General features: G+C 68.8%; 94 protein-coding genes and 1 pseudogene (1 of these 95 running past the window's edge). 58 read left to right on the top strand and 37 right to left on the bottom strand.

Annotated features, from left to right (window positions below):
* From ACLARN_RS31425 to ACLARN_RS31410, 4 genes are all read left to right on the top strand, one after another.
* A protein-coding gene (locus ACLARN_RS31425) for a segregation and condensation protein A (protein ID WP_409495093.1) crosses the window boundary here: on the top strand, positions 1 to 132 show its end. Its footprint begins 804 nt before the window's first position; 132 of the gene's 936 nt are visible here — the last part of the coding sequence; its start codon lies beyond the left edge, outside the window; the stop codon is at positions 130 to 132.
* Positions 129 to 794, top strand: a complete 666-nt coding sequence (gene scpB / locus ACLARN_RS31420; protein WP_409495092.1) for an SMC-Scp complex subunit ScpB — start codon at positions 129 to 131, stop codon at positions 792 to 794. Before ACLARN_RS31425 ends, scpB begins: the two co-directional genes overlap by 4 nt.
* Positions 784 to 1,536: a pseudouridine synthase gene (locus ACLARN_RS31415; protein WP_409495091.1), complete on the top strand. Its 753-nt coding sequence runs from the start codon at positions 784 to 786 to the stop codon at positions 1,534 to 1,536. Before scpB ends, ACLARN_RS31415 begins: the two co-directional genes overlap by 11 nt.
* 147 nt (positions 1,537 to 1,683) lie before the next feature.
* Complete coding sequence (locus ACLARN_RS31410; protein WP_409495115.1) at positions 1,684 to 3,552, top strand: Xaa-Pro dipeptidyl-peptidase; 1,869 nt, start codon at positions 1,684 to 1,686, stop codon at positions 3,550 to 3,552.
* A gap of 59 nt (positions 3,553 to 3,611) precedes the next feature.
* On the opposite strand, the gene ACLARN_RS31405 is transcribed toward ACLARN_RS31410, so the two are convergent.
* Positions 3,612 to 4,445, bottom strand: coding sequence for a class I SAM-dependent methyltransferase (locus ACLARN_RS31405; protein ID WP_409495090.1), 834 nt, complete (start codon positions 4,443 to 4,445; stop codon positions 3,612 to 3,614).
* A gap of 68 nt (positions 4,446 to 4,513) precedes the next feature.
* Here ACLARN_RS31405 and ACLARN_RS31400 point away from each other — a divergent pair, with 68 nt between their 5' ends.
* On the top strand, positions 4,514 to 5,143 hold the full coding sequence (locus ACLARN_RS31400; RefSeq protein WP_409495089.1) for a TetR/AcrR family transcriptional regulator: 630 nt from the start codon (positions 4,514 to 4,516) through the stop codon (positions 5,141 to 5,143).
* Between the two features lie 44 nt (positions 5,144 to 5,187).
* Here the strand turns inward: ACLARN_RS31400 and ACLARN_RS31395 are convergent, their stop codons facing one another.
* The 3 genes from ACLARN_RS31395 to ACLARN_RS31385 are packed head-to-tail and all read right to left on the bottom strand — an operon-like array spanning position 5,188 to position 7,281.
* Entirely contained in the window at positions 5,188 to 6,384 is a 1,197-nt protein-coding gene (locus ACLARN_RS31395) for a cation:proton antiporter (protein WP_409495088.1), read from the bottom strand.
* Positions 6,385 to 6,390: 6 nt separating this feature from the next.
* Positions 6,391 to 6,873 carry a cation:proton antiporter regulatory subunit gene (locus ACLARN_RS31390; RefSeq protein ID WP_409495087.1) on the bottom strand — a complete coding sequence of 161 codons (483 nt, stop codon included), beginning with the start codon at positions 6,871 to 6,873 and terminating at the stop codon, positions 6,391 to 6,393.
* A 15-nt stretch (positions 6,874 to 6,888) separates the two neighbouring features.
* Positions 6,889 to 7,281, bottom strand: coding sequence for a DUF4267 domain-containing protein (locus ACLARN_RS31385; protein ID WP_409495086.1), 393 nt, complete (start codon positions 7,279 to 7,281; stop codon positions 6,889 to 6,891).
* Positions 7,282 to 7,492: 211 nt separating this feature from the next.
* Here ACLARN_RS31385 and cmk point away from each other — a divergent pair, with 211 nt between their 5' ends.
* The 6 genes from cmk (at position 7,493) to ACLARN_RS31355 (ending at position 17,223) form a co-directional block, all read left to right on the top strand.
* Positions 7,493 to 8,197: a (d)CMP kinase gene (gene cmk, locus ACLARN_RS31380; protein WP_409495114.1), complete on the top strand. Its 705-nt coding sequence runs from the start codon at positions 7,493 to 7,495 to the stop codon at positions 8,195 to 8,197.
* Positions 8,194 to 8,868 carry a lysophospholipid acyltransferase family protein gene (locus tag ACLARN_RS31375; protein ID WP_409495085.1) on the top strand — a complete coding sequence of 225 codons (675 nt, stop codon included), beginning with the start codon at positions 8,194 to 8,196 and terminating at the stop codon, positions 8,866 to 8,868. The genes cmk and ACLARN_RS31375 overlap by 4 nt, the downstream gene beginning before the upstream one ends.
* Positions 8,869 to 8,871: 3 nt before the next feature.
* Positions 8,872 to 10,341, top strand: coding sequence for a ribosome biogenesis GTPase Der (gene der / locus ACLARN_RS31370; protein WP_409495084.1), 1,470 nt, complete (start codon positions 8,872 to 8,874; stop codon positions 10,339 to 10,341).
* 246 nt (positions 10,342 to 10,587) lie between these two features.
* Positions 10,588 to 14,490 carry a Pls/PosA family non-ribosomal peptide synthetase gene (locus ACLARN_RS31365; protein ID WP_409495083.1) on the top strand — a complete coding sequence of 1,301 codons (3,903 nt, stop codon included), beginning with the start codon at positions 10,588 to 10,590 and terminating at the stop codon, positions 14,488 to 14,490.
* 199 nt (positions 14,491 to 14,689) lie between these two features.
* On the top strand, positions 14,690 to 16,102 hold the full coding sequence (locus ACLARN_RS31360) for a M1 family metallopeptidase (protein ID WP_409495082.1): 1,413 nt from the start codon (positions 14,690 to 14,692) through the stop codon (positions 16,100 to 16,102).
* 170 nt (positions 16,103 to 16,272) lie between these two features.
* A complete protein-coding gene (locus ACLARN_RS31355; RefSeq protein WP_409495081.1) occupies positions 16,273 to 17,223 on the top strand; it encodes a hypothetical protein in 951 nt (316 codons plus the stop codon).
* Here ACLARN_RS31355 and ACLARN_RS31350 read toward each other — a convergent pair.
* Positions 17,191 to 17,949: a class I SAM-dependent DNA methyltransferase gene (locus ACLARN_RS31350; RefSeq protein ID WP_409495080.1), complete on the bottom strand. Its 759-nt coding sequence runs from the start codon at positions 17,947 to 17,949 to the stop codon at positions 17,191 to 17,193. The genes ACLARN_RS31355 and ACLARN_RS31350 overlap by 33 nt on opposite strands.
* 172 nt (positions 17,950 to 18,121) lie before the next feature.
* Between ACLARN_RS31350 and ACLARN_RS31345 the strand changes: the two genes are divergently transcribed.
* From ACLARN_RS31345 to ACLARN_RS31335, 3 genes are all read left to right on the top strand, one after another.
* Complete coding sequence (locus tag ACLARN_RS31345; RefSeq protein ID WP_409495079.1) at positions 18,122 to 20,413, top strand: glycosyl hydrolase family 95 catalytic domain-containing protein; 2,292 nt, start codon at positions 18,122 to 18,124, stop codon at positions 20,411 to 20,413.
* Positions 20,414 to 20,416: 3 nt separating this feature from the next.
* Positions 20,417 to 22,708: a glycosyl hydrolase family 95 catalytic domain-containing protein gene (locus ACLARN_RS31340; RefSeq protein ID WP_409495078.1), complete on the top strand. Its 2,292-nt coding sequence runs from the start codon at positions 20,417 to 20,419 to the stop codon at positions 22,706 to 22,708.
* A 62-nt stretch (positions 22,709 to 22,770) separates the two neighbouring features.
* A complete protein-coding gene (locus ACLARN_RS31335; RefSeq protein WP_409495077.1) occupies positions 22,771 to 23,739 on the top strand; it encodes a peptidylprolyl isomerase in 969 nt (322 codons plus the stop codon).
* An 84-nt stretch (positions 23,740 to 23,823) separates the two neighbouring features.
* On the opposite strand, the gene ACLARN_RS31330 is transcribed toward ACLARN_RS31335, so the two are convergent.
* Positions 23,824 to 24,768 (bottom strand): sensor histidine kinase, encoded by a 945-nt coding sequence (locus ACLARN_RS31330; protein WP_409495076.1) that lies wholly within the window; start codon positions 24,766 to 24,768, stop codon positions 23,824 to 23,826.
* A gap of 101 nt (positions 24,769 to 24,869) precedes the next feature.
* Entirely contained in the window at positions 24,870 to 25,529 is a 660-nt protein-coding gene (locus ACLARN_RS31325; protein WP_409495075.1) for a response regulator transcription factor, read from the bottom strand.
* 100 nt (positions 25,530 to 25,629) lie between these two features.
* On the opposite strand from ACLARN_RS31325, the gene mptB reads away from it, so the two are divergent.
* A complete protein-coding gene (gene mptB, locus ACLARN_RS31320) occupies positions 25,630 to 27,003 on the top strand; it encodes a polyprenol phosphomannose-dependent alpha 1,6 mannosyltransferase MptB (protein ID WP_409495074.1) in 1,374 nt (457 codons plus the stop codon).
* 237 nt (positions 27,004 to 27,240) lie between these two features.
* On the opposite strand, the gene ACLARN_RS31315 is transcribed toward mptB, so the two are convergent.
* Positions 27,241 to 28,065, bottom strand: a complete 825-nt coding sequence (locus ACLARN_RS31315) for an NAD-dependent epimerase/dehydratase family protein (RefSeq protein WP_409495073.1) — start codon at positions 28,063 to 28,065, stop codon at positions 27,241 to 27,243.
* 34 nt (positions 28,066 to 28,099) lie between these two features.
* On the bottom strand, positions 28,100 to 28,915 hold the full coding sequence (locus tag ACLARN_RS31310; RefSeq protein WP_409495072.1) for an IclR family transcriptional regulator: 816 nt from the start codon (positions 28,913 to 28,915) through the stop codon (positions 28,100 to 28,102).
* Between the two features lie 159 nt (positions 28,916 to 29,074).
* Here ACLARN_RS31310 and ACLARN_RS31305 point away from each other — a divergent pair, with 159 nt between their 5' ends.
* The 8 genes from ACLARN_RS31305 to ACLARN_RS31270 all read left to right on the top strand — a co-directional run bounded on the left by ACLARN_RS31305 (position 29,075) and on the right by ACLARN_RS31270 (position 40,086).
* On the top strand, positions 29,075 to 30,586 hold the full coding sequence (locus ACLARN_RS31305; protein ID WP_409495071.1) for a sodium:solute symporter family protein: 1,512 nt from the start codon (positions 29,075 to 29,077) through the stop codon (positions 30,584 to 30,586).
* Between the two features lie 46 nt (positions 30,587 to 30,632).
* Positions 30,633 to 31,577 (top strand): 5-dehydro-4-deoxyglucarate dehydratase, encoded by a 945-nt coding sequence (locus tag ACLARN_RS31300; protein WP_409495070.1) that lies wholly within the window; start codon positions 30,633 to 30,635, stop codon positions 31,575 to 31,577.
* A 2-nt stretch (positions 31,578 to 31,579) separates the two neighbouring features.
* Positions 31,580 to 32,836 (top strand): glucarate dehydratase family protein, encoded by a 1,257-nt coding sequence (locus ACLARN_RS31295; RefSeq protein ID WP_409495069.1) that lies wholly within the window; start codon positions 31,580 to 31,582, stop codon positions 32,834 to 32,836.
* Between the two features lie 4 nt (positions 32,837 to 32,840).
* Positions 32,841 to 33,986 carry a hypothetical protein gene (locus ACLARN_RS31290; protein ID WP_409495068.1) on the top strand — a complete coding sequence of 382 codons (1,146 nt, stop codon included), beginning with the start codon at positions 32,841 to 32,843 and terminating at the stop codon, positions 33,984 to 33,986.
* A 15-nt stretch (positions 33,987 to 34,001) separates the two neighbouring features.
* Positions 34,002 to 35,456, top strand: coding sequence for an aldehyde dehydrogenase (NADP(+)) (locus ACLARN_RS31285; RefSeq protein WP_409495067.1), 1,455 nt, complete (start codon positions 34,002 to 34,004; stop codon positions 35,454 to 35,456).
* Positions 35,457 to 35,662: 206 nt separating this feature from the next.
* A complete protein-coding gene (locus tag ACLARN_RS31280) occupies positions 35,663 to 38,008 on the top strand; it encodes a polysaccharide lyase 8 family protein (protein ID WP_409495066.1) in 2,346 nt (781 codons plus the stop codon).
* Between the two features lie 61 nt (positions 38,009 to 38,069).
* Positions 38,070 to 39,218, top strand: a complete 1,149-nt coding sequence (locus ACLARN_RS31275) for an epoxide hydrolase family protein (RefSeq protein ID WP_409495065.1) — start codon at positions 38,070 to 38,072, stop codon at positions 39,216 to 39,218.
* Positions 39,219 to 39,288: 70 nt separating this feature from the next.
* On the top strand, positions 39,289 to 40,086 hold the full coding sequence (locus ACLARN_RS31270) for an alpha/beta fold hydrolase (protein WP_409495064.1): 798 nt from the start codon (positions 39,289 to 39,291) through the stop codon (positions 40,084 to 40,086).
* On the opposite strand, the gene ACLARN_RS31265 is transcribed toward ACLARN_RS31270, so the two are convergent.
* Positions 40,079 to 42,781, bottom strand: a complete 2,703-nt coding sequence (locus ACLARN_RS31265; protein ID WP_409495063.1) for a BTAD domain-containing putative transcriptional regulator — start codon at positions 42,779 to 42,781, stop codon at positions 40,079 to 40,081. The genes ACLARN_RS31270 and ACLARN_RS31265 overlap by 8 nt on opposite strands.
* Before the next feature lie 124 nt (positions 42,782 to 42,905).
* Here ACLARN_RS31265 and ACLARN_RS31260 point away from each other — a divergent pair, with 124 nt between their 5' ends.
* On the top strand, positions 42,906 to 43,394 hold the full coding sequence (locus tag ACLARN_RS31260) for a hypothetical protein (protein ID WP_409495062.1): 489 nt from the start codon (positions 42,906 to 42,908) through the stop codon (positions 43,392 to 43,394).
* A 91-nt stretch (positions 43,395 to 43,485) separates the two neighbouring features.
* On the opposite strand, the gene ACLARN_RS31255 is transcribed toward ACLARN_RS31260, so the two are convergent.
* Positions 43,486 to 44,298 carry an SAM-dependent methyltransferase gene (locus ACLARN_RS31255; RefSeq protein ID WP_409495061.1) on the bottom strand — a complete coding sequence of 271 codons (813 nt, stop codon included), beginning with the start codon at positions 44,296 to 44,298 and terminating at the stop codon, positions 43,486 to 43,488.
* Positions 44,299 to 44,471: 173 nt separating this feature from the next.
* Here ACLARN_RS31255 and ACLARN_RS31250 point away from each other — a divergent pair, with 173 nt between their 5' ends.
* The 5 genes from ACLARN_RS31250 (at position 44,472) to ACLARN_RS31230 (ending at position 52,602) form a co-directional block, all read left to right on the top strand.
* Complete coding sequence (locus tag ACLARN_RS31250) at positions 44,472 to 45,815, top strand: cytochrome P450 (protein WP_409495060.1); 1,344 nt, start codon at positions 44,472 to 44,474, stop codon at positions 45,813 to 45,815.
* A gap of 76 nt (positions 45,816 to 45,891) precedes the next feature.
* Positions 45,892 to 46,941, top strand: coding sequence for an alpha/beta hydrolase (locus ACLARN_RS31245; protein ID WP_409495059.1), 1,050 nt, complete (start codon positions 45,892 to 45,894; stop codon positions 46,939 to 46,941).
* Positions 46,942 to 47,046: 105 nt separating this feature from the next.
* Positions 47,047 to 49,161: a putative bifunctional diguanylate cyclase/phosphodiesterase gene (locus ACLARN_RS31240; RefSeq protein ID WP_409495058.1), complete on the top strand. Its 2,115-nt coding sequence runs from the start codon at positions 47,047 to 47,049 to the stop codon at positions 49,159 to 49,161.
* 97 nt (positions 49,162 to 49,258) lie between these two features.
* A complete protein-coding gene (locus tag ACLARN_RS31235) occupies positions 49,259 to 50,848 on the top strand; it encodes a substrate-binding and VWA domain-containing protein (RefSeq protein WP_409495057.1) in 1,590 nt (529 codons plus the stop codon).
* Between the two features lie 8 nt (positions 50,849 to 50,856).
* The gene (locus tag ACLARN_RS31230; RefSeq protein WP_409495056.1) at positions 50,857 to 52,602 is read left to right on the top strand and encodes a hypothetical protein; all 1,746 of its coding nucleotides are present in this window, start codon (positions 50,857 to 50,859) and stop codon (positions 52,600 to 52,602) included.
* Here ACLARN_RS31230 and ACLARN_RS31225 read toward each other — a convergent pair.
* Positions 52,596 to 53,300, bottom strand: coding sequence for a class I SAM-dependent methyltransferase (locus tag ACLARN_RS31225; protein WP_409495055.1), 705 nt, complete (start codon positions 53,298 to 53,300; stop codon positions 52,596 to 52,598). The two genes, ACLARN_RS31230 and ACLARN_RS31225, sit on opposite strands and share 7 nt — an antisense overlap.
* Before the next feature lie 39 nt (positions 53,301 to 53,339).
* On the opposite strand from ACLARN_RS31225, the gene ACLARN_RS31220 reads away from it, so the two are divergent.
* Both ACLARN_RS31220 and ACLARN_RS31215 read left to right on the top strand, forming a co-directional pair.
* On the top strand, positions 53,340 to 57,281 hold the full coding sequence (locus ACLARN_RS31220; RefSeq protein WP_409495054.1) for an alpha-(1->3)-arabinofuranosyltransferase: 3,942 nt from the start codon (positions 53,340 to 53,342) through the stop codon (positions 57,279 to 57,281).
* 116 nt (positions 57,282 to 57,397) lie between these two features.
* Positions 57,398 to 58,336: a hypothetical protein gene (locus ACLARN_RS31215; RefSeq protein ID WP_409495053.1), complete on the top strand. Its 939-nt coding sequence runs from the start codon at positions 57,398 to 57,400 to the stop codon at positions 58,334 to 58,336.
* A 1-nt stretch (position 58,337) separates the two neighbouring features.
* On the opposite strand, the gene ACLARN_RS31210 is transcribed toward ACLARN_RS31215, so the two are convergent.
* Positions 58,338 to 59,537, bottom strand: coding sequence for a lipopolysaccharide biosynthesis protein (locus tag ACLARN_RS31210; RefSeq protein WP_409495052.1), 1,200 nt, complete (start codon positions 59,535 to 59,537; stop codon positions 58,338 to 58,340).
* A 67-nt stretch (positions 59,538 to 59,604) separates the two neighbouring features.
* On the opposite strand from ACLARN_RS31210, the gene ACLARN_RS31205 reads away from it, so the two are divergent.
* Complete coding sequence (locus ACLARN_RS31205; RefSeq protein WP_409495051.1) at positions 59,605 to 61,296, top strand: hypothetical protein; 1,692 nt, start codon at positions 59,605 to 59,607, stop codon at positions 61,294 to 61,296.
* 3 nt (positions 61,297 to 61,299) lie between these two features.
* The gene (locus tag ACLARN_RS31200; RefSeq protein ID WP_409495050.1) at positions 61,300 to 61,479 is read left to right on the top strand and encodes a hypothetical protein; all 180 of its coding nucleotides are present in this window, start codon (positions 61,300 to 61,302) and stop codon (positions 61,477 to 61,479) included.
* A gap of 925 nt (positions 61,480 to 62,404) precedes the next feature.
* Here the strand turns inward: ACLARN_RS31200 and ACLARN_RS31195 are convergent.
* Positions 62,405 to 63,637 carry a glycosyltransferase family 4 protein gene (locus ACLARN_RS31195; RefSeq protein ID WP_409495113.1) on the bottom strand — a complete coding sequence of 411 codons (1,233 nt, stop codon included), beginning with the start codon at positions 63,635 to 63,637 and terminating at the stop codon, positions 62,405 to 62,407.
* 163 nt (positions 63,638 to 63,800) lie between these two features.
* On the opposite strand from ACLARN_RS31195, the gene ACLARN_RS31190 reads away from it, so the two are divergent.
* On the top strand, positions 63,801 to 64,496 hold the full coding sequence (locus ACLARN_RS31190; RefSeq protein WP_409495112.1) for a class I SAM-dependent methyltransferase: 696 nt from the start codon (positions 63,801 to 63,803) through the stop codon (positions 64,494 to 64,496).
* Between the two features lie 9 nt (positions 64,497 to 64,505).
* Here the strand turns inward: ACLARN_RS31190 and ACLARN_RS31185 are convergent, their stop codons facing one another.
* Complete coding sequence (locus ACLARN_RS31185; protein ID WP_409495049.1) at positions 64,506 to 65,540, bottom strand: DUF3068 domain-containing protein; 1,035 nt, start codon at positions 65,538 to 65,540, stop codon at positions 64,506 to 64,508.
* Between the two features lie 236 nt (positions 65,541 to 65,776).
* Here ACLARN_RS31185 and ACLARN_RS31180 point away from each other — a divergent pair, with 236 nt between their 5' ends.
* Positions 65,777 to 66,148 carry a hypothetical protein gene (locus ACLARN_RS31180; RefSeq protein ID WP_409495048.1) on the top strand — a complete coding sequence of 124 codons (372 nt, stop codon included), beginning with the start codon at positions 65,777 to 65,779 and terminating at the stop codon, positions 66,146 to 66,148.
* A gap of 212 nt (positions 66,149 to 66,360) precedes the next feature.
* Here ACLARN_RS31180 and ACLARN_RS31175 read toward each other — a convergent pair whose 3' ends face one another.
* From ACLARN_RS31175 to ACLARN_RS31155, 5 genes are all read right to left on the bottom strand, one after another.
* The gene (locus ACLARN_RS31175; RefSeq protein WP_409495047.1) at positions 66,361 to 67,539 is read right to left on the bottom strand and encodes a PucR family transcriptional regulator; all 1,179 of its coding nucleotides are present in this window, start codon (positions 67,537 to 67,539) and stop codon (positions 66,361 to 66,363) included.
* Positions 67,540 to 67,685: 146 nt separating this feature from the next.
* Positions 67,686 to 68,456: a hypothetical protein gene (locus ACLARN_RS31170; protein ID WP_409495046.1), complete on the bottom strand. Its 771-nt coding sequence runs from the start codon at positions 68,454 to 68,456 to the stop codon at positions 67,686 to 67,688.
* 93 nt (positions 68,457 to 68,549) lie between these two features.
* Positions 68,550 to 69,239, bottom strand: coding sequence for a sigma-70 family RNA polymerase sigma factor (locus ACLARN_RS31165; protein WP_409495045.1), 690 nt, complete (start codon positions 69,237 to 69,239; stop codon positions 68,550 to 68,552).
* Between the two features lie 143 nt (positions 69,240 to 69,382).
* A complete protein-coding gene (locus ACLARN_RS31160) occupies positions 69,383 to 69,880 on the bottom strand; it encodes a hypothetical protein (RefSeq protein WP_409495044.1) in 498 nt (165 codons plus the stop codon).
* Between the two features lie 119 nt (positions 69,881 to 69,999).
* Positions 70,000 to 70,869 carry an alpha/beta fold hydrolase gene (locus ACLARN_RS31155; protein WP_409495043.1) on the bottom strand — a complete coding sequence of 290 codons (870 nt, stop codon included), beginning with the start codon at positions 70,867 to 70,869 and terminating at the stop codon, positions 70,000 to 70,002.
* Positions 70,870 to 70,988: 119 nt separating this feature from the next.
* On the opposite strand from ACLARN_RS31155, the gene ACLARN_RS31150 reads away from it, so the two are divergent.
* Positions 70,989 to 74,081 (top strand): BTAD domain-containing putative transcriptional regulator, encoded by a 3,093-nt coding sequence (locus tag ACLARN_RS31150; protein WP_409495111.1) that lies wholly within the window; start codon positions 70,989 to 70,991, stop codon positions 74,079 to 74,081.
* 1 nt (position 74,082) lies between these two features.
* Here the strand turns inward: ACLARN_RS31150 and ACLARN_RS31145 are convergent, their stop codons facing one another.
* Genes ACLARN_RS31145 through ACLARN_RS31135 form a run of 3 tightly spaced genes read right to left on the bottom strand, consistent with a single transcriptional unit; the run spans position 74,083 to position 78,533 of the window.
* Complete coding sequence (locus ACLARN_RS31145) at positions 74,083 to 74,379, bottom strand: hypothetical protein (RefSeq protein ID WP_409495042.1); 297 nt, start codon at positions 74,377 to 74,379, stop codon at positions 74,083 to 74,085.
* Positions 74,372 to 77,770, bottom strand: coding sequence for a TM0106 family RecB-like putative nuclease (locus ACLARN_RS31140; protein ID WP_409495110.1), 3,399 nt, complete (start codon positions 77,768 to 77,770; stop codon positions 74,372 to 74,374). The genes ACLARN_RS31145 and ACLARN_RS31140 overlap by 8 nt, the downstream gene beginning before the upstream one ends.
* A 52-nt stretch (positions 77,771 to 77,822) precedes the next feature.
* Positions 77,823 to 78,533: a GntR family transcriptional regulator gene (locus ACLARN_RS31135; protein ID WP_409495041.1), complete on the bottom strand. Its 711-nt coding sequence runs from the start codon at positions 78,531 to 78,533 to the stop codon at positions 77,823 to 77,825.
* Positions 78,534 to 78,654: 121 nt separating this feature from the next.
* Here ACLARN_RS31135 and ACLARN_RS31130 point away from each other — a divergent pair, with 121 nt between their 5' ends.
* The 4 genes from ACLARN_RS31130 to ACLARN_RS31115 all read left to right on the top strand — a co-directional run bounded on the left by ACLARN_RS31130 (position 78,655) and on the right by ACLARN_RS31115 (position 81,976).
* The gene (locus tag ACLARN_RS31130) at positions 78,655 to 79,584 is read left to right on the top strand and encodes a glycoside hydrolase family 16 protein (protein WP_409495040.1); all 930 of its coding nucleotides are present in this window, start codon (positions 78,655 to 78,657) and stop codon (positions 79,582 to 79,584) included.
* Positions 79,585 to 79,618: 34 nt separating this feature from the next.
* A complete protein-coding gene (locus ACLARN_RS31125) occupies positions 79,619 to 80,494 on the top strand; it encodes a sigma-70 family RNA polymerase sigma factor (protein WP_409495039.1) in 876 nt (291 codons plus the stop codon).
* A gap of 124 nt (positions 80,495 to 80,618) precedes the next feature.
* On the top strand, positions 80,619 to 81,641 hold the full coding sequence (locus ACLARN_RS31120; RefSeq protein ID WP_409495038.1) for a deoxyguanosinetriphosphate triphosphohydrolase family protein: 1,023 nt from the start codon (positions 80,619 to 80,621) through the stop codon (positions 81,639 to 81,641).
* Positions 81,599 to 81,976, top strand: coding sequence for a hypothetical protein (locus ACLARN_RS31115; protein ID WP_409495037.1), 378 nt, complete (start codon positions 81,599 to 81,601; stop codon positions 81,974 to 81,976). The genes ACLARN_RS31120 and ACLARN_RS31115 overlap by 43 nt, the downstream gene beginning before the upstream one ends.
* 58 nt (positions 81,977 to 82,034) lie before the next feature.
* Here the strand turns inward: ACLARN_RS31115 and ACLARN_RS31110 are convergent, their stop codons facing one another.
* Positions 82,035 to 83,288, bottom strand: coding sequence for a DUF222 domain-containing protein (locus ACLARN_RS31110; RefSeq protein ID WP_409495036.1), 1,254 nt, complete (start codon positions 83,286 to 83,288; stop codon positions 82,035 to 82,037).
* 422 nt (positions 83,289 to 83,710) lie between these two features.
* Between ACLARN_RS31110 and ACLARN_RS31105 the strand changes: the two genes are divergently transcribed.
* On the top strand, positions 83,711 to 84,487 hold the full coding sequence (locus ACLARN_RS31105; protein WP_409495035.1) for a cyclase family protein: 777 nt from the start codon (positions 83,711 to 83,713) through the stop codon (positions 84,485 to 84,487).
* Positions 84,484 to 86,097, top strand: coding sequence for a thiamine pyrophosphate-binding protein (locus ACLARN_RS31100; protein WP_409495034.1), 1,614 nt, complete (start codon positions 84,484 to 84,486; stop codon positions 86,095 to 86,097). The genes ACLARN_RS31105 and ACLARN_RS31100 overlap by 4 nt, the downstream gene beginning before the upstream one ends.
* Before the next feature lie 3 nt (positions 86,098 to 86,100).
* Here ACLARN_RS31100 and ACLARN_RS31095 read toward each other — a convergent pair whose 3' ends face one another.
* The 3 genes from ACLARN_RS31095 to ACLARN_RS31085 are packed head-to-tail and all read right to left on the bottom strand — an operon-like array spanning position 86,101 to position 90,047.
* A complete protein-coding gene (locus ACLARN_RS31095) occupies positions 86,101 to 87,363 on the bottom strand; it encodes a class I SAM-dependent methyltransferase (RefSeq protein ID WP_409495033.1) in 1,263 nt (420 codons plus the stop codon).
* Positions 87,364 to 87,389: 26 nt separating this feature from the next.
* Positions 87,390 to 88,775, bottom strand: coding sequence for an FAD-binding oxidoreductase (locus tag ACLARN_RS31090; protein WP_409495032.1), 1,386 nt, complete (start codon positions 88,773 to 88,775; stop codon positions 87,390 to 87,392).
* 57 nt (positions 88,776 to 88,832) lie between these two features.
* A complete protein-coding gene (locus ACLARN_RS31085; protein WP_409495031.1) occupies positions 88,833 to 90,047 on the bottom strand; it encodes an SGNH/GDSL hydrolase family protein in 1,215 nt (404 codons plus the stop codon).
* A 114-nt stretch (positions 90,048 to 90,161) separates the two neighbouring features.
* Here ACLARN_RS31085 and ACLARN_RS31080 point away from each other — a divergent pair, with 114 nt between their 5' ends.
* The 4 genes from ACLARN_RS31080 to ACLARN_RS31065 all read left to right on the top strand — a co-directional run bounded on the left by ACLARN_RS31080 (position 90,162) and on the right by ACLARN_RS31065 (position 95,388).
* Positions 90,162 to 90,533 carry an MmcQ/YjbR family DNA-binding protein gene (locus tag ACLARN_RS31080; protein WP_409495030.1) on the top strand — a complete coding sequence of 124 codons (372 nt, stop codon included), beginning with the start codon at positions 90,162 to 90,164 and terminating at the stop codon, positions 90,531 to 90,533.
* Positions 90,534 to 90,653: 120 nt separating this feature from the next.
* Entirely contained in the window at positions 90,654 to 91,820 is a 1,167-nt protein-coding gene (locus ACLARN_RS31075; RefSeq protein ID WP_409495029.1) for a sensor histidine kinase, read from the top strand.
* Positions 91,817 to 92,482 carry a response regulator gene (locus ACLARN_RS31070; protein ID WP_409495028.1) on the top strand — a complete coding sequence of 222 codons (666 nt, stop codon included), beginning with the start codon at positions 91,817 to 91,819 and terminating at the stop codon, positions 92,480 to 92,482. Before ACLARN_RS31075 ends, ACLARN_RS31070 begins: the two co-directional genes overlap by 4 nt.
* Before the next feature lie 23 nt (positions 92,483 to 92,505).
* Positions 92,506 to 95,388, top strand: coding sequence for an AfsR/SARP family transcriptional regulator (locus ACLARN_RS31065; RefSeq protein WP_409495027.1), 2,883 nt, complete (start codon positions 92,506 to 92,508; stop codon positions 95,386 to 95,388).
* Here ACLARN_RS31065 and ACLARN_RS31060 read toward each other — a convergent pair.
* Entirely contained in the window at positions 95,360 to 95,800 is a 441-nt protein-coding gene (locus ACLARN_RS31060) for a hypothetical protein (protein ID WP_409495026.1), read from the bottom strand. The genes ACLARN_RS31065 and ACLARN_RS31060 overlap by 29 nt on opposite strands.
* A gap of 219 nt (positions 95,801 to 96,019) precedes the next feature.
* Here ACLARN_RS31060 and ACLARN_RS31055 point away from each other — a divergent pair, with 219 nt between their 5' ends.
* The 3 genes from ACLARN_RS31055 to ACLARN_RS31045 all read left to right on the top strand — a co-directional run bounded on the left by ACLARN_RS31055 (position 96,020) and on the right by ACLARN_RS31045 (position 98,031).
* A complete protein-coding gene (locus ACLARN_RS31055) occupies positions 96,020 to 96,859 on the top strand; it encodes a class I SAM-dependent methyltransferase (protein WP_409495025.1) in 840 nt (279 codons plus the stop codon).
* A 6-nt stretch (positions 96,860 to 96,865) separates the two neighbouring features.
* Positions 96,866 to 97,477, top strand: a complete 612-nt coding sequence (locus tag ACLARN_RS31050) for a TetR/AcrR family transcriptional regulator (RefSeq protein ID WP_409495024.1) — start codon at positions 96,866 to 96,868, stop codon at positions 97,475 to 97,477.
* A gap of 98 nt (positions 97,478 to 97,575) precedes the next feature.
* Positions 97,576 to 98,031 (top strand): ATP-binding protein, encoded by a 456-nt coding sequence (locus tag ACLARN_RS31045; RefSeq protein ID WP_409495023.1) that lies wholly within the window; start codon positions 97,576 to 97,578, stop codon positions 98,029 to 98,031.
* Between the two features lie 47 nt (positions 98,032 to 98,078).
* On the opposite strand, the gene ACLARN_RS31040 is transcribed toward ACLARN_RS31045, so the two are convergent.
* A complete protein-coding gene (locus tag ACLARN_RS31040; protein ID WP_409495022.1) occupies positions 98,079 to 99,440 on the bottom strand; it encodes an MFS transporter in 1,362 nt (453 codons plus the stop codon).
* Between the two features lie 89 nt (positions 99,441 to 99,529).
* Complete coding sequence (locus ACLARN_RS31035; RefSeq protein ID WP_409495021.1) at positions 99,530 to 100,132, bottom strand: TetR/AcrR family transcriptional regulator; 603 nt, start codon at positions 100,130 to 100,132, stop codon at positions 99,530 to 99,532.
* Positions 100,133 to 100,220: 88 nt separating this feature from the next.
* On the opposite strand from ACLARN_RS31035, the gene ACLARN_RS31030 reads away from it, so the two are divergent.
* The gene (locus ACLARN_RS31030; protein ID WP_409495020.1) at positions 100,221 to 101,270 is read left to right on the top strand and encodes an NAD(P)-dependent alcohol dehydrogenase; all 1,050 of its coding nucleotides are present in this window, start codon (positions 100,221 to 100,223) and stop codon (positions 101,268 to 101,270) included.
* Between the two features lie 295 nt (positions 101,271 to 101,565).
* On the opposite strand, the gene ACLARN_RS31025 is transcribed toward ACLARN_RS31030, so the two are convergent.
* Together ACLARN_RS31025 and ACLARN_RS31020 are read right to left on the bottom strand one after the other, a co-directional pair.
* The gene (locus tag ACLARN_RS31025; RefSeq protein ID WP_409495109.1) at positions 101,566 to 102,453 is read right to left on the bottom strand and encodes a CPBP family intramembrane glutamic endopeptidase; all 888 of its coding nucleotides are present in this window, start codon (positions 102,451 to 102,453) and stop codon (positions 101,566 to 101,568) included.
* Between the two features lie 80 nt (positions 102,454 to 102,533).
* The gene (locus ACLARN_RS31020) at positions 102,534 to 103,103 is read right to left on the bottom strand and encodes a TetR/AcrR family transcriptional regulator (protein ID WP_409495019.1); all 570 of its coding nucleotides are present in this window, start codon (positions 103,101 to 103,103) and stop codon (positions 102,534 to 102,536) included.
* 75 nt (positions 103,104 to 103,178) lie between these two features.
* On the opposite strand from ACLARN_RS31020, the gene ACLARN_RS31015 reads away from it, so the two are divergent.
* On the top strand, positions 103,179 to 104,918 hold the full coding sequence (locus tag ACLARN_RS31015) for an ABC transporter ATP-binding protein (RefSeq protein WP_409495018.1): 1,740 nt from the start codon (positions 103,179 to 103,181) through the stop codon (positions 104,916 to 104,918).
* A 6-nt stretch (positions 104,919 to 104,924) separates the two neighbouring features.
* On the opposite strand, the gene ACLARN_RS31010 is transcribed toward ACLARN_RS31015, so the two are convergent.
* The gene (locus ACLARN_RS31010; RefSeq protein WP_409495017.1) at positions 104,925 to 105,683 is read right to left on the bottom strand and encodes a zf-HC2 domain-containing protein; all 759 of its coding nucleotides are present in this window, start codon (positions 105,681 to 105,683) and stop codon (positions 104,925 to 104,927) included.
* 120 nt (positions 105,684 to 105,803) lie between these two features.
* Between ACLARN_RS31010 and ACLARN_RS31005 the strand changes: the two genes are divergently transcribed.
* Positions 105,804 to 106,529 (top strand): GNAT family N-acetyltransferase, encoded by a 726-nt coding sequence (locus ACLARN_RS31005; protein ID WP_409495016.1) that lies wholly within the window; start codon positions 105,804 to 105,806, stop codon positions 106,527 to 106,529.
* On the opposite strand, the gene ACLARN_RS31000 is transcribed toward ACLARN_RS31005, so the two are convergent.
* Positions 106,501 to 107,277: an ABC transporter permease gene (locus tag ACLARN_RS31000; RefSeq protein ID WP_409495015.1), complete on the bottom strand. Its 777-nt coding sequence runs from the start codon at positions 107,275 to 107,277 to the stop codon at positions 106,501 to 106,503. The genes ACLARN_RS31005 and ACLARN_RS31000 overlap by 29 nt on opposite strands.
* Positions 107,274 to 108,056 carry an ABC transporter ATP-binding protein gene (locus ACLARN_RS30995; RefSeq protein WP_409495014.1) on the bottom strand — a complete coding sequence of 261 codons (783 nt, stop codon included), beginning with the start codon at positions 108,054 to 108,056 and terminating at the stop codon, positions 107,274 to 107,276. Before ACLARN_RS30995 ends, ACLARN_RS31000 begins: the two co-directional genes overlap by 4 nt.
* 60 nt (positions 108,057 to 108,116) lie before the next feature.
* On the opposite strand from ACLARN_RS30995, the gene ACLARN_RS30990 reads away from it, so the two are divergent.
* From ACLARN_RS30990 to ACLARN_RS30970, 5 genes are read left to right on the top strand one after another with little or no spacing between them, the layout of a single operon-like run.
* Positions 108,117 to 108,902, top strand: coding sequence for a TetR/AcrR family transcriptional regulator (locus tag ACLARN_RS30990; protein WP_409495013.1), 786 nt, complete (start codon positions 108,117 to 108,119; stop codon positions 108,900 to 108,902).
* Between the two features lie 59 nt (positions 108,903 to 108,961).
* The gene (gene tdh, locus ACLARN_RS30985) at positions 108,962 to 109,993 is read left to right on the top strand and encodes an L-threonine 3-dehydrogenase (protein WP_409495012.1); all 1,032 of its coding nucleotides are present in this window, start codon (positions 108,962 to 108,964) and stop codon (positions 109,991 to 109,993) included.
* Positions 109,993 to 111,174: a glycine C-acetyltransferase gene (locus ACLARN_RS30980; RefSeq protein WP_409495108.1), complete on the top strand. Its 1,182-nt coding sequence runs from the start codon at positions 109,993 to 109,995 to the stop codon at positions 111,172 to 111,174. Before tdh ends, ACLARN_RS30980 begins: the two co-directional genes overlap by 1 nt.
* Complete coding sequence (locus tag ACLARN_RS30975; protein WP_409495011.1) at positions 111,171 to 112,085, top strand: LysR family transcriptional regulator; 915 nt, start codon at positions 111,171 to 111,173, stop codon at positions 112,083 to 112,085. Before ACLARN_RS30980 ends, ACLARN_RS30975 begins: the two co-directional genes overlap by 4 nt.
* Positions 112,086 to 112,124: 39 nt before the next feature.
* Positions 112,125 to 113,126 (top strand): TerC/Alx family metal homeostasis membrane protein, encoded by a 1,002-nt coding sequence (locus ACLARN_RS30970; RefSeq protein ID WP_409495010.1) that lies wholly within the window; start codon positions 112,125 to 112,127, stop codon positions 113,124 to 113,126.
* On the opposite strand, the gene ACLARN_RS30965 is transcribed toward ACLARN_RS30970, so the two are convergent.
* Positions 113,123 to 113,686 (bottom strand): TetR/AcrR family transcriptional regulator, encoded by a 564-nt coding sequence (locus ACLARN_RS30965; RefSeq protein ID WP_409495009.1) that lies wholly within the window; start codon positions 113,684 to 113,686, stop codon positions 113,123 to 113,125. The genes ACLARN_RS30970 and ACLARN_RS30965 overlap by 4 nt on opposite strands.
* An 81-nt stretch (positions 113,687 to 113,767) precedes the next feature.
* On the opposite strand from ACLARN_RS30965, the gene ACLARN_RS30960 reads away from it, so the two are divergent.
* Complete coding sequence (locus ACLARN_RS30960) at positions 113,768 to 114,886, top strand: FAD-dependent oxidoreductase (RefSeq protein WP_409495008.1); 1,119 nt, start codon at positions 113,768 to 113,770, stop codon at positions 114,884 to 114,886.
* 93 nt (positions 114,887 to 114,979) lie between these two features.
* Here the strand turns inward: ACLARN_RS30960 and ACLARN_RS30955 are convergent.
* A pseudogene (locus ACLARN_RS30955) lies at positions 114,980 to 115,228 on the bottom strand (HNH endonuclease signature motif containing protein); the annotation flags it as partial.
* Positions 115,229 to 115,343: the final 115 nt, after the last annotated feature.

The following is a 115,343-nucleotide window of genomic DNA, read 5'->3' as shown; positions in this document are numbered from 1 at the left end:
GCGACGGTCCAGTTCGAGCAGCTGGAGGCGCTCGCCGAACTGCACGTGCGCTGGACCGGCGGGTCCGTGGCGGAGGCGTCGGTGGCGGCCGAACACGACCTGGCCGTCGTCGAGGACGAGGAGTACGGGTGAGCCCCGAAGAGACCGAGAAGACCGAAGCGCCCGGAACGACCGACGGCGTGGAGGCCCCTGAGCCAGCGCCGGAGCCGGAGCCGGATCTGGTCGCGGCAGGCGACGGGGACTACCCCGACGTCACCTCCGACGAGAGGCTCGAAGCCGCCCTCGAGGCGCTGCTGCTGGTCGTGGACTCGCCGATCAACGAGGAGTCGCTCGCCGACACCATCGGGCAGCCCGAGTCGCGAGTGACCGTCGCGCTGCGCACGATGGCGCAGAAGTTCACCGACCGGGCCAGCGGAATCGACCTGCGCCGAGTGGGCGAAGGGTGGCGGTTCTACACTAGGGACGTCTATGCCCCGTTCGTGGAGAAGCTTCTGCTCGACGGCCAGCGTTCCAAGCTGACGCGAGCCGCACTGGAGAGCCTCGCCGTGATCGCCTACCGGCAGCCGGTGACCAGGGCCAGGGTCGCCGCCGTCCGAGGTGTGAACGTGGACGGGGTGATCAGGACGCTGCTGGCACGCGGCCTGATCGAGGAGATGGGGACCGACCCCGAAACCACTGGCACGCTGTACGTGACGACCGAGCTGTTCCTGGAGCGACTGGGGCTGTCGTCCCTGGCCGACCTTCCCCCGATCGCTCCTTTGCTACCCGAAGTGGACACCATCGATGACATCTGACCCGCATCCCGACGGCATTCGGCTGCAAAAGGTCCTTTCGCAGGCAGGCATCGCCTCGCGGCGCGCGGCCGAGGACCTGATCGTGCGCGGTCGCGTGAGCGTGGACGGCAAGGTGGTCACCGAACTCGGCCGCCGGGTCGATCCGGACAACTCCGTGATCCACGTCGACGGCACCCGCGTCCAGGTCCGCGAGGACCTCGTCTACCTCGTACTGAACAAGCCCAAGGGCGTGCACAGCACGATGAGCGACGACCGCGGCCGCCCGTGCGTCGGCGACTACCTGCGTGGCCGGTACGAGGAGACGCCCGGCATCGTGCACGTCGGCAGGCTCGACGAGAACACCGAAGGCCTCCTGCTGCTCACCAACGACGGCGACCTCGGCCACCGGCTGATGCACCCGTCGTTCCAGGTACTGAAGACCTACTTCGCCGAGGTCGAGGGCATCGTCCCGCGCGGGCTCGGCAAGGAACTGCGGGCGGGCTTCGAGCTGCCGGACGGCATCGTCAAGGTCGACCAGTTCCGGGTCAAGGACATGCTGGCCGGGCGGACCCAGATCGAACTGGTCATCCACGAGGGCCGCAAGCACGTCGTGCGGCGGCTGATGGCGGCCACCGGGCACCCGGTGCGCAAACTGGTCCGGACCGCGCTCGGCGACGTCCAGCTCGGTGCTCAGCGGTCGGGCTCTATCCGGCGGCTGAACCGCGGCGAGGTCGGTTCGCTCTATCGCGCGGTCGATCTGTAAGCCCGGACCCCGCCCCGCCACCACCCTCAACGGACAGGCTGCGCCTGACTGTAAGACTTTCCGCTCTACTGCGCGGGTGATCATCGCGTTTAGCTCTTCCTGACGGGCTTTCAGCCGACGGGGAAGGGCTCAACCGTGAAAGCAGTTGTGCTGGCAGGGCTTCTGGCGGTCGCCGCGGCCGTGGTCGTGGCGCCGCAGGCCGCGGCGAAACCGCGGGGCAGCGAACCGATCTACGACTTCGCCCAGGCCGTCCGCGAGACGGCTTGGGTGGACATCGGGCTCGACGGGGACGGCGACGGCCGCTCGGACCGGGTGGCCGCCGACATCATCCGGCCGAAGGAACCGGCGGCGCAGGGCAAGAAGGTCCCGGTCATCATGGACGCGAGCCCGTACTACTCGTGCTGCGGGCGGGGCAACGAGAGCGAACTCAAGACCTACGACTCGGCGGGCAGGCCGGTCGGGTTCCCGCTCTACTACGACAACTTCTTCGTCCCTCGCGGATACGCCGTGGTACTGGTGGATCTGGCCGGTACCAACAAATCCCGCGGCTGCACCGACGTCGGCGGGCTCTCGGACGTCAACTCGGCGCGCAAGGTCGTCGACTGGCTGAACGGCCGCGCCAACGGCTACACGACGGCGACCGGACCCGCCAGGACGAACGCGACGTGGTCGACCGGCGCGGTCGGCATGATCGGGAAGTCCTACGACGGCACGATCGCCAACGGTGTCGCCGCGACCGGCGTCGACGGGCTCAAGACCATCGTGCCGATCGGCGCGATCAGCTCCTGGTACGACTACTACCGCTCCGACGGCGCGAGCCTGCGCCAGGGCAGCCCGGCCGGGCTGGCGCAGACCGTCTCCCGGCGCAACGGCGGCCAGAATTGCAGTGGCGCGAACCGGAAGCTCACCGAAGGCGCGACGGCGAACGGCGACTACAACGCGTTCTGGCTCGACCGCGACCACGTGCAGAGCGCGTCGAAGGTGAAGGCCAGCGTGCTCGCTTCGCACGGCCTGGGCGACCTCAACGTCAAGACGATCAACTTCGGGCAGTGGTGGGAAGCGCTGAAGGTCGAGCGCAAGGTGTGGCTGACGCAGGCCGGGCACGTCGACCCGTTCGACTACCGGCGCTCGGCGTGGGTCGACACGCTGCACAAGTGGTTCGACCACTACCTGCTCGGCGTCGACAACGACATCGAGAAGACGCCGGGCGCCAGCGTGGAACGCGCCCCCGACGTCTGGGTGGACCAGGCGGCTTGGCCGGCGGGGAGCGCGGTGACCCTGCGCCCCGCGTCCGGTGCCACCCCGGGCGTCGGCACGCTCGGCACGACCGCCGGGACGGGCACGGCTTCGTTCACGGACTCCTCCGGCCAGACATCGAACGGCTGGGCGGCACGGCCGACCGAGACCTCCAGCGGACGCGTGTTGTTCAGCACCGGCGCGCTCGCGAAGGACCTGCACGTCTCCGGGACGTCGAAGGTGACAGTGACCGCGACGCCGTCGACGTCCAGCGCGCGGCTCTCGGCGATCCTGGTGGACTACGGCCCGGCGACCATCCGGAACTACACCGGGCCGAAGGAAGGTATCAAGAACGAGCTGACCCAGTCGTGCTGGGGATCGAGCGCTTCCGGCAATGACGCCTGCTACCTGAACACGAGCACCGACGAGGTTTCGGTCGGGCTGAACATCATCAGCCGCGGGTGGGCCGACCTGGCCAACTACCGTTCGCTGAGCCAGGAATCGCCGCTGACGCCCGGGCAGCCGTACACCATGACGTTCCGGCTGGCGAGTACCGATCACGTTGTCCCGCAAGGACATCAGCTCGCGCTGATCATCGGCGGGACGGACGGTTCGTTCATCGGCGGGCCTTCGCAGTACCCGAAGATCACGGTGGACCTGGGTAAGACGTCGCTCGCGCTGCCGGTCTCGGGCGCGGGTCCGTCGGCTGTTCCGGCCGCGCTTCCGGCGGCTCCGGCGCAGATCGCTCCGGCCACCCTTTCGGGGCTTGAGCGCGGGTAGCGAATGTTATGAACGGGACTTTCATTGCAAATTTTGCAATGAAAGTCCCGTTCATAACATCAACGCCCGGCGGTCACCAGCCAAACCCCGCCGGGGATCCGCACTCCCCGCGGAGTCTCGAATTCGCCGAGCGCGTCCCGTACCCGGTCACGGAGGCCTGCGACGGAGGTCGCGTCCACGCTCCGCAGGTTGTGCTGGATCGGGGCCATCGAGAAGACGAACTCCGTCGCGTCGTCGGCGTCCGCGCCGAAGCTCATGTCCGCGTCCACCGGGCTGATCTCGCTGTCACGGAAGCCCGCCGCCGTGAGCACTTCGGTGATCCGCTCGGGGGCCAGCAGCGAACCCATGCCGCGGGCGGCAGGGGAGGGCTCGCGGAGGTAGGGCGCGAGAGCCGCTGTCGCGCGGGCGTAGGCGCTGTCGACGTCGCCTGACCGCGGTCCCACGAAGGCGAGCCGGCCGCCGGGCGCCAGCGCGTCGTGAAGGTGACCGAACGCCGCCACCAGATCGGCGAAGAACATCACGCCACCCCTGCTCATGATGACGTCGAAGCCAGGCCCTTCGAACGGGTGTACCTGCGCGTCTCCCTGGACGAACTCGACATTGGTGATGTTCTCGGCCGCCGCGTCCAAACGAGCCCGCTCCACCAGCGGCGCCGAAATGTCGATACCCAGTGCGTGCCCGTTTCCGGCCTTTCTCGCGGCCAGCCGGGTGGTGAGCCCGGCGCCGCAGCCCACGTCCAGGACCGCATGACCGTCTTCGATGTTCGCGGCGGCGAAAAGCGGCGCGTCGAAGGCTTCCATCATTCCGTTGTAACGCTCGGGGTGATCCGCCCAGAGCCTTCCCTCCCAGCCGTTCCACGCTTCGGCCTGCTGCCGGTTGGCGATCGCCACCATGGGACACCTCATCGTCGTCGATACTAGAGTCGGACTCTAGTGATTGACTCTAGAGATAGACTCCAATCATGAGCGGTGTCAAGGGTGCCCGGGCCGAGCGGGCGGCGGAAACGCGGCGGCGGATCATCGCGGCCGCCAAAGAACTCTTCCTCGCCGACGGCTACGGGGCGACCACGCTTCAGCAGGTCGCCGACCGGGCGGGAGTGGCCGTCCAGACCATCTACTTCACGTTCCGCAACAAGCCGACGTTGCTGAAGGAACTGGTCGACGTCGCGATCGCCGGCGACGACAGTCCGGTGGCGACGATGGAGCGGCCATGGTTCGCACAGGTGATGGGCGCGCCGGACGCACGCACGGCCCTCACCGCCCTCGTCACAGGTAGCCGCGCCGTGCTCGAACGGGTCGCCGCCGTCACCGACATGGTTCGCACCGCGACCGCCGCCCACCCCGAATTGCGCGAGCTCTGGCCTGATCGCGAAGACCCGCGCCACGCCGTGCACGCCGCGGCGGCGAAGGCTCTGCTGGAGAAGTCTGGTGTCAGGACCGATCTCGCGGTCGAGAAGGCAGCGGACATCCTCTATGCCGTGCTGAGTCCAGAGTTGTTCCTGATCCTGACTCGTGATCGCGCCTGGGCTCCCGGCGACTGGGAGCCTTGGGTGGAGGAACTCTTGGCCGCGCAGTTGCTCGAGCGCGACTGATTCCCCTGCAATGAACGGACCGTTCCTGGCGCGTGTGAGCGGAGTCAGCCAGCCTGCGAGGCGGGACTCTTCGAACCGAACGACTTCCGCTGCAGAGCGCGGGCCACCGGCTCGACGATCCGCGCGGCCGTCGGGCCGAGGACCGCCATCAGTAGCACGTAGGCCGTCGCGAGGGCCGCCAGTTCGCCGGTCACCGCTCCCGCAGCCACCGCCAGCCCGGCGATGACGATCGAGAACTCACCGCGCGCCACCAGCGCGGCTCCGGCGCGAGCCCGGCCCATCTTCCCGATGCCCTGCTTCCGCGCGGCCCACCAGCCGGTGCCCACCTTCGTGAGTGTGGTCGCCACCGCCAGCACGACCGCCCAGCCGAGCACCGGCGGGATCGACGCGGGGTTCGTATTGAGGCCGAACACGACGAAGAACACGGCCGCGAAGAGATCCCGCAGCGGTTCCAGCATGTGCGTCGCGTTCTCCGCCGTGGAACCGGAGATCGCGATACCGAGCAGGAACGCGCCGACCGCGGCCGACACCTGCATCGCCGAAGCCAGGCCCGCGACCAGCAGTGCCGCGCCGAGGACCTTGAGCAGGAACACCTCGCGGTCCGGGCTGTCCACCGCCGCGGAGACGTACCGGCCGAACTTCAGCGCGATCACCAGCACGACGGTGATCACCATCAGCGAGATCCCGACCGCCTTCATCCCGCCGAGGAAGCTCACGCCGCCGAGTACCGCGGTGAGGATCGGCAGGTACAGCGCCATCACCAGGTCTTCGAACACCAGGATCGACAGCACCACCGGCGTTTCGCGGTTACCGAGCCGTCCGAGGTCGCCGAGTACCTTCGCGATGATCCCGGACGACGAGATGTAGGTGACGCCCGCCAGCACGATCGCGCCGATCGGTCCCCAGCCGAGGATCAGCGCGACGATCGCGCCGGGTGCGGCGTTGAGCACGATGTCGACGAGCCCCGCCATCCACGAGCGTTTCAGCCCGGTGAACAGTTCGGCCGCGGAGTACTCCAGGCCCAGCAGCAGGAGCAGGAGGACGACGCCGATCTCGCTGGCGAGGTGGGTGAAGTCACCGATGTCGCCGAGCGGGATCAGCCCGCCCTGCCCGAAACACAGGCCACCGATCAGGTACAGCGGGATCGGCGACATCCCGATCTTCCCGGCGAGGCGCCCCAGTACGCCCAGCCCGAAGAAGACCGCCCCGAGTTCGATCAAGGACAGTGCGGTGTGATCCATCCGCGATCAGCCGTACTTCAAGATCTTGACGGCGGCTTCGAGTCCTTCGGAGGTCCCGACCGCGACGAGCACGTCGCCCGCGGTGAGGTTGAAGTCCGGGTTGGGGGAGGGGTGAACCTGACCGGCCCGCATCACCGCGACCACCGAGACGCTCGTCCGCGACCGCATGGCGGTGTCACCCAGCGTCCGGCCGTCGAACGGCGAAGAGGACTTGATCGGGAGCTGCTTGGTGTTGATGCCAGGCAGATCCCGGTGCTCCTCGGTGAGCTGGGCGACGAGCTGGGGCGCGCCGAGCAGGTTCGCCAGCGCGCCCGCTTCGTCGGTGCTCAGCGGAAGTGAGGCCAGGCATGCGTCGGGATCGTCCGTTTTGGACACGATCAGTTCGACATGCCCATCGCGGTGGGTCACGACGCCTACGCGACGGCCGTTGCGAGTGGCGAAGTCCTTGCGGACGCCTATTCCGGGGAGCGGGGTCACTTCGACGTTCACGTTGTCAACAGTAACTCACTGTCCGTTTTGCTTCGGCCGGATCAGGAACAACGCCGAGATCACGACCATCAAGGCGGACGTCGCGGCGTGGATGCCGAGCGCGGCGCCGACGGACCCGTTGTTGGTCAACACGATGAGCATGTCGCCGAACGGGATGAACGCCAGCGCGAGGAGCGCCCAGCCCAGCGCGCGGACGTTCCGGAACAGGAGCAGCGCGAGCAGCACGAGCGCCGTGCCGATGTCGCGGACGCCCTTGACAGCGAGGATCGGGTCGCCCGCGGAAGGCATCGCGGGCAGTCCGAAGCCGCCCGTCTGGGTCTGCGGGAAGAACACGTATCCGGTGCCGAAGTAGAGGACGAAAAGCACGAGGGCGGCGGACAAGGCGTAAGCGATCTTGATTCTGGTCATGGTCTCCGACTCCAAAATCTAGCAGTGCTAGGAACTCTGCATAAGCTAGCGGAGTATCGCTAGATTGTCTAGCGGCGCTAGACCATGAATATCGCCACTTCACCCTGGGTGGCTGAGGCTGGCCGTTCGTCACCAGGCAGAATGGTCGTCGATCAGGTGAGCGACGACGATGAGCTAGAGGAGTGTTCCGGTGGCGGGAGCCCTGCGTGGTGTGGTCGCGATGGACGGCCCGTCCGGTACCGGGAAGTCCACGGTTTCGCGGAAGCTCGCGACGAAGCTCGGCGCCGGTTACCTCGACACGGGTGCGATGTACCGCATGGTCACCCTCGCCGTCCTGCGCGCCGGGACCGACCTGGCCGACGCGGCCGCGGTCGCCGACGTCGCCCGGAAGGCCGAACTCGGCATCGGGACCAGTCCTGACGAAGCGGCCGTGACCCTGGCGGGCGAGGACGTCGCCGCCGAGATCCGCGGCGCGGACGTCACCACCGCGGTGTCGCCGGTTTCCGCCGTCCCCGCCGTCCGCGAGCTGCTGGTCGCCCGGCAGCGCGAGATCATCGACGAGGTACTCGGCCGCGTCGGCGGCATCGTGGTCGAAGGCCGCGACATCGGCACCGTCGTCTCGCCGGACGCCCCGCTCAAGATCTTCCTCACCGCCTCGGCGGAGGTCCGCGCCGCACGCCGCAGCGCGCAGGACTCGGCCGCCGGTCGTGAGTCCACTCATGCCGTCGCGAAGGTGGCGGTGGAACGGCGTGACCGCTTGGACTCCACGCGGGCGGCGTCACCGCTGCGCGCGGCCGAAGACGCCGTCGAGGTCGACACCTCGCAGCTCAACATCGACCAGGTGATCGTCGCGCTCGCGGAACTGGCGCTGCACCGCGGCCTGCTCGAAGGCTGCCCCGCCGAGGCGGCGCGGTGAGCGCGAAAGGACTTCCCGAGGGCGCGAGCGACCCGTTTCACACCTTCGGCAGGGGGATCTCGAGGTTCATCGTCCGGCCCGCGTTCCGGGTCCGGGTCCACGGTGCCGAGCGGGTACCGACGTCCGGGCCGGTGGTGTTCATGGCCAACCACAGCTCGATGGCGGAGCCGGCGCTGCTGTTCGGAATGTTCTCGCGGCGCACCGCGTTCCTGGTCAAGGCGGAACTCTTCAAGGGTTTCGTCGGCTGGTTCTTCCCGAAACTGGGCCAGATCCCGGTGAAACGGGGTGCGGTGGACCGCAAACCGCTGATGATGGCGGTCAAGGTGCTCGAGGACGGCGGTGCGGTCGGAATCTTCCCCGAAGGCACCCGCGGCCTCGGTGACGCCGAAAACTTCGAGCGCGGCGCGGCCTTCCTGGTCCGCGCCGGGAAGGCGACCGTGGTTCCGGTCGCCACTCGGGGAACGTACAAAACCGCCGGTGCCAAGAGGCGCTGGCGGCCCCGCGTCGACATCATGGTCGGCGAACCTTTCACTCCCGCGATCGGGAAGGGAAGGACAGGGCTGGAGGAGGGAACCGAGCGGCTTCGCAGCGCGCTCGCGGACCTCGTGAAGGCACTGGACGAATGGCGCTTGGAGCACGGGCTCCAAGACACGCGACAGAATGTGAAGTAACGAATGTCTGAGCTTGACGGAGTCGGCGAGATCGACGGCTCCTGGTCCGACGAGTCCGAATTCACCGCGCTCGACGCGCAGATCGCCGCCGGCGAGGCCGAGGAGGAGGCGCAACTCGCGCAGCCGGTCCTCGCCGTCGTCGGCAGGCCGAACGTCGGCAAATCGACCCTGGTCAACCGCATCCTCGGCCGCCGCGAGGCGGTCGTGCAGGACGTCCCCGGCGTGACCAGGGACCGCGTCGCCTACGACGCCTTCTGGGCGGGCCGCCGGTTCACCCTTGTCGACACGGGCGGCTGGGAGCCGGACGCGACCGGGCTGCAGGCCTCCGTCGCCGCGCAGGCCGAGATCGCGATGGCCACCGCCGACGCGGTGCTGCTGGTCATCGACGCCAGCGTCGGCGCGACGGCCACCGACGAGGCCGCCTCGAAGGTGCTGCGCCGCTCGAAGAAGCCGGTGCTGCTCGTCGCCAACAAGGTCGACGACGACCGCCTGCTCGCCGACACCGCGTCGCTGTGGTCACTCGGCCTCGGCGAACCGCATCCGGTCAGCGCGTTGCACGGCCGTAGTTCGGGTGATCTGCTCGACGCGATCGTCAAGGCGTTGCCGACGATGCCGCGTGACGGCGACCGCGCCACCGCCGGCCCGCGCCGGGTCGCGCTGGTCGGCAAGCCGAACGTGGGCAAGTCCAGCCTGCTGAACAAGATCTCCGGCGAAGAGCGGTCCGTCGTGGACTCGGTCGCCGGTACCACGGTCGACCCGGTCGACTCGCTGGTCGAGCTGGACGGCGACGTCTGGCGGTTCGTCGACACCGCGGGGCTGCGCAAGCGCGTCAACTCGGCCAATGGCGCGGAGTACTACGCGTCGCTGCGGACCAAGACCGCGATCGACGCGGCCGAGGTCGCGATCGTGCTGCTCGACGCCGCCGAACCGCTTTCGGAGCAGGACCTGCGGGTGCTGACCATGGTCGTCGAGGCAGGCCGCGCCTGTGTCCTCGCCTTCAACAAGTGGGACCTCGTCGACGAGGACCGCCGCCACGCCATGGTGCGGGAACTGGACCGCGGCCTGGTCCGCGTGCCGTGGGCGGACAAGGTCAACATCTCGGCGCTCACCGGGCGTTCCGTGCGCAAGCTCGCGCCCGCGCTGCGGACCGCGCTGAAGTCCTGGGACCAGCGGGTTCCCACCGGTCAGCTGAACGGCTGGCTCGCCGACCTCATCGCCGCGACCCCGCCGCCGGTGCGCGGCGGCAAGCAGCCGAAGGTGCTCTTCGCGACCCAGGCGGGCATTCGGCCGCCGACGCTGGTCCTGTTCACCACCGGCTTCCTCGAGGCGGGCTACCGGCGATTCATCGAACGCAAGTTCCGTGAGCGTTTCGGCTTCGAAGGCAGCCCCGTTCGGGTGAATGTCCGAGTGCGGGAAAAGAAGCAAAGGCCGAAGGTCGGCGGAAAAGCGGCGGGTAAACCGAAGACTCGTTGATTTCTCACGATGTAGGTGAATATTTCACTGGGTGGACATGCCGATGACCTCGGGTTTCGGCATGTCCGCCGGTGAGGTTCGACACTCTGCCGAGACCCTGCCGAGATATGTCGTTCACCTGCGCTAAAGTGGACAGTCTGCTAGCGGGCGCCTCATTCGGAGAGCGAGCCCGAATGACGCACTTCGCGAAAGGTGTGTGATGGGCTTGAGCGCCCATGGTTCTTTCTTGCCCGTGGTGACCATCTGATGACGCTGACCGCCGATTCCCGGCCGATCGCCTGTGTCGCCGACGTCACCGTCGCCCCGTCGCCCACCCCTATCGCCGACCGCGCCCTCTTCTGGTCCGGTCTCGGGGCCGGCGAGCGCACCCTGATCGACATCCTCGCCGAGACCGCCGCCCGCCATCCCAACGCGGGCGCGATCGACGACGGCGAGACCACGCTGTCCTACCGCAAGCTCGTCGAGGAGATCGACGCCTACGGCCGCAAGCTGACCGCCAACGGCGTCGGCGTCGGTGACCGCGTGGGCGTCCGGATCTCCTCCGGCACCGCGGAGCTGTACGTCGCCATCCTCGCCGTCCTGTCCATCGGCGCCGCCTATGTGCCGGTCGACGCGGACGACCCGGACGAGCGCGCCGACCTGGTCTTCGGCGAGGCCGACGTCGCCGCCGTCGTCTCCGATGGCGGTGTGATCACCGTCCTCGGCTCGCCCAGCGGCATCGAGGGCTCTCCCGCGCCGATCGACGACGCGTGGATCATCTTCACCTCGGGTTCGACCGGTAAGCCGAAGGGCGTCGCCGTCTCGCACGCCTCGGCAGCCGCGTTCGTCGACGCCGAGGCGCAGCTCTTCCTCACCGAGGAACCGATCGGCCCCGGCGACCGCGTCCTCGCGGGCCTGTCCGTCGCCTTCGACGCGTCCTGTGAAGAGATGTGGCTCGCCTGGCGTCACGGCGCCTGCCTGGTCCCGGCGCCGCGTTCGCTGGTGCGCACCGGTGTCGACCTCGGCCCGTGGCTGGTCGCGCAGGGCATCACCGTCGTCTCGACCGTTCCGACGCTGGCCGCGCTGTGGCCCGCCGACGCGCTCGAAGACGTCCGTCTGCTGATCTTCGGCGGCGAAGCGTGCCCGCCAGAACTGGCCGAGCGCGTCGCCGTCGAAGGCCGCGAAGTCTGGAACACCTACGGCCCGACCGAGGCCACTGTCGTCGCCTGCGCCGCGCAGATGACCGGCGAAGGACCCGTCCGGATCGGCCTGCCGCTGGCGGGCTGGCAGCTCGCCGTCGTCAACGAGGCGGGTGAGCCGGTCGCGATGGGGGAGACCGGCGAGCTGGTCATCGGCGGTGTCGGGCTGGCCCGCTACCTCGACCCCGAGAAGGACGCCGAGAAGTTCGCGCCGCTGCCGTCGCTGGGCTGGCGCCGCGCCTACCGCAGCGGCGACATGGTCCGTGCCGAAGCGGAGGGGCTGCTGTTCCTCGGCCGTCTCGACGAGCAGGTCAAGCTCGGCGGCCGCCGCATCGAACTCGGCGAGGTCGACGCCGCGCTCCAGGCGCTGCCCGGAGTGCAGGGCGCCGCCGCCGCGATCCGCCGCACCAAGGCGGGCAACCAGGTGCTCGTCGGGTACGTCGTGCCCGCCGAAGGGACGAAGTTCGATCACGACGAGGCCGCGACCCGGCTGCGCGAGCAGCTGCCCGCGGCACTCGTCCCGCTGCTGGCGCTGGTCGATGACCTGCCGACGCGGACCTCCGGCAAGGTCGACCGCAACGCGCTGCCCTGGCCACTGTCCACTGTGGACGCCGCCAAATCGGGTCTGTCGCCGACGGAGAGCTGGCTCGCCGAAGGCTGGGCGGAGATCCTCGGTGTCTCGGTGGACAACCCGAAGGCCGACTTCTTCACCAACGGCGGCGGCAGCCTGACCGCCGCGCAGCTGATCGCGCGGATCCGCACCCGGCATCCGCAGGTGTCGGTGAACGACATCTACGCCAACCCGAAGCTCGGCGCGCTGGCCACGTTGCTGGACGCGCTGAGCGGCGAGAAGACCGAACGCCGCGACATCGCGCCGACCCCGCGCAAGGCCGGGATCATCCAGTCGCTGCTGATGATCCCGCTGATGGGCATGGTCGGCCTGCGCTGGACGACGATCGCCGCGACGCTGTCGAACATCCTGTCGCTGGCCGGTTTCGCCTGGGCGCCGACGCTGCACTGGGCGTGGATCGCCGTCGCGTGGGTCGCGCTGTTCAGCCCGGCGGGCCGGATCGCGATCTCCGCGACCGGTGCGCGGCTGCTGCTGCGCGGGGTCCGTCCCGGCAGCTACCCGCGTGGCGGGAGTGTCCACTTGCGACTGTGGGCGGCCGAGAAGCTCGCCGAATTCAGCGGCGCGGACAGCGTCGCGGGCGCTTCCTGGATGACGACGTACGCCAGGGCTCTCGGCGCGCGGATCGCCAAGGACGTCGACCTGCACTCGCCGCCGCCGGTCACCGGCATGCTGAAGCTCGGCCGCGGTGCCGCCGTCGAACCCGAGGTCGACCTGACCGGGCATTGGGTGGACGGCGACCTCGTGCACATCGGCAAGATCCGGATCGGCGCCGACGCGCGGATCGGCGCGCGCAGCACACTGTTCCCCGGCGCGCGGATCGGCAAGGGCGCGGAGATCATGGCCGGGTCGACCGTCCGGGGCAATGTGCCAGCCGGACAGCGCTGGGCCGGTGCTCCCGCCGCCCGTGCCACCAAGGACTCGCTGAAGTGGCCGTCGAGCCGCCCGCCGCGTTCACGGTTCTGGTCTTCGGTCTACGGCGCCACCTCGGTCGCGCTGGGTCTCCTGCCCGCCGTCGCCGCTCTGCCCGCCGTCGCGGTGCTGGGTTACGCGATCGCCGGTGCCCCTTCGCTGGGCGCCGCGCTCGGTCAGGCGCTGCTGTTCACGCCGCTCGCGACCATCGCGTACTTCCTGAGCTACGCCCTGCTCGTGCTCGTCGCGGTCCGCTCGCTGAGCATCGGCATGGTCGAGGGTTACCACCCCGTGCACGGCCGCGTCGCGTGGCAGGTCTGGGCGACCGAACGGCTGATGGGCATGGCGCGTGAGGGGCTGTTCCCCTTGTACGCCAGCCTGTTCACCCCGGTGTGGCTCCGGATGCTCGGGGCGAAGGTCGGCCGCAACGTCGAGGCGTCCACCGTCCTCGCGCTGCCGAAGATGACCCAGGTCGACAGTGGCGCGTTCCTGGCGGACGACACCATGGTCGCCACCTACGAACTCGGCCACGGCTGGCTGCACGTCGCGCCCGCGCGGATCGGCAAGCAGGCGTTCCTCGGCAACTCGGGGATGGCCGCGCCCGGTCGTTCGGTGCCCAAACGCGGTCTGGTCGGCGTGCTGTCGTCGGCTCCGCTGAAGGCCAAGAAAGGCTCGTCGTACCTCGGGATGCCGCCGCTGCCGGTCCGCCGGTCGGTCGGCGACTCCGACACGAGCCGCACCTACACGCCGCCCCTGCGGCTGAAGGCGGCCCGCGCGCTCGTCGAACTGTGCCGCATCGTGCCGGTGATGTGCGGCGTCGCGCTGACCGTGCTGGTCGCCGCCGGGATCTTCGCGCTCGCTTCGACGTACGGCTTCCTGGTCGCGGTGCTGCTCGGTGGCCCGCTGCTGCTCGCCGCCGGTGCCGTCGCCGCGCTGACCGCCACCGCGATGAAGTGGCTGCTGGTCGGCAAGTTCCGCGCGGTCGACCATCCCTTGTGGAGTTCGTTCGTCTGGCGCAACGAACTCGCCGACACCTTCGTCGAGGCACTCGCCGTGCCGTGGCTGATCGGGTCGCTCGGCGGCACGCCGCTGCTGCCCGCGTGGCTGCGCACCATGGGCGTCAAGATCGGCCGCGGTGTGTGGCTGGAGACGTACTGGCTGCCCGAATCGGACCTCGTGAGCCTGGGCGACGGCGCGACGATCAACCGCGGTTGTGTCGTGCAGACGCACCTTTTCCACGACCGCATCATGACGATGTCGCCGGTGACCCTGGACGAGGGAGCGACGCTCGGGCCGCACGGTATCGTGCTGCCTGGCGCGAGCATCGGCGCGCGGACTACCGTTGGACCAGGGTCACTGGTGACCCGGGGCGACGAGGTTCCCGCCGACTCGCGCTGGCTGGGAAATCCCATCTCGGCCTGGACGAAGTAAGGGACTGTCGGCGGAGCTGAGGTGTGTTCGGAATGGTGACCGTATGGGTGAACCCGCCCCGGCCGAAGGCCTCGCTATCGCGGTGGCAGGGCGCCTTGTCCACTCACCGTGACGGTCTTTTGCCAGGTGGCGCCCTGCCGACGTCGATCGCGGTCGCGGGTTCACCACCGGACAAGATGGGAAGCGGGGTCTTTCGCGGGTGATTTCGAAGGCCTCCGCGCAGCCCTCGCCCGGCGCGGACACCTCCGGCGACTCCTATCTGCCCCATCACGGTAACGGCGGTTACCGGGTTCGGCACTACGATCTGGAGCTGGACTACAAGATCGGTCCCAACCGGCTGTCGGCCTCCGCCGCCATCACGGCGGAGGCGACGCAGGCGCTGTCGCGGTTCACACTCGACTTCGGCGACTTCCGGATCAATCGGGTGCTGGTGAACGGGAAGCCCGCGAAGTACACGCGGCGCGGGCACAAACTGCACGTGAAGCCGGCGAAGTCGCTGCCACTCGGTAGCGAGTTCCTGGCGGAGATCCACTACGTCGGCAACCCGCGCCCGCTTTCCGGGCTGTGGGGCGACATCGGCTGGGACGAACTGACCGACGGCTCGCTCGTCGCGAGCCAGCCGGTCGGTGCGCCGTCGTGGTACCCGTGCAACGACCATCCGGCGGACAAGGCGACCTACCGCGTCGCGCTGACGACGTCGTCGCCGTATCTCGTGGCCATCACCGGAAACCTGGTGTCGAGGCACGAGCGCGCGAGCACCACGAAGTGGGTTTTCGAACGACCCGAGCCGACGGCGACGTACCTGATGAGTGTCCAAATAGGACGGTATGACGACGTCGAACTGGTCTCCGGTCCGCAACCCGGCTGGCTCTCGCTGCCTTCGGTTTCGGCGTACCGGATCAGCCTCGACGGTGACTCCGTGCTCGCTTCGGTCCCGCAACGGGCCGCCGTGCCGCCGCGACTGCGCCGTTCTTTCGAGCGGGATTTCGGGCGGCAGGGCCGGATCATGGACTCGCTGCAACGGCTGTTCGGGCCGTACCCCTTCGACGAGTACGTCATCGTGGTCACCGACGACGACCTCGACGACCCGATCGAAGCCCAGGGTATGTCGATCTTCGGCGCCAATCACGTCGACGGCAGGCGCACCCACGAACGGCTCGTCGTGCACGAACTGGCGCACCAATGGTTCGGCAACAGCCTGACCGTCGCCGACTGGCGGCACATCTGGCTGAACGAGGGCTTCGCGACGTACGCGGAATGGCTCTGGTCCGAGGAATCCGGCGGACAGAGCGCGCACATCTGGGCGAAGACGTGGCACGCGCGAATGAACCTGAAGCCCGCGGATCTACGCCTCGCCGACCCCGGCGTTTCGCGGATGTTCGACGAGCGGGTGTACAAACGCGGCGGCCTGTTGTTGCACGCTTTGCGTTGTACCGTCGGCGATGCGGTGTTCTTCCCGCTGGTGAAGGCTTGGGCGGTGGAGAACCGGCACGGTTTGGTGACCACTGCTGCTTTCGTCGCGCTCGCTGAACGCTTCGCTGGTCGCTCGCTGGGCGCTTTCTTCGAGGCTTGGCTGGACGCTCCGGCGCTGCCTCCGCTTCCTGTTGCCTGACACTCGGGTGCGCCCAATGTGGCATTGGGTGCACCCAACGCACCCAATGCCACATTGGGCGCATGCGTTGAGTTGTCCACAGTGGGGCTGGTGGGGTTGGTGGGGCGAGTTGTCCACAGGTGGGGAAGTGGGGCTGGTGGGGAGTGGGGGTCGCCTCCGATGATCTTGGGGTGCGATCTGGGGAATGGGCTCGCGATCACGAGGCCCTTTACAAGCTGAGCCGCGACGGCGTGATCACTGTCGCGCAGCTGGTGGAACTCGGTGTCTCCAAGAGCACCTGCTTCCGGCGTTGCCGACCTGGGCAGCCCTGGCAACGGTTGCTGCCCGGAGTGCTGCTCGGCTCGGGGCGGCCGACTCGTCGTCAGGTGGTAGAAGGCGCACTCCTCTACAGCGGGCCGGAAGCGATCGTCACCGGCATCGAAGCCTGCCGCCGTCACGGTCTGCGGGGGCCGAAGAGCGCGACTGACCGGATTCATCTGCTGGTACCCGCGTCTTGCCAGGTCAGCAGCACGGGATATGTGCTCGTGGAGCGCACCACACGGATACCTCGCCCAGTGGTCGTGGGCGGAGTGGCGATGGCGCCACTCGTCCGGGCGGTTCTCGATGAGTGTCGTAGGTTCACCGCGCGCGACCCGGTCCGGGCGTTGCTGACCGAAGCCGTTCAGCGAGGCGGTCTGAAGCCCGAGGTCCTCATCCGGGAACTCGAAGAAGGTAGCGATCGGGGGAGCGCGCTTCCCCGCGAGGTGCTGCGTGATGTGCTGAGAGGCGCGAGGTCGGTCGCGGAGATCGACGCGATGGCGGTCTGGCGCCGGACCGGCCTTCCCGAACCGCTGTGGAATCACGAATTGAGGGATTCCGGTGGCCGCTACATCGGGACTCCGGATGGCTACTTCAGGGAAGTCCGTCTCGCGTGGGAGATCGACTCGTACGACTTCCACTTCGCGCGGACGCAGTACGCCGGCACGCTCGAGAGGAACAGTCGGTACGCCGCCGAGGGAATTCTTGTGTTGCAGACGCTTCCGAGCCGCTTGCGATCCGAGCCGTGGAAGGTCGCCGCTGAACTCGTGACCACCTACGACGCGGCCGAGCTACGCCAAAGATCGCCCCTTCTCCCAGACTGACACGTGTTTGGTGCTGTCGGCCGTGAACGCCGAGCGGTCCCAGTCCGCCCAGCGGTGTTTCAGGCGCATCCCGGCGATACGCGCCATGAGGTCCATCTCGGCGGGCCAGGCGTACCGGAAGGGAATGCGCCGGAAACGTCCCGTCCCGTCCGGTGACACGGTGACGTGGTTCGACGTGAATTCCTGCGTCACGACGTCGTACTGGTCGAACCCGACATACCCGAGTGTCACCGTGAACGGCACGGTGTCCTGTCCGGGTGGCAGGCGGCGCAGATCCGGCAGGCCCACCTCGACGAGGAACAGCCCGCCCGGCCGCAAATGTGCGGCCGCGTTCCGGAAGACCTCGACCTGCGCGTCCTGCGTGGTCACGTTGCTGATCGTGTTGAACACCAGGTAGACCAGCGAGAACTCGCCTGGCACCCGCGTCGACGTCATGTCGCCGATCGTGACGTCGATCGCGTCGCCGCCCGGCTTGGTCGCGATCCGCGCCGCCATGGCACGGCTCAGCTCGATGCCGCTCACCTGTACGCCGCGCGCGGCGAGCGGTACGCCGATTCGGCCGGTTCCCACGGCGAACTCGAGCACCGGGCCGTCGGCCAGTTCCGCCAAGACATCCACCGCGGGCGTCACCGCTTCGGGTGCGTTCGCGCCGCCCGGGTCGTCGTAGTCCGCGGCCACGCTCTCGGGGAACCAGCCGTCCGCCGGATCGTCTCCACGCTCGATCATGGCCCCGGACGCTACGCACGACGCCGTCCGCTCCGCACTCTATTATCGATAGGTCGGATGTATGTACGGCTGCATGGGTGAGCGGCCTGGTCAAAGTCGGACTATCTCTGGAAACATGCCGGTCGCCAGGACTTGATCTGCGGGAAACGTAGTATGAATCTGGAGGCGACCCATGGCCGAGCTATCCAGGCGATCGATGCTGAGGGTCGCGGCGGGGGCTGCGGCGCTCGGTGGGCTTTGGGCTCAAGGGGCGCCTCCGGCACTGGCCGGGCAGGACGTCCATCGCCGGATCGTCGACGACGCGCGCATGGTCTGGAAGCGGCTGCCGAGGAACTGGCAGGAGGGGCCGTTCCTCGCCAACGGCTTCCTCGGCGTCCAGTTCTACGCGGGTGCCCAGCCGAACGTCCTCAAGGTGATGCTCAGTCATTCCCAGGTCCAGGACCAGCGCGGACAGTGGGAAGCGGGCATCGGGTATTCGCGGCTCCCGATCGGCTACCTCACCCTCACCTTCGCCGGCGCGATCACGGCGGTGGATTGGCATCTCGACCTGTACAACGCCGAACTCGGCGGCACGATCACCACGACCCAGGGGTCGGCGCGGTTCTCCGCGCTGGTCCACAACGATCAGGACCTCCTGCTCGTCTCGATCACCGGAGAGGCGGCCTCGGACTGGGGATTCACGCCGCTCGAGTCGGCGACGACCCGGACGATCCGCAAACCGCCGGAGTACACGGCCAATCCCGCTCCGAAGCTCGCCAGTGCGGGCGCGGTCCGGTATTGCGAGCAGCCGTTGCACGCGGGCGGCGGGTACACGACGGCTTGGCGTGAGCGGACCATCGGCACGCGTCGGCTCCTGGCGGCCACGGTCGCGTACGGCTTTCCCAAGCCGACTCACACGGCCGAGGCGATCACGAGGGTCCAGCGCGCGTCGGCTGTGAATCCGGATGTGCTCGTCGCCGATCATCGGCGCTGGTGGAACGCCTTCTACCGGCGCAGTTTCGTGTCCATTCCGGACAAACGCGTCCAACGATTCTACTGGATCCAGTTGTACAAGACCGCGTGCGCCACCCGCGCGAACGGGCCGGTCGTCGCCGAATGGGGGCCGTGGTTCCCGGAGGTCGGGAACAGCTGGACGGCGGTGTGGTGGAACCTGAACGTCCAGGTCACGTACCCGATCGTCAACAGCAGCAACCATCCCGAACTCGACGCCGTCACCGCGACCTTCCGCCGCGACCACGCCAACCTCGAACTCTCGGTCCCTCCCGCTTACCGGGACGGCGACACCTACGCCCTTTCGCATCCGGGCGACTGGCGGCTGCGGCCCGGCGGCACCCGCGCGGTCGGAATTCCCGGCCCGGCCACGAAGAACGACCAGACCGGCAACCTGATCTGGGGCCTGCACAACGTCTGGCTCGCGTACCGGCACAGCATGGACGTCCGTATCTTGCGCGACGTCCTTTACCCGACACTCGCCAAAGCGCTCAACTACTACCGTCACTTCCTCGCCACCGGACCGGATGGTTCCCTGCACCTGCCGATGACGCGGTCACCCGAATACGCCGACGCGGCCGACTGCACGTACGACCTCTCACTGATCCGCTGGGCCGCGCGCACGCTCGTCGAATCTGCGGCCAAGCTGCGCATCGACGACCCGCGGGTGCCCGCCTGGCGGGAGATCGGCGAGAAACTGGTGCCGTATCACCAGGATCCCGATCGAGGAGTGCTGATCGGTGACGGTGTTCCACTGGCCGAATCACATCGGCACTTCTCGCATCTGCTCTGGCTTTATCCGCTGCGCGAGAAGCTCTGGGATCGTCCCGGCGACCGAGACATCATGCGCCGCACCTTCGCGCACTGGTCGAGTATCCAGGACAAATGGCACGGCTACAGCTTCGCGGCGGCGTCGTCGATGAGTTCGGTGATGGACGCGCCCGAGGAAGCCTTGCGCTACTTGAAGATCTTCCTCGACGGGACGGTCGTGGCCAACACCCAGCTGACGCCCAACACGATGTACCGCGAGGGCGCGAACCTCGCGATCGAGAGCCCCATCACCGCCGCACAGTCCGTTGTGGACATGCTCCTGCAAGGTGACCACGGCGTGCTGAAGGTCTTCCCGTCGGTGTCGTCGACCTGGCGGGACGCGTCGTTCGAGAGCCTGCGCGCGGAGGGTGCCTTCCTCGTCGACGCCTCCCGCCGGCACGGGGCGACCGAATGGATCCGCGTTCACAGCGAGGCGGGGGAGCCGCTCACCCTTCAGCACGGGATCCCGGGCCCCATCGAGGTCCGCGACGCGCGCGGACGGCAACTCCCGTGGCGGGCCGAAGGTCCGGGAACGATCTCGATCCGGCTCGGCCGCGGTGGGACGGCCGTCGTCACCCGACGTGGCGCACGTCCGGCCTTGGAGCCGCGCGACGTGCCCGGCGACCGGGAAACGCCTGCATGGGGACTCGACCAGGAGGGCTGAAGGATGGACATCACTCGCAGGACGGTGCTCGGCGGCGCGCTGGCAGGCGTCGCGGCGGCCGGGTTCGCGCCGTCCGCTTCGGCGGTGGAGAACGACTTCCAGCTCGGCGGTGTCGACTGGCCCGGCTTCCTCGGCTCCGCCGACATGCTGTGGCGGAGGATGCCGAAGACTTGGTATGAGGGCCCGTTTCTGGGCAACGGATTCCTCGGTTCGGGCATCTACGCCGAACCGGGCCGGAACGCCGTCCGCTTCAACGTCCAGCACAGTGAGGTCCAGGACCACCGGCCCGAATTCGGGTCGCTGTTCGGTCTCGCACGGTTGCCGATCGGACATTTCACCCTCGAACCGGTCGGCGCCATCACCGGGATCGACTGGCGGATGGACCTGTGGAACGCCGAACTCAGGGGCACGATCACCACCGCCGCGGGTAGCCTTTCGCTGCGGGCGATCGTCCACACCGGACAGTCGCTGCTGGCCGTCGAGATCGAGCCGACCGAGGGTGAGCGCGGCTTCCAATGGGTCTTCCATCCGGCCGAGGCGGTGAGCCCGAGAACGGATCCGAAGTTTGGGAAGCCGCCGCCCGCCGGATACGTCGCCAACCCGCCCGCGACGCTGGAAACCAGTGGTGACAGCAGGCTTTCCGTGCAGAGCCTGCTGGCGGGCGGCGAGCACGTGACGGCGTGGCGCGAGGTCACCCGGGGATCGAAACGCACGCTGTACACGTCCGTGGCCTGGTCGTATCCGAAGCGGACAGCGGCGCGTGAGGCGTTGAAGACGGTTCGCCGCGCCGAGCCGTTCGGCGCGCTGACGTCCGAGCATCGCCGCTGGTGGCACGACTACTACCGGCACGGCTTCCTGTCCATTCCGGACACTCGGCTCCAGAGCTTCTACTGGATCCAGCTGTACAAGATCGCTTCGGCCGCGCGTAAGGAAGCGCCGGTGATGGCGACCTGCGGACCGTGGCTCGAACCGACCCCGTGGCCCGCGACGTGGTGGAACCTCAACGTCCAGCTGGAGTACTGGCTCATCCACGGCTCGAACCACCTCGAACTGGACGCCGTCAGCCACGCGCTCGGCAAGTACCGCGCGAACCTGACGAGCCAGGTCGCCGAGCCGTACCAGCACAATTCGGCGGGCATCCCGCGCACGACCGACATGAACCTGCTCAACGGGGCGACCGGGACGAACGCCGGGTTCCCGGTCGGGATCCCCGGTAAGGAGTCGCCGACCCCGGAGGTCGGCAACCTGACCTGGGCGCTGCACAACGTCTGGCTGTCCTACCGGCACACGATGGACCGACGACTGCTGCGGGACACCCTGTTCCCGTTGCTGCGCAAGGCGATCAACTACTACCTGCACTTCCTCATGCCCGGCACGGACGGGAAGCTGCACCTTCCGGCGACGTTCTCCCCGGAATACGGCGTCAACGCCCCCGACTGCAACTACGACCTCGCGCTGATCCGCTGGGGGTGCAAGACCCTGCTGGAGTCGGCGGCGGAGCTGCGGATCGACGATCCGCTCGCCCGGCGGTGGCGGGAAGTCCTGGCCACGCTGGTCCCGTATCCCGTCGACGCCAACGGCTACATGATCGGCGCGGGGGTGCCGTTCGCGAAGTCGCATCGGCACTATTCGCATCTGCTGCAGGTGTATCCGCTGTACGAGATCACCTGGGAGCGGCCGGAGCACCGGCACGTCATCGAAACCTCGCTCGATCACTGGGTGGGCTTCGAAGGCGCGTTGCAGGGCTACACGTTCACCGGCGCCGCGTCGATGTCGGCGCAGATGCTGCGCGGGGACAAGGCGGAGTTCTACCTCGGCGAACTGCAGCGGCGCTACATCCAGCCGAACACGATGTACAAGGAGTCCGGCCCGGTCATCGAAACACCGCTCTCGGCGGCGCAGTCGCTGCACGACATGCTCGTGCAGAGCTGGGGCGGGGTCATCCGGCTCTTCCCGGCCGTACCCGCCAAGTGGGCGGACGCCGCGCTGCGTGACTTCCGGACGGAGGGCGCGTTCCTGCTCAGCGCCTCCCGGCAGGGCGGGAAGACGCGCTGGGTCAAGGTCGTCAGCGAGGCGGGGGCGCCGTGTGTGCTGAGGACGGACCTGGCGGGAGAGCTGACCGTCCGCGACCGATGGGGCAGGCCGAAACGCTGGCGGCGGCTGGCGAACGGAGACGTCCAGATCGACTTGCGGCGCGGAGAAGAGGCCGTCGTGCACCGCGCGGGCGACCGGCCCGACCTGGAAGTCCGGCCGGTCACACCGAACGGGGACGGCACGCCGTGGGGGATGCCGTGACGCCGCGCCGATAGTTCATGAGAGTGTTTCTGCACTTCCTCCACCGGATGACAGGAGCACAGATGTCCCAGCCGCCGCAGTCGGGCGAGCCCGAAGGCCAGGTGCCCGACCCCGGGTCTCCGCAGGGGCAGCCTTACCCGCAGCAGCCCTATCCGCAGCAGCCGTACCAGCAACAGGGCTGGTACGGCGCACCGCAACAGCCGCCGCCGTCATCGAACAAGACGGCGCTCTGGGTCGGCCTGGGTGTGCTGGGACTCGTCGTGGTGGTGGCCGTCGTGGCGATCACCGGATTCGTGGCGCCGGGGTTCTTCCTGTCGGACTCGAAGGGCGAGAGCCCGGTCGCGTCCTCGTCGCAGGCTCCGACGTCGAGTGCCCAGGAGACGGCGACGCAGAGCCCGGTTCAGATCCCCGCGGACCGGCTCCCGCTGCCGAAGCGCACCACGCCGTTGGCGGATCCGGCCGACTGCGCGTATCCGGCGAGCTCCAGCGGCGAGGTGCCGAAGAAGGCCACCCCGCCCGCGGCGGGCCCGACCCCGGCGTCCGGTACGACGGCGGCCACGGTCAAGACGACCGCGGGTGACATCGGGCTGACACTGGACCGCGGGCTCGCGCCGTGCACCGTGGCGAACTTCCTTTCGCTGGCGCAGCAGGGTTACTACGACGGCACCTCGTGCCACCGGCTCGGCACTTCGGGGCTCCAGATGCTCCAGTGCGGCGACCCGGCGGGCAATGGCATGGGCGGGCCGGGGTACACCATCCCGGACGAGGTCTTCCCGGAACTCAAGTACGGCCGCGGGCTCCTCGCCATGGCGAAGACACAGGCGCCGGACTCGGGCGGCAGCCAGTTCTTCATGGTCTTCGGCGAAGCCGAACTGCCGCCGGAGTACACGGTGTTCGGGAGCATCTCGGACGAGGGACTGCAGGTGCTGGACAAGGTCGCGCGTGGCGGAGCGGACGACTCCAAGGGTTCCGGTGACGGGACTGGGCCGCCGAAGATCCCGGTGAAGTTCCAGTCCATCGCGGTGGGCTGACCGGTGCTATGAACGGCCCGTTACTTGCAAAATTTGCAAGTAACGGGCCGTTCATAGCATCCGAGGACCCGGCGAGCGAGGGGGTCAGGGCAGGATCACGTCGACCCGCAGGCCACCGTCCTCGCCGGGAACGGCGGACACCCGGCCGTGGTGTGCGGTGGCGATCGAGTGCACTATGGACAGTCCGAGACCGGCGCCGTCGCGGTGGTTCGTGCGATCGGTGGTCAGACGGCGGAACGGCTGGAACAGCGTGCCGACCGACTCGGACGGCACCCGCTCGCCGGAGTTGCGCACGCTCAGCGCGGGTTCGTCGCCGACGGCCACTTCGACCCAGCCGCCCGGCCGGTTGTACTTGATCGCGTTGTGCACCAGATTGGCGATCAGCCGCTCCAGCAGGATGGCCTCCCCGGACACGGTGCGCTCGGCGACATCACGGCGCAGGGTCAGCTCGTGCTCGGCCAGCCGCTCGTCGAACCGTGCGAGCACCGAGTCCACGAGTTCGTCCAGCCGCACCGGCACGGTGCCGGGCAGCCCCCGGTCCGCCTCGGCCAGTACGAGCAGTCCCTCGATCAGCTGCTCGTTGCGCTCGTTGACCACCAGCAGCTGCGCCGCCAGCCGCTGCACGTCGTCGCCTCCACCGGTGACCATCGCGACCTCGGCGAGCGTCCGCTGCACAGCGAGCGGCGTACGCAGCTCGTGCGACGCGTTCGCCGCGAATCGGCGTTGTCCCTCGAAACCGAGCGCCACCCGGTCGAGCATCCTGTTCACCGCGTCGGCCAGCGCCCGCACTTCGCCGTCGGTCTGCTCCAGCGGCATGCGCTGGCCGAGGTTCTGCGGCCCCAGCTGCTCGACGGTGGCGGTGAGATCGGGCAACGGCCGCAGGACCCACGACGCCACCGGACGCCGTATCGAGATCATGAGCACGGTCACCGCGACGATCGGCAGGGTCCACCAGAGCCCGCCCGCCGTGTCGGCGCAGCCGGTGCCCTTCGGGCAGAAGTCGTGGTCCACGAACGTCCCGAGCACCATGCCCGCCGCCTTGGCGAGCGGGTAGGTCAGCAGCAGGAGTGCGAGCAGGGCACCGATGAGAACCAGCTCGACGCGGCCGCGTACTGACGCCCGCGCCCGCCTCAGCCGCCCAGACGGTAGCCCGCCCCGGGAACGGTGTGGATCACCTGCGGCGTGCCGAGCTTCTTCCGCAACGTCATCACCGTGACCCGCACCGTGTTCGTGAACGGGTCGGCGTGCTCGTCCCATGCCTTCTCCAGCAGTTCTTCCGGGCTGACGACCCGTCCCTCGGCCCGCAGCAACACTTCCAGGACGGCGAATTCCTTGGGGGACAGGGTCAACGGCCGACCGTCACGGGACGCGAACCGTTTGGCCGGGTCTAGTTCGACGCCTGCTCGGTCGAGCACCGGTGGCAGTGCCGGCCGGGCTCGCCGGGCCAGCGCGTGCACCCGGGCGACGAGTTCGGCGAAGGCGAACGGCTTGGTGAGGTAGTCGTCCGCGCCGAGGCCGAGCCCGTCGACACGATCGCGGATGCCCGCCGCGGCCGTGAGCATCAGCACGCGGGTCTCCCCGTCGCCCTCGGTGATCTTCCGGCAGACCTCGTCGCCGTGCACCAGCGGCAGGTCGCGGTCGAGCAGCACGACGTCGTACCGGTGGACCGCGACGCGTTCGAGCGCGGCATCACCGTCGTAGCAGACGTCCACCGCCATGCCCAGGTGCCGCAGGCCTTCCGTGATGGAGTCCGCCAGCATCCGCTCGTCTTCGGCCACGAGTACGCGCATCAACCATTCCCCACGAGCCTCAGTAGAACGCCGGACGGATAAAGGCCCGATAAAAGCCGATCTTAACGGCCCGAGATCACCGTTCGATTAGACCTGCCGCATGATCTTCCTCGGAAAGAACGCGGCCACCGCGGGACTGGGCGGGTCCGTCCTGGTTTCGCTCGGCGCGTTCGGGCACGGCCGGACGCTCTTCACCGCCGTGCTTTACCTCGGCCTCGCTCTGCTGCTGGTCGCTTGGGTCCGGTTAGGACACTCGACGAGTGCGCGCGAGGTCACCGGGGCGGCCTGGCTGTGGTGCGTTCCGCTGCTGTTCGCGCCGCCGTTGTTCAGCACGGATCTGTACACCTACCTCGCGCAGGGTTCGGTGGCGCAGGCGGGCCTCGACCCGTACACGCACGTTCCCGCCGAGGTTCCCGGCCCGATCACCGACAAGGCCGCCGGGGACTGGTCGTACATTTCGTCGCCGTACGGGCCGCTGCACATCCTGATCGTGAAGAGCGTGCTCGCCGTGACCGGGGAGAACGTGGTCCTCGGTGTTTTTCTGACCCGGCTGGCGATGGTGGCCGGGTTGGCGCTGCTCTGTGCCGCTTTGCCTGTCCTGTGCCGGTATCTCGGTGCCCGGCCGGAACGCGCGCTGTGGATGACGGTGGCGAATCCGCTGATGGTGCTCTGCGTGGTCGCGGGCGGGCACAACGACTTGCTGATGGTGGGACTGCTCGCAGCCGGCACGGCGCTCGTGCTCACCCGCGCGCCCGGGTTCGGGTTCGCGTTGGTCGCGCTGGCCGCCGCGGTGAAGGCTCCAGCGGCTCTGGCGTTGCCGTTCCTGGTATGGGTGTGGGCGGCACGGCGATCGGACAGACGTGGCTTCTTCGTCGTCTTCGCGGCGGCTGTGTCCATTGTGGTCGTCACGTTCGGGATGTGCACCGTCGTCGCCGGGGTCGATCTCGGCTGGATTCGGGCGCTGGGCGGGAATTCGAAGCTGGAACCCTGGCTGTCGATCCCGACCGCGCTCGGGAAGATCGGCAGGGCGGTGTTGCCCGGCTCCGTGGATGCCGTCGCGGTTTGCCGGATCGCCGGCTGGGCCGTTCTCGCCGGTCTGGTGACGTGGCTGTGGTGGCGCTGCCGGGCGGGTGGCGCGGCCGCGGTCCGCGCGGCGGCGGTGGCGCTGCTGGCGGCGGTCGTGCTCGCGCCGGTGGCGTTTCCCTGGTACTTCACCTGGCCGTTGGTGCTCGGGGCGGCGGCCGCGTGGCCGATTTCGTACGTCGCGGTCGCGGCCGCCGCCTCGACATGGCTCGTGGTGAGCACCCACCCCGACGGGGCGACGTTGCTGCCACCGTGGGGTTTCGGGGTGCTGGCGGTGCTCTCGGCCGGTGTCGGTGTGCTGACGGCGCGGGAAACGACGCGAGCGTGGCCGAAACTCGCCGACGGGAAGGTCACCGAGGCCTGTGCTTCAACGGCCGTCGGTCGTGAGTGACGTTTCGAGTTGTTGAGGAATAACACCACATGCACCGGGCATGTCGCGAAAGCCACATTCGGGACACCTGATGTCCCGAAAGTGGCTTTCGCGACACCCAGATCAGCACCCGGGGGATTAGATGGTGCGAAGGGGACTTTCCCCGCATGACACGCAGGGAAAGTCCCCTTCGCGCACCCGGAACAGCGCCGGACCCGTGGCGCCGTGAGTCTGCTGACCCGCCGACACGAGCAGGACTCAGAGCGGGTTGTAGGCCCCCAGCGGAGCGGTGCAGAACGGCCCGCCGACGTACTCCGCCGCCGCACCGGTCGGCGCCGGCTTGTCCGCCAGCTGATCGGCGTAGGTCTCCGCGTTGTCGAGCGACTTGTAGCCCAGTTCCTCGGCTTCGGCGAGCGAGTAGATCCGGCGTGTGTTGTCGGAGACGCCCCAGATCAGCCGGTAGCCGGGGGAGGGGTAGCTCAGGCACGCCTCGAACAGGCGGGCGCCGTCGTCGGGGGAGAGCCAGGTCGTCAGGCCGCGCGGGCCGAGGACGAGCGGGTCTTCGAAACATGAGCCGATCCGGATGACGATCACGTCCATGCCGAACCGCGAGTGGTACAGGCTGCCGAGTGCTTCGATGGCCGCTTTGCTGACGCCGTAGTAGGTGTCGGGGCGGGGGGTGGAGTCGGCGGGGAGGCCGTTCTCGCCTGCCTCGTCGTTGCGGCGGAAACCGACGGAATGGTTGCTGGAAGCCAGGATCACCCGCGGTACACCGGCCGCCCGCGCGGCTTCGAGGACGGTGTGGGTGCCGTTGATGTTGACGTCGAGCGTGGCTTCCCACGAGTTCTCGCGGCTGTGCCCGCCGAGGTGGATCACCGCGTCGACACCGGCGCACGCCTTGGCCATCGCCTCCGGGTCGGTCACCGACCCGATGATCAGCTCGACGTCCTCGCCGCCCGCGGCTTCGGGCTGCGCGGCCAGGTCGAGCAGTCGCAGCACCCGCCCGGAGCGGCGCAGCCGCGGCCGCATCAGGGTGCCGACGATGCCCGCCGAGCCGGTGATCAGGACGCGCTGGTCTGCCATGAGTACCCCTTGTCAGTGGAAGAAACGGGAAAGATCAGCGGATACCGGCGCGGCGCAGTTGCTGGCCGAGTTCCGCGGTGATTTCGGCGAGGAGTTCGCCGACGCGTGCGGCGTCCGCGTCGGTGACTTCGGTGACCGGCATGGAGCAACTGATCGCGTCCGTGCCGGGGATGCGGTACGGGATCACGGCCGCGACGCACCGGACGCCGAGGCTGCCTTCCTCGATTTCCGACGCGTAGCCGCGCTCGCGAGTCTTCGCGCATTCGGCGTGCAGCGACTCGGCCGAGGTGATGGTGTTCGGGGTCAGCGCCGACAACTCCCCGGTGAGGAGTCCGTCGATCTCGTCGTGTGTCAGTTCGGCCAGTAAAGCCTTCCCCAGCGCTGTCGCGTGGGTGGGCAGGGTGCGGCCGACGCGGGAGACGAGGTGCGTCGAGTGCCGTGATTCGCGGGTCTCCAGGTAGACGACGTCGGTGCCCTCACGGCGCGCGAAATGCGCGGTGAAGCCGGTCTTCTCCCGGATCCGTTCCAGTGCCTCGGTCGCGAACGGGACGACCGGGTCGCGGTCGAGGTACGCGGTGCCGCAGATCAGCGCGCGGACGCCGAGGCGGTAGCGGGCGGTGTTGGTGTCCACTTCCAGCCAGCCCGCTTCGAGCAGGGTGCGGAGCAGGCCGTGCAGGCTCGACCTGGGAAAACCGGTCCGTGCGTGGAGATCCGACAGCGAAAGCCAGACGTCGTTCGCGGCGAAGGTCTCGATGAGGTCGATCGCCCGCCGTGCCGACTTGACCCCGGCGGGCTCGGGTGCGGCGGACGCGCCGTTCGCCACCGTGACAGCGGCTTCCTGCTGTGGCATCCGCACTCCTCCATCCGGCCGTTGACTTGTGACCTCGGCCATATTAGCGTCCCGAACAGCGTTCTTATGGATGAACATAATCACTATAACAGACTCCGTTCATGGATGTGAACAGGTCGGGCTGGGTCACATCGCCGTGGACGCGGAAAGGAGTCAGCGGTGCATTTGCTGGACTGGATCATGGTGTCCGCGTATTTCGTGCTGATGGTGGTGATCGGCCTGTGGTCGCACAGCCGGGTCAACACGGTCAGTGACTTCTTCACCGCCGGCGGGAAGATGCCGTGGTGGCTGGCCGGGATCTCCCACCACATGTCCGGCTACAGCGCGGTGCTCTTCGTCGCGTACGCGGGCGTCGCGTACACCGACGGCATCACGGTCTACTTCTGGGGCATGGCGAGTATCGGTATCGGCGTGGGTATCGGCAGCTGGCTGTTCGCCGCCCGATGGAACCGCCTGCGTTCGAAGCTGGACGTCTCCTCACCGCTGGAATACCTGGCGAAGCGCTTCAACGTGCCCACCCAGCAGGCATTGGCCTGGAGCGGCAGCCTCCTGAAGATCTTCGACATCGCGGCCAAGTGGTTCGCGGTCGCGACGATCCTCAACGTCTTCGCGGGCGTGCCCTACACCTGGGGCATCATCATCACCGGTTCGATCACGCTGATCTACTGCACCGTCGGCGGTCTCTGGGCCGACGCGCTCACCGACTTCGGCCAGTTCGTCATCCAGGCCATCGCGGCGATCGTGATGCTGTGGGTCGTGCTGGACAAGCTCGGCGGCGTCTCCGGCCTGTGGACCGTGTGGGGAGACCTCCCGCCCGCCCACCTGAACCCGACCACCTCGAAGTTCACCACGGTCGTGTTGCTCGTCTACGTGCTGGTGAAGACGCTGGAGTACAACGGCGGTATGTGGAACCTGGCGCAGCGCTACATGGCCGCGCCGAACACGTTCGAAGCCCGGCGCAGCGCGCGGCTGTCTTCGATCCTGTACCTGGTGTGGCCGCTGGTGATGATGTTCCCGATGTTCGCCGCCCCGTTGCTGATCCCGGACATCGACAACCCCAACAACGCCTACGCGATCATGACCACGACGTTCCTCCCGCCGGGTCTGGTCGGACTGGTGCTGGCCGGGATCTTCTCGCACACCATGGCGATGGTGTCCTCGGACGCCAACGCGATCTCCGCGGTCATCACCCGCGACATGATGCCGGTGCTGTGGAAGAAGGCCCGCAGCTTCACCGAATCGCAGGGACTGCTCGCCGCGCGCGTTTCGACGGTGGTCTTCGTCGTGCTGACCATGGCGGTCGCCACGCAGGCCGAGAAACTCGGCGGTGTGCTCGGTATCGTGGTGTTGTGGGTCGCGGCGCTGATGGGCCCGATCTCGGTACCGTTGCTGCTGGGCATGCTCCCGGCGTTCCGCCGCTCCGGCTCCCGCGCGGCGCTGATCTCGTGGGCGGGCGGTCTCATCGCCTACGCGATCGCTTACTACGGCTACAACGCCACCCTCGCGGTCACCGTGTCCACCCCGATCCTGGTCTCGCTGGCGCTGTTCATCGGGCTCGGCTACCTCATGCCCGAGCGCAAGGCCACCACCGACGAGATCATCGACACGATCGACCGTGACGACGACCTCACACCCAGCAAGTCGCAGGACGGCACCACCGTGCCCGCCTGACCGGGCCCGTACCCGGGACCAACCACAAAGAACGAAAGAGAAATCCATGGCACAGCCCAAGATCGAACTCGACGGCCTCCTGGCGTTCCCCTTGACACCCTTCACCGAGGGGCTGGAACTGAACCTCGACGCGTTCGCGGAAAACGTCGAGAGCCACGTGGCCGCCGGAGCCGGCGCGCTGTTCGTCGCCTGCGGTACAGGCGAATTCAGCTCGCTGTCCCCGGACGAGCACGCAGCGATCCTGCGTAAGGCTCGCGAGGTCGTCGCCGGGCGCGTGCCCGTATGGGTCGGGGCCGGCGGCGGCGCGGCATCGGCCCGTGCCGGGATCGCGGCGGCGGAGGCGGGCGGCGCGGACGGCGTCCTCCTCCTGCCGCCCTACCTGGTCACCGGCCCGCCGTCCGGGCTGGTCGACCACGTCCGGTACGCCGTCGGGGATTCCTCGATCCCGGTGATCGTCTACCACCGTGCCAACGGGGTGTTCACCCCGAACTCGGCGGTGGAACTCCTCGACATCCCGTCGGTGGTCGGTCTCAAGGACGGTTTCGGCGATGTCGAGCTGATGAGCCGGATCATCACCACGATCCGCTCCGTCGACAGCGACCGGGCCCGGGATTTCCTGTTCTTCAACGGTCTTCCCACCGCCGAGGTCTCCGCGCGCGCGTACGCCGCCATCGGTGTGGCGCGGTATTCCTCGGCCGTGCACTGCTTCGCCCCAGAGATCGCGGCCCGCTTCCACCGCGCGCTCGCGGAGAACGACGACGCCGTCATGGAGGCGTTGCTCGCCGGGTTCTACCTGCCGCTGGTGGCCCTGCGGGACGAAGGACAGGGCTTCGCCGTGTCGCTGGTCAAGGCCGCGGCGCGGTCGCGCGGCGACAAGGTCGGCTCGGTCCGGCCGCCGCTGGTCGAGCCCACCGCCGACCAGATCGCCCGGCTGGAGAAGATCGTCGACGACGGGTTCGCCGTCCTCAAGTCCGTCGGGGCCGGTGCCTGAAGATGAAGGTTCTCGACGTCGTCCTGACCCCGGTCGCCTTCGCCGACCCGCCCCTGCTCAACGCGATGGGAGTGCACGAGCCCTTCGCGCTGCGCGGCGTCGTCCAGCTGATCTGCGAGGACGGTGTGGTCGGCCTCGGCGAGTCCTACGGTGACCTCGCGTTCCTCGAGCAGGTCCGGAAGGTACTGCCGGAACTCAAGGGACAGGACGTGTTCGACCTGCCCGGCCTGCGCCGGAAGGTCGCCACCACACTGGGCGAAGTCGTTTTCGCCGACGCACACGGGCTCACCGGCGGGTTCTCCGTCAGCAAGACGGTCGCCAGCGTGTACTCGCTGTTCGAGGTGGCCGCGCTCGACGCGCAGGGCCACTACCTCGGCAGGCCGGTCGTGGACCTGCTCGGCGGCAAGGCGCGCGACGCCGTCGACTTCTCCGCCTACCTGTTCTACAAGTTCGGCGCCCACATCGGCGCCGAAGAGGACTCGTGGGGCGAGGTGACCACGCCGGAGGCACTCGTCGGCGAGGCACGGCGCATGGTCGAGGAGTACGGCTTCTCCTCCATCAAGCTCAAGGGCGGTGCCTTCGAGCCGGATCAGGAGATGGACGGCATCCGCGCGCTGGCCGAGGCGTTCCCGGACCATCCGCTGCGGATCGATCCGAACGCGGCTTGGACCGTCGATACGGGCATCCGGGTCGCCGAAGAACTCGACGGCGTCCTGGAGTACCTCGAAGACCCGACGCCGGGCATCGAGGGCATGGCGCGGGTCGCCGAGCGGGCGAGCATGCCGCTGGCCACGAACATGTGCGTCGTGCGCTTCGCCGACATCGAGCCCGCGTTCCGGCAGCGAGCGGTCGGCGTAATACTTTCGGACCATCATTACTGGGGTGGCCTGCGGGACACGCAAGCCCTCTCCACCACGGCGGAATGCTTCGACGTGGGGCTTTCCATGCATTCGAACAGTCATCTCGGGATCAGTCTGGCCGCTATGGTGCACGTGGCCGCGGCGACGCCGCACCTGACCTACGCCTGCGACACCCACTGGCCGTGGAAGACGGCCGACGTCATCGCCCCGGGTGCGCTGGAGTTCGTCGACGGTGCGGTCGCGGTGCCCGACAAGCCGGGGCTCGGGGTCGAACTCGACCCCGACGCGCTGGCGCGGGCCCATGAAGACTATGTCCGAAGTGGACAGACCAAACGGGATGACGTGACCTATATGCGGAAGTTCGCCGGAGACTTCGAACCGAACACGGCGCGGTGGTGACGGGGTGAAGGTCACCGGATACGCCTACCCCTGGGACGTCGTCGACGACCCAGGGTTCGTCGAGCGCGTACGGGAACTCGGCGTCGACGAGGTCGCCGTCGCCGTGTCGTACCACAGCGCCCGCGCGGCGACGCCCTGGTCGCCGGACCGCACCTCGGTCGTCGCGCGCCACGCGGCGCTGTACCGGCCGGTGCGTGAGGAGGCCTGGGGCGAGCTGCGGCCCGCCGAACCGGACTGGGTCGAGAGCCGCGACAGCGCGGGCGACGCCGTCCGGCTGCTGAACGAGGCGGGGATCCCGGCCGCGGCGTGGCTCGTGCTGACGCACAACTCGCAGCTGGGCACGGAATTCCCCGATTTCACCGTGCGCAACTGCTTCGGCGAGCGGTACCCGTGGGCGCTGTGCCCCGGGCAGGAGGAGGTCCGCGAGTACGCGGCGAACGTGACCGCGGAGAGCCTCGTGGGGCTCGACTTCGCCTCGGTCGTCCTGGAGGCGTGCGGCCCGCTCGGCGCCATCCACCAGCATCAGCACGAGAAGACCGACGGCGTCTGGTCGCCCGCCGTGGCGCGGCTGCTGTCGGTCTGCTGCTGCGACGCCTGCCTGGAGTCCTGGGCCGCGGCCGGCAAGGATCCGGCGAAGGCGCTGGACAAGCTGCGTGCCGAGGTCCGGCGGCTGATCGACAGCGGCGACCTCCGCGCCACCGAGGACAAGATCCTGCCCACCCTGCGGCAGGTCCTGCTCGACACGCGGCAGAAGGCGACGGACGCGCTCCGGCGTGAGGTGCTCGCGAGGATCCCGTCCGGGCCCAGGATCGTGCTCCACGGCGCGATGGACCCGTGGGTCACCGGTGCGCTGCCAGGGCTGACGCCGTCTGTCCCCGAGGACGTCGACGCGGTGGTGCTCCAGAACTGGGTACCCGGACACGCCAGCCGGGAGTCCGTCGCGACGGCGCGGGCGAAACTGCCGCGCAAGGTCGCCGTCGGCAGTTACATCACCGCGGTGGCGGCGAGCCCGGTGCCCGACATCGAGGCGTACACCACCGAACTCGGCAAGGCAGGTGCCACCGAACTGCACCTGTACCACCTCGGACTGGCAGGCCCGGGGCGCTGGGCGGATCTCATCGCCGCCGTCAGCGCCGCACAGGAACTCTAGGAGAAGCAAGAAATCATGAGCCAGGCAACAGATCCCGCCACGCTCGAACAGATCCTCGCGGCCGCCGCCGCGGCAGGCACGGCGGCGGCCGCGACCCCAGCCCAGCGGGCCGAATGGCTGAACGCGGCCGCGGACGCCCTCGACGCGTCCGCCGACGAGCTGATCGCGCTGGCCAACCAGGAGACACATCTCCCGGCCTCCCCGCGATTGCAGGGCGAGCTGAAGCGCACGACGTTCCAGTTGCGTCTGTTCGGCGAGGTGCTCGCCGACGGTGCGTTCCTCGGCGCCACTGTCGACCACGCGGACGCCGCTTGGCCGATGGGGCCGCGTCCGGACATCCGGCGGCTGCTCACCCCGATCGGGCCGGTGCTGGTGTTCGCCGCCAGCAACTTCCCGTTCGCCTTCAGCGTCGCGGGCGGCGACACCGCGTCGGCACTCGCCGCCGGTTGCCCGGTGGTGCTCAAGGCGCACTCCGGGCACCCGGAGCTGTCCGCCCGCACCGGCGAAGTCCTGCGTGAGGCACTGGTCAAGGCCGGTGCGCCGGAAGGGATCTTCGCGGTCATCTACGGCCAGCAGAACGGCGTGACCGCGTTGAAGGACCCGCGGATCCAGGCGGCGTCGTTCACCGGTTCGGTGCCGGGCGGGCGCGCGCTGTTCGACATCGCGACCTCACGGCCGTCGCCGATCCCGTTCTACGGCGAACTCGGCAGCGTGAACCCCGTCGTCGTCACCCAGACGGCGATCGAGGCGCGCGGCGAGGCCATCGCCAAGGGCTACGCGGGCTCGTTCAGCCTCGGTGCCGGGCAGTTCTGCACGAAGCCGGGGCTGCTGTTCCTGCCCGAGGGACACGGTCTCGAGGACGTGCTGCGCGAAGCCGTCTCGGCGATCCCGGCGCAGCCGATGCTCAACGAGCGCATCGCGGCCGGTTTCGCCGACGGACTGGCGAAGCTGCGTGACGTGGCGGGTGTCGAGGTGCTGTCCGAGTCCGGTGGCGCGGAAGGGATCTCGCACGGTGCGACCCTGCTCGCCACCACCGCCAAGGACTTCCTGGCCGACGCCGACACGGTCCGCGAGGAGTGCTTCGGCCCGGCGTCGCTGATCGTCACCTACGCCGACCAGGCCGAGCTGATCAGCCTGCTCGAGGTGATGGAACCCGGGCTCACCGCGACCATCCAGGGCGAAGAGTCCGATGTGGACTGGATCCGCCCGGTCCTCCCGTCGTTGACCCGTGTCGCGGGCCGTCTGCTGTGGAACGACTGGCCGACCGGCGTCACGGTCACCTGGGCGCAGGAACACGGCGGTCCCTACCCGGCGACCACCGCGCCGACCAGCACCTCGGTCGGCACCGCCGCGATCGAGCGGTTCCTGCGGCCGATCGCGTGGCAGGGCTTCCCCGACGCGCTGCTGCCGGAACCGTTGCAGGAGAACAACCCGTGGGACCTGCCCCGCAGGACCGACGGGAAACGCTAGAAAGCTCGTGAGTGATTTGGGTTTCACCGGCATGTTCCCAATGTCGCATTTGAGACGGTCAGCGTCTCAAATGCGACATTGGGAACCCTTGATGCGCGAGCATGCCAGCTTGACCTTTCCGCGATAGCCGACCCAAATCACTCACGAGGCCCCACCTAACGCCGCCGCCCCTAGTTGCAGTCTTCGACCTCTTGGGAGGCACTGTCATGCCCGGATTCGGTCACGTCAACCGGAGAACCGCCCTGCGTTCGGGTGCGGTAGCGGCCGCTTCAGTCGCGCTCACGACCGCGATCTCGAGGACGTCCTTCGCGGCCTCGCCGGTCCCAGCGAACACAGCCTCGATCGTCACCGGCTACCGCGAGCTGCAGACCGGGATCAACCGGCCGTCGGCGGAACGGACCGCCGCGCTGGCGAATCTGGACAGGGTCGCGAAGGCTTACTACGACAGCATGACGGTCGGCGACAGTCCTTTGTGGAAGGATCTCCCGCTCGGTCCGGGCAGCGAGTTCACGACGTCGATGTACGCTCGGCTTCGCGCGATCGCGGTCAACTGGGGCACCCCTGGCGGCGCGCTGGCGGGTGACCCGGCCGTGCTCGGCCGGGTCAAGGCGGCGCTGGAACTGTTGTACGCCAGCGATCAATACAGTGAGAAGACCGCCGAGATCGGCAACTGGTACACCTACGAGATCGGCATCCCGCTCTACCTGCTGCATATTCTGTCCACAGTGGCCGGTGAGCTGACCGAGGACGAACTCGCCAAGTACCTGAAGCCGGTGCTGAAGTTCTCCGGTAACCCGAACCTCCGCACGAACAACCCTAGCGTGGTCGAGACCGGCGCCAACCGCGCGGACAAGTCGACGATCTCCATCGTCTCCGGCGCGATGCTCGGCGACGCCGAACGGATCAAGCGCGGTGTCGGGGCGTTCACCGACGTCGAAGGCGGGGGAGCGGCGAGCGTCATCGCCAAACTGCATCGCGCGGCGGGCGACGGATTCCACACCGACGGCTCGTTCATCCAGCACGATTCGGTGCCGTATCCCGGGCACTACGGGATCGTCCTGCTCACCGCTGTCGCGTCCGCCATCCATGTTACCAAGGGCACGGAGTTCGAACTGGCCGGCGACGTCAAGGACGCGGCGTACGCGCTGGTCTCCGACACGTTCGCGCCGTTCGTCTACGCTGGCGCGCTGATGGAGTCGGTCCGCGGCCGGTTCCTTTCCCGGCAAGGGGAATCGGCGCACGACATCGGGCACCAGCTCACCGGCGCGGTCGTGCTGCTGGCGCGGTCGGCGAGCGGGAAACGCAAGGAGGAACTCGGCGGGCTCGCCGCGAAGTGGATCACCGAGGACACTTTCGCGCCGTACCTCAAGATTCCCGACCCCGAGCGGTTCGCGCCCGGCCCGGATCTCGTCGGCATCCCCGGCATCGAGTTCGCACAAGAGCTGTTGGCAACCAAGATCCGGCCGACGCCCACCGTCGCGACGCACCGCGTGTTCGGCCAGCAGGACCGGATGGTGCACGTCACCGAGGGTTGGTCGGCCTCGCTCGGCGTCGCCTCGACGCGGATCTCGCGGTACGAGTCGGTCAACGCGATGAACCTGCACGGCTGGTACACCGGCGACGGTTCGCTGTACCTGTTCCTGCCCAAGGCCAAGGGACACTTCACCGACGCCTACTGGCCGACCGTGGACCCGCTGCTGCTGCCGGGCACGACCACCAAGGCCGGGCCGACTCCGAAGCTGGAGCAGGTGCCGCTCACCGGCAAGGACCACTGCGGCGGCGTCCGCTGGGACGCGAGGCACGGCGCGCACGCCCTCGATTTCGTCTCCCAGGACGGCACGCTGACCGCGAAGAAGTCGTGGTTCTTCACGCCGTCGGGCGTGGTCTGTCTCGGTGCCGGGATCACCGACACTTCGGGCGAGCGGATCCGCACCACGATCGAGAACCGCAACCTCGGCGAGAACGGTTCGGGCGTCCTGCTGGCCGACGGCCGCCTGGTCGGCGGCTCGGAGTCGTTGCGGCGCAAGCGTTGGCTGCACCTGGAGAAGGTCGGCGGGTACGTCCTGCTCGACGCCTCCGAGGTGACCGCGCTGCGCGAGGACCGGACAGGGACCTGGCGCGACGTCGACAAAGGCGCCAACACCAAGGGAACCACGGTGCCCTACACGCGGCGTTACCAGAAGCTGGTGATCGAGCACGGGGCCAAGCCTTCAGGCGCGAGCTACGCCTACGCCGTCCTGCCCGCCGCGTCGGTGCTGGAGACGATCGCCTCGGCTTGGACGTGGCGCGTGCGGTCCAACACCGAGACAGTGCAAGCCATTCGGCTGTGGGACGCGACTTTGCTGGCGAACTTCTTCGCGGCGGGTTCGGTCGACGAGGTGTCGGTGTCCGGTCCGGCGTCCGTGGCGCTCGGGCGGGGGAGCAACGGCTGGCAGCTGGCCGTTTCGGACCCGACGCAGCGGCAGGACGTCATCAAGGTGACGGTGCGGCGCAAGACCGTCGAGGTGCCGGTTAAGGGCACTTTCGGTGCTACGCAGGTTGTCCGCATTTAGTCGACTGAATGCGGAGCCCTTTAGGTCACGATCTGTCCTATATGGCCCATACGGTCAAGCCATGACCGACATCGAGCAGTTCCGCATCGACATCCCGCAGTCCGATCTGGACGACCTGACCGACAGGCTGGCCCGCACCCGCTGGCCGTCGGCGCTGCCCGGTGCCGAGTGGAGCCGGGGCGTCCCCGTCTCCTACCTCAAGGACTTGGCCGAATACTGGCGAGACGGCTACGACTGGCGCGCGTTCGAGAAACAGCTCAACGAGTTTCCGCAGTACACCACCGAAATCGACGGCCAGCGCGTCCACTTCTTGCACGTCCGCTCGCCCGAACCGGACGCGATCCCGCTGATCATGACGCACAGCTGGCCGAACTCGATCGCCGAGTTCCTGAACGTCCTCGGCCCGCTGACCGACCCGCGAGCCCACGGCCTCGACCCTTCGCGAGCGTTCCATGTCGTCGCGCCGTCGCTGCCCGGGTTCGGGTTCTCGACGTTCCCGGAACCGGCCGACGAGCGGCCGTGGGACATCGCGCGGGTGGCGCGGACCTGGGCGGAGTTGATGAGCCGCCTCGGTTACGAACGTTATGGCGCACATGGGAACGACGCCGGCGCGTTGGTGACGCCGTGCTTGGCGGTGCACGCGCCCGAGCACGTCATCGGCTCGCACATCACGTCCGGGCTCGGGATCCCGATGGGCGATCCGGCCGACTTCGAGGGTCTCAGCGACGAAGAGCAGGCGAGCCTGCAAGAACTCGCGGCACGCTTCGCGGGCGGCAGCGGGTACGCGCCGTACCTGACGAACAGGCCGCAGACGCTGAGCTTCGGTTTCCTCGATTCGCCGGTCGCGCAGCTGGCCTACGTGGTCGAACGGTTCAAGGAGTTCGACGGCTGGCCCGACGGCGCCGCGCCGGCCGAGCCGATCGACCGCGATCTCCTGCTCACCAACGCGACCCTGTACTGGCTGACCGCGACCGGCGGCACCGCGCTGTGGCCGTACTACGAAGGCGCGGCCGCGATGCCGATCGACCAGACCGTGGTGCCGACCGGCGTCTCGCACGGCGGGCCGCCCGTCCTGCGCAAGATCGCTTCCCGCAAGAACGACATCGTGCGCTGGGCGGATCACGAGAGTCCCAGTCATATGGTCGCGATGGCCGTCCCGGACGACGTGGTGACCGAGCTCCGGGAATTCTTCGGGGAAGTCCGGCGGTGACGTCGAGGGGTGGTCGTCGGCTCCGACTCAGGGACGAAGCTAAAGTCGAAGTGACCCTGTGGAGGACCTGATGACCACCTCGTTCGAGACCGTGACCTCGGCCGACGGCACCCCGATCGCCTTCGACCGCACCGGTGAGGGCACGCCGGTGGTCCTGGTCGGCGGCGCGTTCAACGACCGGACGACCGTCGCCGCCCTCGCCGCGACGCTGGCCCCGGACTTCACCGTGCTCGCCTACGATCGGCGCGGGCGGGGCGACAGCGGCGCGGGCGCGGTCTATTCGGTGGAACGCGAGGTCGAGGATCTCGCCGCGGTGATCGACCACGTCGGCGGTTCGGCGGCGGTGTTCGGGCATTCGTCGGGAGCCGTGCTGGGACTGGAGGCCGCCGCCCGAGGTGTCGCCATGACCAGCCTCGCCGTCTACGAACCGCCGTACGTCGTCGACGACAGCCGTCCGAAGCCCGCGGCCGACCTCTTCGACCGTGTCCGGGCGCTGATCGCCGACGGCGACCGCGACGCCGCGGTGGAACTCTTCCTGGTCGAGGGCACGGCCACCCCGGCCGAGATCGTCAAGGGGATGCGGGACGCCCCGGTCTGGGGCTGGTTCACCGGCCTTGCCCACACCCTGCCCTACGACCTCGCCCTGTGCGGCCCCGGCAACGTCCTTCCCGCCGACAGGCTGGCCAAGATCTCCGTACCCACCTTGGTCATGGACGGCGGGGAGAGCGACGCCTGGATGCGGGCCGGCACCCGCGCCGTCGCCGACACGATCACCGGTGCCCGGTATGTCACCGTCGAGGGCCAAGACCACGGAGTCCTTCGTGAGCCGGACGTCCTGCGCGGGCTGCTCACCGACTTCCTCAGGTGACGACCTTCAGCGGCTCGGCGGGCAGGCCCATCGCGACGTAGTGGTCCCGTGCGGCGCGGGACTGCCCGATCCCGGCCAGTGCGCGGGCTTCCTGGAGGCGGTAGCCGATCCGCCTCGCCGTTTCGAGCGCGAGCCGATGCTGCCGGTGCCCCGCCGACGTCTCGCCGAGCGCGAGGCAGGCGGTGCCCAGGCTGTTGGCCGCCATGGCCAGCAGCAGCGGATGGTTGAGCCGGGTGAGGATCGCGCACGCGCGCTCGGCGTGCTCGCGTGCCTCGGTGGCGCGGTGGGCGAGCAGGAGCGCGTCGGCGTGGTCGATCCGGCTCCACGCCTCGCCGAACAGATAGCCGAGATCCCGCGAGGCGGTGATCGAGCGTTCGGTGACCTCGAACGCCTCTTCGAAGCGGCCGAGCCGTGCAAGAACCAGGCCGAGCTGGGCCGAGCTCAGGATCACGCCGCGGGGATCCTCGTACAGCGCCACCGCCCGCCGAGCGGAGACCAGCGCGTCGTCCAGCCTGCCGAGGACTTCCTGCGCGTGGCTGAGATTGGTCCAGAGTGTGGCGGCGGCGGTCTCGTCCGCGACGGCGAGACCGTCGCGATAGAACCGGATCGCCTCGGGGTAGCGGCCGAGCATGCTGTGCAGGGCGCCGGCCCTGGACAGGGCGACCGCCTCGGCCGCCCTGTCGCCGGACGCGCGGACGACGGCCAAGCGCTCCAGCGCGCAGTCCATACCCTCGGTGAGCCGCCCGTTCTCCCAGTACGCCAGCGTGAGGCTCGCCAGGCTCAGCTGGATGGCGTGCGGGTCGCCGATCCGGCGGGCGGCGGCGATGCCGGTCCTGGCCACGGCGAGCAGTTCGTCGAGGTGGCCGCTTTCCCGAAGGTGGTCCGCGGTGTCCTTGGCGATCCGCCAGGCGTGGTCGTCGTGACCGGCGTCGAGGGCGTGCCGGGTCACCGCGACCAGGTTGGCCCGTTCCGTCGCGTACCAGGCGGGGTTGCCGCCGCCGTCGCGATAGTGGTCGAGCAGCCTGCCCACCGCCGGAAGCGATTCCTCGTCGCTCGCGGCGTTGTGGGCGTGCTCGGCGATCAGGTCGTGGAACGAGTACCGGCCCAGCGCTGGCTGCCTGAGCAGATGGGCGTCGAGCAGGTCTTCCAGCAGACGTTCGGCTTCGTGCTCGCCGGTACCGGCCAGCGCGGCGGCGGCGGGCACGCCGATGTCGGCACCGGGATTGCGCCCCAGCAGCCGGAACATGCGCTGCTGTGCGGCGTCGAGTTCCTGATAGGACAGTGCGAACGCCGCGGCCACGTCGCGTCCGGCGACCTTCAGCTCGGCCAGCCGGTCGTGCTCGGAGCCCAGTCGCTCGGCGAGTGTCTCCACGGTCCACTGTGGACGATTCTGCAATCGGGCCGCCGCGATCCGGATCGCCAGCGGCAGGTTCCCGCACAACGCGGCCACCCCCGAATCCGGCCGTCCCGACGCCGCCGCGAACAAAGCACCGGCCTGTTCGTCCGGCAGGACTTCGAGACTGAGCGACGCGGCACCGTCGACGGCGGCCAGCCGTCGCCTGCCGGTGACCACGAGGGCGACCGTGGCCGAACCGGGCAGGAGCGGCCGCACCTGTTCGGCGCTCGCGGCGTTGTCGAGTACCACGAGCAATGACCGGCCCGCCGTCCTGGTCCGCCACAGTTCGGCCCGCCGGTCCACGCCTGCCGGCAGCCTGCTCGCAGGGATGTCCAGTTGCCCGAGCAGGGCTTCGAGCGCGGCCTCGGGCGGGAGCGGTTCGCGGGCGGGGGAATGGCCGTGCAGGTCCACGAACAGTTGCCCGTCGGGGAAATCGGCGGCGAGCCGGTGCGCGGCGTGGACGGCGAGCGAGGTCTTGCCGACACCGGCCATCCCGTCGACCACCACCGGGCGGCCGAGCCGGACGGCGTCGAGCAGGCGGCGGAGTTCGTGTTCCCGGCCGGTGAAATCCGGGACGTCGTAAGGGAGGAAGCAGCGAGCCTTGCCGTATTCCGGCTCGTCGCGAAGGATCCGTTCGTAGACCTCGCGCAACTTCGGGCCCGGGTCTATTCCGAGTTCGTCCGCCAGCCGTGTCTGCGCCTGCCGGTAGACGTTCAGCGCGTCGGCCTGCCTGCCCTGCTGGTGCAGCGCGCGCATGAGCAGCCCGGCGAACGCCTCCCGGAACGGATGCTCGGCGACCAGCGCCGTCAGTTCCGCGACGGAGTCTTCTCCGGCGGAGATCTCCTCGTCGAGACAACGCTCCACAACGGACAGACGGCGCTCGTCGAGTTCGTCGGCTTCACCGCGTAGCGCAGGACTGTCCACACCGGACAGAGCTGGTCCGTGCCAGCATCCGAGCGCCTCGCGGAACTCGCCGCGCGAGACGTACTCCTCGAACGACCGCAGATCGAAAGCGCGCGGGCGCAGGACGAAGCCAGGCCCTTCGGCGGTGAGGACATCGTCGCTCGCGCCCTCGGCGACGAGGGAGCGCCTCAGTGCGGTGGTGAGATTGCGGATCTGACGGGTGGCCGTCGCGGGCGGATCCTCGTCCCAGACGACGTCCACCAGCCGCGAAACCGAAACGACACGATCGGCGCCGAGCAGCAGCGCGGCCAGGATCCGCTCCTGCCGCGAACCGGCCAGCTTCAACGCCCGTGCACCGTTCCGGCACTGCACCGGCCCCAGTATCCGAAACTCCATCGCACCCCCTCCCGCGAGGTTAACCGGCCCCGCGCCCGCGCCGGTGCGGACGTGATGCAGCTGTGATGCGCCGTCCGGCGAACCTGCTGATGGACGAAGTACCGGACGTGATGAGGAGAACCCTATGCGCAAGCGGTATTACGCGGCGTTGGCCGGGCTGGTCGTGGCGGCGGCGGGAATCGGCGTGCCCGCCGCGGCGACCGCGGGGGAGCAGCGCGCCGAGAGTGAGCGGCAGTCGTGCCAACGTTCGTTCGACCGCGCCGTCTGGGAGGACATGGACAGCTACAACAAACGCGACGAGGCCCGCTACCGGGCGATCATCCACAAGAACATGGTCACCGTCGGGCGCAAGGGGCAGCTGTTCATCGGCTACGACGCCAACGTGGATCCGGTGGTCAAGGAGCAGTTCAAGGTTCCGTACGAGTACAGCATGCCGTGGACGGTCACCCACACCGTCGTCGAGAACTGCGCGATGGGCTTCGCGATCCTCGACGCCTACTACAAGGTGCCGTCGCAGAACATCAACCGGCACTACACGATCAGCCTGACGCTGGTGCGCGAGCACGGTAAGTGGCAGGTCATCAAGGACACCGTGACCGACGTCCTGCCCTGAGGGGTCTGGCGCAAGTAGTCCTCTAGTTGCGGTAGTTGCGTGTGCAAGGACCGCAACTAGAGGACTACTTGCGGTCGGTGGGCGGGTGCCCTTACGGTTTGCGGCCGACCCCGGCGTACGGGAGCGCGTTGATCGCCGGGTCGTCGGACATGTCCCCGGCGCCCTGTGGCTTCCACATCGCGCAGCCGACGACGCCGGGCTCGACGACGTCGAAACCGTCGAAGAACGACAGCACCTGGTCGTGGGTCCGGGGGATCGGGTCGTTCCGTGTGCCCTTGTACGCTTCGATCGCCTCGTCGAGCCCGCGCGAGTCCGCGTCGGCGGCGACGTGTGAGAGGGCGAGGAAGCTGCCAGGGGCGATCCGTTCCCGGTAGCGGGACAGGATCGCGTGCGGTTCCCACGAATCCGGCACGAAATGCAACAGCAGCAACATGAACACGCCGACCGGCTGGTCGAGGTCCAGCAGCTCCTGAGCTTCCGGCGCGGTGAGGATGTCGTTGGCGTCGCGCAGATCGGCCTGGATCGCCGCACACCGGTCGTTGTCGCGCAGCAGGAGTTTCGCGTGCGCCACCGCGACCGATTCGCGATCCACGTAGACCACCCGGCAGGACGGGTCGACCTGCTGGACGATCTCGTGCAGGTTGCCGACGGTCGGGATCCCGGAGCCGATGTCGAGGAACTGCCGTATGCCGGCTTCGACCATGTACAGGGCGGCACGGCGAAGGAAAGCGCGGTTGAGCCGGGCCGCGTCGCGGACCCCCGGCATGATCTTCAGTACCTGATCACCCAGGTCGCGGTCGGCCTGGAAGTTGTGGTCGCCGTCGAGCCAGTAGTCGTAGACCCGGGCTGGATTCGGCACGCTCGTGTCGACCTCGGGGGGCACCCAGCTCAGGTTGGAAGTCACCGTCGTCGCCACCGTTCGGTTGGGATTGGCGTTGGGGCACAGGAGTCTAGCGGGCGCCGATGCCGGGCTCGCCATCGTCCGATCGTGTGGATGTGCGGCGGCGGAACCCCATCCGCCGTCCTGCGGTCCTAAAGTGGCCGGGTTCAGCGTTCAGGCACCGGGAGACGAGCACGATGGCACCACCTCCGGACGTCCCCGTCGCACCAGGCCGGTGGCCGCTGCTCGGCCACACCGTGCCGATGCTCCGTGATCCGCTGAAACTGTTGTCGGAGCTGCGATCGCACGGCGACGTCGTCCGACTCGACTTCGGCCCGATGCCGGTTTACCTGGTCACCACGCCGGAACTGGCCTGGCGGCTGCTCGCCGCCGACGCGGGGAAGTTCGACAAAGGCCTTGTGTTCGATAAAATGCGGCCGTTGTTCGGCGACGGGCTCGCGACTTCCAACGGCGCTTTCAACCAGCGGCAACGGCGGATGATGTTGCCCGCCTTCCAGCGAAGCCGTATCGCGCTCTACGCCGAGACGACGATGACGAAGCTCGCTGTAGAGCTTGCCGACTCGTGGAAACCGGGCGAGGTGGTGGAATTCGACCGCCGGATGCAGGATCTCGCGCTGACCATCTCCGGGCGCACGCTGTTCTCCACGGAACTCGGCGACGACGCGCTCGCCGAAATCCAGCGGTCGATCCCGATCATGCTGAAGTACGTCATGGTCCGGGCCTTCTCGCCGAAGTTCGTGGAACGGCTGCCGATCCCGGCGAACCGCGAGTTCGACGCCGCGGCCGCGCGCCTGCGGCAGGTCATCGGCGACGCGGTCCTCAAGGCCCGCGAGAAGGGCGGCGATCAGGGCGATCTGCTGTCGATGTTGTTGCTGGCCAAGGACGACGAGACCGGTGAGAAGATGACCGACCGGCAGGTAGAGGACGAGGTCATCACGATCCTCACCACCGGCGCCGAGACCACCGCCGTCGCGCTGGCGTGGTTCTTCCACGAGATCGGGCAGCGGCCAGACATCGAGCGCCGGTTCCACGCCGAGGTCGACGAGGTGCTGGCCGGCGGGCCCGCGCGGTTCGAACACCTGCCACGCCTGGTCTACACGCAGCGGATCATCAACGAGGTCGTCCGCCGGACCCCGCCGGTGATCCTGATGCGACGCGCGCGGGAGGACGTCGAACTCGGCGGGGTGCGCATTCCCGCCGGTACCGAGGTCGCGGTCAGCCAGCACACGCTGCACCGCGATCCGCGCTGGTTCCCCGAACCCGGCCGGTTCGACCCGGACCGCTGGGAGCCGGAGCGGGCCGCCGCGGTACCGAAGGGCGCCTTCATCCCGTTCGGCGCCGGGCCCCGGCTGTGCCCCGGCCACCAGTTCGCCCCCACGGAGATCGCGTTGGTCGCGGCGACGATCGGCGCGCGGTGGCGGCTGGTGCCGGTACCAGGGGTGAAGGTCTTTCCCAAGATCAAAGCGACGATGCAGCCGAACCGGTTGCCGATGACCGTGTTGCCGAGAACATCGGGCTGACGGTGAGCGTGTGACTACCACGTGTAGGGTTCGTGCTCCTTCCGAGCGTTCCGATTCCGGAGAGGGTTCTGTGAGAATGCCGCTCAAACTGGCCACGGCGGTGGCCGCCTGCTGCGCGCTCCTCGGTGGGTTCCTGGTCGCCGCCCCGGCGGCGGCCGTCGAGATCCGCTGTACCGACCTGGACCTGCCGGTGACCGGTCCACTCGGCGAACCCGCCACGGTGCACGGCCGCTTCTGCCTGCCCGAAGGCCCGACGCCCAAGGCGGTCCAGCTGCTGGTGCACGGCGGCACCTACAACAGCGCCTACTGGGATCTGCCCTACGACCCGGATCGCTACTCCTATCAGCGCGACATGGCCAAACACGGCTACGCGACGTTCGCCGCGGACCAGCTCGGTTCGGGCGGGAGCAGCAAACCGGTCAGCCTTCCGCTCCTGCTGCCGGTACTGGCGCGATCGATGCACGAAGTGATCGGCCACCTCCGTGCGGGACGGGTCGGCGGCACGCCGTTCGAGAAGGTCGTGATCGTCGGGCATTCGGTCGGTTCGGGCATCGTCGCGGCGGAAGCGTCGACATACCAGGACGTCGACGGCGTGATCCTCAGCGGTATGACGCATCTGCCGTCGGTGCCGGCCTTGACCCTCGGCGTGCTGTTCGGCCTGCAACCCGCTTTCGCGGACGACCGGCTCGGTTCGCTCGGCAGTGATCCGCTCTATTTCACGACGAAACCGGGAGCGCGTGCCGGGCTGTTCTACGCGACGGAAAATACCGACCCAGGCGTCATCGCGGCCGATGAGGCGACCAAGGATCAGGTGTCGGTCCCGGGAATGGGAACCGTCGCCGTGTTCGGCATCGTACTGCCCGCGACAAAAGCCATCCGGGTGCCGGTCTTCCAGGCGGTCGGGGAGAAGGACATCCTGTTCTGCGGTCTGTTCGCACTCCGGAACTGTTCGAGCGCGGCGACGCTGCGTCCGGCGGAAGCGCCGTATTACCGGCCCGAGGCGGAACTTTCCACCTATGTTCTGCCCGGTGCCGGACATTCGTTGGCGCTACACCGCAACGCGTCCCAGTATCGGGACGCCACCCGCGGTTGGCTGAGGGATAAGGTCGGTGTTGCAGTACCGTAGGATTACCACCCGATTGGGTGGCCGGTAAACCGTGAGTACCGAACGAGAATCGTGGAGGATGTTTCTCCACCACGGAATGCGAAAACGACCCGAGGACCGGCAGACGTGACTGCCCCATTTCCGGACGGCGACGAGCACTCCGCATCGCCGGACGCCCCGAAGAGAACTGCGTCCTCCGCTTCGCCGAAGAGGAAGAATGCCGCGCCGACGCGGGCCACACTCGCCCGCAAGTGGGCCTACCTGGTCACCGGTACGGCGTATCTTCCGTATACCCACGCCCAGATCGAAGAGCATTTCGCCGCTCTGCTGGACGAGGTGTTCGCCGCGGTGCTGAGTGACGACGCCGAACCCGCGCAGGCCGCCGAAGCCGGCGCGCGGCTCGTCGCGCTCAGATGCGTCGGGCCCGACAGCCTGCGTCGCACGATGGAGGTCCTGGGCAAGGGGCTCCTGCACGAACCGGAGTTGCGGAGCGTGAAGTCGCTCCCCGAACGAGTGCTGCAGGTGCTCGGCGCGCTCGCGTCCGGTTACGGCGAGGCCTTGCGCGAGAGTATCCAGACGCAGCAGGAGGATCTGACCCGCACGCTGGTCACCCTCGAACGCGAGACGCGGCGTGAACTGGTGCTCACGCAGGCGCGCTTCGAGCAGTTGTTCACCGGTTCGAAGACCGGGGTGGCCGTCACCAGGGTGGACGGCCGCGTCCAGCGGGTGAACCCGGCGTTCGCCGAGATGCTGAACCGGCCTGTCTCGGACCTGATCGGGCTCAACCTCTACGATCTGGTCCACCGGGAAGACGCCGACGGCCTGCGTGAGGGCTACCGGAAGCTGCTGGAAGGCAAGACGCAGCGGCTCGAACTGTCGCGAAGACTCGTCACCGAAGACGAGGAACCGACCTGGGGCGGGTTCACCGGCGCGGTGATCCGTGACCCGGCGGGCGACGCCCAGCAGCTGATCACCCTCGTCGACGGTGACACCGACGTCTCCCTGCTCCAACGGCAGTTGAGCCGCCAGGCCCTGCACGATCCACTGACCGGCCTGCCGAACCGGCAGTTCTTCGGTACCCGCCTCGAGCGGGCGCTGCGACACGCCGACCCGGCCTTCGGCGTCACGGTCTACCACCTCGACCTCGACGGATTCTCCCTGATCGCGGGCGGGCTCGGCCAGAAACAGAGCGATGACCTGCTGAAGAACGTCGCCGCGAAGCTGCGGGCAGTCGTGGGCGGTGAGGACGCGCTCGTCGCCAGGCTCGGCGGAGACGAGTTCGGCATCCTCATCCAGAACACCGCCACCAGCCCGGACGTCGCCACCGTCATCGGCATGATCAACCAGGAACTGGCCGAGCCGGTCTACCTCGAAGGCGGGAGCGGAGTCGCGGTCTCGGCCTGTGTCGGCGTCGTGCACCGGCCGCCGAGGGATATCGCGCCGAACGAACTGCTGCGCGTCTCCGACATGACACTGCGCCGGGCACAGTCCAACGGCTACCGGCAGTGGGCGCTGTCCGACTCCGCCCTCGACACCAGGGAACGGCACGAGTTCAGCCTGGCCGTCTCCATGGCCGGTGCGTGGGAGACCGGCGAGATCGAGGTCCATTTCCGGCCGCTGACCTGGCTGGCGGACAGCACACCGGCGGGCATCGAGGCGAGACTCGCGTGGAACCATCCCCGCCACGGCCGGATCGGTCACGACACCTGCGTCCGCTTCGCCGACGACACCGGTCTCATCGTGCCGCTCGGTGAATGGCTCATCCGCACCGCGTGCGAGGAAGCGGACGACAGGCTCCCGATGGTCGTGGGACTGACCCCGCACCAGGCCGCGGATCCGGATCTCGTCGGCTCGGTGCGGCAGGTGCTCACCGCGACCGGTCTCGGGCCGTCACGACTGCGGCTGGGTTTCCCGGCCGGTGCCGTACTCGCCGAACTCGGGGAGACCGTCGACAACCTGCATCTTCTCGCCGAGGTCGGGGTGGACGCGGAACTGCAGGACTTCGGCGCGGCCGGCGACGTCGTCTGTCTTGTGGACGTGCCCGTGCGGACGGTCCGGATCGCTCCGCGGCTGACCGAGCGGCGGACGGAACCGTTGGCCGAACGCTCACTGCGGAACCTCATCGAGACCGCGACCATCGCGGGTGCGACGGTGATCGCGGACGGGATCGACTCGACCGGCGACGCCGGATGGTGGCTGAACGCCGGTGCCCACATCGGGGCGGGCCGGTACTTCGGTTAGGCCATCTGCCGCACTCGCGAGGCGCTAAGTTACCGGAGGGTTGACGTGCGCGGGCGGATTGGGCAGCATCCCAGGTCCCGCACCACACCTCGGAGGCATGCACATGCAGGTAGGCCCGAGGCGTGGACGGCGTTTCACCGCGCCCGTCGTCGTCTTGAGCCTGTTGCTGGTGATCGCGCTCGGCGCCTGGTGGGGCGTCGACTATCTGCGCGCCCGGTTGGCGGGCAACGGTTGTGACGCGCTGACGCCGGTCGAGATCACCGCCGCGCCCGACGTGTCGCCGGTGCTCACGCGGCTCGCGACCACCGTGCCGCAGGAAGAATGCTTCAGTGTCACCGTGACCGCGAGCGAGTCGGCCACGACCGCCGACCTGCTCGGGACCACCACCTCCGGCGGGCCCGACGTCTGGATTCCCGAGTCGAGCACGATGTTGTCGCAGGCCAGGGACGCCGGTGCGTGGAACCTGCCGGAATCCGGTCAGTCGGTGGCGAATTCCCCGGTGGTGCTGGGACTTCCCGACGAGACCGCGCGAAGGTTCGGCTGGCCGGGGAGAACCCCCGCCTGGCAAGAGATCCTCGACGATTCCCCGGTCGGGATGCTGGACCCGGCCCGTGATCCGCTGGGTATCGCCACCCTGCTCGGGCTGCGGAAGCTGACCGAGCAGGCGCCCGATCCGGCAGCGGCCTTCACCGCCGTCATGCGGAAGCTGAATCCGGCTCCCGGGCAGTTTCCGGCCACCTTCCCGGCGACCGAACAATCCGTGCTCGCCCGGAATCTGGTGGCGGCCTACCCGGGTGTCCCGGTACAGGGCTTCGACTACCCGTATGTCGTGCTGCCCAAGGCTTCGGAGGCGTCGAGGACCGGGGCGGAACGCTTTCTGCGGCTGCTGCTCGATCCGCTCGCCGGCGCGACCTTCGCCGACGCGGGATTCCGGGCGCCGACCGGGCAGTTCGCCGTCCCGCGAGCGCAGGACAGCCGGACCGATCCGGCACCGCATCCGCCAGGTGCCCCGCCGTCGTCGGAGCTGTACGCCGCGTTGCAGGCCTGGGCGGGGACGAACCTGAGCGCCCGGGTCCAGGTGCTGCTCGACGTCTCCGGTTCGATGGCCGCCGCCGTACCGGGCGCGGGGAAGAGCCGGATGGAACTCACCTTGCAGGCCGCGACGCAGGGACTCGGGCTGTTCAAGCCGACCACGGAACTGGGGCTGTGGCTGTTCTCGACCAAAATGGACGGTGACAAGGACTACCGTGTCCTGCTGCCGATGCGGACGATAGCCGAGCAGAAGTCCTCGGGCGGAGTCGAACAACTACAGGCGGTGCGGCCGAAACCCGGTGGGGCGACCGGCCTCTACGACTCGATCCTCGCCGCGTACCAGAACGCCAGGCAGAACTGGAAACCCGGCCGGATCAACCTCGTCGTCGTCCTCACCGACGGGCGCAACGAGGACACCGACACGGTCGGGCTGCCGCGGTTGCTGGAAGAACTGGGCAAGCTCCAGGACCCGCGGAAACCGTTGCCCGTCATCGGGATCGGCATCGGGCCGGATATCGACGCGGCCGAACTGCGGCAGGTTTCCACCGCCACCGGCGGGGAATCGTTCACCACCCCCGATCCGCGGAAGATCTCCGACGTCTTCTACCAGGCGCTGAGCAAGATCATGTGCCAGCCGCCGACCTGCAAGAATTGAGGCAAGACGTGGTTGTCCGGGGGGTAAGACCTTCGCTGGTCACGCTCGCGGCGTTCGTCGCCGCTGTCGTCCCGTTCGTCCTGCACGCGTGGGCAGCGCTGCGCGGCAGCCTCGCGCAAGACGACTTCGTCATCACCTACCACGCCGCGAAGGCAGGGCCCTTCGAGTTCGGCTACTTCTTCCAGGACTACCACGGCCACCTCGCGCCGGGTGGCTTCCTGCTCGCCGACCTGCTGACCGCTTGGGCACCGTTGAACTTCGCCGTGCTGATGGCGCCGGTCCTGGTGATGCAGTCGGCGTCATCGGCTCTCTTGTGGACGGTCCTGGTGCGGTGTTTCGGGCGCCGTTGGGGGATTCTCGTCCCGTTCACGATGTTCACGACGTCGACCTTGCTGCTCGTTCCGACGTTGTGGTGGGCCTACGCGATCCAGATCGCGCCGGTGCTGCTGGCCACCACGGCCGCCCTGCACGCGCACGTCCGGTATCTCGCCGACGGCGGGCGCTGGGCGATCGCCACCGTGGCCTGGACCGTCTTCGGGCTCGCCTTCTACGAAAAGGCGGTGTTCATCCCGGTGCTGCTCGCCGGGATCACCGTGCTGCTCGGGATTTCCCTGCGACGGCACGTCGTGCTGTGGGGTGTTCTCGCCGCTCTGATCGCCGGTTATGCCGCGGTTTTCCTGGCGCTGACCACGAGCCAGGTCGGGCAAGGCGGCGGTCCGGTCACCGTCGGCACGATCGCTGACATGACGGGGCGGATGCTCGGCGACATCCTGGTGCCGGGGATGGCGGGCGGACCGTGGTCGGGCCCCGGTCCCGGTGCGACGTTCGCCGCTTCCCCTGTCGTGGTGCGGGTTCTCCTGCTGCTCTTGGCGGTCGCCGTCCTTGTCCTGGGAGTGCGTGTCGGTGGCCTGAGGGCGAAGAAGGCGTGGCTCTTGCTGGGTTTGGTCTTCGTGGCGGACATCGGGCTTTCCGCGGCCACCCGGCTCACCGAGGTCGGCCCGGAACTGGGCAGCGATCCCCGTTATGTCGCCGACCTGACGCTCGTCGTCGCGTTGTGCGCCGCTTTCGCCTTCCTGGAGCCGAAACCTTTCGACCGGCCCTCGGATACCGAGCTGTCCACGGCGCGACGTCCCGTGGCGCTGGCGTTGTGCGTCGGCCTGATCGCGAGTTCCGCCGTGGGTTTCTCCCGGCTGGCACCGGGATTGCGGTTCGAGCATTCCCGGGAGTTCCTCGCCAACGCGCGGACCTCGATCGAATGGGATCCCGATCTCGTCCTGTACGACACGACGGTGCCGAACGACATCCTGCACGCCTGGTTCGGCGAGAACGCCCGCACTTCCCGGGTCGTGGGCCTGATCCCGGGGGTGCTGTTCGACCAGCCGACAAGCCGGATGTCCCTTTTGGACGACTCGGGCACCGCGCGGGCGATCACCGGCGTGGAACCGGTTTCCCGCGGCCTGCCCGGTCCGGTGGCGGGCTGTGGGTACACCGTCGGCGAGCAACTGGTCCGGGTTCCGTTGGACACACCCGTTCTCGGCCGCTACCTGCTGCGGATCGACTACTTCACTTCGGACGGTGGCGAAGGCGTCGTGGACCGTGACGGTGTGCGCGTGCCGGTGTGGTTCCAGCCCGGCCTGCACACGATGTACCTGCCGATCGAGGGCCTGTTCGACAAGGTCGGTTTCCAGTTGTCCGCCAAGGGCGCTCCCGTCTGCCTCGCGAAGGTCGACGTCGGCAGGCCGCTGACTCAATAAGGGTCGTACGGGCTGTCGTGGCCGAAGATCTTCGCCACGGGCGCCAACCGGAGCCGCAGCAGGATCTTGATCCCGACGTTGCGCACGAACCACGGTAACTGGGCCACCACGCGCAGGCGGTCCTTCGCCGACGGCGGCGTGAGCCGGAACCTGGCCATCGACGTCGCGCGGTCGAGGTAGGTGTAGCGCCGTCCGAAGAGGACTTTCGCGATCGTACCCAGGGTGACACCGATCGAGGAAAAGCAGTCGTGGACGAGGATTTCCCCACCGTCGGCCAAGTTCGTCGACCAGCGCAGGTCGTCGGTGTAGGTCCAGTAGTCGTGTTTGCCGTCGATGTAGAGCAACTGGATCGGACGGTCCCAGCGCGGCCGGAGTTTCGTGCTGTACTCCGCCACCAGTTCCACGACGTCTTCGACGCCCGCCTTCCGAAGGTTCGCCTCGAACCGTTGGCGTGTCGGCGATCCACCGAAGAGCCGCCCGTCGACGAAGGGGTCGACGGCGACCACCGTGGCGCCGACCGTGCGGGCCGCGGTGGCGAGCACGATCGTCGAACGACCCTGGTGGCTGCCGATTTCGACGATCAAATCGCCCTTGTCCAGGCGGCAGGCGGCGTTCCACAGGGCGAGGCCTTGATCCCGCGTCATCCAGCCCTTGACGGGTTCGGCGAGCGACCACGCTTCTTCGAAACCGTCTGTCATAGGCGCATAGTAGCCACGTTTCCGCCTAGTATCTACCGGATGGTAACCCCCGGCACGCTCGTGAAGAAGCCGAGCACATGGATCGTGCTGGCGCTGACCGTGCTGTCCTTTGTGCAGCGTCCGGGCAGGACGACGTTCGACACCAAACTCGATCTCGCCGTGGATCCGCTGGCCTTCCTCGGCCGCGCGCTGCACCTGTGGAATCCCCAGGCGACGGCGGGGGAACTGCAGAACCAGGCGTACGGCTACCTGTTCCCGATGGGGCCGTTCTTCGCGGTGTGCCAAGCCGTCGGGATGCCGGTGTGGATCGCGCAGCGGCTGTGGTGCGCGATCCTGCTTTCGGTCGCGTTCGGCGGCGCCCTGCTGGTCGCTCGCGCACTGAAAATAGGGAACGAACGGACTCGGCTGATCGGAGCAGTCGGGTACGCCCTCGCGCCGAGGATGGTCACCGAGATCGGTTCGCTGTCCTCGGAAATGCTGCCCGCCGTCCTGCTGCCGTGGGTGCTGCTGCCGCTGATCCTCGCCGACCGGATCGGTTCGCCACGGCGCGCCGCCGGGTTGTCCGCGCTCGCCGTACTGTGCATGGGCGGGATCAACGGCGCGATGGTCGTGATGGCGCTCGTGCTGCCCGGATTGTGGCTGCTGACCAGGAAATGGCGAAGCACGCACGTCGCGCTGGTCATCTGGTGGTTCGTCTTCGTCGTCGGTGTGGTGCTGTGGTGGATCCTGCCGCTGGTGCTGCTCGGCCAGTACAGCCTGCCGTTCCTGGACTACATCGAATCCGCGACGAACACCACCGCGCCGATGTCGTTGTTCGAGGTGCTGCGCGGGACCAACCAGTGGGTCGCCTACGTCGTGCAGGGCACGCCGTGGTGGCCGTCGGGCTGGGCCCTGATCGACAATCCCGTGCTGATGGCGGCCACCGGGCTGGTGGCCGCGGTCGGGCTGTTCGGCCTCGCGCGGCGCGGGTTGCCCGAACGACGGTTCCTGATGCTCGGTGTCCTCACCGGGCTGACGCTGCTGACCGTCGGCTACGTCGGGACGCTCGACAGTCCGCTCGCGGAACCTGTGCGGCACCTGCTCGACGGCCCGCTCGCGCCGTTGCGCAACGTGCACAAATTCGAGCCGGTGCTGCGACTGCCGCTGATGCTGGCGTTCGTACACGGTATTACGAGTGCCGCGCCCGCCCTGCGGCGGCATCTACGGCCCGCGCTCGGCGCGTTACTGGTCGTGGTGATGGCCGCGCCGGTGTGGCTGCTGATGTTGCGGCCCGGTCCGGGCTGGGACGAGGTGCCGGGGTACTGGTACGACGCGATGGGCCACGTCGCCGAAACCGATCCGAACGCGCGGACGTTGCTGCTGCCCGCGACCGGTTTCGGCGAGTACGACTGGGGTCGCACCGTGGACGAACCGGCACAGGCCATCGCGGACAGTCCGTGGGCCGTGCGCAACCAGGTTCCGCTGGGCTCGGAGGGCAACACCCGCCTGATGGACTCGGTCGACGCGGCGTTGGCCGATGGCAGAGGGGATCCCGGGCTCGCCGCTTTGCTCGCGCGGTCGGGCTACCGGTTCCTGATGCTGCGCGGGGACATCGACCGTGCCAAGGTCGGCGCTCCCGACTTCACGACGTTGCGCGCCGGGCTGGCGGGGTCGCCGGGGATCGAAAAGGCGGCCGAGTTCGGGCCGCTGGAGATCTACGAGGTGAAACGGCCGGTGCCGCTGGTCACCGCGACGTCCGCGAAGGACGTCCCGACGGTGAGCGGTGGCCCGGAGAACCTGCTGCCGCTGATGAACTCCGGTCAGCTCGATCCCGGCACGCCGACCGTGCTGACCGGAGACGGCGGTTCGCCGACCGGACCGCGGTTGGTCACCGACGGGCTGCGCCGCGCCGAACGCAACGTCGGCGGGGTGCGGGACAACCTGAGCCAGACGCTGACGGCCGGGGAATCGCCGCGACAGCAACGAGCCGCACTGGACGTGCTGCCGTTCCCGGGGGAGCAGCACCAGACCATGGCCGCGTACCGGGGGATCCGTTCGGTCAGCGCGTCGACGGCGGCGTCGTTCGCGGACGCTTTCGGCGGTTCGGATCCGAGCCATCAGCCGTTCGCCGCGCTGGACGGGGATCCGCGGACCGCTTGGCATTCCTCGAGCTTCACCGGTCCGATCGGGGAATGGCTCGAGGTCGAACTGGACACCCCGAGGCTGGTGAACACGGTCGATCTCGCGATGGTCGACGACATCCGCGTCGGCTGGCCGCCGACCCGGATCCGGATCACCACGGACAACGGTTCCGTCGATCACCAGGTCGTCCGGGGCGAAGGGGCGCACACCTATCCGGCGCCGGCGGGCGTGACGCGCAAGGTGCGGATCACGTTGCTGTCGCTCGTGGTCGGCAGGCAGGACGGCAACGTCGGCATCTCGGACCTGAAGATCCCCGGTGCCGAACCGCAACGCGCGCTCGAAGTCCCCGCCGACCTTTCCGCGGGTGCGGCACCGGGTTTCGTTTTCACGCGAGGCCAGCAGCCGAGGTACGCGTGTGTACCGGACAACGGACACGTCCGCTGCGACGCCAACGCGGGCCGCGACGGTGAAGAACCGGACGGGATCCGGCGGCTGTTCTCGACGACGTCGCAGAGTGCCTACGAGTTCGGCGGCACCGTGCTGCCCGCCGGTGGTGGCCGTGCTCCGGTGACCCTGTCCGGTGTTCAGGTGAGCGGAACTTCGCAACTGGGCGGCGATCCCGCGGCGGGCGCGTTCGCCGCCGTGGACGGGAATCCCGCGACCGCGTGGCAGCCTGACGTCACCGACCTGCGGCCGACGTTGACGCTGGACTGGACTTCGCCGAAGACGATCTCCGGAATCCGCGTCGCCGCCGATCCGGGTGGGACGGCTCGCGCGCCTGCGCGGCTGGAGCTGACGACGCCGACGTCGAGCCGCTCCGTCGAACTCGACGCCTCCGGCGCCGCGACGTTCCCGCCGTTGGACACTTCGCAGCTGAAGATCGCGTTCGCCGGCCTCGACGACGACCAGCGGACCAGGAACTCGCTGGGGATCGGGAGTCTGTCCCTGACCGGTGCGGAATTGCCCGCGTCTCCCGCGGAATTCAGCCTGCCTTGCGGGTCGGGCCCGAACGTCCACCTGGACGGCTTCGACTACGACACGTCCGTGCGCGGCACGCTCGCCGACTTCGCCGCACACCGGCCGCTGAGCCTCTCCGCTTGTCCCGATTCGCAGGGCGGCGTGGATCTGGCCTCGGGCGGGCACGAACTGCGCACCGACCGGTCCGAGTCCTTTGTGGTCCAGGACTTGTGGCTCAAACCCGTCGGACAGTCTTCTGGACCTGTCGGTCACCGCGCGGTCTCCGTGGACACTTGGGACGCGACGTCCCGGACGGTCACCGTGGCAGGCGGCGACGAGTCCATTTTGGCCGTTCCGGAGAACGCCAACGCGGGCTGGGTCGCTTCGTTGAACGGGACTCCGCTGGTGAAGACGCGCGTCGACGGCTGGCAGCAAGCATGGATCCTGCCCGCCGGCTCCGGTGGTGTCGTCCAACTCGAGTTCACCCCGGACTGGAAGTACCGCTCCGGCCTGCTGATCGGCGCCATCGCGATCCTGGCGGTGCTGGCAGGCGTACTGTGGCCGGTCCGTCGGCGACGGGTCTCTGTCGAGGCGGGATCCGGCGCCGCCGTCCCGGTGGTGCTCATCGGACTGCTGGCCGTCCTCGGCGGAATGCTGCCGATCGTGCTGCTGATCGCCGTCCTCCTGGCCCGCCAGTTCAGTGAACGGGCTCCGCGGTATCTCGCTTTCGGCGGGATGGTCGTGGGGACGGTCGTCGCGGTGGTGGGGCGGCTGCTGGGGCACGGGCAGGAGTGGGCTTATGGACCGGTGACGCAGGCTTCGCTGCTGCTGGCGGCGGCGGCGATGGTGGCGATGTGTGTGCCTTGGTTCGCGGGGCGCGAAGTCGAGAGTGACAGAGTGTGAGGGGTGTGTGGAAATAGGGACGTTGAGTGTCCCTATTTCCACACACCCCTGCTTCAGCGGACCTGTCACGACGTGAGTTCGCGGTTTTTGTCGGTGGCCTGGCTCAACCTGATCAGGTGCGAAGAGGAGAGTGGGCCCAGCACCCCCTGCTGACCGGTGGACCGGCCGTGGTCGGGGTCAAGGGGCTCGAAGAACTAGGGGTGCCCAGGCGAACGATCTGGCGCCGGTGCGAACCCGGCGGTGCCTGGCGGATGCTGCTGCCTGGAGTCGTGCTGCTCGGAACCGGCGAGCCGACCGATGAGCAGCGGATCGAGGCGGGTCTGGTCCATGCTCGAGAAGGCTCGGTGCTCACCGGTGTGCCCGCGCTCAGGCGTTACGGCCTGAGAAAGCTTCCGGATTTCGATGGCGTGCATATCCTTGTTCCCGCCGACCGAGCGATCGCCAGTACCGGATTCGTCCATATCGAACGGACACGGCGCCTGCCTGTGCCGAGGATCAGAGCCGGTGTTCCCGCCGCTCCTGTGCCGCGAGCGGTGATCGACGCGGCACGTCGGGCGCCCGACGTGGACGCGATCGTGGCGATGATGGCCGAAGCGGTGCAAGAGCGTCATTGCCTGCCGCAGGCGCTCGCCGTCGAAATCGACGATCGGTCACGAATCGACGGGAGATTGCTGAGGGCACTGGTACCCATCTTGGGCGGCGCGCATTCGGTCGCCGAGGCGGACGCGTGGAACCTGTGGGCGCGTTCGGGCCTGCCGAAGTTCCAGTGGAACGTGAGCGTCTTCGATGCGGTGGGCCGGTTCGTCGCGAAGCCGGATGGCTGGTGCGACGAGGTCGCGTTCGCCTGGGAAATCGATTCCCGCGGCTATCACTCCGAGGGTGACCACTTCCGGGCCACCCTCGCGCGGAACGCGCGCTATGCCGCTGCCGGCATCGTGGTCCTCCAGACGCTGCCGTCCCGTATCCGATCCGAACCGGACAAGGTCTTGGCCGAACTCCGAGCGGCGTTCGAAAGTGCCCGGCGACGTCCGCGACCCGACGTGCGGCTCCGATGAGTCAAGCGCGCCGCGACCGCCACTCCAGTACAGCGCCCGAGAGTGCCAAACCCCCAGCACAGCAAGCAGCGACCGTCACCACCTGAGTAGCCGACGAGTGCAGCCAAGTCGTCACCAGCACCGCCTCCACCACCACCGTCGCCCACATCAGCACGGTCACCCGCCGGTCCCCGGCGGCGAGGCGCGAGAACAGCAGGATCTGGACCAGCGCGAGCATCGAGCCGGCGAGGGCGAACGGCCAGACCGGCATGGTGCTGGCGGCGTAGCCGGGGCCGCCGATGAACGACAGCAGGCGTGGCCCGAAGCCAAGGGATACGGCCAGGACGACGGCGTCGAGAGCGGCGCAGACGGCGAGGGCGGCGGGAAGGATGCGGCGCCGGTCGTCGCCGTTCGCGAATCGGGGGAGTACCAGGACTCCGACAGCTTGGGGGAGCCAGTAGGCGATTTTCGTGACGATCGCGCCGAGCGCGTACTCGCCCGCTTCGTTCGCGGGGAGAGTATGACGTGCCAGTACCAGGTCGAGGTTCACCAGCAGGACCAGTGCCAGCATCGCCTGCGCCGCGTGCAGGACGTCGCCCGCGTGCCATCCCGCTTTCCGCGGCCGCTGCCGTCCACAGAGGAGCCAGCCGCAGAAGATCACCAGGTACGAGCCGATCGCCGTCCCGGCCAGCGCGCCGGTGGCGTCGCCGCCGAGCACGAGTCCGATCAGCGAGCCGCCGACCTTGCCCGCGCCTTCGAGCGCCATGAGCCCGGCCAGCCGCGCGAACCGGCCGCTGCCCTGCAACAGGCCGTGGAAGAGGCCGAGCAGGGTCAGCGGGCCGAGGGTGACGGCGAGCAGCAGCGCGGGCACCACGGAGTCCAGGTGCAGCACGAAGACCAGCACCGGCGCCAGTAGCAGGCCGATGGCCGCGACGATGGCGCTCGTGGTGAGGCCGAGTGCCAGTAGCGTCCCGCTGTCTTGCGGTTTGCGTGCGACGCGCAGCGCGACGACGGTCTGCAGGCCCATCGCGGGTACGACGCCGATCACCAGTACCGCCAGCAGCGAACTCAGCTCGCCGAACGCGCTCGGCGCGAGAAGGCGGGCGGCGACGATGCTCAGGGCGTAGGCGCCGGCGTTGTTGCCCGCCAGCACGAGCGAGACGAGGATCGCCGCGACACGCTTGTCGGTGGGGGCCTGGTCGCCCTCGACGTCTACGCTCAAGAGCGCTCCTATTACCGGCGAGTAATCGAGCGACCATAACCGCGATCGAGGCGGAAAGGAAAGGCCGTTGGGCGCACGTGGCGAACGTCTGGTCCTGGCCGCGGTGTCGGCGGGGCTGGCGTTGCTGGTGTTCCTGCCGGTGCTCGGCCGCGGCTTCGTCCTGAGCTACGACATGGTGTTCGCCCCGCGTCCGTCCCTGGTCCCGGATGCGCTCGGGCTCGGTTCCGCGCTGCCGCGTTCGGTCCCCGCCGACGCCGTGATCGCGCTCGCGACCGCGGTGGTTCCCGGTGACATCGTCCAGAAAATCGTTCTGTTCCTCGCACTCTTCGGAGCGGCATACGGCGCAGCGCGGCTGGTTCCGACGGAGCAACTCGGTACGCGGATCGTCGCCGCCACCGGTTACGCGTGGACGGCCTATTTCGCGGAGCGGCTGTTCATCGGGCATTGGCCGCTGCTGCTCACCTACGCCTGCCTCCCGTGGATCGTGCGTGCCGCGCTTTCCCTGCGCGCGAGCGAGCCGCGAGCGCTCGCGCGTCTGGTGCTCGCCTGCGCCCCCGCGGTGCTCACGCCACCCGGCGGAGTGCTGGCCGCGCTCACCGCGATCGTCCTGGCCGGACCGCGAAAACTCGGCCATACCCTCGGTATCGCCGTCGTGCTCAACCTGCCGTGGCTCGTGCCGACACTTCTGCACGAAGGCGGCTCGCTGTCCGACCCCGCCGGGGTGGCCGCGTTCAGCGCCCGCGCGGAAAGCTGGGGCCCGGCGGTCCTGAGTGTGCTCGGGCTCGGCGGTATCTGGAACGGCGACGTCGTCCCCGGCAGCCGGGGCGCGCCGATGGCCCCGGTGCTGATTCTGGTCACGGTCGCCGTCGCCATGGCCGGACTCCGTCCCCTGGCACGAAGGTGGGGGACACCGCCCGCGAGGGCGTTGCTGTCGCTGGGAGTTCTCGGTGTCGTGCTCGCCGCGCTGGCGACGCTGCCGTTCGGCGAACCCGTGCTGTCCTGGGCGATGGGTCACGTTCCCGGCGCGGGATTGCTGCGGGACGCACAGAAATGGGTCGCATGGTGGGCACTTCCCGTCGCGCTCGGGTTCGCGCTCGCGGTCGAAGCTGCGGCCTCACGTTTGCGGACCGGCTCGGCGCGGGTGGCGCTCGTCGCGGCCGCCGCGCTCTTTCCCTTGCTCACCATGCCCGACCTCGCCTGGGGCGGCTGGGGAAAGATCGAGGCCGTTCGCTACCCGGAGGATTGGAACGCCGTCCACCGCGTGCTCGCGGACGACGACCGGCCCGGCGACGTCGTTGCGCTGCCGCTGTCGACGTTTCGCAGTTTCGCCTGGAACGGCCACCGGACACAGCTGGACCCGGCACCGCGGGCACTGCCGGAAGCCGTCCTCGTCGACGACACGTTGCGAGTCGGCGACGAGGAGGTCTCCGGCGAAGATTCCAGAATGGACCGTGTCCGCGCCGCGAAGTCGTCCGAAGACCTGTCAGCGGCGGGAATCGGCTGGGTCTTGGTCGAACACGGGACACCGGGAAAGGTCGATCCGCGGTTGCTGACCGGCGCGGAACCGGTGTGGTCCGGTGACTGGCTCACGCTTTACCGCACTCCCGGTGAACCTGTCGTGACCGAGAAGCGATCACCGATCCCCGTGCTGCTGGCAAACGGAGTAGCGCTGCTATCGATCGCCGCCGCACTGTTGTGCCTTAAGTTACCGGTGCGTACATTGAGCCGACGCAGGAATTCCCTGCTGCGGAAGGAGTAGGTCTTGGGCACCCTCATCGGCGCGGCCGCCGCCGTCATCATCGGGCTCGCAACGGCCGCGGGCGGGAGTTACGCGCTGACGAACTCCGCCGACCCGGACGCCGCACCCCAGGTGCAGGCGAAGATCAAGGAGCAGTTCAACCCGAACACGGGACCCGAGCACGTCATTTACGGCAACCGCTGAGCCGGTGTCCCAGCTCGCCTCCGACCACGCGCATCGCGTCGTCGGGCTCTATGGCGACCCCACCGTTTCCTGGAGCATTCTCCTGGAAGCGAAGCTTTCTTCGGTACTGTCACCGGAAAAGGCGCGGATGCGGGTGGCGGCCGCGGTCGAGGAGCGGCCGTGGCTCGGGGCCGCTCCCGACATCGAAGCCGTTCCCGGGAAAGAACTTCCGGCGACTCGCGACCGTTTCGCCGAGGCGCCCTACGAACGCGGCGCGCCGTTGCTCCGCGTCGCTGTCGGCACTGACGAACCCGTCGTGCTGATCGCCGCGCACCACGGCGCGCTCGACGGTCTCGGCCTGCTCGCCGTCCTCGGCCTGGCCCTCGACGCCCCGATCTCGTCCGCCGCCAAAGGGATCGGCACGCGGACGGCGGATCGGTCCTTTCTCACGTCGGCCTTTCAACGGCTCGCTGAAGCACTTTTCGCGCCTCCTGCGAGGATCGCGCCGGAACGGGCCGAAAGTGGCCAAGGGGACGTGTTCAGCGCCAGGAATCTTCCGCGCTCGCGGCTCGGGTCGTCGGCTTTCGCGGCGGCCGCCGCCAACCTGACCGAGGCATGGAACGCCAGGCACGGCAAGAAAACCGCGCGAGTGGTCGCGGCGGTGGGTGCCTCCTGGCGAGGCGGCGCCGCGCCTGAACCCGAGCACGACAGTGCGTTCTTCCGCTTGCGGCTCGGCCGGAAGCCGGTCGCGGCCGACGTGGGCGCGCTACTGGCCTCGCAGCCTCCTGAGCCCGATTTTCCCGCGCGCAGCAGCAGGATCGCCCGGCTGGGTACCCGCCTGCTCGCGAGCAGGCTCGGTTCCACCTACCTGGTTTCCAACCTCGGCCTCGTCTCGGCGGCGGACGCGGTCGCCTCGATCGCGTTCTATCCCGCCGCCAGCGGCCGCTCAGGCGTGGCGTTCGGCGCGGCGACCGTCGGGGGTACGAGCACCGTCACCGTGCGCGCACGCCGCAAGGACTTCGACGACGCCGCCGTGGCCGGGCTGGCCGACGGGATCGTGGAAGCCTTGCGGCGTCAGGACCCTGGGATGGGGGATGGCCACCCCGGCCACGTCGCGCACGAGTGATGCGAACCGGTTCACGCTGTGGTCCCAGTCGAACAGTCCCGACCAGGTGACGCCCGCCTTGCCCATCTCGCTCCGGCGTGACCGGTCGGCGAGCAGACCTTCCACCTGTGCGGTGAAGTCGTCGAAATCCTCGGCGAGCAGCCCGGTCTTGCCCTCCACAATGGACTCGGCCACCCCGCCGGCCGCCCGGTAGGCCACCGACGGCACGCCGTGCGCGGCGGCCTCCATGATGACGATTCCCCAGCCCTCCTTGACCGACGGGCACAGGTGCAGCCAGGACCGTTCCAGGATCTCGTGTTTCTCGCCCTCGTCCACCCAGCCGTGTAAACGGACCCGGTCCTCGACCCCGCGGTCGCGGGCGTGCTCGCGCAGGACTTCCTCCCACGGCCCCTGTCCGACCACTTCGAGCCGAAGGGTCGGCCAGCGCCGCGCCAGTTCGGCGACGACGTCGATCGCGTGCTCGATCCGCTTGTGCGGCACCAGCCTGCTGACCGCGACCAGCGTCGGCTCGGCCGCCCGGACGGCCCTCACCGACGGGGGAGTGTCCAAACCGTTGGGCACCACGGTGATCCGTGACCCTTCGATGCCGAGGCCGGCCAGTTCGCCCTTGGTGATCTCGGAAACGGTGACGTAGCGGCAGTGTCGGAACAGCCACGGCGCCAGCCGGGACTCGATCCACCAGCCGATCCGGCCCAGTGTCTCGCCGAGCGCGCTGATCCATTGTTCACGGTGGACGTGGTGCACCAGCACGAGAACCGGGCAGCCCGCCACCAGCCTGGCGAAGAACGGCATCCCGTTCTGCACGTCGACGACGAGGTCGGCGTGCGCCTTCCGGATCGCCCGGAGTGCGTGGACGTAGACGCCGAACTTGTTGCCCCGGCGGCGATAACGGACACCGTCGCGCCATTCGCCAGCGTTCGCGCCAGGATAGGCCGCGCACTGGATTTCGACCCGGTACCCGGCCTTGGCGAGTCCCTCGGCCATCCGCTCGACGTAACGCTCCGAGCCGCCGCCTTCCGGATGCCCGGTGTCGCGCCAGTTGACGAGCAGCACACGTGGCCGTTCCATCGTGGTTCTCCCAACCTGTTAGCGACAATGCTAGGTTACCGGTGCGTACACGGTAGATGAATCATTCCCGGAAAGCGATGGTTCGATGGTCGGTAATCGGTCGGTGACTCCTGCAACGATGCCTCATCGCGCCACTTTGCGCAGATCGGTGACGTTGTTCCGTACTTTTCTCACCGAGCAGACGGATCCGGACGGCTTCTACTCGGTGCTCGCCGAGGACTCCGTCCGTCAATTGGCCCAGCACACTCCGTTGAACGACCGGACCATCGTCGACGTCGGCGGTGGGCCCGGCTATTTCTCCGACGCGTTCCGCGCCGCCGGCGCCACCTATCTCGGCATAGATCCCGACGTCGGAGAGCTGACGGCACGGGGAGAGGCCGGGGAGAACATGGTCCGCGGCAGTGGGACGAAACTGCCGGTGCGCACCGGGTCCGTGGACGTCTGCTATTCGTCGAACGTCCTCGAACACGTTTCCGAACCGGACGTCATGCTGGCCGAGATGTGCCGGGTGACCAAACCCGGCGGGACGATTTTCGCCTCGTTCACGCCGTGGTATTCACCGTGGGGTGGCCACGAGACGGCGCCGTGGCATTTCCTCGGTGGTTCCTACGCCCGGCGGCGCTATCTCGAAAAGAACGGGAAGGAGCCGAAGAACAAATTCGGCGAGAGCCTTTTCGCCTTTTCGGTCGGCGCGGCCATCCGGTGGGGGAAGGCCACGCCACTCGCCGATCTCCAGGAGGTGTATCCGCGTTACCACCCCTCCTGGGCCGCCTGGATCGTGCGGGTTCCCGGCGTCCGGGAGGTCGCGTCCTGGAACCTGGTTATGGTGCTGCGCAAGCGCTGATCGCCAGTGCTAGTGCCGCGAGGGCGTGGGGCGGCGCTTCACCAGCAGGAAGACGCCGAGCGCGAGGAAGGCCGCGCCGCCGATCCCGAGCACGATCGGCCCGGTACTCCCGATGAAGTCCAGCTTGCCCTTGTTCTCGCCGACCTGTTTGACCATCGCGTCGACGGTCGCGTCGGTGAAGGTCAGCTTGCCGTCGAAGACGACCGTGGGGGTGGGAGTCGCGGCGGAGCGCAGTTCCTGGTGCGACCGCTGCTCCTGCTTGACCTGGATCCCGGTCACCGGCTCGATCCAGCTGGTGATGGTGCCCTGGTAGAACTGGCCCGCCTCGACCGAATCGCCGGTGGTGCCGATGAGTGAGCCCGGCACCTTCTTCGTCGAGATCTTCGTGTCGGGGATCTCCTGGACGAACTTGTAGACCTCGACGCCCTTGATGTCTTCGACACCCTTGAACCGGGCCTGGACCGCGCGGCCGGTGTTGTCGTCGTAGACCTGGTAGTCCTTCTGCTCGGTACCGAAGGGGAACTTGAAGTTCAGGCCGGGCTGCGGCTTGTACTCCTGGATCTCCTTGGGCTTTTCGCCAGCCTTCTCGGGCTTCTCCTCGAGCTTGGTGACGAAGCTGCTCTTGTCCGAGCACTTCGCCTCCTGGTCACCACCCGGCGGCACGTAGCCTTCCGCGGTGCGGCGGTCGAAGCAGACCTGCCGTTTGCTCGCGTTGACCACGGTCTGGTCGCTGGTGTCGACGACCGAGACGGCCAGGAGCCAGACGGCGACGTCCGTGCCCTCCTGCATCTCCGGCGGCGCGAAGTTCGCCACCACGCGGGCGGTCGCCTTCAGCTTGGCGTCGTCGCGGATCTCCGTGACGGTCTTGCCGTTCTCGGTCTTCACGGCGAGAACCTTGGACGCGGTGCCTTCGAGGACCGACGTCGATTCCTGGTTCAGCGGCACTTTGGCGAGTTCGGGTTTCACATAGGTCGGCAGCAGCACCGCGCCGGCGATGGCGAACACCCCTAGTGCCAAGAAGATCAGGCTCAACGCACGTCGCAACGGTCCTCCTGGTGAAACCACGGAACATCCACATTACCCATCGGTAATCAGTCGCCAGATAGTGGCTCGCGCGCCGGTCAGCGTCAAAGGTGTGACCGACGGTCACAGGTACACCGTGGGGCCGGAAGGCCGTACGGGTGCCGCCATTCGGCCCAGGCGGCCAAACATGTTTGTTCCCGGGAACAACGTGAGCCGGACCACCATCGGACGACTTCCAGTGCGTGGAAAGGACTTCTGTGCCGCAAGACCCGAACGATCCCCGCTCGCTGGACATCGGCGCGTACTCGGACTCCATCACCGACGTCGAACTCCGCGACGCGGTCGCGGACGTCGCCGCGTTGCTTTCGTTGCACGGCAACGTGATCCGTGATCTTGACGCCAGGAGGTCACGGTGGCGTCCAGGGCGGCGGTCGCCACATCCGGACATCGTCCTGTCCGCCGCCGGACGCCGTCCACAGTGGACGAGGTCCGCGAACCCCGAGGTGTCCCTCCCGGTCGCCACCACCTCGCGCGGCCGGACGCTCGCCGTGCGGCTCACCGCCCGTCCCGGTCTCGGGCACACGCTGCTGGACCTCGCGAGGATCATCGACGCCGACATGGCCCCGTGATCGGGTGGAGCTAGCGTCCTGAGTCCGAAGCTCGCGTCGTGAATTGGTACTGCAATATGATGCGTCGCGAAAGCCACTTTCGGGACGTCAGATGTCGCGAAAGTGGCTTTCGCGACACGTGATGGGCGGCTGGGCGCGCGGTACACCGAACAGCGTGACACGACACCGGAATCCGAGCACGAACTCAAGTCGCCAACCAACGAACCGCCACACTAGGGTTTGTCGTCCGCCAGGCGGACAGCCTCCAAAGCGACGTACAGTTCGCCGACGTCGACCGGGTCGGACAGGTCGCGCCTGGTCAGTTCTTGCACCCGGCGCAGGCGGTACCGGACCGTGTTCGGGTGGACGAACAGCCGGTCCGCGGCCTCCTTGGCCGAGCCGTGCCCGGCGAACCACGCGACCAGCGTGTCGAGAAGGACCTGCCGTTCGGCCTTGGGCAGCACCAGGATCCCGGTGAGTACCGAGCGCACGACGTCCCGTGACATCGCGGGCGCGCTCGCGACCAGGGTGGTGACGGGGGAGTCGCCGAAGACGGCCACACCGGTGGTGCCGGTGGACAGTGAACGGCGGGCGATCCGGGCCCGGTGCACCGCGTCCGGTACTTCGAGGAATCCGTTGAACGGCCTGCTCATCCCCACCGCGAGCGGCAGGGTGCCCAGGACGTCACGCAGGCGCCGGACGTCCTCGACCCGGTCGATCACGACCAGTCCGATCTCGGCGCCCGGCCGCCAGGCCGACTTCCAGCGTCGCGCCCGCAGCAGCGCCTCGACGCCGGGACGTTCCTTCGGCTCGACGGCTTCGGTCACGACGGCGACGAACGTGCCCGCCGCCGGGAGATCGAGTTCCTTCGCGGCGTTCTCGAGTTCCGCCTGTGTGGCGAAGCGACCCTGCAACAGGCCGTCGAGCAGGGCGAGCTTCTCGTGCGAGAGTTCGGCGGCGACCTCGCTGTACGCGGTGGTCAGCGCGTCGGAGTAGAGGTCGATGGTCTTCCACACGTTGGAGTTGATCTCCACCGTGCGCGCGGGGTTGATGAAGCCGGGCCCGGCCAGTTCCAACAGGCGCTCGTAGACGAAGATCCCGCCGATCCGGAACGCGCGGAGCACCGACGGCAGCGGGATACCCTGCCTGGCCTGCGCCAGCCCGGTCTTGCGGGCCGCGTCGAGCGGCAGCCCCCGCCCCTCGACCAGCGCGGTCAGCGCCCGTTCGAGATTGGCCCGGCAGACCTGGCGTAACTCGTCCGGGGCGGTGCTGTCGACCTGGTGATAGAACTCGTCCTCGTCGCTGAGCAGCTGGGCGAGGCGATCGCTGAACTCGGGCAGCCGGGTGAGCATCGCCTGCATGAGCACACGCTGCTCCCGGGGTGCGGGAGTAGCGAGAGCGTCGGTGCCCATCCGTCAACTCTAACCCGGGTGCGTGGCCGCTTTTTATCACGATGCGACGAAAGGGCGGTTTCCGGTGCTGAGCGCGTCTGACAAGAAGGAAACGCCGCCGGACGAGGACGCGAGCGTCCGGCGGCGCTTCCCCGTGGTTCGAATGATCAGTGGTTGATCTTGAACCACGGCTGTGACCAGCCGAGATAGGTGTAGTTCCACTTGCTCTTGATCTGCGCGATGGTGGTCTCGGTGAAGCTGCCGGGGCCGTTGATGTCGTTCGACAGGAACTTGCCGCCGCCGATGGAGAACATCGCGTGCCCGGTACCGCCGTTGCTGAAGAAGGCGAGCCCGCCCGCGGGTACCTGGGTGTCGCCGGGGTGCTTGAACGAACCGGGGATCTGCGTCCAGTGGACGTAGGCCGTTTCCGAACCGCTCGCGGTCCAGCCGTAGGCCCACGCGTTGATCCGGTCGCACCAGCGGTAGTAGTCCGGGTCGTTGTGGGTGTGCACGTGCGCCTTCGCCCACGCGATGGCTTCGGCGCAGGTCCTCGGGTTGCCGGTGCCGGCGGTGGAACAGGAGAGGGTGCTTCCGGCGCAGTCCGGCGCGACCCGGCCGTCCGAACCGGTGTAGACGTAGGCGTCGCTGATGTAGCCGCCCTTCGACGGCACGTAGTCCCAGATGTCGGTGGTGCCGTACTTCCCGGTCACCGTCGAGCCGTTCGTCTGGCAGTCGATCGTGACGGCGGTGCCGCTCGCGACCGTGCCGACCGCACTGCCGCCCGTGCTCGGGGTCGACCGGACGGTCACGGCGACGCCGGAGTCGGTGTTCACCGTGCCCGTCGCCGCCAGCGCCTCGCCCGCGCCGCCGAGCATGATCGCCCCGGCCAGCGCGATCGTCGCCATGGAGCCTCTGGCGATCCTCGATCGGATCTTCATCTCTGTCCTCCAGTGTTTCCCCAGATAGGGGGACAGGATGCACGACGCTCGTACAAGTGGTGTACAAGAAACGATCGTCCGAAGTGGACGGTTCTATACCGGCACGAGCTCGGGTTCGGCGGCCTTGTCGATGGCCGGGACTTCGGTCGCGTAACGGGCGTTCCGCTCGGTGAGCAGGGCACGCAACCGCGCCAGTGCGCGGAACTGGGCCGCGCGGACCGCTCCGGCGCTCGGCAGGCCGAGCCGTTCGGCCGTCTCTTCGGCCGAAAGGCCGAACACGAACCGGAGGGCGAGCACCTGCCGGTGCGGCATCGGCAACCTGGCCAGCAGGACCCCGGCTTGCATCCGGTGCTCCAGCCGTTCGAGGTCGTCCGGGTCGCGGCGGGTCCAGAGGGTCAGGCCGTCGCCGATCTCCGGGACGCAGGCGACCGGTTCTCGGGCGCGGCGGCGGTAGAGGTCGGCCACCTTGTGCCCGGCGATCCCGAGGACGAACGCGAGAAACCGGTCCGGGCGGTACCGGTAGCGAGGCAAGGCGATCAGGACCGCCTGCAACACCTCCTGCGCGCAGTCCTGGGCGTCGCAGGCACCCGTTCCGGTGCTCCCGAGCCGGCCGGCGCAGTAGCGGAACACGTGCGGGGAAAGGAAACGGGCCAGTTCCCGCACCGCGTCCGGATCACCCGCCACGGCCGCCCGGACCAGCCTGCTGTCGGGGTTGGGCAGCCGCCCCGCCGTCGCGGCGGCACGGGAGTCCGCGGGTACCGTCGATGGCGCTACCTCGTCCAAGTCAGCACTCCTGGTTCGGGAAACTTTCCGCCAAGGTGCGCCCGTCATCGGGGACTGGGACTTCGTGCGCGGTTGTCCAGCTTGCCGTGCCGCGCAAGGGATGTCCACACGTAGGGCGGGAAGTCATCCGAACCGCTCAATGTCTACTGTGGACGATGAGGCTGCGACCCCTTGAGGCAGGACAGCACCGGGGGATAGGCGGTGGTGTCGGTGCTGAGGAGATCCGACGTCCAGACCAGGCAGTGCGCGAGCACCCGGATCCGCTGGTCGAGGTCGGCGTTCTCGCAGGCCGCGCCGATCTGGTCGGCGCAGGTGGCCCGGTCGTCGCGGACGCTGGCGGCGATGGCGCGGACGATCGCGGCCACTCCCGGATCGAGCTTGTCGGGCCGGACCGTCGCGCCCGCGGGATCCCGCAGGCGCAGCGTGAACGGTTCACCGATCCGCAGCGAACGACGGCGATCCTTGGCGGCCAAGGAGAAGGTGTCGACCAGTCGTCCGACGACGTCGCCGAGTGCCGGTCCCTGCCGTCCGGATGAGGCGATGGACACCAATGCGGTGGCGAGCCGGTCAGCCTCGCCCGATCTGGTGAGTGAAAGGAGATCGCGGGCGACCGTGTGCGCGCGTCTGGGACTGGGTTTCATGTCGGGCCCCTCGATTGGTCGTGCCGTCAACCGATACCCCGCAGGGGGAGGGCTAAACCCGAATGGGTGGCGGATTGGGTCGAATGGGGGTGCGGATTGTGCCATTCGACCCGAAGGGCCTAGCGCGCCAGCAGTTCTCGCAGTGCCTTCACCACCTCCGACGGTGATTCCTCGGCCATGAAGTGGCCCGTGGTGACCGTCCGGTGGTCCAGATCCGCCGCCCACGTCTGCCAGAGCGCGACGGCGTCGTAGCCGAGCGCGGCACCCCAGTCCTGCTGGAGCACGGTGAGCGGCATGGCGAGCTGGTTACCCGCTTCACGATCCGCCGTGTCGTGTTCGACGTCGATGCCCGCCGACGCGCGGTAGTCGGCGACGATCGAGGTCACCGCGTTCCGTGACGCCTCCAGGTACGCGGCCCGGACGTCGGCGGGGATCGCGTCGCCGCGCTGCGTCCACGCGTCGAGGAAGTGCCCGAAGAACGCGTCCGGCGCGGCGCCGATCAGCTGTTCGGGCAGCCCCGGCGGCTGGGCCATCAGGTAGAGGTGGAAGGCGACCGCGGCGGTGGTGCCGTGCAGCACGTCCCACATGTCGAGGGTCGGCAGCACGTCGAGGATCGCGAGGTGGCTCACCTTGTCCGGATGGTCGAGCCCGGCCCGCAGGGCCACCAGCGCGCCCCGGTCGTGCCCGGCGAGGGCGAACCGGTCGTGGCCGAACGCATTCGCGACGGCGACGACGTCGGCCGCCATCGTGCGCTTCGAGTAGGTCTCGCCGGTGTCGGCGGGCTTGTCGCTCGCGCCGTATCCTCGCAGGTCAGGGCAGAGGACGGTGTGGTCCGCCGCCAGGTCCGCGGCCACGTGCCGCCACATGAGGTGGGTCTCGGGGAAACCGTGCAGCAGCACGATCGGGCTGCCGGCCCCGGCGACGGCGACGTCGAGTGTCACGCCGTCGGCCACGGGCACGCGCTGGTAGTCGAATCCGGTGATGCGCATGGGTACCTTCCTGGTCGTTCGCTGTCACGGCCAGCGTCCCCGGCCCGAATCAGCACCCGGTCAGCGACGACCGAGCGGCCGGGGCACGATGATCACCGTCGGTGAGCCAGGAGGTGGCGATGCGGTTCGGGGTGCTCGGCCCGCTCGTGGCCGGGGACGCGCGGGGTGACGTCGGGCTCAAGGGCCCGCGGCACCGCGCGGTGCTGGCAAGGCTGCTGATCGCGCGCGGCCGGGTCGTGCCGGTGGAACGCCTGGTCGACGACCTGTGGGAGCGTCCGCCGGAGGGCGCGGTCGGCGCCGTCCAGACGTTCGTCGGTGCCTTGCGCCGCGCACTGGAGCCGGACCGCGCGCCCCGTGAGCCCGCGCGGCTGCTCGTCACGGTCGCCCGCGGCTACGCTCTCCGCGCGGACTCCGTCGACGCCTGGGACTTCGAGGCCGCCGTCACCGCCGCCCGCGAGCTGATCGACGCCCGACGGGCGGACGCCGCACTGTCGCAAGTGGACACCGCGCTCGCGCTGTGGCGCGGGCCCGCCTACGCCGAGTTCGCCGAGGAGGGCTGGGCGCGTGGCGAGATCTCCCGGCTGACCGAACTCCGGCTGCTGGCAGGGGAACTCCGCGCCGAAGCCCTCCTCGTACTCGGGCGAGCGGCCGAGGCGATCCCCGATCTCGAACCGCAGGTGCGCGAATACCCGTTGCGGGAGAACGGTTCCCGGCTGCTGGCGCTGTCGCTCTACCGCTCCGGGCGGCAGGGTGACGCGCTGGCGGTGTTGCGGACCACGCGCAAGCTGCTCGCCGACGAACTCGGCGTCGATCCGGGTGCAGGCCTGCGTGACCTGGAGGCCGACATCCTGGCGCAGGCACCCCGGCTGGAGCCGTCCGTGCCCAAGACCGCCGAGCGGCCACTGGTCGGCCGCGACGCGGAGCTGACCCGGCTGACGGAGGCCGTCTCCAGAGGTCGGTCGCGATTGGTGCTCGTCTCGGGCGACGCCGGGGTGGGGAAGACCGCGCTCGTCGAGGCGTTCTCCGCCCGGCTCGCCGCGCAGGGCTGGACCACGGCCTGGGGCGGCAATCCCGACGACGAGGGCTTGCCGCCCGCCTACGCGTGGAGCCGGATCCTGGCCTCGCTCGCCGACGCCGGATACGGGACCCCGCCGCCGGCGGACCCGGTCACCAAAGACCCGGTGGCCGCGCGCTGGCGATGGCATCAGGCGGTCGCGTCCTATCTGACCGGCGCCGAGCCTCTCCTGCTCGTCCTCGACGACCTGCACTGGGCAGGTGAGGAGACGTTGGCGTTGCTGACCTCGGTGCTCGCCGAGCCGGTGCTGATCGTCGCGACCTATCGCGGCACCGACCCGTCCTCGCGCCTGACGGACTTCCTCGGCCGGGCGGCTCGCGCCGAACCGGTGCGCGTCTACCTCGGCGGCCTGCCCGAGACCGCGGTCGCCGACTTGGTCCGCGCCACGACCGGGCAGGAGATCGACGCGGAAACCGCCGGGGTGATCCTTCGGCGCAGCGGCGGGAACGCCTTCTTCGTCCGCGAACTCGCCCGGCTGCTGGCCGCCGAGGGCCCGGCCGCGCTGGACACGGTGCCGCCGGGCGTCCGTGACGTCGTCCGGCATCGGGTGGAGGCGCTCCCGGACGAGGCTCGCGGAGTCGTGCGCCGGGCCGCGGTGATCGGCACCGACGTCGACCTGGGCCTGCTCGAAGCCCTGGCGGGGGAAACCGCGCTCGACGCGGTCGAAATCGCGGTCCGGCACGGATTCCTGACCGAGCGGGCGCCGCACCGGTTCCGGTTCGCGCACGCTCTCGTGCGGGATACGCTCTACCACGATCTCTCTCGTTCGCGGCGTGCCCGCGAGCACGGCAGGATCGCCGAAACGCTGGAAAGCCTGCGCCCGGACGACGTCGACGCGCTGGCGCACCATTTCGTGCTGTCCGAGGAGCGCGCCGACCGGGCCGCGCACTATGCGCGAGCGGCCGCGGAAAAGGCGGAAAGCCGTTTCGCCCCAGCAGAAGCAGCGAGACTCTGGGACGCCGCGATCACCGCGTACGACCGGTCCGGCGCTTCGGACGCGGAGACGCGGCTGGAGCTGATCATGGGCAAGGCCCGCGCGTCGGCCGTGTCCGGCGGCCTCGGCGAAGCCCGGCGGCATCGGGCCGAAGCGCTGGAACTGGCGGAAAAACTGGACGAGCCGCTCCTGACCGCGCGGGTGATCGGCGCCTTCGACGTCCCCGCCGTCTGGACCGAAAGCGACGACCCGGAACTGGCCTCCCGGATCGCGGACGCCGTCGAACGGACCCTTGCCGCGCTGCCCGCCGAACGGACCGCCGAGCGATGCCGCCTGCTGGCCACGCTCGCCGTCGAACTGCGGAACGCGGGTGGGCGGCGGGCGCGCGACGCGGCACGGGAAGCCGAGGCACTCGCACGACGGCTCGACGACCCCGCGTTGCTGGCGTTCGCGCTCAACGCCCGGTTTCTGCACTCCTTCGACCGGGCGGGGCTGGCACCCCAGCGAGCCGAGATCGGCGCGGAACTGGTCGACCTCGCGTCGCGGCACCGGCTGGTGACGTTCGAGATCCTCGGACACCTGGTGCTCATGCAGGCGAGGAGCGCGCTCGCGGATTTCGCGGCGGCGGACCGGCACGCCGCGTCAGCGGACGAACTCGGGGAGAAGTACGGCTCTCCGCTCGTCGAAGTCTTCACCCGGTGGTATCGCGCGACGCGGACCGCGATGAGCGGCTCGGGCGGGGAAGCCGCCTATCGCGCCGCGGCGGCGGGGCTCGCCGGAACGGCCATGTCCGGAGTGGGCAACGGAATCCTGGCTCTCGCCTTGCACTGCGACCGGATCCAGCGGGGCTTGCCGCCGGACGCGGGCGAAACACGTTACGGCGCTTACGAAAGCTGGTGCCGCCCGGTACTCCCGATTCCGGACTCGCCCCGGGATCTGTTGTATGAGGCCCGCACCTGCCTGCACGCCGTCGTCGCGATCGAACACGGCGACCGGCCGGTGATGGAACGCCTCTACGCCGACCTTCTGCCCGCCGACGGCGAGATCGCCGGGGCGGGGAGCGGAATGGTCACCCTCCGCCCGGTCGCCCACTACCTCGGTGATCTCGCCACTGCTCTAGGTCGTCAGGAAGCGGCCGCCGCGCATTACCGGCAGTCGCACGCGATCGCGGTGAAGGCCGGTTCACCGCACTGGGCGGGCTAGCTCACTGCTCCCGCATCGCGCGGCGGATCTCGGCCAGCTTGTCCTTGGCGGCCTTGTCGCGGTCGGCGATCTTCTTGTCCAGCGAGGCCACGTCCTCCTTGCCGCCGAGGCCGGCGAGTTCGGTCGAGCCCAGCGAGGTCGTGTACCGCTGCTCGATCCGGTCCCGAACGTGGTCGAACGAGGGCACCCCGGACTCGCTGTAGTCCGGGTCCGGAACCTCGACCGGAGGGGTCGGGGCCTCTTCGACGATCTCGGCGTCGAGGATTTCCGGCTTCTTCTCCGGACTGTTCTCACTCATGGTCACTCCGTCCTTGCCGCCAGGGTACGGCTTCGGTCATCAAACCGAGCATGCCCGAGACCAGGCGCATCTGCTCGACCGTGCGGATGTCGGCCTCGACCAGCCTCGGCGAGCAGACCACGATGGCGAGCGCCTGCGCCCGCGAGAGGGCCACGTTGAGCCGGTTGCGGGAGAGCAGGAAGTCCAGGCCACGCGGCAGGTCGATCGCCGACGACGAGGTCATCGTGGTGATCACCACCGGCGCCTCCTGCCCCTGGAACCGGTCCACGGTGCCCACCCGCACGCCGGGATGCCCGGCCTGGTCCAGGGCGCGGGCCACGACGCGGGCCTGCAAGTTGTACGGCGCCACGACCAGGATGTCCTCGTCGCCGAGCGGCCGGGGCTCACCGTGGTCGGTCCAGGCGCGGCCGTGGAGATCGGCCACGAGGGCGGTGACCGCCTCGGCCTCCTCGACCGAACGCGTCGTGTTGCCGTGATGGTCGACTTCGGCCAGGTACAGGCCCGCTTCGACGCCGTCGATCGTCCGCTCGGCCGCCGAGGGATGCGAGTGCAGGCGGCCCGCGTAGGACAGCCGCGAGACCGGCGCGCACACGGCCGGATGCATCCGGCGGGTCTCGTCGAGGAAGTAGCCGAGTTCGGCCGGGATGATGTCGGCCTCGCCGATCAGATGCCCCAGCGCGGACGCCTCGGCGCCCGCGGGATGCGTGCCCTGCACGACCTGCGGCAACTGCTGTGGATCGCCCAGCAGCAGGAGGTTCTTGGCGCACATCGACACCGCGAGCGCGTCGGCGAGGGCGAACTGGCCCGCCTCGTCGATGATCAGCAGGTCGAACGGCTCCTCGCGGATCGCGGCGTTCGCGAACGTCCACGCGGTCCCGCCGACCAGATGGCCGGTGTCGTGCTCCTCTCGCCATTTCACCAGCGCGGGATTGGTCTTCGGCTGCTCCCACGGCGCGGCCGGATCCGGGGTCCGCTTGGCGCGTTTGGCGCACGGCAGGTCCGGCGCGTTCTTCAGCGCGGCCGACAGCACGTTCTCCACGGCCTTGTGACTGGTCGAGGTGACGGCGATCGTCTTGCCCGCGCGTACGAGCTTCGCGATCAGCCTGCCGGCCAGGTAGGTCTTGCCCGCGCCGGGCGGACCTTGGACGGCCAGCGCGGAACCGTCCAGCTTCTCGACCGCGTCGATCACGGTGTTCACCAGGTCGGTGCCCGGTTCGGGCAGGGTCTGGTCGTCGCGCAGCCGGGGCGTCGTGCGCCGGAGCAGGTCGACACCGGGATGAGCGGGCAGCGTCGGCAGCGCGTCGACGACCAGGCGGGCGAGGTCCGCGACCGCGTCGTCCTTGGGGGAGGGCCGGACCGGGCTGCCGGGCAACACGGCGACCGGCCGGTCGGCGGTGGTCTCGTCGGGCGGGCAGCTTTCCTCGAGGGTCAGTTCGACGGCGGTGGCCGAGACGACCTTGGCGTCCCGCGCCGCGGCCCCGTAGCGCAGGCGGACGTCGTCGCCGGGGGCGAAGGGATGTGGCCGGTCCGGGTCGCAGCGGAGCATCAGCGACCGCTTCGCCTTGCGGACCCGGCCCGAAGGCGGCACCCATTCCCCGGCCTCCATGGCCACCGGGACGGCGCACGCGTTGTCGGTCTCCAGATCGCCCAGCGGGGCGGCGAGCTGGCGGAAGTACTCCCACCACGCCGGATTCGTCTCGCGGCGGTGGTAGCCGACGGAAGCGGCCAGCAGTGCGCGGGCGCGGTCCTCGCCGGTGAACTCGGCCGGATCGTCGGGCAGCCCGTCCAGCAGCGGATCGACCAGCGCGGCCAGCTGCGCGGCGCGTTCCGCGCGTTTCTGCGCCGCGACGTCCTCTTCGGTCTCGCGGAGCAGAGCGTCCACATCGGACTCTTCCAGCGGCTCGGCGAGCGCGATCCCTTCCTCCGCGCGGATCTTGTGGAGGAACTCGAACAGCCGCAGCGTGGAGACGCAGTCGTATTCGTTGTAGTCGCTGATCCCGCGCAGCACTTCGTCCGCGTGCTCGGTCTCGCCGGAGGCGGTGAGCGTCAGGTATTCCTCGTAGGCCTCGATGCTCGAAACCGCCGTCTTCACGTCGCCGTCGCGGGCTTCGGGCATGTAGAGCGGTTCGAGGTACTTGATGGAATACGACCGCTGCGAGACCCGGAGTGCCTTACGCACCACGGCATACAGATCGACGAGTCCGCCGCTGCGCAGCAGGTGGTCGACGGCGTCCTCGCGGGTCCCGTGCACCGCGGCGAGCCGCTTGATCGCGGTGACCTCGTACGGCGCGTAGTGGTAGACGTGCGAACCGGGATGTTCCGCGAGCCTCGCGGTGGCGAAGTCGACGAACTCCTCGAAGGCTCGCTTCTCCTGCGACCGGTTGTGCGCCCAGAACGGCGTGAACTGCGTGGTCTCTTCGGCGGTCACCGCGCCGAAGAGGTATTCGAGCCCCTCACCTGCCAGCGCGTACGGATCGCCTTCCATGTCGAAGAAGACATCACCGGGTGCGGGCGGCGGCAGTTCCGCCAGCGCGCCGGGATCGATGATCTCGTAGGCGATCTCACCGGTGGCGTCCTGGCGGACCTGGATCGCGGCCTGCGCGCGCAAGGTGGTGAACGAGGTCACCGAGATGTCGCGCGGCCGGTCTTCCGGTGTCGCCTCCGCGAGCGTGTCGATGGTGTCCAGTCCGGCGGCGACGAGTTTGCGCCGCTGGTCACCGCGCATCCCCGCCACCAGCGAAAGATCGCGATCGGCCTCGCGGGCGCTCGCGCAGTGCGAGGCGTAGGAGCAGCCACCGCAAGCGGGCCGTTCGTCGGCCCACAGCGGGACCGGCAGGGTGGGCGGCCGGTTCCGCAGGCGGGCGCGGAGCCGGTCCACCAGCGGGAGGAAGTCGTCGACGCGGAACGAGCGGGTGCTGTGATCGCCGAGCAGCAGGTGCATTCGCGGGCCACTGGGCCAGCCCGCCCGGCGCAGCGCGTCGGCGTACGCGGTCAACTGGACCACCGCGGCGGGCTTCGCGTGCCTGGCCAGCTTCGTGTCGTACACCTCGTAGCGGCCTTCGTCGTCCCGCATCAGGAAGTCGGCCCTGCCGGAGAACTCGCCGTCGTGGAAGACAGCCTGGTAGATCACCGGAGCACCGGCCCGTAGCGCCTCCTCGGTGGCCTTCGCGGCGACGACCGGGTCGCGTTCGTCGATCTCGACGACGGTGCTCTTCTCGCCGCGCAGCTTGTCCAAAGTCGCGGCCTCGTGCGCGCGCCCATGGGTGACCGCCAGCTGATCCGGCCCGGAGCCCGGCCGCGGCGCCCCGGGGAGATCGGCGGCCAGCGCCTGGTTCAGGACGCTGCGGTGCTCGCATTCGAGCAGGTCGGCGAGATCGGACGGGGTGTACATCGCCCGGGAGTCTGACATGGACTCCCTCGCGGGCGGCCCCGGCACGCCGGAGTCAGCCGGAGGTGTGGTCGAACTTCAGGTGCGAGGTGATCCGGTAGCGGTCGCCGCGGTAGATCGAGCGGGTGTACTCGATCACACGGCCGTCGGGGTCGCGAGTGGTGCGTTCGAACAGCAGCGCGGGGGAGTGCTGCGGGACGCCGAGCAGGCCGGATTCGTCGGGGTCGGTGACGGTCGGTTCGGTGATCTGCACGGCCGTCGACGGCAGGACTTCGTACCGCGTGCGAAGCAGTTCGTAGAACGATCCCGACTCGAAGTCGCCGCGCGTGATGTCCGGCACGATCTCACGCGGGACGAGGATCCGCTCGATCGCCATCGGCGCCTCTTCGACGATCCGCAGACGCGTGACGGCCACCAGCGGGCGGCTGGGGGAGACCTCGAGCCGTTTGCCGAGCCTCGCCCCAGCCGGCGTGATCTGGAAGTCGACGACCTTGCTCGTCCAGTGGCCCTCGGCGGGCGGGGCGAACTGATCGCCGCCGGTGGCTGGCAAGAGATCCTGGGAGATCTTGCGTGGCGCGGTGAACGTGCCGCGGCCGTGCTCGCGGACGACGAGACCGTCCCTCGCGAGTTCGTCGATCGCGGCTCGCAGCGTCGGGCGCGAGACACCGATCTGGGTGCTCAGCGCGCGTTCCGACGGCAGGACTTCGCCCGGTTGCCGCCGCTCGATGAGCTTGCGCAGCCGCTCCTTGACCTCTGTCCGCCGCATGACCACAGCCTACCCAGTGGTCGTCACGAATTGGCTGGTGGACAACTTGTCTAGACCTATTGACTTTACCACTTCCCGGCGGGAGCTTGAGAGAAGCTGACCACTGGTAAAGGAGAGTGCGATGTCGAACACTGTTTTGTCGAACACAGGAAAGTTCCGTTTCGCCGCCGTCGCCGCGCTGTCGGTCGCCGCTCTCGGGCTGGCACCGGGTACCGCGACCGGAGCGGCCGCTTGCGGGGCGTTGTTCGACGACTTCCACTACGCCTCGCACACCGACGGGCTCCTTTCGCAGCACGGCTGGCAGGTGCGCTCCGGTGGCGGCGGGCCCGGCGTCGCGGGCGCGCGATGGGCTCCGGAAGGCATCACGTTCCCGACGTCCGGCGGGGACAAGGTGTTGCAGCTGGCCTCGGCCACCGACGGCACGCCCGCCGGTACGACGCAGACCGAGATCATGCAGCCCGACCGGCGGTTCTTCGAAGGGACCTACGCCGCGCGGATCCGGTTCTCCGACGCGCCGGAGTCCGGCCCCGACGGCGACCGGATCAACCAGACGTTCTTCACGATCAGCCCGCTGCGCTACGACAACGACCCGATCTACAGCGAGCTGGACTTCTCGGAGTACCTGCCGAACGGCGGCTGGGGCGAGGCGGGGCCGGTCAACTTCCAGACCAGCTGGCACACCTACACGCCGGACCCCTGGTACGCCGAGAACAAGAGCAGCTCCCAGCGCCGCAGCATCGACGGCTGGCATTCCGTGGCCGCGACCGTGTCCGACGGCCATGTCCGGTACTACATCGACGGCGAGCTGGTCGCCGACCACGATCGCGGCGGCCCGTTCGACGTGTACCCGAGGCAGGACATGTCCTTGAACGTCAACCAGTGGTTCATCGACCTCACCCAGCACAGCGGTGGCACGAGCACCTACCTCGAACAGGTGGACTGGGTCTACTACGCGAAGAACGAGGTTCTGACACCGGCTGTGGCCGTCGAACGGGCCGCTTCGTACCGGTCTTCGGGTGTGCGGTTCACCGACGGTCTCGGGGGTTGTTAGATGTGAACGGGGTTCTGTGGGAACGAGGAGTGCGGTGGACGAGCGGGATCGGCTGACGGAACGGTTCGAGGAGCACCGGACGAGGCTGCGGGCGGTGGCGTACCGGATGCTGGGCTCGGCCAGTGAGGCCGAAGACGCCGTCCAGGACACCTGGCTGCGGCTCGACCGGACCGATGCCGCGGAGATCGAGAACCTCGGCGGCTGGCTGACCACGGTGGTGGCGCGGGTGTGCCTGAACGTGTTGCGCTCACGCGATCACCGCCGGGAAGAGCCGCTCGACGCCGCGTCGTCCGAGCCCGTCGACGTTACGGTCGACCCCGCCGCCGACGCCGTGCTCGCCGACTCGATCGGGCTGGCGATGCTGGTGGTCCTGGACACCCTTGCCCCGGCCGAACGACTCGCGTTCGTGCTGCACGACATGTTCGCGGTACCTTTCGACGAGATCGCCCCGCTGATCGACCGCACCCCGGCCGCCGCCCGGCAACTCGCGAGCCGCGCCCGCCGCCGCGTCCAGGGCCGCTCCGCCGCCACGGAACCAGACCTCGCGCGACGGCGCCAAGTCGTCGACGCCTACCTGGCCGCCGCCCGGGGCGGGGACTTCGAAGCGCTCCTCGAACTGCTCCACCCCGACGTCGTCCTCCGCGCGGACAAGGCGGCGGGCCCGTCGCGCACGCCGATCTTCCTGCAGGGCGCTTCCGTCGTGGCTCGCGGTGCCGCGGCCGCCTCGGTGCGGGCGCGGATCACGCAACTCGCGCTGGTGAACGGCGGCGTCGGTCTCGTGATGGCCGACGAGGGACGTCCCTCGGTGGTGCTCGCGTTCTCGTTCGTGGACGGGAAGATCACCGAGATCGACGTCATCGCGGACCGGGAACGGTTGCAGGGACTGGACTTGGTGATCTTGGAAGGCTGACCCCGGTTGCGGTTCGGTCGCGAACGTATACCGATGAACCCGTCACTCCGGTGAGGTGTTAACGGTTTCCGGCTATTTGCCGCCTCCTTGTCAAGGCTGTCGAAAACACGACAAGGAGGCGGCAATGCCCGAGGGGACGTTCGGAAATGTCCGGCGCCATGCTGTGAAGGAGTCACCGTCTTATCGGGACGCTTATCAGCGGGATCGGGACCGGGTCCTCTATTCTTCCGCGTTCCGGCGGCTCGCCGGTGTCGCACAGGTCGCCGCGGTCAATGAGCAACTTGTGCTGCACAACCGGCTCACGCACAGTCTCAAAGTCGCGCAGATGGGCCGAAGACTCGTGCAGCACCTGCGTTATCAATCCGGCGATCCGGGGCAGGGTTTTCCGGAGGGATCGGATTTGAACGAGGATGTCGTCGAGACGGGGGGACTCGTGCACGACATCGGGCATCCGCCGTTCGGTCACATCGCCGAGGAAGTGCTCGATGCCCGCCTGACCCAGGTCGCCGGGTTGGAAGGTTTCGAAGGGAACGCGCAGTCTTTCCGAGTGGTGACGAAACTCGCCCGCCGGAAGAAGGAACACAAGGGTCTCAATCTGACACGGGCGACGTTGAACGCGATCCTCAAGTATCCGCGCCTCAAGCCCTGCGACTCGTGCAAGACCACGGCCTTGTGGACTGACCGTGGCTACGGCGACAAGTGGGGGGCGTACCAGACCGAACGGGATGACTTCGAATGGGTTCGACAGGGCAGTCATGGTGAGTTGAGATCCGCGAACGCGATCATGATGGACTGGGCTGACGACATCAGCTACGCGACCCATGACCTCGAAGACTACTTCCGGGCGGGGTTGATCCCCTTGCGTGGCTTGCCGGTCGATCGGAAGCGCATAGTCAAGCACGGGATCCGCCGGTTGAAGAATAACAACGGATTCGACGAGTCCCGCTTCCGAAATGAACTCGAAATGATCATCGACGAGTTCGGTGACCGCCTTCAGTCGCAGTGCTGGGACACCCGCAGGAATCGTGTTCGGATGAACATGATCACCAGTGATCATCTAACCAGGTTCGTGCAGGCGGTCAGGATCATCGACGAAGCCCCTACGTGGAGATCGATCTGGAAAGTCAGTACCGGGTCGCGGCGCTGAAAGAGCTCACGTGGTTCTACGTGATCGACAGGCCGCCGCTGGCGATACAACAGGAAGGTCAGAAGAGGATCATCGGCTCACTCTTCGATCGATTGATCACGTGCCTGGAGAAGTCGCCGAACAGTCCGAAGATCCCCATTCAGCTTCGAGTGATCTATCGCGATATCGCAAATGGCGAAGCAGTGAAGGGAAGCTTTGAGAAGAACAAGGAGGCTCGGTGCGCTCGGGCGGTCACCGACTACATCTGCCTGCTCACCGAGGCGCAGGCCGTCGATCTCGGGCAGCGGCTGGCGGGTCGGTCGCAGAGTTCGATGTTCGGTACCTGGTTCAACTGAGTAAGCCTCCGGGCATGCCGAGGGGCCCGTCGCCGGTGTGGTGGCGGGCTCCTCGGGTTCAGCTGTGGATTGTGTTGCGCCTGGGCTTCTGTAGCGGGTCCAGGTATTGCGGCGGAACGAATTCCGGTCGGCCATCGGCCGCCATCCGGACTTGCCAGCCGGAAAGTCCGTGGATGACCAGGTGGTGGTAGCGGCAGAGCAGGCACAGATTGTGCAGGTCCGTGTCGCCGAGTTCGCCCCACGGCAAAATGTGATGGGCTTCGCAATGTTTGGGCCGCCGCCGACAACCGGGGAAGGCGCAGCCGTGATCCCGGAGGTTCAGTGCGCGGCGTTGCCCTGGAGTGACAGTCCGGGCCGCTCGACCGATATCCAAAGGCTCGCTTTCGGTGCCGAGTACGGCGGGGATGATTTTGGCGTCGCAGGCGAGCATGCGGGCGTGGCGGGCGGTGATCTGGGAGACCCCGTCCACGCAGGCGGCTCCGAGCCCGGTTCGCAATGAGTCCAGGGGAATGGTGACGACCACGGTGGTGCGGTCCCCGGACAAGGTCGGGGCCTTGTCGTTGGTCATGGCGTAGTGGATGGCGTCGAAGAGGGCGTCGCCGTGGCGTTCGGCGGGAGTGCGCGGATCCCGGTTGCCGTCGTCGTCGACGGGTCTTCGCTGTCCCCAGGTCTCGAACAACGCGTTCGCCCGTGCCCCGAACTCGGGGTCCAGCAGGCCATTGAGTCGCCACCAGCCGTCGTCACGTTTGCGGAGGAACACCTCGCGCGAGGGTGGTTTGAGGTCTTCGTCTTTGGGTTCGCTTCCGTCGGGGTCGAGGTGGGCCAGGAGATCGGCTCCGGCGTTGGTGATTTCCTGGGGCTCGGCGCGGCGGGCGAGGTCGACCAGGATCTGTTCCGCGCCGGAGCGATCCTCGGCCGAGATCTCGGCGGGGATCTTTTTCAGTGCTGCCAGGAGCGGGTCGAGTTGCTGGTGGCCGAGGTCGCCCTCGGCCGCGGCGGCACCCGCGATCGGTGCCGACGCGGGTGCGGGAGTGCCGTCGAGGTTGTGGCCGTCGTTCACCGCTTTCGCCCGCGCTACTGTCTTACGCGCTTCTTCGGGCGTGATGCGGGCGGTTTCGGCGTACCAGCCCGCGGTGGAACCGTGCCCGAACAACTCCATCGGGCCGCGCGACTCGATCTCCACCAGGAACTGCCCGATCTCCGCCAAAGCCTGCCGTGCCAACGACAACCGCTCGACCACACCGTGCGCGAGTTCTCGCGCACCGGCACGCCACAGCTCCTGTGGCGGTTCGAGGGTTCGTCTGCTGGACACCTCATCAGAATACCATCTGTCGAACATATATTCGACCAAGGAAACCTGTGTTCGAAGGCTGATTGAGCTTTCTGTTCGCAGGTTTCTATCGAAAGCCGGTGAAGGCCTCCTTCCCTACTCTCAAGGTAGTGAAAGAGTCTTTCGCTACCCGACACTGTGATCCCTGGTGACACTGGGACGGCCGCGACGCCCGACTCCCAGCCGACGTCCTGCGGTCAGTGTCCCCAATGCGGCATTGGGAACACTGAGCGTCTCCAATGTGGCATTGGGGGTAGTGGCTCTCGTGAGGCGCGAGGGTCGTGAGTGCGTCTGATCAAGCTCAGGCCACCTCAGCCCGCGGACCCGTCCCCAAATCACCCACCACCCCAGCCCCGAACCGGCCTAAGGTGATCCGGACGCCGCAGTCACCCCGGGAGGCACGCATGTCGTTGTTGGCCCAGCTGAGCACCGCGATCACCACGGGCACGATCGAGGTCGTCGACCTCACCGCCCCGTTGAGCGCGAGCACGCCGATCCTCCAGTTGCCGGAGCCGTTCGCGAACACGATCCCGTTCGGCCTGGAGGAGATCAGCCGGTACGACGAACGCGGGCCGCGCTGGTACTGGAACAACATCCACACCGGCGAGCACACCGGGACCCATCTCGACGTCCCGGTGCACTGGCTGTCGGGAAAGGACGGCCACGACGTCTCCGAGGTGCCGCTGCGGACGCTGGTCGCCCCGGCGGTGGTGCTCGACGCGTCGGCTCGTGCGGCCGAAGATCCGGACTTCCTGTTGTCCATCGACGACATCCGTGCGTGGGAGCGCGAGAACGGGCCGCTTCCCGATGGTGGCTGGCTGCTTTACCGCACGGGGTGGGACGCCCGGTCGCACGACCAGGAGGCCTTCCTCAACAACGACGAGAACGGTCCGCATTCGCCGGGCGTCTCGGCGGAGTGTGCCCGCTGGCTCGCGGAGGAGGCGCCGATCACCGGGTTCGGCGTGGAGACGGTGGGCACCGACGCGGGACAGGCGCTTGCCCTCGAACCGGCCTTTCCCTGTCACGAACTCCTTCTGGGCGCCGGAAAACACGGCTTGACCCAGCTGCGGAACCTGGCGAGCCTGCCGCCAACCGGATCCCTGCTGGTCGTCAGTCCGCTCCCGATCGTCGGCGGTTCCGGGAGTCCCGCCAGGGTCTACGCGCTGGTGGAGCGGGCATGAACGTCGCGGAGCTGGTCGGCCGCACCCTCGCGGAACTCGGGGTGGGAGCCGCGTTCGGGGTCGTGGGCAGCGGCAATTTCGTGGCCACCAACGGGTTGCGGGCGGGCGGAGTGCGGTTCGTCGCCGCGCGGCATGAGGGCGGCGCGGCGAGTATGGCCGACGCCTACGCGCGGATGAGCGGCCAGGTGTCGGTGCTGAGTCTCCACCAGGGTGTCGGGCTGACCAACGCGCTCACCGGGATCACCGAGGCGGCCAAGAGCCGGACGCCGATGATCGTCCTGACCGCCGACACCGCGGCGTCGTCGGTGCTGTCGAACTTCCGGATCGACCAGGACGCGCTCGGAACCGCTGTCGGCGCCGTGCCGGAGCGCGTCCACAGCGCGGCGACCGCGGTCGCCGACACCGTCCGTGCTTACCGGACGGCCTGGCAGCAACGCCGGACCGTCCTGCTCAGCCTTCCGCTCGACGTCCAAGCCCAGGAAGCGCCCGAAGCGGTCTCGTTACCGGAAATCGCCGGTCCGTCGCCGATCCGGCCGGACGCCGAGGCGGTCGCGAAGCTGGCCGATCTCCTCGCCGAGGCGCGGCGGCCGGTGTTCATCGCCGGTCGTGGTGCGCGGGCGAGCGCGGCGCCTCTGCGGGGACTCGCGGAGATCTCCGGCGCGCTGCTGGCGACTTCGGCGGTGGCACACGGTCTTTTCCACGACGATCCCTTCGCGGTCGGGATCGCCGGCGGCTTTTCGTCACCGCGGGCGGCGGACCTCATCGGTGACGCCGACCTCGTGATCGGCTGGGGCTGCGCGCTGAACATGTGGACCACCCGGCACGGCACGCTCCTCGGCCCGGACGCCCGCCTGGTCCAGGTCGACGTCGACCAGGCCGCGCTCGGCGCCCACCGGCCGATCGACCTCGGCGTCGTCGGTGACGTCACCAGCACCGCCGCCGACGTCCACGCGGAACTCGACAGGCGTGGTCACAGCGCCGGGAGACAGCGCATCTCCGCGGGAACACGGTGGAACGACGTCCCGTATAACGACCTATCCGGCGGCGGGAGGATCGACCCGCGCACACTCAGCCGCCGCCTCGACGAGATCCTGCCCGCCGAACGTGTGGTCTCGATCGACTCCGGCAACTTCATGGGCTACCCGAGCGCGTATCTGTCCGTCCCCGACGGGAACGGCTTCTGTTTCACCCAGGCGTTCCAATGCGTCGGACTCGGCCTGGGGACCGCGATCGGCGCGGCGCTCGCCAGGCCGGACAGGCTACCGGTGCTCGGCGTCGGTGACGGCGGCTTCCATATGGCCCTTTCCGAGCTGGAAACGGCCGTACGCCTGAAGATCCCGCTCGTCGTCATCGTCTACAACGACGCCGCGTACGGCGCCGAGATCCACCACTTCGGTGACGCGGACATGACCACGGTCCGGTTCCCTGACACCGACATCGCGGCGATCGGACGTGGTTTCGGCTGCGACGGTGTCACCGTGCGGTCGGCCGAGGACCTGGGCGCCGTCACGGAATGGCTCGGCGGACCACGGGACGCGCCGCTCGTCGTCGACGCCAAGATCGCCGACGACGGCGGCTCGTGGTGGCTCGCCGAAGCCTTCCGTCACTGAGTCCTAGACGCCCCAGTCCGGCCGCAACGGCATCCCCGAGTCCCCGTCCGGACCGACCTTCACCCCGAGCACCTGGTGCAGTTCGATCTCCCGCCGCTCGAACGCGAGGCGGCACGCGGCCATGTACAGCGCCCAGACCCGGCTCCGCCCGGCGCCGGCTTCGGCGACGGCCTCGTCCCAGTTCGCGTCGAGGTTGGCGCACCACGCACCGAGGGTGGTGGCGTAGTGCTCGCGGAGGTTCTCCGAGTGCCGCACCTCGAGCCCGCTGTCGTGCATCGCGGTGGCGATCTCGCCGACGGATTCCAGTTCGCCGTCGGGGAACACGTACCGGTCGATGAACCCGCGTGAACGGTGCGGGACGGAGGTGTCCGGGTTGGTGATGCAGTGGTTCAGGAGGCGGCCGTGCGGCTTCAGTTTCCCGGCGAGGAAACGGAAGTACGACGGCAGGTTCCGGGCGCCGATGTGTTCGGTGAGCCCGATCGACGACACCGCGTCGAAGTCCGTTTCGGTGACGTCGCGGTAGTCGAGGTGCCGCACCTCGGCCCGGTCGGCGAGCCCCTTGGTCACGATGTCCTTCTGCGCCCACTGCGCCTGCTCACGCGAGAGGGTGACGCCCAGCGCCTCGACGCCGTAGTGCGCGACGGCGTGTTCCACCATCCCGCCCCAGCCGCAGCCGACGTCCAGCAGCCGCATCCCCGGCTTGAGGTCGAGTTTCCGGCACACCAGGTCGAACTTGTGCGCCTGCGCCTCTTCCAGTGACGAATCGGCGGACGGATACGCGGCGCAGGTGTACGCCATCGACGGACCCAGCACCAGTTCGTAGAACCGGTTCGAGACGTCGTAGTGGTTCGCGATCGCGTTGCTGTCCCGCGCCTTCGAGTGCCGCAGCCCGTCGACGACACGCTTGAATCGGCTCGGCAGTTCTTCGGCGGGCGGCGCGACGCGGCGCAGATGCCTGGGGCCGAGCTCGCGCAGCAGCCACAAGCGATCCGCGGAGCTGAGCTGATCGACCTGTGCCACCAGCGCCCGCAGCGCCGAGTAGAGGTCACCGTCCACATCGAGTGCGCCTGCGACGTAGGCACGCGCGAGCCCGAGGTCTCCCGGTGAAGACATCAGGTAGGTCAGCGCTAGCGGTGACCGGACCTGGATCGACACCGGCGCGTCGGCGGGACCGCTCGTGCTGCCGTCGTAGGCGGTGATGGACACTTCGGTGCTCGGGCCGAGCAATCGCTCGAAGATCTTCCCGACGGTCGTCGTCTCACCCATGTTCTTCTCTCTTCTTCCCAGCCCGGTCACCGCCGCCGCACGCATTTCGCGTACAGGTCGAGTAGGCGGCCGTCCGGGTCGTAGGCCGTCTTCAGTTTTCGGTAGGCGTCACCGTTGTACAGCCGCCAGAACTCGTCTTCGGTATAGAAACTGTCCGAGTACAGTGATTTCCGCCCGCCGAGTCGCGTCACTTCGGCCTCGATCAGCCGATTGTGCGTATCCGGTTCTTCGCCGGGGTCCAGTGGGACCGCGGACCAGAACCCGAAGTTGACGTACAGCGTTTCGGGGTCCATTTCGTACAGTGGCGAGTTCACGCCACCCGGCCGCTGCTTGAGCGGGCAGACCCACACCGGGCTGATCGGGATCTCGCGGCGGAAGAAGTCCAGGAACTCCGCGGCCCGCGAAAGCGGCACCTCGATGTCCTGGACGACGGTCTCTTCCGGGGGAAGCCTGCGCAGCTTGAGGAGTTTCGCGGCCACCCCGAACCGGCGGTCGAGCGCCACCAGCTTCCAATAGACCGACGACCGCAGCAGCTTCCTGCCCAGCAGTAGCCGGGGGAGCCTGCTCTGGACGCCGAACGCGCGCGAACACCAGAACCAGTCCGTGTCCCAGCGCCACAGGTAGTCCCGGACGCTCAGATGGTCGGTCCCGCGTTCGCGGATCGACTTGTAGTAGATGTCGAGCCAAGTGTAGTCGCTGGTCGCGGGCGCGGAGGTGGTGAACGTGCCCAGCGTCAGGTACTGCTCGCCAGGACCGAAGACCGTTCCGTCGACGAAGTCGGCCGACCCGTCGCGGCAGGCCTCGCCGAGCGCCGCGAAGTACTCCTCGGCGTTGTCGTACCGGACGTGGTCGAGCCGCACGTACGGTTTGACCGGTTCCAGCTCGATCTTCAGCCGCAGCGCGTAGCCGAGCGTCCCGTACGAGTTCGGGAAGCCGTGGAACAGGTCGCTGTGCTCGTTGTCCGGCCGGGCGAGGACGATCCGGCCGTCGCCGGTGAGCAACTCCATCTCCAGCACCGACTCGTGCACCAGGCCGTTGCGGAACGACGACGACTCGATGCCGAGGCCGGTGACCGCGCCGCCGAGCGTGATCGTCTTGAGCTGCGGCACGACCAGCGGCATCAGCCCGTGCCGCAGGGTCGCGTCCACCAGTTGCTCGTAGGTGACCATGCCTTCGACGTCGGCCGTGCGCGCCAGCGGATCGACGTCGAGCACGTGCGTGAAACCCGAGACATCCAGGCCGGGTGTGCTCGTCGCTGTCCGCGCCCGGAACAGGTTCGATGTCCGTTTCGCCAGCCGGATCGTGCCGTGGAGGCCCGCCAGTTGAGCCCGGAGCGCTTCCGCCCGCGCTTCGTGCTCGGCGAATCGGACAAGTCGCGCCGTCGCTCGGGTTCCGCCGTCGCCGTTAATCATTCCTGATCGCCATCAGTTCATCGTGCCCCACGGAACCGCCTGGCGCAGCCCTTATTCCTACCGGAGTCCTGGCAGCGGGACGGCGTTCGCCATCGCGGTGAAGCCCTTGTCGCCGGGATGGAGGTGATCGCCGGAGTCGTACTCGGGTTTGATCCGCTGCGGATCGGCGGGATCGCGGATCGCCGCGTCGAAGTCGATGTAGCCGTCGAACAGCCTGCTGGTGCGGATGAACCGGTTGACCGCCTGCCGGGTCTCCTCCAGCTGAGGCGTGTACGAACCCCAGCCCTTCCACGGGGTGATCGTCGCGCCGAGCACCCGCAGGCCGCGGTCGTGCGCCCTCGTCGCGATCTGCTTCAGCGCCGAGATGATCTTGTTCGGATCTGCCTGATGCGGTGTCTGCTGGATGTCGTTGATGCCCTCGAACACGATCGCCGTCCGCGCGCCGGATTGGCTCAGCACGTCCCGGTCGAGCCGTGCCAGCGCGTTGACGCCGTAGTTGCCGCCGTCGAGCAGGAGCCGGTTCCCGCTGATCCCGGCGTTGAGCACGCCCATTCGCGTGCTGATCTTGTCGGCGAGCTGGTCGGGCCAGCGCAGGTTGGCGCCCCAGGTCGAGACGGCGCCGTCAGTGATCGAGTCGCCGATCGCGACGACGCTGCCTCGCAGCCCCGGGCCCCGGACGTCCACTCCGGACACGTAGTGCCACACCGTGGTCTTCTCGGGGAACGCCGCCGCGGACTCGTCGGCGGCTTTGTCGCCGTCGCGGGTGAAGTACGAGTTCTGCATCGTGAGCGGGTGGTAGGTGACCGGCCCGGAAGGCGTCGGGGTGTAGGTGGTCACCAGGAGGTCGCCGTCCCTCGGCACGGTCAGCGCCGCGCCGTCGCTGAGGACGTCGGCGCCCGGCGGCACGGTGATCTCGCGGTCGCCGCCGAAGGTCAGCGTGCGCATCGTGCCGGGGACCGCCTGCGCGGTGTCCGGACCGGCGGCGACCGCGACGGTCACCCGGCCGAACAGCACCGGCGTCCGGCCGAAGGCGTTGGACAGCCGAACGCGTACCTCGTGCCCGCCGGCGCTGGTGTGCACGATGTTGCGGATCGAGAAGTTCGGGTAGCCGTTGTCGGTCCCGGCGACCCCGGCCGCGGGCGCCGCCGCCCAGGTCCCCACCCACTCGCTCTTGGCGACGCTCTCCACTTGAGTCGATGGAGCGGCCGCCGCGGCTCCCGGTACGACGCCCAGCAGCAGGACTCCCGCGATGGCGAGATGCTTCACGCGCATGTCGGTTTCGCCTCCACCCAGTCGGCTCCACCCATCGTCAATGAATCACCGACAACCGGTCAACGCCCTGGACAGGACAGGTTTCTGTCGGAGGGTCCGGTTAGCCTGAACGCCATGAAGCCTGCCGCTCTCGCGAAGCTCTGCCTCGGCCTCCCCGGCGCCCGGGAGGAGTTCCCGTTCGGCGAGGACAACAGTGTGTTCAAGGTCTCGGGCAAGATGTTCGCGCTCAGTCCGCTCAAGGCGAAGCCGCTGCGGATCAGCCTCAAATGCGAGCCCGACCTGGCGGTCCGGTTGCGCGCCGAGCATCCGGCGATCATCCCCGGCTACCACCTGAACAAGCAGCACTGGAACACCGTCGAGCTGGACGGTTCGCTGACCGACGACTTCGTCCGGGAGATGATCGAGGACTCCTACGACCTCGTCGTCGCGAGCCTGCCGAAACGGGAGCGGGAGAAGCTGAAGTGGGTCGGGCTCAGCCAGGAGTGAGCGCCCGCGTTTCATCCGGATTTCATCGGCCCGTGCTCGCCCCGCCTCCTACCGTGGGCGGAGACGGGTGCCGCCCGCCGCACGATGACGCGCCTCCTGGCACTTCCTAGGCTGATGCCCGTGCTGGAGATCTTGGTGGATCGGTTCCGGGCACGGGTGCAGGTCAGTCTCACCCGGGCCGGACTGACCCTGCCCTGGTGGGGGGCGTTGTGCGCGAGCGCGGTGAGCTTCGTGTTCACAGCGGTCGCGCTGGTGCAACGGGACGCTTTGCTGCCGCCGGAGCCGATCGCGCTGGCCGGGCTGCTCGTGATCGCGCCGTCGGTGGTCTGGACGATCACCGCCTGGATCATGCCGTGGGTGCGGATGACCGCGCTGATCGTCGCGGCCTCGATCCTGCTCCTCGAGCCGGTACTCCCGGATTTCGCGCCGTTGCTGCTGCTGGTCGCGGCCACCGAAGCGGGCAGTGTCCTGCGGACGACGACGGGGATCGCCATCGTCACCGTCGCGAGTGAGCTGGTCCTGGTCGTGGCGGGGATCTGGGGCGGGCTGGTCGGCGGGCCGGTGTACATGGTCTCGATCCTGCTCGGCCTCAGCGGCGGGCTCATGGTCCGCTGGTACACCCGCGTGCTGGACGCCGAACGAGTCAACCGCGACGCTTCCCGGGACAAGGCGCTGCTGGCCGAACGCCAGCGGATCGCGCGTGAGGTACACGACGTCGTCGGCCACTCGCTCAGCATCACGCTGCTGCACCTGACCGGGGCCCGGCGCGCGTTGCAGCAGGACCGCGACGTCGACGAGGCGATCGAAGCGCTCACCGAAGCCGAGCAGGTGGGGCGCGCCGCGATGGCCGACATCCGCCGCACGGTCGGCCTGCTCGCCGACACCCCGTCGGGCAGCACCCCGCTGCCGGGCGTGGAGGACATCGCGACGCTGGTGGAACGCACCCGGGTCGCCGGACTGGCCGTGCGCTATACACAGGAAGGCGACCTCGGCCGGGTAGGCGCCTCGGAAGGATTGGGTCTCTACCGGATCGTGCAGGAATCACTTGTCAACGTCGTCAAGCACGCCCCCGGCGCGACCGCGGAGGTCCGGCTGAACGCCGGCCGGTCGGGCGCGAAGCTCATCGTCAGCAACACCCTCCCCGCGACCGTCCGGCGCTCGTCCGAGGACGGATCGGGACTGGCGGGAATGGCCGTCCGCGCGGCCCAGCTCGGCGCGGACCTCAGCGCCGGGCCCAGCGGAAAGCAGTGGATCGTGGAAGTCACCGTGCCGGGAGCCAAGCCGTGACCGCCGCCGAGGAGATCCGGGTGCTGCTGGTCGACGACCAGGAGCTGGCCAGGTCCGGGCTGCGGCGCATCCTGCGGCGTCGCGACGGGTTCGTCATCGCGGGGGAATGCGGCGACGGCTCGGAAGTGCCCGCGGCGCTGGCCGCGAACGAGGTCGACGTCATCGTGATGGACCTGCGGATGAAGAACGTCGGCGGGGTCGAGGCGACCAGCAGGCTGCGGCGCTCCGGTGGTCATCCGCCGGTGCTCGCGCTGACCACTTTCGACGACGACAGCCTGCTGGCCGACGCGCTGCGGGCGGGTGCCGCGGGCTACGTCCTCAAGGATTCCCCCGCCGAAGACCTGATCCGCGCCGTGCGCGCGGTCGCCGCGGGCGACGCCTGGCTCGACCCCGGGGTCACCGGCCGCGTCCTCGCCGCGTATCGGCAGGCCGCCGGGAACGGCAGCGGCGGGCGTTCCCCCGAACTGCTGACACCGCGGGAACAGGACGTCCTCCGGGCGATCGGCCGCGGGCTGACCAACGCGGAGATCGCCGCCGCACTCGTGATTTCGGAGGTGACCGTGAAAAGCCACATCGGACGGATCTTCACGAAGCTCCAGTTGCGGGACCGGGCGGCGGCGATCGTCTACGCGTTCGATCACGGGATCGTGGTGCCGGGCTAGTCATGGGAAACGAAGGGGGGATCATGCCGGACTCGCGACTTCGCTTCGAGGTACTCGGCCCGTTGCGGGCCTGGCAGGGGGAGACACGACTGGACCTCGGTCCGGTCCGGCAGCAGGCCGTGCTGGCCGCGCTGTTGCTGCGCCCGGACGTGACCGTCAGCCACTACGAACTCACCGACGGCCTCTGGGAACGGCCACCGGAGTCGAATGTGCTGCCGGTGTACGTCCGGCGGCTGCGGCAGTGCCTGGACACGTCCGGGCAGAAGCCGAAGGACTCGGTGATCGTGTCCGACCGGGGCGGTTACCGCTTCGCCAGCGGTGGGGTGCGGCTGGACGTGGTGCGGCTGGAGGAGGTCGCGGTCGTCGCGGCCGCCGCCGAGGAGGCAGGGGACCTCATCACCGCGGTGGACACCTTCGCCGACGCGCTCCGGCTGTTCCACGGTGAGCCGCTGACGGGGCTTCCCGGCGCGTTCGTCCAGGGCGAGCGGCGACGGCTGGAAGAGCGCAAACTCCTGCTGCTGCGCCGGAAACTGCGGGTACAGCTGAAACTCGGCCGGTTCGACGAGGTGATCGGCGAGCTGTCGGCGCTGGTGTCCGCCGACCCGCCGAGCGAGCCGCTGGCCGCGCTGCTGATGCGCGCGCTCTACGGCGGTGGGCGGCAGGCGGAGGCGCTGGAGGTGTTCACCGACGTCCGCGAGCGGCTGGTGGAGCAACTCGGTGTCGAGCCGGGCGAGGAACTGCGGCAGGTGCAGGAAGCGGTGCTGCGCGGGGACGACGCGTTGCTCGGCGTCACCCAGCGCCGGGAGGCGCCGCGCCGGGTCCGCAACGAACTGCCCGCCACGAACGGCGAACTCGTCGGCCGGGACCGGGAACTCGCGCTGCTCATCGAGGACGGTGATCCGGAGGCGGTCTCGGTCGACGCCGTCGACGGCGTTCCCGGCGCCGGGAAGACCACTCTCGCGGTGCGCGCGGCCCACCGGCTCCGTGAGTCCTATTCGGACGGTGCGTTGTTCGTGGATCTGCACGGGTACACCGAAGGCCGCGAGCCGGTGGCACCGGAACGCGCGTTGCGGCGGTTGCTGCGAGCGGTCGGCGTCGAAGACGTTGCCATGCCGGACGATCTCGACGAACTGTCCGCGTCGTGGCGGGCGGCGACCGCGCACCTGAAGTTGCTGCTGGTGCTCGACAACGCCGAGTCCGCCGGGCAGGTGCGGCCGCTGCTGCCGTCCGGACCGGGTAGCCGCGTGCTGGTGACCAGCCGTCGCCGTCTGTCCGGTTTGGACGCCGACCGCCGCGTTTCCCTTGGCGCGCTGGGCCTCGAAGCCGCGGAACGGCTGCTCGGCCGCATCGTGGGGGCACCGAGGGCCGAGGGCGAGCGGTTCGCCGTCCGCGCGCTGGCCGGGTTGTGCGGGCGCTTGCCGCTCGCGCTGCGGATCGCGGGTGCCCGGTTGCAGAACCGTCCGATGTGGACGTTCAAGGATCTGGTGGACCGGATGTCGGACGATGAGCGGCGGCTCGGCGAACTGACCGCCGAGGACCGCAGCGTCGAGGTGGCGTTGCGCCTTTCGTACGAACAGCTGCGGCCTGCAGAGCAACGCGCGTTCGCCGCGCTCGGCCTGTCCCCGACGCCCGAATTCGACCGGCTCTCCCTCGCCGCGCTGCTGGACTGCTCGCCCGCCGAGGCCGAGCGTCAGCTGGAAAGCCTCGTCGACGCGAGCCTCGTGCAGGAACCGGCGAGCGGCCGCTATCGGCTGCACGACCTGGTGGCGGTCTACGCGCGACGGCTGGCCGGGGAGATGCCCGGCGACGTCGTCGAGTCGGCGCGGAAACGGGTGTACGGGCTGTATCTCGGCGCCGCTCGCCGGGCGAGCGAATGGGGCGTCGCGCGGTTCCCGCTGGAGTCCGGCGGACCGTTCACCGGGCAACGAGACGCTTCCGCCTGGCTGGACGCCGTCGGCGACCTGCCGGAAGTGGTCACCCAAGCAGCCGAGGCCGGGCTTGACGACGTCGCGTGCTCGATCGCCGAGGGGCTGGTCGACTATCTTGCGCGCCAGCAGCGTTACCACGAATCCCGGGCGGCGCTGCAAATCGCGTTGCCTCTGGCGGAACGGGTCGATGACGAACGCTTGGTCTCGTCGCTGCGGTTCTGCCTCGGCTACGCCTACGCCATGCAGGGACAGCTGGACCGGGCGCGCGGCTGGTTCGACGACGCGCTGCGAGCGGGCCAGGCCTCCGGCGACCGCGGAGTGGAGGCGCGGGCTCTTGGCGGGCTGGCCATGGCGGATCTGATCGCCGGTCACCACGATCTCGCCATCCCCGGGACGCGGCAGGTGATGATCATGGCGGAAGAGGTGGGGGACAGCTGGCTCGCCGAACGGGCGTTGTCCGCGCTCGGCTTTCTCGCCTACCTGGACGGCGAGCACGAGGAGGCGCTCGTCCACCTCGGCCGCGCCCGCGATCTGAGTGAGGAGATCGGCAGCCCTGGGATGCTGGCGAGGGTGCTGTGTCACAGCGGCACCGTCCGGCTCGAAATCGGCAGGTTCGCCGAAGCCGCGCTGGACCTCCGGCGGTCCGTCGAACTCGCCGAGGAGACCACGGACGGCCTGCTGACCGCGACCAGCCTCGCCCGGCTCGGCGCGGCGGAACTGGAACTGGGGAATCTCGACGCGGCCTTCGAACTCCAGCGGCGGGCACTGACGGCGGTCACCGAGGAGACCGTCGTCGGAATGGAGTCCGAGATCCGCAACCGGCTCGGCCGCACCCATCTCGCCGCCGGTGACCCGGTGGCCGCGAGGGAACACTTCGAATGGGTGCTCACCACCATCGGACCCGACGGCGATTCCCAGCAGCGCGCCCTCGCGCTCGAAGGTCTGGACCTCACCAGACAGTCGGTACACCGGCGTTGACGATCGTGAAGCGGTGTCCCTGCATGCTGGCCCGCCAGCGCGCGAAGTAGGCGTCACCCGCGTCGGTCAGGTGAATCCCGGCACGGACCTCGTGGACGGCGCACGCCCAGTCCGCGGCGTCGCACAGCACGAGTTCCCGCGGTGCCCCGCGGTTGCGGAGTACGGACGAGCACAGGGCGCCGCGCCTGCTGACATTGCCGTCGTCCAGGCAACGTCGCAGGTCGTCGACGGCCTGGCCGGCGGTCTCGAACAGCGTCCACCGGTATCGGGGCGACGGGCGGCCGTCGGCCCACGGCGTGGAGAACGCCGCCCAGCTCCAGCCAGGGCCGACGACCCCGTCCCGTTCCCCGGGACTCGGCCGGTCGTCCCGGGGCAGCACCATGTTGTACGGGGTCCGGCTCGCCGGGCTCATGCACGTCTCCTCGTGGACCACCGGTCCGCCGATGCGGATCCGTGCCCGGAACCGTAGGGCGACGCCATGAAATCCGGATGAAACGCTTGCGGTGCTTTGAATGGGCCCTTCGGGCGTCCGCGCGGGTTCCGGAGCATCACGGCTTGACGGCCGGACTGGGCCTCCGCCATTATGAACACGTGTTCATGAACATGCGTTCATGATGGAGGAGGTTCTGGCATGTCCGGCATCGTCAACACCGCTCAGGCGGAAGCGTGGAACGGCTACGAGGGACGGCACTGGGCGGCGCACGACGAGCGCTACGACGCCGTGAACGGCGGATTCAACGAATTCCTGTTCGACGCGGCGGAAATCGGCGAACGTGACCGGGTGCTGGACATCGGCTGCGGGAACGGCCAGGTCACCCGGCTCGCCGCCGGCCGTGCCCCGCTCGGGGGCGCGACCGGGATCGACCTGTCCGCGCCGATGCTCACCACGGCGCGGGCCCGCGCGGAGGCCGAGGGCGTCGCGAACGTGACGTTCGAGCAGGGTGACGTCCAGGTCTTCCCGTTCGAGGAAGGCGCTTTCGACGTCGCGCTCAGCCGGTTCGCGGTGATGTTCTTCGCCGATCCGGTCGCCGCTTTCGCCAATGTGCACCGCGCGCTGCGGCCGGGTGCCAGGCTTGCGTTCCTGTGCATGACCGAACTCGCCGGAACCGATCTCGGTGCCGTTTTCGGCGCGCTGGCACCGTTTCTGCCGACGCCCACCGGTGCGGACGGAACCGGGCCGACCTCGTTCGCCGATCCGGCCCGGGTTCGCTCGGTGCTGACGGACGCCGGATTCCGCGACGTCACCTGCACGCGCGTCGAGGCCGATCAGGTCTGGGGGAGTGACGTGCCCGACGCGGCCGGATTCATCGCGGACTGGGGGCCGGTCAAGTACCATCTCGGCCAGGTCGACGAGGGAACGGCGGACGCGGCCCGGGAAGCGCTTTCGACCGCCCTTCAGCCGTTCGAAAACGCTGACGATGTCCGGCTGCGTGGCACTGCGTGGCTGGTCACGGCGTCCGCACTACGCTGAGCCCGGATGTCACCGAGAAAAGCGGCGGTTCTGCGCCACACCGAAGACGGCCGGAGCCTGCGCGAGCACCTGATCGCCACGGCCGCGAACCTGATTTCCGCCAACGGCACCGCGGAACTCACGGTGCGGGCCATCGCGCGCGAGGCCGGGGTCGCCGACGGCGTGCTGTACAACCATTTCGCCGACAAGGAAGAGTTGCTGGCCAACGCCTTGGCGGCGCACGTGCGGGGAGTCGAAGACCAACTCGGCGAGCTGCCCGTGCCCGGTTCGGGTACGGTGCGGGACAATCTCCTCACACAGCTGGCCTACGGTTTGGCTCTGCACAAGGAGATCCTGCCCGCGTTCGCCGGGCTGCTCGCCCGTCCCGCCGTGCTCGCGCGGTTCGGGGAGCTGGCCGAGGACGGCGAGACCTGGCGGGATCGCCTCGCCGGATACCTTCGCGCGGAAAGGGATCTCGGCAGGCTGAGCGGCGATGTCGAGGCGGCGACGGCGATGCTGGTCGGCGTCTGTCACGAAACCGTGCTGTCCGGCCTGTTCCCGCACGGTCCGAAAGTGGTCACCTCACCGGACGCGGATGCCGTGGTCACAGCGTTGCTGGAAGGCATCGCGGCCCGCTGAACCGGTGTCGTGTTCGCCACGGGTTGATCGGCGGACGTTCTGGGTAACCCGATTGTGCGACTTCAGCAGCGAGGCCGCGTGACGGGAAGGGTGGCTCCATGATCAGTATCGCGGAGCATCCGGTGCCGGGAACCTGGGTGCTTGACCTGCGAGCCACGACGCCACGTGCGTTGCCGGACATGCGTGCCTGGGTGGTCAGATGCCTTCCCGACCTCGGGGAAGGCCATCGTGACGACGTCCTGCTGGCGGCGACGGAACTCGTCGCCAACGCCTACGTGCACGGCGGCGGTGCACGCCACATCCAGCTGTGGCGTGGCGTTTCGCCGTGCGCGGTCCGCATCGAGGTCGCGGACGTCAGCGTCGAACAACCCCGGGCACGCCTTTCCCAGATCGAGGATCCGCGCGGACGCGGACTGCTCGTCGTCGACGGGGTGGCGGTGCAGTGGGGTGTCCGGCGTGAGCCGGTGCGCGGCGGGAAGATCGTCTGGGCGCACATCCGCTGCGACGGCGGCTGCCCGATCGCCGTCCGCGTCCCGCGTGACCGGCGGCACTGAACTCCCGCGATCTCGCCGGGGATCGGTGAGCCCCGGCGAGATCGAGTTCACCGTCGTCGCGCCGTAAGGACGCCGAGGGCGGCGATGGCGGCGAAGCCGAACAGCAGCCACCTCGCCGACGTGACGACCGACGGTGCGCCCAGGTTGACCAGGAGCCCGGCGACCGCCGCGCCGAAGGCGGTCGACATCGTCAGGATCGTGGCGATCGCGGCGGCGGCCTTCCCTCCCTCGCCGTCCGGGGCGGAGGTCATCGCCGCCACGGACAGATGCGGCATCGCGATGCCGATTCCCGTGCCACCGAAGAAGAGCACGGGCAGCCAAAGGAGAACGACGAGCAGCGGCGGTTGTTCGCTCTGCAACAGACCCAGCAGGGCGAATCCGGCGGCGAGGCAGACGGGCCCGGCGATCAGGAGCCGCCGGATCGTCTCCGGCCGATGGGCCGAGGCGCTGAACAGTTGGCTCACCGACCAGCCCAAGGACAGCGCGGCGGCGAAGAATCCGGCCGCCGCGGGCGGGAGGCCGCCCAATTGCTGGCCGAACAACGGCAGGAACGTCTCGACGGCGACGCCGGACGCCAGGACCATGATGCTCAGGTAGATCCACCGCAACCGCGAACCAGGCTGATACACCGAGCGGGGGAGCACACTCGCCGTCGCGCGCTTCTCCGTCAAGAGGAACGCGGCCACGAGCGCGAGACCCAGCGCGATGAACGCCGCCATCGCGGCGACCCCGGTCAGGATCCCGGCCACGCTCACCGCGCCCGCCGCGCCGACTACCAAGGCCAGTGAGGCGACCGGTACCGGCGCCGCCTGCGTCGGCTGTTCATCGCCGGGGAGCGCCCTCGGGACGAATACCGCCAGCACGGCGGCCGCCACGGCCAGCACGACGAACGCGGACCGCCATGAGCCGAACTGTGCCGAGAATCCGCCGAGCGCCGGGCCCGCGAAGTTGCCGACCCCGAACATCGCGGAGATCAAGGCGCTCCCTCGGCTCCACAGCCGAGGCGGCAGGGCCGAGTGGATCAGGGCGAAGCCGAGACCGGTCAGCAGACCGGCGCCGAGTCCCTGGATCCCGCGGCCGAGCAGGAGCACCGGCATCGACGGGCTCACCGCGCAAACGACCGAGCCCGCGGCGAAGACGCTGAAGCCGATCAGGTAGGAAACCTTGTCCCCGCACCGGGAAAGGGCCCGGCCCACGAGCATGGTCGCGACGACCTGTGCGACCAGGAACGCCGTCATGGTCCAGGCGTACAGGGCCCGCCCGCCGATCTCCCGCACCGCTGTCGGCAGCAGGCTCGCCGCCACGTAGATGGTGATCGCGCCGACGAGCACGCCACCCGCCAACACCGCCGCGGTACTCGTGTGGCGGCCCAGTTCCCGCCACGTTCCGATGTCTTGCTCGACGCTCACGCGTTTCTCCTCGCTGTCGAAAGGATTGCGCTTCGCATCCTGTCGGCGCGGGGAGCCCCGGTAATCGGACAAATCAGACGTGAATCACGTCACATTTTCGTGCGGCCCTCGATGGCGGTGCGGGCCGCCTCTGTCGACTTCCGGACGACGATTTCCTTGGAATAGCCCTGTTTCGTGAAGACGCCGTCGAGATAGAACGTGCCGTAGCCGTGTGCCTGGGTGAACAGTTGCTCCATCAGTTCGAGCCCGTCCTGCGGGCGGTCGGCGACGGTCAGGCAGAGCATGACGAACTGGTCGGTCAGTCGGCGGGTCTGCTCGTGCAGGGTCGAGTGCTCCGGGCCCTGGAGGCCGTCGGCGTAGATGATGTTCATCCCGGCGCGGCGTTCGATCAGGTACTCCGTGTACGCGCCGGCGGCCGCGGCGAGTGCCGAGACCGGGTCGCTCTCCGCCTCGACGGCGTCGTGCACCCGGTCCGCCAGCCGGCAGGCCACGGTGGCGGCGATGGCCGCCATCAGGCTCTCCTTGTCCGCGAAGTGCCGGTAGGGCGCGCCAGGGCTGACCTTCGCCCGGCGGGCGACCTCGGCGACGGAGAACGCGGCGAGTCCCCGTTCGGCGATCAGGTCGAGCGAGACTCGCACGAGTTCGGCGCGGAGGTCGCCGTGGTGGTACTTGCCGCCCATGTCGTGGATCACACCGTCCCGGTCGCGGAATATGTAAGAGCCCTCTTACGCTCGTTGTAAGTGACCTCTTACATGGTCTCACTGTTTCTCGGAGGGTTTCATGACGACGACCACGCACGCCATCGCCGCGCCGTCCCCGGGCGCCGCCCTGTCGCCGACGACGATCGAGCGCCGCGACCTGCGTTCGGACGACGTGCTGATCGACATCGCGTTCGCGGGGATCTGCCACAGCGACATCCATCAGGTCAAGGAGGACTGGGGCAGCGCGATCTTCCCGATGGTGCCAGGGCACGAGATCGCCGGCGTCGTCGCCGCGGTCGGGCCCGGTGTCACGAAGTACCAGGTCGGCGACCGCGTCGGGGTCGGCTGCATGGTGGATTCCTGTGGCGAGTGCGAGTACTGCCTCGCGGGCACCGAGCAGTTCTGCGTCAAGGGCAACGTCCAGACCTACAACGGCGTCGGCTTCGACGGCGAGAACACCTATGGCGGCTACAGCCGTCAGGTCGTCGTGAAGGACGCTTTCGTCTGCCGGATCCCGGAAGGGATCGGCCTCGACGTCGCCGCCCCGCTGCTCTGCGCGGGCATCACCACCTACTCCCCGCTGAACCGCTGGGGCGCCGGACCGGGCAAGAAGGTCGCCGTCGTCGGCCTCGGCGGGCTCGGGCACATGGCGGTCAAGATCGCGGCCGCCATGGGCGCCGACGTGACCGTGCTCAGTCAGAGCCTGAAGAAGCAGGAGGACGGCCTGAAGCTGGGCGCGAAGGACTACTACGCGACCGGTGACGAGTCGACGTTCCAGACATTGCGCGGCCGCTTCGACCTGATCCTCAACACCGTTTCGGCGACACTGCCCATCGACTCCTACCTCGGCATGCTGCGCGTCGGCGGGGCGATGGTGAACGTCGGCGCGCCCGGCGAACCGCTGTCCTACAACGCCTTCTCACTGCTCGGCGGGAACAAGGTGCTCGCCGGTTCGATGATCGGCGGCATCGCCGAGACCCAGGAGATGCTCGACTTCTGCGCCGAGCACGGGATCGGCGCGGAGATCGAGACGATCTCGGCCGACCAGGTGAACGTGGCCTACGACCGGGTCGAGAACAGTGACGTGCGCTACCGGTTCGTCATCGACGCGGCGACCATCGGCGCGTAAAGCGGAGCGGGTTGGGCGTGAGTGGCGATTCGGGTTATAGCCCCAATCGCCACTCACGACCCACTCTGTTCCGGCGCCCTGGAAGTACATGAAGGCCCCCTTGCTTGCGCCTAGGTACAGGAAGGGGTCCTTCATGTACTTGGGGAAGGTGTGAAGGTCGCCTTTCCTCGGCTGAGCCGAGGGAAGGGGCCTTCACGGACCCCGGGTCCCGACCCAGCCGTAGGTACCTAGACGCTTGGCCCTGACCCGAACCGCCACTCACGACCCGTTTGACCCTTCGAGGACCCCCGCCGCGTCACATCAGCAGTAGCGGCAAGGTGTTCATCGCGGTGTGCGCGGCGATCGGGGCCCACAGGTTGCGGTAGCGGGACCACAGGTAGCCGGTGAACAGGCCGAAGAACCCTTGGAAGGCAACGATCGCGCCCAAGGTCAGGGGCAGTGCTCCCTGACCGTGTGTCGGCAGGTGCAGCCACGCGAACAGCAGTGACGCCAGCAGGATTCCTGGCCAGCGACCGAAAAGTGCCTCCAAGCGGGTCTGGAGCATGCCGCGGAAGAAGACCTCTTCGAGCACGTTCGCGGTGAAGAACGTCAGCGTCGCGCCCACCGCGAGTACCACCGGGTCGGGATAGTCCTCGGCGGTGGGAAGCGGCGGCGCGAGCGGTCCCAGGACGGACAGCCAGCCGAACACGAGCACCGCCGGAATCGGTGCGAGCCATTGCCAAGTCTGGCGAGGCCGCCACGTGAGCCGGAACGGATCCCGTTCCCCCGAGGCGCGCAGGATTCGCAAGAGAACCAGTGGCAGCACCAGGAACACGAGCGGTTTGGCGAGTGCCCAGATGTCGCGGACCAGCGCATGATGTCCCGCGGCGGACACCAGGAACAACGCCAGTGGCCACAAGAAGGCGATGAGCGCCAAGGCCGCCGCCTGTCTGCTCAGTCCGCGCCGGTCGGTCGTCTCGGGGAGCAGTCTGGGTGCGTTGAGCGGGATCCCGCGGATCAGCAGGATCCCGGCCAGTGCGGGAATCAGGGCGCCCGCGAGGGAAAGCCCCTTGTCCGAATCCGCGGACGGCTTGATCGTGTCGTGCCCGGTCGCCAGCAGCAGTGCGGGGGCGGCGGCGAACACCACGACCCCACCGATGACGATTCCCCAGGCAGCACCCGGGCGGGTGCCGGTTTTTTCCATCACCGGGAAAGGATCATCGAAGCGGGCGCGTGCTCGCGTCATCCTTTCGGACGACATCAGGTCGTCCCTTCCGTACAGCCTCAGTCGACCGCGATGACTTTTTCCAGGCTGCGCATGCACAACGTGAGCGCTTCGTGCTTCGGCGTCTTCTCCTGGACCATCTCCCAAGCTGTGTAGAGCAGGCTCCACAGCAGTTGCAGCAACCATTCCTTCGTCATCGCCGGGTCGATCGTCCCTTCGCGGTGCCCGCGTTCGATGAGCCCGAGCAGGACGCGGTCGTCCTCGCTCTCCTCTTTCCATTCGGGGCGGGTCATCAGATCCGGCATCGTGAACAGCAACTGGAAGACGTCGGCGTGCTCGAAGTACTCCTGGCACAGCCTCGCCAGTGCGGCCGGGACCGGGCCGTCGTCGATCCGGGCTCGTTCGGTGCTCTGGGAGATCTTGTCGAGAGCGTCGAGGCTGACGGCGTCGATGAGGTCCGACCGCTCCGGGAAGTAGCGGTGCACCGTGGTCCGCCCGACGTCCGCGGCCGCCGCGATGTCGGCGAGCGTCGCGCTCGGTTGCTTCGTCAGCTTCTCGATGGCCGCGTCCAGGATCGCGCGCCGGGTCCTCGCCCGGACACCCGTCTCGGTGACCACACCCTCACTCATGGCCGGTACCGTACCTCGCTCTCCGATATGGAACTCGCTTGACGATTTTAGAACACGAGTGTTCCATTGGGAACCATGGATACTCCACGATTGAAGGTGCTGTGGTCGTTCGCGCGGCCACACAAGGGGGCACTCGCGATCGGCCTGGTACTCGCCCTGCTCGGCTCCGCGACCGGTCTCGCCACGCCCATGGTCACGAAATGGGTGCTCGACTCGCTCGGGTCGTCGACGTCGCTGGCCGGACCCGTGCTGGCGCTGCTCGGCCTGATGCTGGTGGGCTCGGTGATCTGGCTGACGCAATGGATCCTGCTCGGCACGGTCGGCGAGCGGGTGGTGCTGAAGGCGCGGGAATCGATGGTGCGGCGCTTCTTCCGCGCGACGATCCCGGCCATCACGAAACGGCCGACGGGGGAACTGGTCACTCGCGTCACCTCGGACACGGTGCTGCTGCGCGAGGCGGCGTCGTCCAGCGTGATCGGCCTGATCAACGGGGTGGTGATGCTCATCGGCACCTTGGTGCTGATGAGCGTGCTCGACCCGGTGCTGCTGGGGACCACGGTCGCGGCCGTGGTCGTGGTGGTCGCGCTGTTCGCCTGGCTCATGCCCGCCATCGCGAAGGAACAGGAGAAGGCGCAGGACCGGGTCGGCAAGCTCGGCGGCGTGCTGGAAGGCGCGCTGCGGGCGATCCGCACGGTGAAGGCCAGCCGTGCCGAAGGCCGTCAATCCGACCGGATCCTGGTCGACGCGGAGGCGGCCGCCGTCCACGGCGTCCGCGCGGTGCGGCGGCAGGCCATCGCGTGGGTGGTGGCGTGGTCGGGCATCCAGGGCGCGATCCTGGTCATCCTCGGTCTCGGTGCCTGGCGGGTCGACGCTGGCCTGCTCGAGGTGTCGAGCCTGATCGCGTTCCTGTTGTACGCGTTCGCGCTGATGGAGCCGATCACCGAACTGAGCCAGAACATGACCGCGTTGCAGGCGGGGATCGCCGCCGCCGGGCGGATCCGGGAAATGGACGCGCTGGAGGTCGAAGAGGACAAGACGCCCACGACGCCGGAATCGGCTGTGGATCAGGGCGGGCCGGTGCTCGAACTGCGCGGGGTCACCGCGGGCTACGGCGGCGATCCGGCACTGCGGGACGTCTCGCTGAAGATCCCGAGACGCGGGCACACCGCGATCGTCGGGCCGTCCGGCGCGGGCAAGACCACGATGCTGTCGCTGATCATGCGGTTCGTCCAGCCGCAGTCGGGTTCGCTGCTGCTGGACGGGCGTGAGTACGCGGACCTGCCGTACGCGGACGTGCGGACGCGGCTGGCCTACGTCGAACAGGAGACGCCGATCGTGCCGGGCACGATCCGGGAGAACCTGCTCTTCACCCATCCGGACGCGACCGAGGAGGAGGTGCTGCGGGCACTCGGCGAAGTCAGGCTGAGCGACAAGATCGCCGCACTCGACGACGGCCTGGACACACCGCTGTCGTCGACGTCGGTCTCCGGCGGGGAACGCCAGCGGATCGCGCTGGCGAGGGCGATCCTGCGCACGCCGGACGTGGTCTTGCTCGACGAGGCGACCGCGCAGGTGGACGGCCGGACCGAGAGCGCGATCCACGACTGCATCCGGCGGCGGGCCCGCGAGGGCGCCGTGGTCACCGTGGCGCACCGGCTGTCGACGGTCATCGACGCGGACACCATCGTGGTGATGGAGGGCGGCCGGGTGCGGGCCAGCGGCAGTCACGACCAGCTGCTCGCCACCGACACCCTGTACCGGGAACTGGTGGAGGCCCTGCGGATCGCGGGGGAGGGCGCTCCCGTCCCCGGCTGATCCGCCTCAGGCGGAGACGGCGCGTACTCCCGGCGGCATCTCGCGGTTCACCTCGTCGAGCCGGGTGGCGACGGTCCGGCAGGGTTCGCAGCCCGCCAGATGCGCGGTGATCAGGTTCGCCCGGCGGCCGGGCACCCCGCCGCGGAGCCACGCGCCCATCCGGCGCCGCGCTTCCTGGCAGCACGGCGTTCCCGCTTCGGGGACCTGCGCCTGCAAGAAGGCTTGGCGCAGGCCTTCGCGGGCCCGCAGGGCGAGGACGGAGGCGCCGTTGGGGGACACCCCCAGCAACGGGGCCACCACCTTCGGCGAGTCACCTTCGGCCTCGGTCCGCCACAACACGGTCCGCCAGCGCCCGGGCAGCGCGCAGTAAGCGGCCCACGCCAGGCGGGCGTTCGAGCGGAGGATGAGGAGTTCCTCCGCGCCCACGGCTCCGGTGTCCTCTTCGGTCGCCGGGGTCGTGCCGTACAACTCGACCCGCTTGTGGTGGTGGCTCCATTTGGCCACCAGGTTCCGCATGGTGACCACGAGATAAGGGCGCAGGTTCTCCCGGGGACCGCCCCCGGCGCGGATGACACCCAGGACGCGCACGAAGGCCTCGGCCACGAGGTCGTCCCGTTCGGCGGGCTCGGCGACCCAGCCCGCCGCGAGCCGCCGGAGCGGTTCGGCGTGCCGCCGGAACAGCGCTTCGCCGGCTGCGATGTCACCGGCACGGAAGGCGTCGAGCAGCGCCGCGTCCGCTGCGTCCGGCTCGACGTCGTCCCTCATCCGGGTCACCGTAACCCGCCGAACGGCGGATCGCGACGACCACGATGTCACCCGGTCCGCGAGCTGTGTTCAGGATGTGGGAGCGGGAATGAAAGTCCGGTCGGTGGCGTCGCAGCCGTCATGGTCACCCCTCTCGACGATCCCGTCTGGGCATCGCTGACCGGTCCGCACGCGCACTTCGCCGAACGGTCCGGCCAAGTGCTGCGCTACCAGGTCGATGTCGCTCCTTTCCTCGCCCTGCCACCGGAACCGGACGGCGACGTCTGGGACGACGTCGCGGCACTGTCAGGCCCCGGCGAGACGGTCACCGTCCACAACTCCCTGCCGGTACCGGCGGACTGGGAAGTCCTCGACAGGATCGCCGGGGTCCGGCTGGTCGACGTCGCGCTCGAAGTCGCCGAAGATCCCGAAGCCGTCCTGTTGGGGCCTGAGGACGTGCCGGAGATACTGGACCTCGTCGAGCGGACCAAACCGGGACCGTTCCGGCAGCGGACCATCGAATTGGGGACATACCTGGGAATCCGGCGCGATGGCGCGCTGATCGCGATGGCGGGCGAGCGGCTGCGCCCGCCCGGCTGGACCGAGATCAGCGCCGTCTGCACCGACCCCGCGTATCGCGGCCAGGGACTGGCGACCCGGCTCGTCCGCGCGGTGGCGGTGGGAATCCGCGCCCGCGGTCACCGCCCGATGATGCACGCGGCGGCGTCGAACACCTCGGCCATCCGTCTGTACCGGTCGATCGGCTTCGAACTAGTGCCGCGGCCGGACTTCGTCACGGTCCGTGTTCCGGGAGCCGCCGTCGCCCCGGCGTCCGCGCTCACCGGCCCAGCGCGCGGTACTGCCTAGCCGCGAGCGGCAGGAAGATCGCGGTGAGCACGGCGGGCCAGAGCAACGCCAACGTGACCGAATGCGTGCTCGCCCAGTCGGTCGCGCCCCAAGTGGGATTGCCGAACAGGTCCCGGATCGCGGTCGCGGTGGCGGACAGGGGGTTCCACGTGCTGATCGCGCCGAGCCAGCCAGGCATCGTCACCGGCGAGACGAACACGCTGGAGAGGAAGCCCACCGGCCAGACCAGGATCTGCACGGCGACGGCCGACTCCGGTGTCTTCAGCAGCAGACCGAGGTAGATGCCCACCCAGGTGAAGGCGAACCGCAGCCACAGCAGCAATCCGAACGCGGCCAGCGTCGGCAGGAAGCCGCGTTCCGGTACCCAGCCCACCAGCAGCCCGGTCACGACCATGACGGCGAGACCGACGACGGCGTTGAGCAGATCGGCCGCGCTGCGCCCGGCGAGGATCGCCGTCGTGGCGACCGGCATGGCGCGAATCCGTTCGGTGACGCCCTTCGCGGCGTCCGTCGTGACGGCCACGACCATGGCCTCCAGCCCGAACAGCATGGTCATCGTGAGCATGCCGGGGATGAGGAAGTCCAGGTACTCGCCGTCGGGGACGGCCATCGCCCCGCCGAAGAGGTAGCCGAACATCAGCACCATCAGGACGGGGAACAGCAACCCGACCAGTATCGAGCCGGGTCGCTGCCGCCAGTGCAGCAGGATCCGGCCGGTGAGCGCGGTGGCGTCGGAAATCGCGGTCAAGACGGCTCCTCTGTGGTGGCGTGTCCGGTGAGGTGCAGGAAGACCTCGTCGAGCGTGGGTTTGCGGGTGACGGTCTCGACCCGGTCCGGGCCCACCTTCGCCTTGAGTTCGTCGGGGGTCCCGGCGGCGACGACCCGGCCCGCGTCGATGACGGCGATCCGGTCGGCGAGTTGATCGGCTTCTTCGAGGTACTGGGTGGTCAGCAGCACCGTCGTGCCGGAGCCGACCAGATCCTTGATCGACGCCCAGACCTCGATGCGGGCGCGCGGATCCAGCCCGGTGGTCGGTTCGTCGAGGAATAGCACCGGCGGCGAGAGGATCAGGCCGGCGGCCAGGTCCAGCCGTCGTCGCATCCCGCCCGAGTACGCGGCGACGGGTTTGCCCGCCGCTTCGGTGAGGTCGAACCGTTCGAGGAGTTCGTCCGCCCGGCGTTTCGCCGCGGCGGCCTTCAGATGGTGGAGCTTGCCGAACAGCACGAGGTTCTGACGGCCGGTCAGGATCTCGTCCACCGAGGCGTTCTGCCCGACCAGGCCGATGCGGTAGCGCACCGCCTTGGGGTCCGCGAGCACGTCGTGGCCCGCCACCCACGCCCGGCCGCCGTCGGGGCGGAGCAGGGTGCTCAGGATTCGCACGGCGGTGGTCTTCCCCGCCCCGTTCGGCCCGAGCAGGCCGCACACCGTGCCCGCTTCGACGCGAAGGCTGAACCCGTCCAGCGCCACCTTCTCCCGGTACCGTTTTCGCAGGTCGACGGCTTCGAGTGTCGCTTCTTCGTATGGCATACGGAATAGAGTAGCACAAACTTCGTACGGGTTACGGAGTAAGTCTTCTATGATGGCGCCATGACGGAGATCAACGGCGGCGATCCGGCGCGCACGATCGCCACGTTGTGGGGCACACGGAAGCTCCCGCGGCGCGGGCCGAAACACACGTTGACCACCGAGCAGGTCGTCGCCGCGGCGGTCGGACTCGCCGACGGCGACCAGGATGTCGCCACGCTGTCGATGCGCAGGGTCGCCGAATCGCTGGGCGTCGGCACGATGTCGCTCTACACCTACATCGCCTCGCGGGAGGAACTCCTCGAAGCGATGCTCGACAGGGTTTACGAGGAAGCGGTGGCGGAACTGGGCGAACCCGGAGACCAGGGCTGGGAGGACGGCCTGCGTGAGGTCGCGAAGGTGAACTGGAACCTCTGCCTGCGTCATCCGTGGGTGCTGCAGGTGTTCACCGGGCGCCCGCCGCTCGGGCCGCACTCGATCGCGAAGTACGAACGCGAACTGGCAGTGGTCGAGGGCCTCGGCCTCACCGATGTCGAGATGGACTCGGTCATCACGCTGGTGCACGACCACGTGGAGGGGGTCGCCCGGCGGCGGATCGAAGTCGATCGCGCCGTTCGCCGTACCGGGATGAACGACGAGCAATGGTGGGAAAAGGTCGGTCCCTTGCTCGCCGAAGTCTTCGATCCGGCCAGGTTCCCGCTCGCGGCGCGCGTCGGTCGGTCGGCGGGGGAAGCGCACCAGGCAGCCCATAATCCTGAGCACGCTTACGCCTTCGGTCTGGCCCGATTACTCGAAGGAGTGGCCACGCTGATCGGCGAGCGGGGCGGGCCGCTTGTGAAGACACGCTAACGAGGGATTTCAGAAACTCGCGATGGACTGCACAGGCCTCGGGGGCCAGACTTCGCGCCATGAAGGCATTGGTCAAAGCCGACCGAGCACCAGGGCTTGAGCTCACCGACGTGCCGGATCCGGCCGTCGGCCCCGGCGACGTCGCCATCCGCGTGCTGCGCGCGGGTATCTGCGGCACCGACCTGCACATCGACTCGTGGGACGACTGGGCGGCGCGCACCATCGCCGCGCCACTGGTCATCGGGCACGAGTTCGTCGGCGAGGTGGTCGAGATCGGCCGGTCGGTGACCACCGTCAAGGTGGGCGACCTGGTCAGCGGTGAGGGGCACCTGGTCTGCGGAAGCTGCCGCAACTGCAAGGCCGGGCGGCGTCACCTGTGCGCCAGGACCAAGGGCCTCGGCGTGCACACCGACGGCGCGTTCGCGCAGTACGCCGTGCTGCCCGAGATGAACGCCTGGGTGCACCGCACCAAGGTCGACCTCGACATCGCGGCGATCTTCGACCCGCTCGGCAACGCCGTGCACACCGCGCTGTCGTTCCCAGTCATCGGCGAGGACGTACTGGTGACCGGCGCCGGGCCGATCGGCATCATGGCCGCCGCCATCGCGCGCCACGCTGGCGCGCGCAACGTCGTCGTCACCGACGTCAGCGAGCACCGACTGGAACTGGCCCGCAAGGTCGGCGTCGACCTGGCGCTGGACGTCTCGTCGGCGACCATCGCCGACGCGCAGGAACGGCTCGGCATGGCCGAGGGCTTCGACGTCGGTATGGAGATGAGCGGACGGCCCGAGGCGTTGCGCGACATGATCGCGAACATGTCCCACGGCGGCCGCGTCGCGCTGCTCGGCCTGCCCGCCTCCGAGGTCTCGGTGGACATCGCCGCCGTCGTGCTGAAGATGATCCAGATCAAGGGGATCTACGGGCGCGAGATGTTCGAGACCTGGTATTCGATGTCCGTGCTGCTGCAGGCCGGGCTGGACATCTCGCCGGTGATCACGCACCGGTTCGGGTACAAGGATCACGCGAAGGCGTTCGCGACGGCGAGGGAAGGCCGTTGCGGCAAGGTCATTCTGGATTGGACGGAGAACTGATGTACGGCGCGATGCGCGACGACCTCAAGGCCGGGCTCGCCGAAATCCGGGAAGCCGGGCTGTACAAGGGCGAGCGGGTGATCCAGGGACCGCAAAAGGCTTCGGTCAGTGTCGCGGGCGGAGACGTCCTCAACTTCTGCGCGAACAACTACCTCGGCCTCGCCGACCACCCCGTGCTGGTCAAGGCCGCGCAGAAGGCGCTGGACCGCTGGGGCTTCGGCATGGCGTCGGTCCGGTTCATCTGCGGGACCCAGCAGCCGCACAAGGAACTCGAGGCGAAGCTCTCGGAGTTCCTCGGCACCGAGGACACGATCCTCTACAGCTCCTGCTTCGACGCCAACGCCGGGTTGTTCGAGACGCTGCTGACCGATCAGGACGTCATCATCTCCGACGAGCTCAACCACGCGTCGATCATCGACGGCGTCCGGTTGTGCAAGGCGAAGCGGATGCGCTACCGCAACCGCGACGTCGCGGACCTGGAGGCACGGCTCAAGGAGGCGTCCGGTGCGCGTTACCGGATGATCGCCACCGACGGCGTGTTCTCGATGGACGGCTACCTCGCGCCGCTCGACGAGATCTGCGCGCTGGCCGAGCGCTACGACGCGCTGGTGATGGTCGACGACTCGCACGCCGTCGGTTTCACCGGCCCGACCGGTCGCGGCACACCGGAGCTATTCGGCGTGCGGGACAAGGTCGACGTGCTCACCGGCACCCTCGGCAAGGCGCTCGGCGGGGCGAGTGGCGGCTACACCTCGGGCCGCGCGGAGATCGTCGAGATGCTGCGGCAGCGTTCCCGGCCGTACCTGTTCTCGAACTCGCTCGCGCCGTCGATCACCGCCGCCGCGCTCGCCACGCTGGACCTGCTGGACCAGTCGAGCGAGCTGCTGGGCAAACTGCGCGCCAACACCGAGCTGTTCCGGCGGCGCATGACCGAGGCGGGGTTCGACCTGCTCCCGGGTGAGCACCCGATCATCCCGGTGATGATCGGCGACGCCGCCAAGGCGGGCAAGATGGCCGATCTGCTGCTCGACCAGGGCATCTACGTGGTCGGTTTCTCGTATCCGGTGGTGCCGCACGGTAAGGCCCGGATTCGGACGCAGATGTCGGCGGCGCATTCGACCGACGACGTCAACCGTGCGGTCGACGCCTTCGTGACAGCAAGGTCCATGATGGACGAATGATCGATCCGCGACGGTTGCGGGTACTGCGCGCTCTCGCCGACCACGGCACCGTGACGGCGGCGGGCCAGGCGCTGCACCTGACGCCGTCCGCCGTCTCCCAGCAGCTGGCCGCCCTCGAAGCCGAGTGCGGCCAGCAGCTGTTGAGGCGGTGGGGCCGCCGGGTCTCACTGACCCCCGCGGGTGAACTGATGGTGGTGCACGCCAACGCCGTCGCCGCCGAACTGGAACGGGCGCAGGCCACGCTGGCCGCGCTCGATTCCGGTGTCCAGGGGCAGGTGCGGCTGGCGAGCTTCGCCTCGGCGATCACTATGGTGGTCGCGCCGGCGATCGCCGCGCTGCGTGCCGGTTCGCCCGGTGTTTCGGTGCTGGTGCAGGACGTCGAAGGGCACGCGAGCATCCCGCTGCTGCTCGACGGCGAGATCGATCTCGCGATCACCGAGGAGTACCGGCTCTCGCCACGAACGGATGAAAGCAGGCTCACCCGGTTCCCGTTGTACGTGGAGCCGTTCGACGTCGTGCTGCCCACCGCGCACCGGCTGGCCGGATCGTCCGATGTGGACATCGACGAGCTCGCCGACGACGACTGGATCGCGCCGAAACCGGGAAACCCGTGCCGCGACGTGCTGATGATCGTCTGTGCCAACCCGGAGATCCGGCACGTCTCCGACGATTTCCACGCGATCACCACCCTGGTCGCCGCGGGCGAGGGCGTGGCCTTGGTGCCGCGCAACGCTTTCACCGCCGTTCCCGGCGCGGTCGCCGTCCCGTTGCGTGGCGAGCCGCCGCTGCGCCGCGTGTTCGCCGCTGTCCGGCGAGGGAGCGCGGACCACCCGTTGCTCAAGACCGTCCTCGCGGAACTGCTCGAAGCGTCGCCGGGTCATGCGAATGCGGGCGAGGAGAACCACCTTTAGGATCCGGGTACCTGCCGTCGAAAGAAAGACAGGGCGCGGATGCTCCAGATCGATGGCCTCACCTGGATCGTCACGATCGGACTGGTGCTCGCGCTGTTGGCACTCGACCTGATCATCGCGGCCGTGCGGCCGCACAAGGTCGGCTTCGGTGAAGCGGTGGCCTGGTCGATCGGCTACATCCTGGTCGCGGTGGCGTTCGGTGTCTGGCTGACGCTGGCGCACGGCGGAGACTTCGGGCAGCAGTACTTCGCGGGTTACATCGTGGAGAAGAGCCTGTCGGTCGACAACCTCTTCGTCTTCGTGATCATCATGAGCACCTTCGCGGTACCCGAGGAACACCAGCACAAGGTGCTCACGTTCGGCATCGTCGTCGCGCTGGTCATGCGCGCGATCTTCATCGCGCTCGGCGCCACGCTGCTTTCGTTGTTCTCCTTCATGTTCCTGCTGTTCGGGTTGCTGCTGATCTACACCGGGGTCCAGTTGTTCCGGCACCGCGACGAGGATCCGGACGTCGAGAACAACGTGGTGGTGCGGACCGCGCGCCGCCTGCTGCCGTTGTCGAAGGAGTACGACGGCGGCAAGCTGTTCACCCGTCTCGAAGGGAAGCGGGTGGGCACGCCGCTGGTGGTGGTGCTGCTCGCGATCGGCGGGATCGACCTGCTGTTCGCGCTGGACTCGATCCCGGCCGTCTTCGGCGTCACCGACGAGCCGTACCTGGTCTTCGCCGCCAACGCCTTCGCCCTGCTTGGCTTGCGCGCGCTGTACTTCCTCGTGAAGGGCCTGCTCGATCGCCTGGTGTACCTGTCGGCGGGGCTCGCGGTGATCCTCGGGTTCATCGGGATCAAGCTGATCCTGCACTGGGCTCACGTCGACATCGATGAGAGTGTCCCGGAGATCTCGACGCCGGTCAGCCTCGCGGTGATCATCGGCATTCTCGTCGTGGTGACGGTGGCGAGCCTGCTCAAAACCCGCAACGATCCCACCGCCAAAGCGCATCCGGGCTCGCTGCGCGCCTCACGTCCCCCGGCCGAAGAGGACTAGCGCCAGCCGTGGGCGAGGAGGTCGAAGATCTCCTCGACACCCTTCCGGGGATCCGGCGTTCCACGCGTGAGCGCCGGGATGTCCAAGACGAACCGCGCGAGCGCGCGGCAGGCGGCATCGTCGTGACCGACACCGGTGTCGTCGGCGATGGCGACGCCGAGGGCCACGGCGTGCCGAGTCCACATGCGCTCGCCGTACTCCTGCAGTGCGGGGGTGCTGTTCACCAGCGCGGTGAATTCGGGGTACTGGGGATGCTCTGTGATCGGGAGCCAGGTAGCGAGCACGTACTCGCGCAACGCCTCGACGACGCTCTGCCCTTCCGGGCGTTGCCGCACCGCGGCGATCAGATTCGCCTCGCGGTCCTGAGCCTCGTCGAAGACCAGCGCTTCCTTGCCGGGGAAGTGCTTGAACAACGTCGTGGTCGAGACGTCCGCCGCTTCGGCGATGTCCCGGATGCTCACCTGGTCGAAGCCCCGCTCCAGGAACAGTTTCAGCGCGGCGTCCGCGAGCGCTTGGCGGGTCGCCGCCTTCTTGCGTTCACGCCGTCCCGGTGTCTCCATGAGCGCACTCTACCGCATGTGTTGTCACAGTCACTAAGTTGACTCGTTGCACTTTTTCACTCGTTCTGCTTTTCTGGTGGTATGAGAATCAGCATCGTCGGAGCGGGCCCCGGTGGCCTCACCTGCGCCCGCATCCTTCAGAAGCACGGCATCTCCGTGACGGTCTACGACCGCGACCCGCACCCTCAGGCGCGTGACCAGGGCGGCACCCTCGACCTGCACGCGGACGACGGGCAGCTCGCCCTGCGTGAAGCCGGTCTGCTCGACGAGTTCTTCGCGCTGGCGCGGCCGGAAGGACAGGAGATGCGCAAGCTGGATACGGCCGGGCGGATCCTGGAACACCACGTCCCGGCCGAAGGTGAGCTGTTCAAGCCGGAGATCGATCGGGGGCTGCTGCGGGGGATGCTGCTCGACTCGCTGGAGCCGGGCACCGTGCGGTGGGGCCGGACCCTGGTGGGCGTGGGTGGTTCCGGGGAGCTGAACTTCGCCGACGGGACGACCGTCGAGACGGACCTGGTCATCGGCGCCGACGGCGCGTGGTCACGGGTGCGCCCGGCGGTGTCCGCGGCAGTTCCGCAGTACTCCGGAATCACCTTCCTGGAGGCGTGGTTCGAGGACGTCGACACCGCGCATCCCGACATCGCCGCGCTCGTGGGACAGGGCGGCGCCATGGCCGCCGACGGCGAGCGCTGCCTGTTCGCCCAGCGCAACAGCGGCGATCAGATCCGGGTCTACATCGTCCAGCGCTTGCCCGCGGACTGGGTAGGTCCCAGTGACACCGCGGAGATCCGTACCCGGCTGCTCGACGCGTTCTCGGCGTGGTCGCCGCCGATGGTGCGGATGATCACCGACAACGACGGCCCGTACGTCGATCGCCCGCTGTTCGTCCTGCCCGTCCCGCACACGTGGGAGCACCGGCCGACGGTGACCTTGCTCGGCGACGCCGCCCACCTGATGCCGCCACTCGGTGTCGGCGCCAATCTGGCCATGCTCGACGCGGCCGAACTCGCCCTCGCGTTGGCAGGCTCCACCACGGTCGGCGAGGCCGTCGCCGCCTACGAGAAGACGATGCTTCCCCGATCGGCGGAGATGGCCCGGTTGTTGGAGAACGGCGCCGAGGGCCTGCTCGACGCTCCCTCGGACGAAGGCTACTTGCCGTTCTCGTCGGAGCCGGCGGAGAGGGCGACCACGCCCAGGTAGGTCCTGGCTCTGGCCGTTTGGGGGCGGTGGCGTCGCAATGCCAGATCTCGACGACGGCGATGGCCAGAGGCCAGACTCATCCCCACTGCGGGCTCAGAGCGGAGGTTCCGGCCGCGGCTCATGCAGCGGCGGTGGCTCGCTGACGTGCGTCAGCCCGGTCGGTGTCGTGATCCTCAGCGTCCCATCGGGGGCGAGGTGATAGACCCAGCCGGGCTCGTCCTTGAGCCGGTGGTCCCGGGTGCAGTAGGTGACCAGGTCGGCCACGCTGGTTTCGCCCTGGAACTGCCAGGGGATCGAGTGATCGAGTTCGCACGCCTGCGCGGGGCGGTCGCAGATGGGTCGGCCCTGGGCGCGCCGCCCGAGTTTCCTCGGGTGCGTTTCCCAGAGGCCGCCCGCCGAACCCGCCGTGCGACTCTCGCCGCAACGGGCTCTCCATGTAGTTATGCTTGTTGGGCTG

The sequence above is a fragment of the Amycolatopsis sp. cmx-11-12 genome (genome assembly GCF_046269425.1).
Taxonomy (GTDB): Bacteria; Actinomycetota; Actinomycetes; order Mycobacteriales; family Pseudonocardiaceae; genus Amycolatopsis.
Note: the sequence above shows the minus strand (reverse complement) of the source record. Positions and strands in the feature narration are given on the sequence as shown.

What these genes read in the sequence shown, in the direction of transcription:
- ACLARN_RS31415 (WP_409495091.1), top strand. Translation starts at nt 784, where the DNA reads ATGACATCTGACCCGCATCCCGACGGCATTCGGCTGCAAAAGGTCCTT.
- ACLARN_RS31405 (WP_409495090.1), bottom strand. Translation starts at nt 4,445, where the DNA reads ATGGTGGCGATCGCCAACCGGCAGCAGGCCGAAGCGTGGAACGGCTGG.
- ACLARN_RS31400 (WP_409495089.1), top strand. Translation starts at nt 4,514, where the DNA reads ATGAGCGGTGTCAAGGGTGCCCGGGCCGAGCGGGCGGCGGAAACGCGG.
- ACLARN_RS31395 (WP_409495088.1), bottom strand. Translation starts at nt 6,384, where the DNA reads ATGGATCACACCGCACTGTCCTTGATCGAACTCGGGGCGGTCTTCTTC.
- ACLARN_RS31385 (WP_409495086.1), bottom strand. Translation starts at nt 7,281, where the DNA reads ATGACCAGAATCAAGATCGCTTACGCCTTGTCCGCCGCCCTCGTGCTT.
- der (WP_409495084.1), top strand. Translation starts at nt 8,872, where the DNA reads ATGTCTGAGCTTGACGGAGTCGGCGAGATCGACGGCTCCTGGTCCGAC.
- ACLARN_RS31365 (WP_409495083.1), top strand. Translation starts at nt 10,588, where the DNA reads ATGACGCTGACCGCCGATTCCCGGCCGATCGCCTGTGTCGCCGACGTC.
- ACLARN_RS31350 (WP_409495080.1), bottom strand. Translation starts at nt 17,949, where the DNA reads ATGATCGAGCGTGGAGACGATCCGGCGGACGGCTGGTTCCCCGAGAGC.
- ACLARN_RS31345 (WP_409495079.1), top strand. Translation starts at nt 18,122, where the DNA reads ATGGCCGAGCTATCCAGGCGATCGATGCTGAGGGTCGCGGCGGGGGCT.
- ACLARN_RS31340 (WP_409495078.1), top strand. Translation starts at nt 20,417, where the DNA reads ATGGACATCACTCGCAGGACGGTGCTCGGCGGCGCGCTGGCAGGCGTC.
- ACLARN_RS31335 (WP_409495077.1), top strand. Translation starts at nt 22,771, where the DNA reads ATGTCCCAGCCGCCGCAGTCGGGCGAGCCCGAAGGCCAGGTGCCCGAC.
- ACLARN_RS31330 (WP_409495076.1), bottom strand. Translation starts at nt 24,768, where the DNA reads ATGGTGCTCGGGACGTTCGTGGACCACGACTTCTGCCCGAAGGGCACC.
- ACLARN_RS31325 (WP_409495075.1), bottom strand. Translation starts at nt 25,529, where the DNA reads ATGCGCGTACTCGTGGCCGAAGACGAGCGGATGCTGGCGGACTCCATC.
- mptB (WP_409495074.1), top strand. Translation starts at nt 25,630, where the DNA reads ATGATCTTCCTCGGAAAGAACGCGGCCACCGCGGGACTGGGCGGGTCC.
- ACLARN_RS31315 (WP_409495073.1), bottom strand. Translation starts at nt 28,065, where the DNA reads ATGGCAGACCAGCGCGTCCTGATCACCGGCTCGGCGGGCATCGTCGGC.
- ACLARN_RS31310 (WP_409495072.1), bottom strand. Translation starts at nt 28,915, where the DNA reads ATGCCACAGCAGGAAGCCGCTGTCACGGTGGCGAACGGCGCGTCCGCC.
- ACLARN_RS31300 (WP_409495070.1), top strand. Translation starts at nt 30,633, where the DNA reads ATGGCACAGCCCAAGATCGAACTCGACGGCCTCCTGGCGTTCCCCTTG.
- ACLARN_RS31295 (WP_409495069.1), top strand. Translation starts at nt 31,580, where the DNA reads ATGAAGGTTCTCGACGTCGTCCTGACCCCGGTCGCCTTCGCCGACCCG.
- ACLARN_RS31285 (WP_409495067.1), top strand. Translation starts at nt 34,002, where the DNA reads ATGAGCCAGGCAACAGATCCCGCCACGCTCGAACAGATCCTCGCGGCC.
- ACLARN_RS31280 (WP_409495066.1), top strand. Translation starts at nt 35,663, where the DNA reads ATGCCCGGATTCGGTCACGTCAACCGGAGAACCGCCCTGCGTTCGGGT.
- ACLARN_RS31275 (WP_409495065.1), top strand. Translation starts at nt 38,070, where the DNA reads ATGACCGACATCGAGCAGTTCCGCATCGACATCCCGCAGTCCGATCTG.
- ACLARN_RS31270 (WP_409495064.1), top strand. Translation starts at nt 39,289, where the DNA reads ATGACCACCTCGTTCGAGACCGTGACCTCGGCCGACGGCACCCCGATC.
- ACLARN_RS31265 (WP_409495063.1), bottom strand. Translation starts at nt 42,781, where the DNA reads ATGGAGTTTCGGATACTGGGGCCGGTGCAGTGCCGGAACGGTGCACGG.
- ACLARN_RS31260 (WP_409495062.1), top strand. Translation starts at nt 42,906, where the DNA reads ATGCGCAAGCGGTATTACGCGGCGTTGGCCGGGCTGGTCGTGGCGGCG.
- ACLARN_RS31250 (WP_409495060.1), top strand. Translation starts at nt 44,472, where the DNA reads ATGGCACCACCTCCGGACGTCCCCGTCGCACCAGGCCGGTGGCCGCTG.
- ACLARN_RS31245 (WP_409495059.1), top strand. Translation starts at nt 45,892, where the DNA reads ATGCCGCTCAAACTGGCCACGGCGGTGGCCGCCTGCTGCGCGCTCCTC.
- ACLARN_RS31235 (WP_409495057.1), top strand. Translation starts at nt 49,259, where the DNA reads ATGCACATGCAGGTAGGCCCGAGGCGTGGACGGCGTTTCACCGCGCCC.
- ACLARN_RS31225 (WP_409495055.1), bottom strand. Translation starts at nt 53,300, where the DNA reads ATGACAGACGGTTTCGAAGAAGCGTGGTCGCTCGCCGAACCCGTCAAG.
- ACLARN_RS31220 (WP_409495054.1), top strand. Translation starts at nt 53,340, where the DNA reads ATGGTAACCCCCGGCACGCTCGTGAAGAAGCCGAGCACATGGATCGTG.
- ACLARN_RS31175 (WP_409495047.1), bottom strand. Translation starts at nt 67,539, where the DNA reads ATGGGCACCGACGCTCTCGCTACTCCCGCACCCCGGGAGCAGCGTGTG.
- ACLARN_RS31170 (WP_409495046.1), bottom strand. Translation starts at nt 68,456, where the DNA reads ATGAAGATCCGATCGAGGATCGCCAGAGGCTCCATGGCGACGATCGCG.
- ACLARN_RS31160 (WP_409495044.1), bottom strand. Translation starts at nt 69,880, where the DNA reads ATGAAACCCAGTCCCAGACGCGCGCACACGGTCGCCCGCGATCTCCTT.
- ACLARN_RS31155 (WP_409495043.1), bottom strand. Translation starts at nt 70,869, where the DNA reads ATGCGCATCACCGGATTCGACTACCAGCGCGTGCCCGTGGCCGACGGC.
- ACLARN_RS31150 (WP_409495111.1), top strand. Translation starts at nt 70,989, where the DNA reads ATGCGGTTCGGGGTGCTCGGCCCGCTCGTGGCCGGGGACGCGCGGGGT.
- ACLARN_RS31145 (WP_409495042.1), bottom strand. Translation starts at nt 74,379, where the DNA reads ATGAGTGAGAACAGTCCGGAGAAGAAGCCGGAAATCCTCGACGCCGAG.
- ACLARN_RS31140 (WP_409495110.1), bottom strand. Translation starts at nt 77,770, where the DNA reads ATGTACACCCCGTCCGATCTCGCCGACCTGCTCGAATGCGAGCACCGC.
- ACLARN_RS31135 (WP_409495041.1), bottom strand. Translation starts at nt 78,533, where the DNA reads ATGCGGCGGACAGAGGTCAAGGAGCGGCTGCGCAAGCTCATCGAGCGG.
- ACLARN_RS31130 (WP_409495040.1), top strand. Translation starts at nt 78,655, where the DNA reads ATGTCGAACACTGTTTTGTCGAACACAGGAAAGTTCCGTTTCGCCGCC.
- ACLARN_RS31120 (WP_409495038.1), top strand. Translation starts at nt 80,619, where the DNA reads ATGCCCGAGGGGACGTTCGGAAATGTCCGGCGCCATGCTGTGAAGGAG.
- ACLARN_RS31105 (WP_409495035.1), top strand. Translation starts at nt 83,711, where the DNA reads ATGTCGTTGTTGGCCCAGCTGAGCACCGCGATCACCACGGGCACGATC.
- ACLARN_RS31100 (WP_409495034.1), top strand. Translation starts at nt 84,484, where the DNA reads ATGAACGTCGCGGAGCTGGTCGGCCGCACCCTCGCGGAACTCGGGGTG.
- ACLARN_RS31095 (WP_409495033.1), bottom strand. Translation starts at nt 87,363, where the DNA reads ATGGGTGAGACGACGACCGTCGGGAAGATCTTCGAGCGATTGCTCGGC.
- ACLARN_RS31090 (WP_409495032.1), bottom strand. Translation starts at nt 88,775, where the DNA reads ATGATTAACGGCGACGGCGGAACCCGAGCGACGGCGCGACTTGTCCGA.
- ACLARN_RS31085 (WP_409495031.1), bottom strand. Translation starts at nt 90,047, where the DNA reads ATGCGCGTGAAGCATCTCGCCATCGCGGGAGTCCTGCTGCTGGGCGTC.
- ACLARN_RS31080 (WP_409495030.1), top strand. Translation starts at nt 90,162, where the DNA reads ATGAAGCCTGCCGCTCTCGCGAAGCTCTGCCTCGGCCTCCCCGGCGCC.
- ACLARN_RS31065 (WP_409495027.1), top strand. Translation starts at nt 92,506, where the DNA reads ATGCCGGACTCGCGACTTCGCTTCGAGGTACTCGGCCCGTTGCGGGCC.
- ACLARN_RS31060 (WP_409495026.1), bottom strand. Translation starts at nt 95,800, where the DNA reads ATGAGCCCGGCGAGCCGGACCCCGTACAACATGGTGCTGCCCCGGGAC.
- ACLARN_RS31055 (WP_409495025.1), top strand. Translation starts at nt 96,020, where the DNA reads ATGTCCGGCATCGTCAACACCGCTCAGGCGGAAGCGTGGAACGGCTAC.
- ACLARN_RS31050 (WP_409495024.1), top strand. Translation starts at nt 96,866, where the DNA reads ATGTCACCGAGAAAAGCGGCGGTTCTGCGCCACACCGAAGACGGCCGG.
- ACLARN_RS31045 (WP_409495023.1), top strand. Translation starts at nt 97,576, where the DNA reads ATGATCAGTATCGCGGAGCATCCGGTGCCGGGAACCTGGGTGCTTGAC.
- ACLARN_RS31030 (WP_409495020.1), top strand. Translation starts at nt 100,221, where the DNA reads ATGACGACGACCACGCACGCCATCGCCGCGCCGTCCCCGGGCGCCGCC.
- ACLARN_RS31025 (WP_409495109.1), bottom strand. Translation starts at nt 102,453, where the DNA reads ATGGAAAAAACCGGCACCCGCCCGGGTGCTGCCTGGGGAATCGTCATC.
- ACLARN_RS31020 (WP_409495019.1), bottom strand. Translation starts at nt 103,103, where the DNA reads ATGAGTGAGGGTGTGGTCACCGAGACGGGTGTCCGGGCGAGGACCCGG.
- ACLARN_RS31015 (WP_409495018.1), top strand. Translation starts at nt 103,179, where the DNA reads ATGGATACTCCACGATTGAAGGTGCTGTGGTCGTTCGCGCGGCCACAC.
- ACLARN_RS31010 (WP_409495017.1), bottom strand. Translation starts at nt 105,683, where the DNA reads ATGAGGGACGACGTCGAGCCGGACGCAGCGGACGCGGCGCTGCTCGAC.
- ACLARN_RS31005 (WP_409495016.1), top strand. Translation starts at nt 105,804, where the DNA reads ATGGTCACCCCTCTCGACGATCCCGTCTGGGCATCGCTGACCGGTCCG.
- ACLARN_RS30995 (WP_409495014.1), bottom strand. Translation starts at nt 108,056, where the DNA reads ATGCCATACGAAGAAGCGACACTCGAAGCCGTCGACCTGCGAAAACGG.
- ACLARN_RS30990 (WP_409495013.1), top strand. Translation starts at nt 108,117, where the DNA reads ATGACGGAGATCAACGGCGGCGATCCGGCGCGCACGATCGCCACGTTG.
- tdh (WP_409495012.1), top strand. Translation starts at nt 108,962, where the DNA reads ATGAAGGCATTGGTCAAAGCCGACCGAGCACCAGGGCTTGAGCTCACC.
- ACLARN_RS30980 (WP_409495108.1), top strand. Translation starts at nt 109,993, where the DNA reads ATGTACGGCGCGATGCGCGACGACCTCAAGGCCGGGCTCGCCGAAATC.
- ACLARN_RS30975 (WP_409495011.1), top strand. Translation starts at nt 111,171, where the DNA reads ATGATCGATCCGCGACGGTTGCGGGTACTGCGCGCTCTCGCCGACCAC.
- ACLARN_RS30970 (WP_409495010.1), top strand. Translation starts at nt 112,125, where the DNA reads ATGCTCCAGATCGATGGCCTCACCTGGATCGTCACGATCGGACTGGTG.
- ACLARN_RS30965 (WP_409495009.1), bottom strand. Translation starts at nt 113,686, where the DNA reads ATGGAGACACCGGGACGGCGTGAACGCAAGAAGGCGGCGACCCGCCAA.
- ACLARN_RS30960 (WP_409495008.1), top strand. Translation starts at nt 113,768, where the DNA reads ATGAGAATCAGCATCGTCGGAGCGGGCCCCGGTGGCCTCACCTGCGCC.